The organism is Rhizobium sp. LEGMi-198b (assembly GCF_054114205.1).
In genome coordinates, this window is the sequence record NZ_JBSYVH010000001.1 from 454,109 (window position 1) to 564,653 (window position 110,545).

Annotated in this window: 111 protein-coding genes and 2 tRNA genes (1 of these 113 only partly in view); 53 read left to right on the forward strand and 60 right to left on the reverse strand. The window is 60.1% G+C overall.

From position 1 onward, the window contains the following. Position 1: 1 nt before the first annotated feature. Positions 2-166, forward strand: a complete 165-nt coding sequence (locus tag ACXHXG_RS02200) for a hypothetical protein (RefSeq protein ID WP_457898367.1) — start codon at positions 2-4, stop codon at positions 164-166. Next, complete coding sequence (locus ACXHXG_RS02205) at positions 163-1,404, forward strand: MFS transporter (protein ID WP_457898368.1); 1,242 nt, start codon at positions 163-165, stop codon at positions 1,402-1,404. Before ACXHXG_RS02200 ends, ACXHXG_RS02205 begins: the two co-directional genes overlap by 4 nt. Here the strand turns inward: ACXHXG_RS02205 and ACXHXG_RS02210 are convergent. The 3 genes from ACXHXG_RS02210 to ACXHXG_RS02220 form a co-directional block, all read right to left on the reverse strand. Continuing rightward, positions 1,401-1,652 (reverse strand): DUF1488 family protein, encoded by a 252-nt coding sequence (locus ACXHXG_RS02210; protein WP_104822392.1) that lies wholly within the window; start codon positions 1,650-1,652, stop codon positions 1,401-1,403. The two genes, ACXHXG_RS02205 and ACXHXG_RS02210, sit on opposite strands and share 4 nt — an antisense overlap. Positions 1,653-1,723: 71 nt before the next feature. Then, positions 1,724-1,846, reverse strand: coding sequence for a hypothetical protein (locus tag ACXHXG_RS02215; RefSeq protein ID WP_260303411.1), 123 nt, complete (start codon positions 1,844-1,846; stop codon positions 1,724-1,726). A 168-nt stretch (positions 1,847-2,014) separates the two neighbouring features. Continuing rightward, positions 2,015-2,902 carry a branched-chain amino acid aminotransferase gene (locus ACXHXG_RS02220; RefSeq protein WP_457898369.1) on the reverse strand — a complete coding sequence of 296 codons (888 nt, stop codon included), beginning with the start codon at positions 2,900-2,902 and terminating at the stop codon, positions 2,015-2,017. 208 nt (positions 2,903-3,110) lie between these two features. On the opposite strand from ACXHXG_RS02220, the gene ACXHXG_RS02225 reads away from it, so the two are divergent. The 4 genes from ACXHXG_RS02225 (at position 3,111) to zwf (ending at position 7,960) form a co-directional block, all read left to right on the forward strand. After that, a complete protein-coding gene (locus tag ACXHXG_RS02225; RefSeq protein ID WP_285167991.1) occupies positions 3,111-4,151 on the forward strand; it encodes a zinc-dependent alcohol dehydrogenase family protein in 1,041 nt (346 codons plus the stop codon). 106 nt (positions 4,152-4,257) lie between these two features. After that, a complete protein-coding gene (locus ACXHXG_RS02230; RefSeq protein ID WP_457898370.1) occupies positions 4,258-5,322 on the forward strand; it encodes a patatin-like phospholipase family protein in 1,065 nt (354 codons plus the stop codon). 186 nt (positions 5,323-5,508) lie between these two features. Further along, a complete protein-coding gene (gene tam, locus ACXHXG_RS02235) occupies positions 5,509-6,279 on the forward strand; it encodes a trans-aconitate 2-methyltransferase (protein WP_457898371.1) in 771 nt (256 codons plus the stop codon). Between the two features lie 181 nt (positions 6,280-6,460). After that, positions 6,461-7,960 (forward strand): glucose-6-phosphate dehydrogenase, encoded by a 1,500-nt coding sequence (gene zwf, locus ACXHXG_RS02240; protein WP_457898372.1) that lies wholly within the window; start codon positions 6,461-6,463, stop codon positions 7,958-7,960. A gap of 27 nt (positions 7,961-7,987) precedes the next feature. Here zwf and ACXHXG_RS02245 read toward each other — a convergent pair whose 3' ends face one another. Together ACXHXG_RS02245 and ACXHXG_RS02250 are read right to left on the reverse strand one after the other, a co-directional pair. Continuing rightward, positions 7,988-9,346 (reverse strand): metallophosphoesterase family protein, encoded by a 1,359-nt coding sequence (locus ACXHXG_RS02245; protein WP_283049573.1) that lies wholly within the window; start codon positions 9,344-9,346, stop codon positions 7,988-7,990. An 83-nt stretch (positions 9,347-9,429) separates the two neighbouring features. Further along, positions 9,430-9,822, reverse strand: coding sequence for a hypothetical protein (locus ACXHXG_RS02250; RefSeq protein ID WP_104822387.1), 393 nt, complete (start codon positions 9,820-9,822; stop codon positions 9,430-9,432). A 244-nt stretch (positions 9,823-10,066) separates the two neighbouring features. Between ACXHXG_RS02250 and ACXHXG_RS02255 the strand changes: the two genes are divergently transcribed. Beyond that, the gene (locus ACXHXG_RS02255; protein WP_457898373.1) at positions 10,067-11,596 is read left to right on the forward strand and encodes a helicase HerA-like C-terminal domain-containing protein; all 1,530 of its coding nucleotides are present in this window, start codon (positions 10,067-10,069) and stop codon (positions 11,594-11,596) included. Between the two features lie 164 nt (positions 11,597-11,760). Here the strand turns inward: ACXHXG_RS02255 and ACXHXG_RS02260 are convergent, their stop codons facing one another. Together ACXHXG_RS02260 and ACXHXG_RS02265 are read right to left on the reverse strand one after the other, a co-directional pair. Then, positions 11,761-12,537, reverse strand: coding sequence for a VOC family protein (locus tag ACXHXG_RS02260; protein ID WP_104822385.1), 777 nt, complete (start codon positions 12,535-12,537; stop codon positions 11,761-11,763). A gap of 393 nt (positions 12,538-12,930) precedes the next feature. Continuing rightward, on the reverse strand, positions 12,931-13,656 hold the full coding sequence (locus ACXHXG_RS02265) for a DUF899 domain-containing protein (protein ID WP_457898374.1): 726 nt from the start codon (positions 13,654-13,656) through the stop codon (positions 12,931-12,933). 71 nt (positions 13,657-13,727) lie between these two features. On the opposite strand from ACXHXG_RS02265, the gene ACXHXG_RS02270 reads away from it, so the two are divergent. Next, positions 13,728-14,174, forward strand: coding sequence for a MarR family winged helix-turn-helix transcriptional regulator (locus ACXHXG_RS02270; RefSeq protein ID WP_283049567.1), 447 nt, complete (start codon positions 13,728-13,730; stop codon positions 14,172-14,174). Here ACXHXG_RS02270 and ACXHXG_RS02275 read toward each other — a convergent pair. The 3 genes from ACXHXG_RS02275 to ACXHXG_RS02285 form a co-directional block, all read right to left on the reverse strand. Continuing rightward, positions 14,171-14,929 (reverse strand): RES family NAD+ phosphorylase, encoded by a 759-nt coding sequence (locus tag ACXHXG_RS02275; protein WP_457898375.1) that lies wholly within the window; start codon positions 14,927-14,929, stop codon positions 14,171-14,173. The genes ACXHXG_RS02270 and ACXHXG_RS02275 overlap by 4 nt on opposite strands. After that, positions 14,889-15,272 carry an MbcA/ParS/Xre antitoxin family protein gene (locus tag ACXHXG_RS02280; protein ID WP_104822381.1) on the reverse strand — a complete coding sequence of 128 codons (384 nt, stop codon included), beginning with the start codon at positions 15,270-15,272 and terminating at the stop codon, positions 14,889-14,891. Before ACXHXG_RS02280 ends, ACXHXG_RS02275 begins: the two co-directional genes overlap by 41 nt. A gap of 132 nt (positions 15,273-15,404) precedes the next feature. Further along, positions 15,405-15,827 carry an organic hydroperoxide resistance protein gene (locus ACXHXG_RS02285; protein WP_104822380.1) on the reverse strand — a complete coding sequence of 141 codons (423 nt, stop codon included), beginning with the start codon at positions 15,825-15,827 and terminating at the stop codon, positions 15,405-15,407. Positions 15,828-15,959: 132 nt separating this feature from the next. On the opposite strand from ACXHXG_RS02285, the gene ACXHXG_RS02290 reads away from it, so the two are divergent. Next, positions 15,960-16,421 (forward strand): MarR family winged helix-turn-helix transcriptional regulator, encoded by a 462-nt coding sequence (locus ACXHXG_RS02290; protein ID WP_283049563.1) that lies wholly within the window; start codon positions 15,960-15,962, stop codon positions 16,419-16,421. Between the two features lie 38 nt (positions 16,422-16,459). On the opposite strand, the gene ACXHXG_RS02295 is transcribed toward ACXHXG_RS02290, so the two are convergent. Together ACXHXG_RS02295 and ACXHXG_RS02300 are read right to left on the reverse strand one after the other, a co-directional pair. After that, on the reverse strand, positions 16,460-17,197 hold the full coding sequence (locus tag ACXHXG_RS02295; RefSeq protein WP_457898376.1) for a L,D-transpeptidase family protein: 738 nt from the start codon (positions 17,195-17,197) through the stop codon (positions 16,460-16,462). A gap of 158 nt (positions 17,198-17,355) precedes the next feature. Beyond that, positions 17,356-18,159: a L,D-transpeptidase gene (locus tag ACXHXG_RS02300; RefSeq protein ID WP_457898811.1), complete on the reverse strand. Its 804-nt coding sequence runs from the start codon at positions 18,157-18,159 to the stop codon at positions 17,356-17,358. A 157-nt stretch (positions 18,160-18,316) separates the two neighbouring features. On the opposite strand from ACXHXG_RS02300, the gene ACXHXG_RS02305 reads away from it, so the two are divergent. Continuing rightward, on the forward strand, positions 18,317-19,669 hold the full coding sequence (locus ACXHXG_RS02305) for a methylmalonyl-CoA mutase family protein (RefSeq protein ID WP_457898377.1): 1,353 nt from the start codon (positions 18,317-18,319) through the stop codon (positions 19,667-19,669). A gap of 34 nt (positions 19,670-19,703) precedes the next feature. After that, positions 19,704-21,836, forward strand: coding sequence for a methylmalonyl-CoA mutase (scpA, locus tag ACXHXG_RS02310; RefSeq protein WP_457898378.1), 2,133 nt, complete (start codon positions 19,704-19,706; stop codon positions 21,834-21,836). Between the two features lie 4 nt (positions 21,837-21,840). Here scpA and ACXHXG_RS02315 read toward each other — a convergent pair whose 3' ends face one another. From ACXHXG_RS02315 to ACXHXG_RS02340, 6 genes are all read right to left on the reverse strand, one after another. Beyond that, complete coding sequence (locus ACXHXG_RS02315; protein WP_457898379.1) at positions 21,841-22,836, reverse strand: alpha/beta hydrolase family protein; 996 nt, start codon at positions 22,834-22,836, stop codon at positions 21,841-21,843. Between the two features lie 90 nt (positions 22,837-22,926). After that, positions 22,927-24,564: a cisplatin damage response ATP-dependent DNA ligase gene (locus ACXHXG_RS02320; RefSeq protein WP_104822375.1), complete on the reverse strand. Its 1,638-nt coding sequence runs from the start codon at positions 24,562-24,564 to the stop codon at positions 22,927-22,929. After that, entirely contained in the window at positions 24,564-25,574 is a 1,011-nt protein-coding gene (locus ACXHXG_RS02325) for a ligase-associated DNA damage response exonuclease (protein ID WP_457898380.1), read from the reverse strand. Before ACXHXG_RS02325 ends, ACXHXG_RS02320 begins: the two co-directional genes overlap by 1 nt. 28 nt (positions 25,575-25,602) lie before the next feature. After that, positions 25,603-26,343: a carbon-nitrogen hydrolase family protein gene (locus ACXHXG_RS02330; protein ID WP_457898381.1), complete on the reverse strand. Its 741-nt coding sequence runs from the start codon at positions 26,341-26,343 to the stop codon at positions 25,603-25,605. Positions 26,344-26,424: 81 nt separating this feature from the next. Continuing rightward, entirely contained in the window at positions 26,425-26,997 is a 573-nt protein-coding gene (locus tag ACXHXG_RS02335; protein WP_104822372.1) for a TMEM175 family protein, read from the reverse strand. A gap of 92 nt (positions 26,998-27,089) precedes the next feature. Continuing rightward, on the reverse strand, positions 27,090-29,408 hold the full coding sequence (locus ACXHXG_RS02340) for a sensor domain-containing protein (protein ID WP_457898382.1): 2,319 nt from the start codon (positions 29,406-29,408) through the stop codon (positions 27,090-27,092). A 244-nt stretch (positions 29,409-29,652) separates the two neighbouring features. Here ACXHXG_RS02340 and ACXHXG_RS02345 point away from each other — a divergent pair, with 244 nt between their 5' ends. Further along, a complete protein-coding gene (locus ACXHXG_RS02345; protein ID WP_457898383.1) occupies positions 29,653-31,026 on the forward strand; it encodes a TIGR03808 family TAT-translocated repetitive protein in 1,374 nt (457 codons plus the stop codon). Positions 31,027-31,032: 6 nt separating this feature from the next. On the opposite strand, the gene ACXHXG_RS02350 is transcribed toward ACXHXG_RS02345, so the two are convergent. The 7 genes from ACXHXG_RS02350 to ACXHXG_RS02380 all read right to left on the reverse strand — a co-directional run bounded on the left by ACXHXG_RS02350 (position 31,033) and on the right by ACXHXG_RS02380 (position 41,442). Next, a complete protein-coding gene (locus tag ACXHXG_RS02350; protein WP_457898384.1) occupies positions 31,033-31,815 on the reverse strand; it encodes a crotonase/enoyl-CoA hydratase family protein in 783 nt (260 codons plus the stop codon). Next, a complete protein-coding gene (locus tag ACXHXG_RS02355) occupies positions 31,812-32,681 on the reverse strand; it encodes a hydroxymethylglutaryl-CoA lyase (protein ID WP_457898385.1) in 870 nt (289 codons plus the stop codon). Before ACXHXG_RS02355 ends, ACXHXG_RS02350 begins: the two co-directional genes overlap by 4 nt. After that, positions 32,678-34,666, reverse strand: a complete 1,989-nt coding sequence (locus ACXHXG_RS02360; protein ID WP_457898386.1) for an acetyl/propionyl/methylcrotonyl-CoA carboxylase subunit alpha — start codon at positions 34,664-34,666, stop codon at positions 32,678-32,680. Before ACXHXG_RS02360 ends, ACXHXG_RS02355 begins: the two co-directional genes overlap by 4 nt. A 9-nt stretch (positions 34,667-34,675) precedes the next feature. Next, a complete protein-coding gene (locus ACXHXG_RS02365) occupies positions 34,676-35,059 on the reverse strand; it encodes a RidA family protein (RefSeq protein ID WP_457898387.1) in 384 nt (127 codons plus the stop codon). A 10-nt stretch (positions 35,060-35,069) separates the two neighbouring features. Next, a complete protein-coding gene (locus ACXHXG_RS02370) occupies positions 35,070-36,677 on the reverse strand; it encodes a carboxyl transferase domain-containing protein (protein WP_457898388.1) in 1,608 nt (535 codons plus the stop codon). Positions 36,678-36,712: 35 nt separating this feature from the next. Continuing rightward, positions 36,713-37,876 carry an isovaleryl-CoA dehydrogenase gene (locus ACXHXG_RS02375; RefSeq protein WP_457898389.1) on the reverse strand — a complete coding sequence of 388 codons (1,164 nt, stop codon included), beginning with the start codon at positions 37,874-37,876 and terminating at the stop codon, positions 36,713-36,715. 92 nt (positions 37,877-37,968) lie between these two features. Continuing rightward, a complete protein-coding gene (locus tag ACXHXG_RS02380; protein ID WP_457898390.1) occupies positions 37,969-41,442 on the reverse strand; it encodes an indolepyruvate ferredoxin oxidoreductase family protein in 3,474 nt (1,157 codons plus the stop codon). Positions 41,443-41,734: 292 nt separating this feature from the next. On the opposite strand from ACXHXG_RS02380, the gene ACXHXG_RS02385 reads away from it, so the two are divergent. Further along, complete coding sequence (locus ACXHXG_RS02385) at positions 41,735-42,394, forward strand: glutathione S-transferase family protein (protein ID WP_283049539.1); 660 nt, start codon at positions 41,735-41,737, stop codon at positions 42,392-42,394. Positions 42,395-42,400: 6 nt separating this feature from the next. On the opposite strand, the gene ACXHXG_RS02390 is transcribed toward ACXHXG_RS02385, so the two are convergent. After that, on the reverse strand, positions 42,401-43,297 hold the full coding sequence (locus ACXHXG_RS02390) for a LysR substrate-binding domain-containing protein (RefSeq protein ID WP_457898391.1): 897 nt from the start codon (positions 43,295-43,297) through the stop codon (positions 42,401-42,403). Positions 43,298-43,444: 147 nt separating this feature from the next. Here ACXHXG_RS02390 and ACXHXG_RS02395 point away from each other — a divergent pair, with 147 nt between their 5' ends. Both ACXHXG_RS02395 and ACXHXG_RS02400 read left to right on the forward strand, forming a co-directional pair. Next, positions 43,445-43,630, forward strand: a complete 186-nt coding sequence (locus ACXHXG_RS02395) for a hypothetical protein (RefSeq protein WP_283049536.1) — start codon at positions 43,445-43,447, stop codon at positions 43,628-43,630. Between the two features lie 112 nt (positions 43,631-43,742). Next, complete coding sequence (locus ACXHXG_RS02400) at positions 43,743-44,105, forward strand: MmcQ/YjbR family DNA-binding protein (RefSeq protein ID WP_457898392.1); 363 nt, start codon at positions 43,743-43,745, stop codon at positions 44,103-44,105. Here ACXHXG_RS02400 and ACXHXG_RS02405 read toward each other — a convergent pair whose 3' ends face one another. After that, on the reverse strand, positions 44,106-44,726 hold the full coding sequence (locus ACXHXG_RS02405) for a glutathione S-transferase family protein (protein WP_283049534.1): 621 nt from the start codon (positions 44,724-44,726) through the stop codon (positions 44,106-44,108). A 139-nt stretch (positions 44,727-44,865) separates the two neighbouring features. Beyond that, on the reverse strand, positions 44,866-45,222 hold the full coding sequence (locus ACXHXG_RS02410) for a DUF4406 domain-containing protein (RefSeq protein WP_457898393.1): 357 nt from the start codon (positions 45,220-45,222) through the stop codon (positions 44,866-44,868). A 121-nt stretch (positions 45,223-45,343) separates the two neighbouring features. Here ACXHXG_RS02410 and ACXHXG_RS02415 point away from each other — a divergent pair, with 121 nt between their 5' ends. Next, on the forward strand, positions 45,344-46,105 hold the full coding sequence (locus tag ACXHXG_RS02415) for a DeoR/GlpR family DNA-binding transcription regulator (RefSeq protein ID WP_457898394.1): 762 nt from the start codon (positions 45,344-45,346) through the stop codon (positions 46,103-46,105). Positions 46,106-46,151: 46 nt separating this feature from the next. Here the strand turns inward: ACXHXG_RS02415 and ACXHXG_RS02420 are convergent, their stop codons facing one another. Continuing rightward, a complete protein-coding gene (locus ACXHXG_RS02420; protein ID WP_457898395.1) occupies positions 46,152-47,159 on the reverse strand; it encodes an asparaginase in 1,008 nt (335 codons plus the stop codon). Between the two features lie 179 nt (positions 47,160-47,338). Here ACXHXG_RS02420 and ACXHXG_RS02425 point away from each other — a divergent pair, with 179 nt between their 5' ends. Together ACXHXG_RS02425 and ACXHXG_RS02430 are read left to right on the forward strand one after the other, a co-directional pair. Then, positions 47,339-47,629, forward strand: coding sequence for a type II toxin-antitoxin system RelE/ParE family toxin (locus ACXHXG_RS02425; protein ID WP_104822357.1), 291 nt, complete (start codon positions 47,339-47,341; stop codon positions 47,627-47,629). Between the two features lie 2 nt (positions 47,630-47,631). Continuing rightward, positions 47,632-47,916 (forward strand): addiction module antidote protein, encoded by a 285-nt coding sequence (locus tag ACXHXG_RS02430; protein ID WP_104822356.1) that lies wholly within the window; start codon positions 47,632-47,634, stop codon positions 47,914-47,916. Positions 47,917-47,925: 9 nt separating this feature from the next. On the opposite strand, the gene ACXHXG_RS02435 is transcribed toward ACXHXG_RS02430, so the two are convergent. Beyond that, a complete protein-coding gene (locus tag ACXHXG_RS02435; RefSeq protein ID WP_457898396.1) occupies positions 47,926-48,549 on the reverse strand; it encodes a helix-turn-helix transcriptional regulator in 624 nt (207 codons plus the stop codon). A 101-nt stretch (positions 48,550-48,650) separates the two neighbouring features. On the opposite strand from ACXHXG_RS02435, the gene ACXHXG_RS02440 reads away from it, so the two are divergent. Beyond that, on the forward strand, positions 48,651-50,075 hold the full coding sequence (locus ACXHXG_RS02440) for an MFS transporter (RefSeq protein WP_457898397.1): 1,425 nt from the start codon (positions 48,651-48,653) through the stop codon (positions 50,073-50,075). Here ACXHXG_RS02440 and ACXHXG_RS02445 read toward each other — a convergent pair. From ACXHXG_RS02445 to ACXHXG_RS02460, 4 genes are all read right to left on the reverse strand, one after another. Further along, a complete protein-coding gene (locus ACXHXG_RS02445) occupies positions 50,056-51,054 on the reverse strand; it encodes an NAD(P)H-quinone oxidoreductase (RefSeq protein WP_457898398.1) in 999 nt (332 codons plus the stop codon). The two genes, ACXHXG_RS02440 and ACXHXG_RS02445, sit on opposite strands and share 20 nt — an antisense overlap. Before the next feature lie 79 nt (positions 51,055-51,133). Then, positions 51,134-52,939, reverse strand: a complete 1,806-nt coding sequence (locus ACXHXG_RS02450) for a GGDEF domain-containing protein (RefSeq protein ID WP_457898399.1) — start codon at positions 52,937-52,939, stop codon at positions 51,134-51,136. A gap of 208 nt (positions 52,940-53,147) precedes the next feature. Beyond that, a complete protein-coding gene (locus ACXHXG_RS02455; protein ID WP_104822351.1) occupies positions 53,148-53,399 on the reverse strand; it encodes a ribbon-helix-helix domain-containing protein in 252 nt (83 codons plus the stop codon). A 231-nt stretch (positions 53,400-53,630) separates the two neighbouring features. Next, complete coding sequence (locus ACXHXG_RS02460; RefSeq protein ID WP_457898400.1) at positions 53,631-54,179, reverse strand: HdeD family acid-resistance protein; 549 nt, start codon at positions 54,177-54,179, stop codon at positions 53,631-53,633. Between the two features lie 144 nt (positions 54,180-54,323). On the opposite strand from ACXHXG_RS02460, the gene betI reads away from it, so the two are divergent. The 4 genes from betI (at position 54,324) to ACXHXG_RS02480 (ending at position 59,775) form a co-directional block, all read left to right on the forward strand. Then, positions 54,324-54,935, forward strand: a complete 612-nt coding sequence (gene betI, locus ACXHXG_RS02465) for a transcriptional regulator BetI (protein ID WP_457898401.1) — start codon at positions 54,324-54,326, stop codon at positions 54,933-54,935. A 1-nt stretch (position 54,936) separates the two neighbouring features. Then, on the forward strand, positions 54,937-56,406 hold the full coding sequence (betB, locus tag ACXHXG_RS02470) for a betaine-aldehyde dehydrogenase (RefSeq protein WP_457898402.1): 1,470 nt from the start codon (positions 54,937-54,939) through the stop codon (positions 56,404-56,406). Positions 56,407-56,569: 163 nt separating this feature from the next. Further along, positions 56,570-58,219 carry a choline dehydrogenase gene (gene betA, locus ACXHXG_RS02475; protein ID WP_457898403.1) on the forward strand — a complete coding sequence of 550 codons (1,650 nt, stop codon included), beginning with the start codon at positions 56,570-56,572 and terminating at the stop codon, positions 58,217-58,219. Between the two features lie 194 nt (positions 58,220-58,413). Beyond that, a complete protein-coding gene (locus tag ACXHXG_RS02480) occupies positions 58,414-59,775 on the forward strand; it encodes a chloride channel protein (protein WP_457898404.1) in 1,362 nt (453 codons plus the stop codon). 8 nt (positions 59,776-59,783) lie between these two features. On the opposite strand, the gene ACXHXG_RS02485 is transcribed toward ACXHXG_RS02480, so the two are convergent. Continuing rightward, the gene (locus tag ACXHXG_RS02485) at positions 59,784-60,230 is read right to left on the reverse strand and encodes an RrF2 family transcriptional regulator (protein WP_457898405.1); all 447 of its coding nucleotides are present in this window, start codon (positions 60,228-60,230) and stop codon (positions 59,784-59,786) included. A gap of 489 nt (positions 60,231-60,719) precedes the next feature. Between ACXHXG_RS02485 and ACXHXG_RS02490 the strand changes: the two genes are divergently transcribed. The 6 genes from ACXHXG_RS02490 (at position 60,720) to ACXHXG_RS02515 (ending at position 67,768) form a co-directional block, all read left to right on the forward strand. Beyond that, complete coding sequence (locus ACXHXG_RS02490) at positions 60,720-61,457, forward strand: phosphoadenylyl-sulfate reductase (protein WP_457898406.1); 738 nt, start codon at positions 60,720-60,722, stop codon at positions 61,455-61,457. Positions 61,458-61,587: 130 nt separating this feature from the next. Next, positions 61,588-62,541, forward strand: a complete 954-nt coding sequence (cysD, locus tag ACXHXG_RS02495) for a sulfate adenylyltransferase subunit CysD (RefSeq protein ID WP_104822343.1) — start codon at positions 61,588-61,590, stop codon at positions 62,539-62,541. 1 nt (position 62,542) lies between these two features. Next, positions 62,543-64,027, forward strand: coding sequence for a sulfate adenylyltransferase subunit CysN (gene cysN, locus ACXHXG_RS02500; RefSeq protein ID WP_104822342.1), 1,485 nt, complete (start codon positions 62,543-62,545; stop codon positions 64,025-64,027). Positions 64,028-64,294: 267 nt separating this feature from the next. Then, positions 64,295-64,642, forward strand: a complete 348-nt coding sequence (locus ACXHXG_RS02505; protein ID WP_104825016.1) for a hypothetical protein — start codon at positions 64,295-64,297, stop codon at positions 64,640-64,642. A gap of 439 nt (positions 64,643-65,081) precedes the next feature. Next, positions 65,082-66,143 (forward strand): porin, encoded by a 1,062-nt coding sequence (locus ACXHXG_RS02510; protein ID WP_104822340.1) that lies wholly within the window; start codon positions 65,082-65,084, stop codon positions 66,141-66,143. A gap of 536 nt (positions 66,144-66,679) precedes the next feature. After that, positions 66,680-67,768 (forward strand): 3-deoxy-7-phosphoheptulonate synthase, encoded by a 1,089-nt coding sequence (locus tag ACXHXG_RS02515; RefSeq protein WP_457898407.1) that lies wholly within the window; start codon positions 66,680-66,682, stop codon positions 67,766-67,768. A gap of 107 nt (positions 67,769-67,875) precedes the next feature. Here the strand turns inward: ACXHXG_RS02515 and ACXHXG_RS02520 are convergent, their stop codons facing one another. Next, complete coding sequence (locus ACXHXG_RS02520) at positions 67,876-68,667, reverse strand: class I SAM-dependent methyltransferase (protein ID WP_457898408.1); 792 nt, start codon at positions 68,665-68,667, stop codon at positions 67,876-67,878. A 191-nt stretch (positions 68,668-68,858) separates the two neighbouring features. Between ACXHXG_RS02520 and ACXHXG_RS02525 the strand changes: the two genes are divergently transcribed. After that, positions 68,859-69,749: a LysR family transcriptional regulator gene (locus tag ACXHXG_RS02525; RefSeq protein WP_457898409.1), complete on the forward strand. Its 891-nt coding sequence runs from the start codon at positions 68,859-68,861 to the stop codon at positions 69,747-69,749. On the opposite strand, the gene ACXHXG_RS02530 is transcribed toward ACXHXG_RS02525, so the two are convergent. From ACXHXG_RS02530 to ACXHXG_RS02555, 6 genes are all read right to left on the reverse strand, one after another. After that, positions 69,746-70,144, reverse strand: coding sequence for a DUF6314 family protein (locus tag ACXHXG_RS02530; protein ID WP_457898410.1), 399 nt, complete (start codon positions 70,142-70,144; stop codon positions 69,746-69,748). The genes ACXHXG_RS02525 and ACXHXG_RS02530 overlap by 4 nt on opposite strands. 31 nt (positions 70,145-70,175) lie before the next feature. Then, entirely contained in the window at positions 70,176-70,709 is a 534-nt protein-coding gene (msrA, locus tag ACXHXG_RS02535) for a peptide-methionine (S)-S-oxide reductase MsrA (RefSeq protein ID WP_457898411.1), read from the reverse strand. Continuing rightward, on the reverse strand, positions 70,706-71,155 hold the full coding sequence (gene msrB, locus ACXHXG_RS02540) for a peptide-methionine (R)-S-oxide reductase MsrB (protein ID WP_104822334.1): 450 nt from the start codon (positions 71,153-71,155) through the stop codon (positions 70,706-70,708). The genes msrA and msrB overlap by 4 nt, the downstream gene beginning before the upstream one ends. A 188-nt stretch (positions 71,156-71,343) precedes the next feature. Next, on the reverse strand, positions 71,344-71,841 hold the full coding sequence (locus ACXHXG_RS02545; protein WP_457898412.1) for a GAF domain-containing protein: 498 nt from the start codon (positions 71,839-71,841) through the stop codon (positions 71,344-71,346). 44 nt (positions 71,842-71,885) lie between these two features. Beyond that, positions 71,886-72,605, reverse strand: a complete 720-nt coding sequence (locus ACXHXG_RS02550) for a pentapeptide repeat-containing protein (protein WP_457898812.1) — start codon at positions 72,603-72,605, stop codon at positions 71,886-71,888. A 1,226-nt stretch (positions 72,606-73,831) separates the two neighbouring features. Beyond that, positions 73,832-73,908 (reverse strand) — tRNA-Pro (locus tag ACXHXG_RS02555). Between the two features lie 303 nt (positions 73,909-74,211). Here ACXHXG_RS02555 and ACXHXG_RS02560 point away from each other — a divergent pair. Next, entirely contained in the window at positions 74,212-74,610 is a 399-nt protein-coding gene (locus ACXHXG_RS02560) for a hypothetical protein (RefSeq protein ID WP_104822281.1), read from the forward strand. 110 nt (positions 74,611-74,720) lie between these two features. On the opposite strand, the gene ACXHXG_RS02565 is transcribed toward ACXHXG_RS02560, so the two are convergent. Together ACXHXG_RS02565 and ACXHXG_RS02570 are read right to left on the reverse strand one after the other, a co-directional pair. Then, entirely contained in the window at positions 74,721-76,640 is a 1,920-nt protein-coding gene (locus tag ACXHXG_RS02565) for an ATP-dependent nuclease (RefSeq protein ID WP_457898413.1), read from the reverse strand. Positions 76,641-76,904: 264 nt separating this feature from the next. Continuing rightward, a tRNA-Gln gene (locus tag ACXHXG_RS02570) sits at positions 76,905-76,979 on the reverse strand. Between the two features lie 159 nt (positions 76,980-77,138). Between ACXHXG_RS02570 and ACXHXG_RS02575 the strand changes: the two genes are divergently transcribed. Both ACXHXG_RS02575 and ACXHXG_RS02580 read left to right on the forward strand, forming a co-directional pair. Further along, positions 77,139-77,438 carry a cupin domain-containing protein gene (locus ACXHXG_RS02575; RefSeq protein ID WP_457898414.1) on the forward strand — a complete coding sequence of 100 codons (300 nt, stop codon included), beginning with the start codon at positions 77,139-77,141 and terminating at the stop codon, positions 77,436-77,438. Then, complete coding sequence (locus ACXHXG_RS02580) at positions 77,435-78,343, forward strand: MBL fold metallo-hydrolase (protein ID WP_457898415.1); 909 nt, start codon at positions 77,435-77,437, stop codon at positions 78,341-78,343. Before ACXHXG_RS02575 ends, ACXHXG_RS02580 begins: the two co-directional genes overlap by 4 nt. A 6-nt stretch (positions 78,344-78,349) precedes the next feature. On the opposite strand, the gene ACXHXG_RS02585 is transcribed toward ACXHXG_RS02580, so the two are convergent. Beyond that, on the reverse strand, positions 78,350-79,282 hold the full coding sequence (locus tag ACXHXG_RS02585; RefSeq protein WP_457898416.1) for a DUF1499 domain-containing protein: 933 nt from the start codon (positions 79,280-79,282) through the stop codon (positions 78,350-78,352). A gap of 242 nt (positions 79,283-79,524) precedes the next feature. Between ACXHXG_RS02585 and ACXHXG_RS02590 the strand changes: the two genes are divergently transcribed. Then, complete coding sequence (locus ACXHXG_RS02590; RefSeq protein ID WP_199773523.1) at positions 79,525-79,941, forward strand: hypothetical protein; 417 nt, start codon at positions 79,525-79,527, stop codon at positions 79,939-79,941. Positions 79,942-80,063: 122 nt separating this feature from the next. Then, positions 80,064-80,330 carry a hypothetical protein gene (locus ACXHXG_RS02595; protein WP_104822276.1) on the forward strand — a complete coding sequence of 89 codons (267 nt, stop codon included), beginning with the start codon at positions 80,064-80,066 and terminating at the stop codon, positions 80,328-80,330. 27 nt (positions 80,331-80,357) lie between these two features. On the opposite strand, the gene ppdK is transcribed toward ACXHXG_RS02595, so the two are convergent. After that, positions 80,358-83,024 (reverse strand): pyruvate, phosphate dikinase, encoded by a 2,667-nt coding sequence (gene ppdK / locus ACXHXG_RS02600; protein WP_457898417.1) that lies wholly within the window; start codon positions 83,022-83,024, stop codon positions 80,358-80,360. 246 nt (positions 83,025-83,270) lie between these two features. On the opposite strand from ppdK, the gene ACXHXG_RS02605 reads away from it, so the two are divergent. Continuing rightward, the gene (locus tag ACXHXG_RS02605) at positions 83,271-83,495 is read left to right on the forward strand and encodes a type II toxin-antitoxin system RelE/ParE family toxin (protein WP_285167972.1); all 225 of its coding nucleotides are present in this window, start codon (positions 83,271-83,273) and stop codon (positions 83,493-83,495) included. A gap of 9 nt (positions 83,496-83,504) precedes the next feature. Then, on the forward strand, positions 83,505-83,837 hold the full coding sequence (locus ACXHXG_RS02610) for a HigA family addiction module antitoxin (RefSeq protein ID WP_457898418.1): 333 nt from the start codon (positions 83,505-83,507) through the stop codon (positions 83,835-83,837). Positions 83,838-83,860: 23 nt separating this feature from the next. On the opposite strand, the gene ACXHXG_RS02615 is transcribed toward ACXHXG_RS02610, so the two are convergent. From ACXHXG_RS02615 to ACXHXG_RS02640, 6 genes are all read right to left on the reverse strand, one after another. Continuing rightward, positions 83,861-85,177 carry a hemolysin family protein gene (locus ACXHXG_RS02615; protein ID WP_104822273.1) on the reverse strand — a complete coding sequence of 439 codons (1,317 nt, stop codon included), beginning with the start codon at positions 85,175-85,177 and terminating at the stop codon, positions 83,861-83,863. A gap of 142 nt (positions 85,178-85,319) precedes the next feature. Further along, positions 85,320-88,781, reverse strand: coding sequence for a chromosome segregation SMC family protein (locus ACXHXG_RS02620; RefSeq protein WP_457898813.1), 3,462 nt, complete (start codon positions 88,779-88,781; stop codon positions 85,320-85,322). Between the two features lie 117 nt (positions 88,782-88,898). After that, positions 88,899-89,636 (reverse strand): DsbA family protein, encoded by a 738-nt coding sequence (locus ACXHXG_RS02625; RefSeq protein WP_104822271.1) that lies wholly within the window; start codon positions 89,634-89,636, stop codon positions 88,899-88,901. 264 nt (positions 89,637-89,900) lie between these two features. Next, positions 89,901-90,095 carry a type II toxin-antitoxin system RelE family toxin gene (locus ACXHXG_RS02630; RefSeq protein WP_457898419.1) on the reverse strand — a complete coding sequence of 65 codons (195 nt, stop codon included), beginning with the start codon at positions 90,093-90,095 and terminating at the stop codon, positions 89,901-89,903. Beyond that, positions 90,079-90,303, reverse strand: a complete 225-nt coding sequence (gene relB / locus ACXHXG_RS02635; RefSeq protein ID WP_104825010.1) for a type II toxin-antitoxin system RelB family antitoxin — start codon at positions 90,301-90,303, stop codon at positions 90,079-90,081. The genes ACXHXG_RS02630 and relB overlap by 17 nt, the downstream gene beginning before the upstream one ends. Positions 90,304-90,325: 22 nt before the next feature. Then, on the reverse strand, positions 90,326-90,826 hold the full coding sequence (locus ACXHXG_RS02640) for a DUF721 domain-containing protein (protein ID WP_457898420.1): 501 nt from the start codon (positions 90,824-90,826) through the stop codon (positions 90,326-90,328). 99 nt (positions 90,827-90,925) lie between these two features. Here ACXHXG_RS02640 and mutY point away from each other — a divergent pair, with 99 nt between their 5' ends. Genes mutY through ACXHXG_RS02655 form a run of 3 tightly spaced genes read left to right on the forward strand, consistent with a single transcriptional unit; the run spans position 90,926 to position 93,019 of the window. Next, a complete protein-coding gene (mutY, locus tag ACXHXG_RS02645; protein ID WP_457898421.1) occupies positions 90,926-92,038 on the forward strand; it encodes an A/G-specific adenine glycosylase in 1,113 nt (370 codons plus the stop codon). Continuing rightward, positions 92,035-92,649, forward strand: coding sequence for an HAD family hydrolase (locus ACXHXG_RS02650; protein ID WP_285167966.1), 615 nt, complete (start codon positions 92,035-92,037; stop codon positions 92,647-92,649). The genes mutY and ACXHXG_RS02650 overlap by 4 nt, the downstream gene beginning before the upstream one ends. A 4-nt stretch (positions 92,650-92,653) precedes the next feature. After that, a complete protein-coding gene (locus ACXHXG_RS02655; RefSeq protein ID WP_285167965.1) occupies positions 92,654-93,019 on the forward strand; it encodes a nuclear transport factor 2 family protein in 366 nt (121 codons plus the stop codon). A gap of 172 nt (positions 93,020-93,191) precedes the next feature. Here ACXHXG_RS02655 and ACXHXG_RS02660 read toward each other — a convergent pair whose 3' ends face one another. After that, a complete protein-coding gene (locus ACXHXG_RS02660) occupies positions 93,192-94,322 on the reverse strand; it encodes a site-specific DNA-methyltransferase (RefSeq protein ID WP_285167964.1) in 1,131 nt (376 codons plus the stop codon). A 144-nt stretch (positions 94,323-94,466) separates the two neighbouring features. On the opposite strand from ACXHXG_RS02660, the gene ACXHXG_RS02665 reads away from it, so the two are divergent. Together ACXHXG_RS02665 and ACXHXG_RS02670 are read left to right on the forward strand one after the other, a co-directional pair. After that, the gene (locus ACXHXG_RS02665; RefSeq protein ID WP_104822265.1) at positions 94,467-94,763 is read left to right on the forward strand and encodes a nucleotidyltransferase family protein; all 297 of its coding nucleotides are present in this window, start codon (positions 94,467-94,469) and stop codon (positions 94,761-94,763) included. A gap of 68 nt (positions 94,764-94,831) precedes the next feature. Further along, positions 94,832-95,110, forward strand: a complete 279-nt coding sequence (locus tag ACXHXG_RS02670) for a HepT-like ribonuclease domain-containing protein (RefSeq protein ID WP_260303403.1) — start codon at positions 94,832-94,834, stop codon at positions 95,108-95,110. On the opposite strand, the gene ACXHXG_RS02675 is transcribed toward ACXHXG_RS02670, so the two are convergent. Further along, positions 95,063-95,455, reverse strand: a complete 393-nt coding sequence (locus ACXHXG_RS02675) for an antibiotic biosynthesis monooxygenase family protein (RefSeq protein ID WP_104822263.1) — start codon at positions 95,453-95,455, stop codon at positions 95,063-95,065. The two genes, ACXHXG_RS02670 and ACXHXG_RS02675, sit on opposite strands and share 48 nt — an antisense overlap. Then, positions 95,452-95,781 (reverse strand): NIPSNAP family protein, encoded by a 330-nt coding sequence (locus tag ACXHXG_RS02680; RefSeq protein WP_104822262.1) that lies wholly within the window; start codon positions 95,779-95,781, stop codon positions 95,452-95,454. Before ACXHXG_RS02680 ends, ACXHXG_RS02675 begins: the two co-directional genes overlap by 4 nt. Positions 95,782-95,852: 71 nt before the next feature. Between ACXHXG_RS02680 and ACXHXG_RS02685 the strand changes: the two genes are divergently transcribed. Next, positions 95,853-96,575, forward strand: a complete 723-nt coding sequence (locus ACXHXG_RS02685) for an ArsR/SmtB family transcription factor (protein ID WP_457898422.1) — start codon at positions 95,853-95,855, stop codon at positions 96,573-96,575. A gap of 63 nt (positions 96,576-96,638) precedes the next feature. Here the strand turns inward: ACXHXG_RS02685 and ACXHXG_RS02690 are convergent, their stop codons facing one another. Beyond that, on the reverse strand, positions 96,639-97,307 hold the full coding sequence (locus tag ACXHXG_RS02690; protein ID WP_104822260.1) for a GntR family transcriptional regulator: 669 nt from the start codon (positions 97,305-97,307) through the stop codon (positions 96,639-96,641). Between the two features lie 97 nt (positions 97,308-97,404). On the opposite strand from ACXHXG_RS02690, the gene ACXHXG_RS02695 reads away from it, so the two are divergent. Both ACXHXG_RS02695 and ACXHXG_RS02700 read left to right on the forward strand, forming a co-directional pair. After that, entirely contained in the window at positions 97,405-97,839 is a 435-nt protein-coding gene (locus ACXHXG_RS02695; protein WP_457898423.1) for a MarR family winged helix-turn-helix transcriptional regulator, read from the forward strand. A 184-nt stretch (positions 97,840-98,023) separates the two neighbouring features. Next, complete coding sequence (locus tag ACXHXG_RS02700) at positions 98,024-98,716, forward strand: HAD family hydrolase (protein ID WP_283049491.1); 693 nt, start codon at positions 98,024-98,026, stop codon at positions 98,714-98,716. Between the two features lie 159 nt (positions 98,717-98,875). Here the strand turns inward: ACXHXG_RS02700 and ACXHXG_RS02705 are convergent, their stop codons facing one another. Continuing rightward, positions 98,876-99,514: a hypothetical protein gene (locus ACXHXG_RS02705; protein ID WP_283049489.1), complete on the reverse strand. Its 639-nt coding sequence runs from the start codon at positions 99,512-99,514 to the stop codon at positions 98,876-98,878. Positions 99,515-99,827: 313 nt separating this feature from the next. Between ACXHXG_RS02705 and thrC the strand changes: the two genes are divergently transcribed. From thrC to ACXHXG_RS02725, 4 genes are read left to right on the forward strand one after another with little or no spacing between them, the layout of a single operon-like run. Next, entirely contained in the window at positions 99,828-101,225 is a 1,398-nt protein-coding gene (gene thrC / locus ACXHXG_RS02710; protein ID WP_283049488.1) for a threonine synthase, read from the forward strand. A 20-nt stretch (positions 101,226-101,245) separates the two neighbouring features. Further along, complete coding sequence (locus ACXHXG_RS02715) at positions 101,246-102,544, forward strand: M16 family metallopeptidase (RefSeq protein ID WP_104825008.1); 1,299 nt, start codon at positions 101,246-101,248, stop codon at positions 102,542-102,544. Between the two features lie 50 nt (positions 102,545-102,594). Then, positions 102,595-103,209, forward strand: a complete 615-nt coding sequence (locus tag ACXHXG_RS02720; RefSeq protein WP_104822255.1) for a GNAT family N-acetyltransferase — start codon at positions 102,595-102,597, stop codon at positions 103,207-103,209. Next, positions 103,206-106,118: a sensor domain-containing phosphodiesterase gene (locus ACXHXG_RS02725; protein ID WP_104822254.1), complete on the forward strand. Its 2,913-nt coding sequence runs from the start codon at positions 103,206-103,208 to the stop codon at positions 106,116-106,118. Before ACXHXG_RS02720 ends, ACXHXG_RS02725 begins: the two co-directional genes overlap by 4 nt. A gap of 80 nt (positions 106,119-106,198) precedes the next feature. On the opposite strand, the gene ACXHXG_RS02730 is transcribed toward ACXHXG_RS02725, so the two are convergent. The 3 genes from ACXHXG_RS02730 to ACXHXG_RS02740 all read right to left on the reverse strand — a co-directional run bounded on the left by ACXHXG_RS02730 (position 106,199) and on the right by ACXHXG_RS02740 (position 108,300). After that, entirely contained in the window at positions 106,199-107,254 is a 1,056-nt protein-coding gene (locus ACXHXG_RS02730; protein WP_457898424.1) for a zinc-binding metallopeptidase family protein, read from the reverse strand. A 153-nt stretch (positions 107,255-107,407) separates the two neighbouring features. Beyond that, entirely contained in the window at positions 107,408-107,599 is a 192-nt protein-coding gene (locus tag ACXHXG_RS02735) for a CsbD family protein (protein ID WP_104822252.1), read from the reverse strand. A gap of 95 nt (positions 107,600-107,694) precedes the next feature. After that, on the reverse strand, positions 107,695-108,300 hold the full coding sequence (locus ACXHXG_RS02740; protein ID WP_104822251.1) for a YqgE/AlgH family protein: 606 nt from the start codon (positions 108,298-108,300) through the stop codon (positions 107,695-107,697). 140 nt (positions 108,301-108,440) lie between these two features. Between ACXHXG_RS02740 and ACXHXG_RS02745 the strand changes: the two genes are divergently transcribed. From ACXHXG_RS02745 to ACXHXG_RS02760, 4 genes are all read left to right on the forward strand, one after another. Beyond that, the gene (locus tag ACXHXG_RS02745; RefSeq protein WP_457898425.1) at positions 108,441-109,268 is read left to right on the forward strand and encodes a protein-disulfide reductase DsbD domain-containing protein; all 828 of its coding nucleotides are present in this window, start codon (positions 108,441-108,443) and stop codon (positions 109,266-109,268) included. A gap of 84 nt (positions 109,269-109,352) precedes the next feature. Beyond that, complete coding sequence (locus ACXHXG_RS02750) at positions 109,353-109,838, forward strand: peroxiredoxin (protein WP_457898426.1); 486 nt, start codon at positions 109,353-109,355, stop codon at positions 109,836-109,838. A gap of 201 nt (positions 109,839-110,039) precedes the next feature. Continuing rightward, positions 110,040-110,168, forward strand: a complete 129-nt coding sequence (locus tag ACXHXG_RS02755) for a hypothetical protein (protein ID WP_457898427.1) — start codon at positions 110,040-110,042, stop codon at positions 110,166-110,168. Further along, positions 110,165-110,545 carry the start of a metal ABC transporter ATP-binding protein gene (locus ACXHXG_RS02760; protein WP_104822246.1) on the forward strand. Its footprint extends 402 nt past the window's final position, so the window shows 381 of its 783 coding nt (coding positions 1-381); it begins with the start codon at positions 110,165-110,167; its stop codon lies off the right edge, out of view. Before ACXHXG_RS02755 ends, ACXHXG_RS02760 begins: the two co-directional genes overlap by 4 nt.

The window sequence follows — 110,545 nt, forward strand, 5'->3', positions numbered from 1 at the left end:
CATGTCGGAGGCTCGTCAAATATTGGAAAAATTGCTCCGCCTTGCGGGGAAGTACCGGCTCGGTCGTTCCGATCTCTTCAGCCGCGGCGACCTGCTTGCCGGGCATATCCTCGCGGCCGGCCGCCGGGAATTATTTTATGCGTTGAATGCAAAGGCCAAGAAATGACTGCTGAGACACGATGGGAAGCGGCCGCGCCGGCCGAGCCGGAAACCGCTTATTGGATGCGGAATCTGATCATCTGCCTCATCGGCTCCTTTACCACCATCGTGGCGATGACACTGCTGCTTCCCTTCCTGCCGCTCTATGTCGAGGAGCTTGGCGTCACCGACAAGGCGGCGATCGTGCAATGGTCCGGCATCGCCTATGGCGCCACCTTCTTTGCCGCCGCCTTCGTCGCGCCTCTCTGGGGTCGGCTCGGCGATATCTATGGCCGCAAGCTGATGTTGGTGCGCGCGAGCCTCGGCATGACGGTGGCGATCTCGCTGATGGGGATGGCGGGCAGCGTCTGGCAGTTGGTGGCGCTGCGCCTGTTTACCGGGCTTGCCGGCGGCTACGCCTCCGGCTCGATGGTGCTGGTGGCGACCCAGACACCGAAACATCGCTCGGCCTGGGCGCTCGGCGTATTGTCTTCCGGAATCATGGCCGGCAATCTGGTCGGACCGCTGATCGGCGGCGCCCTGCCACCCATCATCGGCATTCGCGGCACCTTCCTGCTGGCGGGCGGCGTGATCTTTTTCACCTTTCTCGCGACCACCTTCCTGATCCGGGAAGAGAAATCGCCGGCGCGAAAAAAGGCAGCGAAAGCAAGCGGAGGCTGGGCTTCCATATCAGACAAACGGCCAGCCATCGCCATGTTGTCGATCGGCCTGCTGCTGATGCTCGCCAATATGTCGATCGAGCCGATCATTACCGTCTATGTCGCCCAGTTCGTCGAGGACGCTTACGTCACGATGATTTCGGGCGTGGTCATGGCTGCGGCCGCTCTGGGCAGTATCCTGTCTGCCTCATGGCTTGGCAAGCTTGCAGATCGCATCGGCCATTGGACTGTCATCATGGCGGCTCTCGCGGTCGCGGCACTGCTGTTGATCCCACAGGCTTTCGTGACCTCAGCCTGGCAATTGATTGCGCTGCGCTTTCTGATGGGCATCGCGCTTGGCGGGCTGCTGCCTTGCATCACCGCCGTCATCCGCCACAATGTTCCGGACGCGGCGGCCGGCAGCATTCTTGGCCTCTCGATCTCCTCGCAGTATGTCGGTCAGGTGGTCGGCCCCGTTTTGGGCGGCTTTATCGGCGGCCATATCGGCATGCGCGCCGTGTTTCTCGGCACCTGCGTGCTGCTGGCGATCGGCGCGATCTATTGCTGGTGGGTCAGCCCGAAGAAAGAGCCGAAAGAAATTCGTTAGCGGAAATCATTCGCGGTAAGGATGTATAGGCGTCGGCTACCATAGCCATAGGCCCTTTTGGCGACCTTCTGGATCGCGTCGCGTTCGGCGTCGAAGGCGGCAAGGTAACCTGCTTCGGTATTGGCGTCCGGAAAGACATCCGCTTCGACGAGAAACGGGACCTCAAACATGCCGTCGTATCCGCTAAACCGGATACGACGCGCCGAGGCATCATAACTGCGGCTGCGGTTCGGAAAGCTCAGACTCATCGCCGACCTCCTCTGAAACAAAGCGTCCCCGACGGTCCCGCAGGAACCGGCGGCTTCAATCGCTCCCGACGTCACCAAGTGAACCCGAACAACATTGAATAGATGACGAACCCGGTCGCCGCGATAACACAGAGCTGCAAAAACAGCCTGTAATAGTCGAAGAGATAGACAGAAGGGGGAAGAGATATTTTCATGGCGGCCTCCTCAATAGCTTTGCCGGCCCACCTCATTTTACCACAAATGCTATCTTCACACCGCCCAATTTAACTATGTCCGACCGCAGATGAAATCGACACCGGAGCGCGCGAGGGCTTCCAGCGTTTCGCGCGGCACATTACCCTTCCCGATCTAGGAGAAGGGTTTCACTCTTCGCTGGCGCTGCGCCCGTAAGCCCAGTCCATGTAAAGTTCCAGCGCCTTGCGGGCGATCGGACCCTGCTGGAATTCGCGGTCGTCGAGACGGTTGACCGAAACCACCTTGGAATAGTTGCCGGTGGTAAAGATCTCGTCGGCTGCCATGAATTGCTCAACCGAGAGCGTCTCCTCCCGCACGTCGAACCCTGCCTGGCGCAACAGGCCCATGACGCGGGCGCGGGTGATGCCAGCGAGGAAGGTGCGGTTGGCGACCGGCGTGTAGATGATGCCGTCCTTCACCATGAAAACGTTGGAGGAGGCAGTCTCGACGACATTACCGTTCATGTCGCGCGCCAGCGCATTGTCGAAGCCGCGCTTCTTCGCTTCCACGATCATGCGGCCGCTGTTCGGATAAAGCGATCCTGCCTTGGCGTCGGTCATGGCGGTTTCCGGCGACGGGCGGCGGTAGGGCGAGACAGTCAACGTCACGCCGCCATGGCCGCCCAGCGGCGCTTCGAACAGGCAAAGCGCGAAACAGGTCGATTCTGCATCGACGGCGACGACACTTCCCGCCGAGCCGTGTTCACCCCAATACATCGGCTTGATGTAGATCGGCGTCTTGCCGTCGAACTTCTCCACGCCTTCCCAGGCGAGCGCTTCGATTTCCTCAGCGGACTTGAGCGGCTTCAGGCCCATGGCGAGCGCGGAGCGGTTGACGCGCTGGCAGTGGAGGTCGAGATCGGGCGCGATACCGTCGAACCAGCGGGCGCCGTCGAACACGGTCGAGCCCAGCCACATGGCGTGCGATGTCGGGCCGATCAGCGGCGGGTTACCGGTGAGCCATTCCCCATCGACATAGGTCCAGGTTGTGGTGCGGGGGGATGTATCGACGGCCATGATGATTTCCTCCTGAAAGCGGCAAGAAGGAAAAACCCGCACAACCTGGGGGTCAAGCGGAAACTTCCGCTTGAAATCCATTCGCAACAAAGCGCCGGAAGCCGCATTCCCCGCGCAATTTTCATGCGCCGAAACAATAGCTTGACGAATGGATGAATCAGGAAAAATGATGGACGATACCAACTGCGGCAGAATGCGTGAGAGTCCCATGAAAGCGATGTATTACGAGGCCTTCGAGGCCACACCCGATATCCGTACCCTTCCCGACCCCACGCCCAGCGAGGACGGCGTCGTGATCGCCATCGGCGCCACGGGGCTTTGCCGCAGCGATTGGCATGGCTGGATGGGCCATGATCCCGATATCAAGCTGCCGCATGTGCCCGGCCATGAACTTGCCGGCAAGGTGGTAGCGACCGGTCGGGGCGTCGTTCGCTTCAAGGTCGGCGACCGCGTCACCGTGCCCTTCGTTTCCGGCTGCGGCCATTGCGCCGAATGCCATTCCGGCAATCAGCAGGTCTGCCCAAACCAATTCCAGCCCGGCTTCACCCATTGGGGGTCCTTCGCCGAATATGTGGCGATCGATTATGCCGACACCAATCTCGTCCACCTACCGGAGACGATCGACGACGCGACGGCGGCGAGCCTCGGCTGCCGTTTCGCCACGTCTTTCCGCGCCGTCGCCGACCAGGCCAGGACGCGTCCGGGCGAATGGATCGCGGTGCATGGCTGTGGCGGCGTCGGCCTGTCCGCCATCATGATCGCGAGCGCGCTCGGCGCGAATGCCATCGCCATCGATATTTCCGACGAGAAGCTGGCTTTCGCCCGCGAATGCGGCGCGGTAGCGACGATCAATGCGGCTGGTGTGGCCGATGTCACGGAGGCTGTGCGGGAGATCACCAAGGGCGGCGCGCATGTGTCTATCGATGCGCTCGGCCATCCCGTCACCTGCTTCAATTCCATCAAGAATCTCCGCCGCCGCGGCCGGCATGTGCAGGTCGGCCTGATGCTGGGCGAACATGCGGCGCCGCAAATCCCGATGGCGCAGGTGATCGGCCATGAGCTGGAAATCTACGGCAGCCACGGCATGCAGGCTTGGCGTTACGACGCCATGCTGGACATGCTTGCCGCCGGCAAGATCGCCCCACAAAAGCTGATCGGCCGCAAAATCAGCCTGGAAGAGGCCGTGCCGGCGCTGATGGCGCTGGACAAGGCGGAAGGTACGGGCATCAGCGTGATTACACGTTTTTAGGCATTCTCTCCCCTCCACAAGAGGTAGGCGAGAACGCTCCGCTTTCATTGATCGATGCAATGCCGCTGCTATCTTTGCCGATGGGCAGATATAGGAGGGGAATTCCATGACAGTGCGGTTCATCCTATCCATCGACGGTGGCGGTATTCGCGGGCTCATTCCGGCGCTCATCGTGGCCGAACTCGCGAAGCGGCTGAACGGCTTGCCGATGTACAAAGCCTTCGATCTGATCGCCGGCACGTCGACCGGCGGCATTATCGCAGCCGGGCTCACCTGCCCGCACCCTTCCGGCAACGGCGATGCCGCCTGCACTCCGGATGATCTCGTCAAGCTCTATGCCAAAGAGGGACAGGATATTTTCGGCACGACGCTGGTGTCGAAAATCATCAATCTCGGCGGGCTGGCGGAGGAGCGTTACGATGCGACGCCATTGGAAGCGAAGCTGCAGGTCCGGCTGGGAGCCGCCGAGATTGCCGCCGGGCTGACCAAGGTGCTGATCACGGCTTACGACATCAAGGCACGCCAGGCGCTGATCATGTCCAATTCCGACGATGAAAACAGCCATTTCCGCTATTGGGAGGCTTGCCGCGCCACCTCCGCCGCGCCGAGCTATTTCGAGCCGGCGCTGATCGAAAATTTCGCCAAACCCGTCGATGATCCGAACCGCTCCGTCCCCTTGATCGACGGCGGCGTCTTCGCCAACGATCCTATCCTCGCCGCCTATGTCGAAGCCCGTAAGATGGGCTGGGAGAGAGGCGGCAACTCTGTCGTGGTTCTGTCGCTCGGCACCGGCCAGCAGAACCGTCCTATTCCCTATCAACAGGCAAAAAGCTGGGGCGCACTTGGCTGGATCAACCCCGCCAACGGTACGCCGCTGATTTCAATCCTGATGCAAGGCCAGGTATCGACAGCCTCCTACGAGGCCAATTCGCTGCTCAACCCTGCCAAGACGAAGATGGTTGACGGGTCGACGCAGGTCACACCGGCCAATGTGGGCAAGCTTGCCTATTTTCGCATCGACGGCCCGCTCGTCGGCGCCAACGACGAACTGGATGATGCCTCTGACGGCAACATCGACGCGCTGACGAACGTCGCGGAACAACTCATCGCCCGCAATACGGCAGCGCTGGATGAGGTGGCAAAGCGCATCCTGGCGGTGAAGGGAAAATAGAAGGCGTCGCACAATAGCTCTCGGCACCTATCCCCGATCAGCGATCTCCTGGGCCATTTGCCGCACGAGGACCGGATTTTCACCCCTGGCGATCTCGCCCGCGAAATGATCAAACTCGACGGGCCCAATATCGACAAGGTCCCAGTCCACTCGTACGGGCATACAATCTGATGAAGAGGATAAGTCATGGCGTGGTCTGCCGGCCAATATGTAAAGTTCGAGGATGAACGCACGCGTCCGGCGCGCGACCTGCTCGCGCAGGTGCCGTTGGAGCGCGTAGATCGCGCTATCGATCTCGGCTGCGGGCCTGGCAACTCGACGGAGCTGATCGTCGAACGCTACGGTGCCGCCGGCGTTTCCGGGCTCGACAGCGACGAGAACATGCTGGAGGCGGCCCGCAAGCGCATGCCCGGCACGGAGTTTCTCAGGGCCGATCTTGCCACTTGGCAGCCGGAAGAACCTGTCGATCTGCTTTTTGCCAACGCCGTTTTCCAATGGCTGCCTGATCACATCGACATTTTCGAACGGCTGATGGACGGGTTGAGGCCAGGCGGCGTGCTCGCCATCCAGATGCCAGACAATCTGACCGAACTCAGCCATTTGATGATGGAGGAGACAGGAAAAGACGGCCCCTGGAGTGAGGCCTTTGCCAGAAAGAGCGTGCGCCGCAGCCCGCTTCCCTCACCCTCGGCCTATTATAATCGGCTGATCGGCAAGTCGGCCCGCGTCGACCTCTGGCACACCAATTACAATCACCCATTGGAAAATGCCGCCGCCATCGTCGAGTGGGTCAAGGGCACGGGCCTGCGCCCCTATCTCGATCACGCCGGGCCTGAGCATCGCGACGCCTTCGCGGCCGACTATCTCGCACGCATCGAAAAGGCCTATCCGCCACTGGTGGACGGCAAAGTCCTGCTGCGGTTTCCGCGGCTATTTATGGTGGCGGTAAAGAAGTAGGCGCCATGTAGCATTTATACTGTGGCGACGTGCCTCGGAGCGCAACCCTTTCGAAAAGCGATTCCGGTTTTCTCGATCTTGGGTTAGAACATCCTCGCCCAAGCATCAGCACAACCGGCTGAAGGAGAAGATTCATGTCGTCCAGAAACCTGATCTCCCTATTCCCGACGGAGGTGCATTCGTGACCGGCTTTACCGTTCCCCCCGCTCCGCCGCTGACGCTCGTCATCTTCGGTGCAACCGGCGACCTGACGCGCCGGTTGCTGATGCCGACGCTGATCAACATGACTAAGGCCGGCATGTTGGGCGACGATCTGCGTGTGCTCGGCGTCAGCATCGAACCTGGTGGCGACGAGTTCCTGGTCGAGCGTCTTGACACCTTCCTCGCCACAAACGGAATGGAGCAAGCACAGCAGAGCGACGCCTGGCAGAGGTTGAAGACGCGCATCTCATATATTTCCGGAGACTTCACGCAGGGCGCAATCTATCAGGAAATCACCGATCGGCTGCAGCATGCGCCGAGCGCCAATGCCGCTTTCTATTTTGCCGTGCAGCCGCGCTTTTTCGGCGACATCACCAGCCGCCTGGCCGAGCATGGGCTTCTTGATGAAACCGCCGGCGTCTTCCGGCGCATCGCTATCGAGAAGCCGTTCGGTCATGATCTCGCTTCCGCACAGATGTTGAACGCGACGCTTCTGCACAGCGCGGACGAGAGCCAAATCTATCGCATCGACCATTTCCTCGGTAAGGAAACGGTGCAGAACATCATGACGACGCGCTTTGCCAACATGATGATCGAAGCCCTGTGGAACAACAACTACGTCGACCATGTGCAGATCACTGCCGCGGAATTGGTGGACGTCGGTACGCGCGGCAAGTTCTACGACGCGACAGGCGCTTTGCGCGATATGGTGCCGAACCATCTGTTCCAGCTTCTTGCCATGGTGGCCATGGAACCGCCGAACAGCTTCGACGCAGAATCCGTCCGCAACGAAAAGGGTAAGGTGCTAAAGGCGCTGCGCCACTATTCGCGAGACGAGGCGGCGAAAAACGCAGTGCGCGGCGCCTACACCGCCGGGCCACTCGACGGCAAAGACCTGCCGGCCTACACAGAGACGCCGGATATCGCGCCAGACAGCAATACCGAAACCTACGTGGCGCTGAAACTTTTCGTCGACACCTGGCGCTGGGCAGGCGTGCCCTTCTATCTGCGCACGGGCAAGGCCTTGAGGGCCCGTGACACTGAAGTCGTCATCACCTTCCGGCAGGTGCCTTTCGCGCAATTCCCCCGGGCAGCCGCGCGACCGGACCTGCCGCCGAATAAGCTGATCATTCAGGTGCAGCCGAACGAAGGGCTGCAGATGGGAATCTCCATCAAATCGCCGGGGTTGGTTCTGAAGACCTCGCCGATCGAGCTCGACTTCCGTTATGCCGATCATTTCGACATCGGTCATCAGACGGGCTATGAATCGCTGCTCTACGAACTCTTCGTCGGCGACCAGACCCTGTTCCAGCGCGCCGACAGTATCGAAGCCGGCTGGGCGGCCGTGCAGCCTTTTCTCGATCTCTGGGCCGACGGCGGCAAACCCGATCCTTATGCGCCGGGCAGCATGGGACCGGCCTGCGCAGACGAACTCATCGGACGCGACGGCCGCGTCTGGCATCGGATTGGAGACGATTGAGGCGTAAAGGGGAAGGCCGCGCAGCGCCTATCCCACTGCAAACGCTACCTCCAACCCCTCGCCCATGAAGGCGCGGTCTTCAGTGCCGCGCTGACCATGGCCAACGCTCCATTGCGCCGGCCAGACCAAGCGTTCAAGGCCGGTGGCGGAAGCTCCGTCGAATGAAGTCCATCTGTCATCGCCATGCATGCGATAAAGCATGCCGCCTGGCCCCATGCCGGCATGCAGAGCGATATCGACATCGAAGGACTGACCGGCTGCGAGATCAGGCCCGAACCAGTAATGCGGGCTGCGGCCGGGATCGCGACCAAGAATCAAGGTCAGCGTTTGCCTCGGACCACGCAAGCCGAGCCAGAACGGCGCGATGGCATCGGCGTTGAAGGCAGAGAAGAGTGTTTGGGCTGGCGGATGTGCCGCCTTCGGCATGCGGCCCCTTATCCGCAATTCGATGATGCGATCATTGGTCATCGAGCCGGTAAAGCTGGCTCGATGCATCCCGGGTGACAGGGTTTGCCAGCTCTCGGGATCGGCCGGCTTGAAAGGCCATTGCAATCGTTCGCGAACGATGCCGTCCGTATCCAGCACCTGATAGCGAAGACCGTCCGCATCGAGTGCCGCCTGGATGCAATGAAGATATTCCACGCCCTCCGGCATTCTATGCGCAGTGCCTGCGCCGGCGGTGCAAAGCTGCAGGACGCCGCGGTGAACCTGGACGTCGAAGGCGAGGATATGGCTGCAGACATAGGCCAGAACGTCCGCTTCCACCAGAATATCCCAAAATCGCTTGGTGTAATCCGGGCCGACCTCGCGCTGATAGGATCCGGAAAAACCGTTGATGGGGAAAACCGGGTGATGGCCGAGGACGATCTTATGGCGTGCATCTCCATGCTGTTTCAGCGTTGCCTCCAGCCACTCCGTCTCGACATGACCCTCGCCACCGAGACCGGTCCACAGCGTATGGACGAAAACAAGGAGGAGATCGCCGCGGCGCACCCAGTAAGACAGGCCTTCCTGGCCTGGCGGACCGTTTTGTGGAAGCTGCAGGACCTCGCGAAAGACCTGCTCGCTCATTTCATCATAGGTGGTGTGATTGCCGGTCGTGTGCCAAAGCGGCGTTTTCCGTCGGTCGAGCCAGCCCATTTCATGCTCGAACCAATGCCGCCATTGCGCCCTCAAGGCTTCCGGATCGGCGGTCAGGCCAATGATCTCGTCGCCCGGAAACAGGATGAATTCCGGCGGCGGATCAAGCCGGCGCAGGACGGCGTTGACGGCGACGAAGGTCTCTTCGTGCAGCGCGCCTGGAACTCCGGAACAAGAATCGCCATAGAGCACGAACCGATGGCCAGGCCCGTTCGGTAACAGCGATGGAATGGAATTGGCGGCCATGGGACAATTTGCAACCTGCTGAATGATCAAACAAAAAAGCCCCGCGATCAGACCGCGGGGCCTTCGTCACAAATGACAGCATATTACAGGAACTGGCTCAACCCCGGCACGGAATTGACGACCTCATCGACCACCTCATCGCCGGCATGTTCGCGGGCGGTCGCGATGGTTTCCTTGGCGAGCGAGGAAATTTCGCCCATGTTGAGACCGCTGCTCATCAACGACTGGCCGAGCGCCATGAGACCGCCGCCACCGCCAACGGCGCTCAGAAGGCCGCCGAGCAGACCGCCGGACGTTTCCTCCCCGTTATATTGCGCCACCAGATCGGACGCACCGGGGATGGACTCGATCATCTTGGTGACCGGGCCATCCGGGGCTTCGCGCTGTAGGAAGCCCAGCATCATGCCAACGGCCTTCTCTGCAATATCGGGTGAAATGCCGGCTCTCGTTGCGATCTGATCAATAATCTCGTTCATTCTGGCCTCCTGCCTGTTACTTATGACGTGAACGTCAACGTAATTGAATGCGCCGACCGACTCAAGTCTGTCCGGGTTGTGTGCGACACTACCGGAAGCATCACCATGAAGCGAACGGTTGTCCCCATTCAAGTCTCTTCTTATAACAGCGTCAGGACAAAACAATGAATGGGCCTCTGGCACCTCTCGCCCCTAAAACTTCTCGGGGGTTGCAGTGCCGCCGTCCAAAGGGAGACGACGCCTGATGCCGCAACAGGATGAACAGATTTTCGTCGGCGCCAGCCGCAATCCGGACGACAGCATCAACAAGGACGAATATCTGACGCTGAAATTCGGCAATCGCCACGGCCTCGTCACCGGCGCGACAGGCACCGGCAAGACGGTGACCCTGCAGGTGCTGGCGGAGGGTTTTTCCAAAGCCGGCGTGCCGGTCTTCTGCGCCGATATCAAGGGCGATCTCTCCGGTATCGCCGCCAAGGGCGAGCCGAAGGATTTCCTTTTGAAACGGGCCGAGGAAATTGGTCTGAAGCCCTACGAATTCGAACAATTCCCGGTGATCTTCTGGGATCTCTACGGCGAAAAAGGCCATCGCGTGCGTACCACCATCGCCGAGATGGGGCCGCTGCTGCTGGCACGGCTGATGAACGCATCGGAGGCGCAGGAGGGCGTGCTCAACATCGCCTTCAAGATTGCCGATGACAATGGGCTGGCGCTGCTCGATCTCAAGGATTTCCAGGCCTTGCTCAACTATATGGGCGACCATGCGAGCGAGCTTTCCAGCCAGTTCGGCCTGATCTCGAAGTCATCCGTAGGCTCGATCCAGCGTGCATTGCTCGTGCTGGAGCAGCAGGGGGCGGAAAACTTCTTCGGCGAGCCGGCGCTGAAGATTTCCGACATCATGCGCGTCAGCAATGATGGCTATGGGCAGATCTCGTTGCTTGCCGCCGACAAGCTGATGATGAACCCAAGGCTTTACGCCACCTTCCTATTGTGGCTGCTGTCCGAGCTCTTCGAGGAACTGCCGGAGGTCGGCGATCCTGAAAAGCCGAAGCTGGTCTTCTTCTTCGACGAGGCGCACCTGCTCTTCAACGATGCGCCGAAGGTGCTGATCGAGCGCGTCGAACAGGTCGTACGCTTGATCCGCTCCAAGGGTGTCGGCGTCTATTTCGTCACGCAGAACCCGCTCGATGTGCCAGAAACCGTGCTCGCCCAACTTGGCAACCGCGTGCAGCATGCGCTGCGCGCCTATTCGCCGCGCGAACAGAAGGCAGTCCAGACGGCCGCCGAAACCTTCCGGCCTAACCCGGCCTTCAACTGCGCCGAAGTCATCACCACGCTCGGCACCGGCGAAGCGCTGATCTCCATGCTTGAAGGCAAGGGCGCGCCCTCGATCGTCGAACGCACCTTGATCCGCCCGCCGTCGGGTCGCATCGGCCCGGTGACCGATACCGAGCGCCAGGCCGTCATCAACGACAGCCCGGTCGCCGGCCTCTACGACGAGACGGTCGATCGCGAATCCGCCTTCGAAATCCTCGCCGCCCGCGCCGGCAAGGCGGCCGAGCAGGATGCCGCCAAACAGGACGACGGAAGCGCCGGCGGCCGCTGGACGCTCCCCGGCTTCGGGGATGACGATGACAAACCGGCAAGCCGCGGCCGTTCCGGCTACCAGCGCGAAACGATTTTGGAAGCAGCGATGAAGAGCGCCGCACGTACGATCGCGACGCAGGTTGGACGGGCGCTGGTGAGAGGGATTCTGGGTAGCTTGAAGCGGTAGCGGACCCCTTCTCCCCTCGGGGAGCAAGTGCCCGAAGGGCGGATGAGAGAACGAGGAGCACAGCGACGAATATCGTAAGCCGTGCTCCAAAGCCTGCCCCCCAGTAACGCCCCCTCAACCCGCGCTGCGCGCGACCTTCTCCCCCGAGGGGAGAAGGCAGAAGCTTATTTCACTGGCGCAACGAGCGAGAAGAACGCGCCTTGCGGGTCGGTGCACTGGACGATCCAGCTACCGCCGGGGACTTCCATCGGGCCGTTGACGACCTTTCCGCCGGCCTCGTTGACGCGGCCGATAGCGGCATCAATTGCCGGGACATTGAAATAGAAGTTCCAGGCGGCCATCGGCATTTCCGCCGGCTTGGTCATGATGCCGCCGAAGTCGCGGTCGCCGATCTTGAAGATCTTGTAGGTGCCCATCGGACCCATGTCGAAATCGGAACTCGATTCCCAGCCGAACATATCGCGGTAGAAATCAAAGGCTTTCGGGCCATCGTTGGAATAGAGCTCGTGCCAGCCGATATAGCCGGGAGCATTGGGTTCCGGCGGCTGCCAGTCCTGGCCCGGCAACGGCGTGAAAATGCAGAAGGCGGCGCCATAGGGATCGGAGACGACGGCAAAGCGGCCGACACCCGGAATGTCCCCAGGCTCTCGATAGACCCTGCCGCCTTTTGCGGCGATCGTCTTGGCAGCCTCATCGACATTGGGCACACTGATGTAGCCGGTCCAGCAGGGCGGCGTCCCCATGGCCTTGGCCTCTTCCGGCAAGATCATCATGCCGGCGATCGGGCCGGCGCCGGCGCTGAACAGAGTATAGGCCATTTCGATTTCCGGCATTCCGGCATCCTTGGCGTCCCAGCCGACAACCTTGCGGTAGAAGGCTTCTCCTGCGGCCATGTCGGTGGTCATCAGTTCGTACCAGACAAAATATCCCTTCGCAGCCATTGTAGATCTCCCTATTGCTTGCGGCGGTAATTGGCGATCATGAATTCCTTCCAGCTTCAGTCCGGCTGGCACGAGGAAAAGATGCGTTCATTGTCGTCGATGAGTGTGATGGCTTCACGATAGCTGGCCGACTGCAGGAATGCGTGCTCTTCCGTCAGTTCCGCCTTCCTCGCGTCCCTCCTTTGCGATTGGCCGAGCCCCATACCCCGTAGTGCACTCAAGCGGCATCGCGATCTTTCAGATCCGCTCCTTGCGCTTTAGGCCCTTGATTTTGCGCATGTCGCTATCGCAAAACCGCTACACACTTTTGCGCGACATGCTTTAAACACGGCACTTCGGATATTTGTTCCCACGCGACCTTCCAAGGAAAGTCGTGCGGCTTGGGTTCATGCTTCAGTGACAGGAGGACTGCGCCTTCGAGGCATCGTCATATTCATCGTGGCGACGCACGAAATCCATGGTGCTGCCTTCGTTGCGGCCCTTCGGCGCATTGTCGAGGATCATCAGCGTGCCGATCATCTCCTCGCCGCCGCGGGCATAACTGGAATAGGTGTGGAAAATATTGCCGGCCTCATCCTTGTAGAACGCGCTGAGCCCGGGAAGTTCGTCGTGGCCGTTCTTCGCGTCCATGGCAGAGAAATTGTAGAACACCTTTTCGCCGACGAGCTGCTCTGCCGTAAAGGAGACGTGATAGTCGAAATTGAAATCGTTGGCGAAAGACGACACCCAGGGGAACTTCCAGCCCATGCGTTTCTTGTAAGCCTCTATCTTCTCGATCGGCGCGCGAGCAACGGCAACGAGGGTGACGTCGTGATGATTGAGATGCGGCAGGGCGCCATCGAAATGATCGGCGAGGAACGAACAGCCGGGGCATCCGGCTTCCCACGTCGGACCGAGCATGAAGTGGTAGACGATGAGTTGACTGCGGCCGTCGAAGAGATCGGCCAGCGACTTCTTCCCCGTGGGCGTGTCGAAAACGTAGTCCTTGTCGACTTTGACCCAGGGCAGCGCCAAGCGCTCGGCATTGATACGGTCACGCAAATGCGTCGCTTCTTTCTCCTTGGCAAGCAGTTCGCGGCGAGCCTCCAGCCACACCTCGCGTGAAACGATTTGGTTCATTGTCGCGCCCTCCTCCGGCGTCCACTTCTCACCAAACTTGACAAATGCATTGATATCAATATTAGTAAACCATGTCAAACATGATTGAAATTCCTTTCGAGACAACACTACTCGTGCGCGATACCTGCCTCTGCCTGCATGTGCAGCGCGCCGCTCGCGCTTTGGCGCGCCGTTTCGACGAAGCACTGAGGCCACTCGGACTCACCAATGGCCAGTTTTCCCTGATGATGTCACTGAACAGGCCGGAGCCTGCAGCCATGGGGCCGGTGGCAACGCTGCTCGCAATAGATCAGACGACGCTGACGGCGGCCTTAAAGCCGCTGGAGCGGCGGGGCTGGGTGAGCATTCTTCCCAATCCCAGGGATCGCCGTGCCCGGCTGCTCAGCCTGACGCCGTCAGGCAAAGCGGTGCTCGCGGCCGCTGTGCCGATCTGGAAGGTGACGCATGCGGAGGTGGAAGCTAGACTGCCCGATGGCGATGCGGACCGGCTGCGGCGGGATTTGCTCACGTTGGCTTAAGCGCTGTTTCGCATGCGCGGATCGGCGCCGAAATCGCTGCGTGCGAAACCGATGCGACTTTTCGGAAAATCGCAGAGTGCCTGAACGCCGGCCGGCGACAGCCGGATGCGCCAGGTCTGCCGTTCGACGGGTTCGCGGGCGGCGAAGGCATGGGCCGTCAGAAGGGCAATATTCTTTCCGCCTTGGGAATCCCTGACGGAGCGGTAGAGGATCGCCTGAATGCCCCCTGCCCGCGCCGCGTCGGCGAGCGACTGGCAAGCTTCGTAGCTGACGGGATCGGTCCATGCTTCGCGATCTCGATCCAACGGCGAGCGGGTAAGATCAATCGCCTCTTTGGTGCTGATCGCGGCGGCGAGGGCGGTGTATTCCGCCGCATTGGCAGGCAACGGCGTCTCCGGAGAATCGCTAAAGAAAAGCAGCCGGTAAAAACTCATTTCGGCCAGCGCCGTTTCGACCCGTTCGGAAGCGTAGAAGACGCCCAGGGTACGTCCCGCCCGTCTGAAGCGTGAGCCGTGAGGGTAGATCGCTCCGTAGCGGAAGGGAGTGGCCAACAGATAGTCCAGACCGGCGCATTCCGGCGGCAGCGCCGGCTTGCTCTCCTCCAGCAGATGTTCGAGAAGCGCCTGCTCTTCCAGCGTGTCGACCAGCTTCAAGGTCGAGACCTGATGCTGCGCCTCCACCAGTCGCCAATAGCGGCCGGAAATCGGCCGAGCCTCAGACGATAGCGCGGCGGGCGTCCAGATAGGCAAGGACATCGGTCAATCCGGAAATGGAGGTGATCTTTTCGAGCGGCGTTGCACCGAAGGCGAGATTGACATTGCGCAGCCATTGCCGCGCCACGGCCTCATCGCCGCCGACAATGGCATCGAGCGAGCGAAACAGACGTACGAAAAGAACGGCGAGTTCAAATGGCTTGCTGTGCCGCTCCAGAAGATGATCTTGCCGCTTCATGCGCGACACCGTCGCTTCCGAAACGCCGATGACAGCAGCGAGCATGCGGGCGTTCAAGCCCAGCCGCTCCGCGGCATTAACGACCGCCTTGGTGATGACTAGGGCCTCGCCCGGATTTGCGTGACCGATCGCTTGAGCAGATATCATGGCTATATCCTTTCTCAAGAAAACATATAGCAACTTTCTTGCAAAAGAAAAAGAGCGACATGCACCGAAATGCATATCGCTCCTCTTTTATGTCATCCGTTCCGTCAGTTCGGAAGATGAGAAAGCCCGTTCTCAGGCAACCGTGACCGGCACTTCCGTCGAGGTGCGCATGGCGTGGCTATAGGGGCAGACAATGTGAGCGGCAGCGGCGAGCTTTTCAGCTTCAGCCTTTTCCATGCCGGGAATGTGAACCGACAGCGAGACTTCGATGCCGAAGCCGGTGCCATCCGCGCGCGGGCCGATGCCAACCGTTGCCGTCACCTTGGCGTCTTCCGGAATCTTGACCTTCTGCTGGCCTGCAACAAATTTCAGGGCGCCAAGGAAGCAGGCGGAATAGCCTGCAGCGAAGAGCTGTTCCGGATTGGTGCCGGTAGCGCCGTCGCCGCCGAGTTCCTTCGGCACGGTCAGCGTGACGTCAAGAACGCCATTTTCGGAAACGGCGTGGCCTGCACGGCCGCCGGTAGCGGAAGCCTTGGTGGTGTAGAGGATAGGCATGTCAGATCTCCTTTGCGAGTTGGATGAAGTTTGTATATAACGCGATTTAATCGTTCGCAATATATTTTTGTAATTTGATTTTGAAAAATGAACCTGTGACAATGACGTCAACAAGAAACTGGCGGAGCAGCGATGACGGACAAGGTGCAGGAGCGGGCAATCCCGGATGAGGAAAAGCGGCTTGAACGGCAGCTCTGTTTTGCCGTCTACGCGACCGCGCATGCCTTCAATCGCGCCTACAAGCCGATCCTCGATCGTGTCGGGCTGACCTATCCGCAATATCTGGTGATGCTGGTGCTCTGGGAGAAAGGCTGTTTGCCGGTCAAGACCATCGGCGAGCAGCTTGATCTCGATTCGGGCACGCTGTCGCCGCTGTTGAAACGCCTCGAGCAAGCCGGCCTGATCGGGCGCGTACGAGACCCGAAGGACGAACGCCAGGTAATCGTTTCGTTGACGGAAAAGGGCGCCGGCATGAAATGCCAGGTCAGTATGATCATGGCAGCCATCGGCCAAGCCGTCGGCTGCGATATGAATGAAATGGCCAGTCTGCGCGACCGGCTGCAGCGCCTGAGAGCGAATTTAACGGCCGAATGACAGCCGTTAAATTCCACTCGTCAAAAACATGTCCAAGCTTACGCCTGCGTCACCAAGATCGGCGCGCGTTGCGGCACGCGGTCGTAGAGATCGATGACGTCCTGATTCAGCAGGCGAACGCAGCCCGAGGAAACGGCCTTGCCGATGGAGCGCCAGTCGGGATTGCCGTGCAGACGGTAGAGCGAATCCTGCTTATCCTCGAAAATATAAAGCGCTCGCGCGCCGAGCGGATTCTTCAAGCCGGGCTCCATGCCGCCGTTGGCGATGGAATATTTGACGAGTTCCGGCTGACGGGCGACCATTTCGTCCGGCGGGTTCCAGCGCGGCCATTTCTTGCGCCACTGGATGACACCACGGCCCTGCCAGGCGAAGCCTTCGCGACCGACGCCGATACCATAGCGCATCGCCGTGCCGCCCGGTTCGGTGACATAGAGGAAGCGCTCGCGCGTATTGACGACGACGGTGCCCGGCGGCTCACCCGTCGGATCGACAACGCGCTGACGATAATATCGCGGATCGATCTGCTCATAGGGTATTGCCGGAAGATGAAAGCCGCCATCATCCATGGCTGCATAGATCACAGCCGGGTCCGGCTGCTCGCCATTATAGCTGGAGAGCCAACTGCCTAAGGGGCGATAGTTGGAACCGTTATACTGCACGGGGCTGACAATCGGATTGCTCTCCACCGTGGAAGCGCAGCCGGCGAGCGTCGAAACGGCGCCAATGCCCGCAAGGGCGAGGAAATTTCGTCGGGAAAGAGAAGAAGGCAGGCTCATGTCGACAGCATCATTCCTGTTGGAAGGGCAGCGGGAACTCGAAACGATCCGATTCGGTTCCCCGCAAGATTCGCAGAGACAGGAATAAAACTAAAGAGGGCAGCGAAGCCCGGCTATCGCACTTATGCAACATCACGAAAATTTGTTGCAATCTGCCGTTACAGAACCACGACTTCGGCTCTTGCCGACACACGATTGTAGAGATCGATCACATCCTGGTTCAGCATGCGCACACAGCCGGATGACGCCGCCTTGCCGATCGACTGCCAATCCGGCGTGCCGTGAATGCGATAGAGCGTGTCCTTGCCATTCTGGAAGATATAGAGGGCGCGGGCGCCAAGCGGATTGGTCGGCCCCGGATTCATGCCGCCGCGTTCGGCTGAAACCGCCTTGATCTCCGGTTCGCGGGCCACCATCTCGCTCGGCGGCGTCCAGCGCGGCCATTTCTGCTTCCACTGGATGATGCCCCTGCCATGCCAGGCATAACCGGCCGCGCCAAGGCCGACGCCATAACGCATCGCCCTGCCGCCCGGCTCGACGAAATAGAGATAGTGACCCCTCGTATCGACGACGATCGTGCCGGGCCTTTCATTGGTCTGATAGTCCACTTCCTGGCGCAGGAAGCGCTGATCTATGCGCTTATAGGGGATGGCCGGCAGGGTGAAATCGTCTTCGCTCTTCTGCGCATACATGGCCTGATGCACCGGATTGGAGGTCGGCAGGCCGTAGGTCTGATTGAATTGCGTGCGGAAGAGATCGCGCGCTTGCGGCACCGGCTGGACCGGCAGGCGTTTTACCTTCTGTGGATCGATACCTTCGGGCTGGTAAAAGACAGGCGCTGTTTCCTGCACGAACCGGTCGGGATCGGTCGCTCCGGTATCGGGAATGATGCTGCAGGCGGACAGCGCGGCAAAAGCGGCTACGGCAAGCAGGCGACAGGAAACAGGCAGGAGATCGGCCATCATCGGGAACCAGTTGAATATGGATCGGTCAGCCACATGATGACCGGCGCGGCTGGCGCGAGGCTGGCGTCGCATGCGAAGATATTGCTCCAATAGGCCAAACTTCTGTTTTCCCTTGCCCTGGCTTGGGTTAGACCATTGGAAGACGGAGGATAGCATGAATATCGACAGTCTCGACCCGAACGTTTTTGCTCCGGTAAGCCGCGAGGCATGGCTCAAGCTGGTGGACCGGGCACTGAAAGGCGCGGATTACCAGGAGGCGCTGGTATCGCGAACGGATGACGGCATCGCGATCGAGCCGCTCTATGCCCGCCGCTCCGATGCCGCGCCATTCACCCGCCGGCAAACCGACAGACCTTGGGTCGTCAGCCAGCGGATGGATGATCCGGATATCGAACGCGCTTTCCTTCAGCTCGGCGAGGATCTCGCCAACGGGAGCAACGGCGTCAGCCTGATCTCGAAAAGCAGCCCCTCGGCCTTTGGTATCGGCCTCAACAACGAGACGGGGGTGCTTGCGGCAAGATTGGCGGCTGCTGTTTCCGGCAATTCCATTTCGCTGCGCTTGGACGGCCTCTCACCGGCCTTTGCCGCGGCATTGGCGGCGGCGCTCGAGAAGAACCAACATCGCCCGACCGTGCATTTCGGCCTCGACGTTTTCGCCTCCAGCACGACGCGGGAGATGACGGGCAGCTTCAAACGTCTCCATGACGCCGGATTTGCCGGAACCGTTTTCAATGCAGATGGCCGCGCCGTGCACAATGCCGGCGGAACGGAGGCGCAGGAACTGGCCGTCATGGCGGCGGCTCTCGTCGCTCATCTGAAACTATTGGATGACGCAGGCGTCGCGCCGGAAGTGGCCCTCAATATAGCAAGTCTCTGTCTGTCTGCCGATCGGAACCAATTCGTCACCATGGCGAAAGCTCGCGCCGCACGCATGATCTTTGCCCGCATCGCAGAGGTTTGCGGCATTTCCGACCCGCCGGTCGCCCATCTCTACATGGAAACGAGCTACCGCATGCTGACGCGGCTCGACCCGGAAACCAATATCCTGCGCAACACGATAGCCGTCTTTTCTGCCGGCACCGGAGGCGCCGACGAGATTTCCGTGCTGCCGCACAGCTTGACCCATGGCATTCCCGATCCGCTGGCGCGGCGCCTGGCGCGCAATATGCAGACCGTCCTGATTGCTGAAAGCCATCTCGACCATGTCGTCGACCCGGCCGCCGGAGCTGGCGGCATCGAGGCGCTGACCGAAGCTTTGGCGGAAAAGGCCTGGGAGATTTTTGCGGGCATCGAGCGGGATGGCGGGCTTGCGAAGTTTATCGCCAGTGGCCGATTAGCGGCGATGGTGCAGGAAGCGCGGGCAAATCGTGTGGCAAAGCCGATTGTGGGGACGACATTGTTTGCGATGAAGGCGGAGCGACCGGTTCCGGTTTTGGGGGAGTTGAGTCCGGTCGCAGGCGGGATGGGACTGATGCCGGTGCGATTGGATGAGGGAGCTGGGGCATGAAGGCGGCATTGGAATTCGCGGAGGTATCGGCTCGGTGACCACTATCCCCGACTTCAGCAAAATCGACTGGAAGAAACCGAAAGCGGTTATTTCAAAAACCGACGCCCCGGCCTGGCAAACTCCGGAGGGCATCGCCGTCAAGCGCGTCTATGACGCGGCGGACCTTGCCGGGTTGAACTTCCTCGACACCTATCCTGGCGCAGCTCCCTTCGTCCGCGGCCCCTATCCGACCATGTATGTCCAGCAGCCCTGGACCATCCGCCAATATGCGGGTTTTTCCACCGCCGAGGAATCGAACGCCTTCTACCGCCGCAATCTCGCGGCCGGGCAGAAAGGCCTCTCCGTCGCCTTCGATCTTGCCACCCATCGCGGCTATGACAGCGACCATCCGCGCGTTGCAGGCGATGTCGGCATGGCGGGCGTGGCGATCGATTCCATTCTCGACATGCGCCAACTCTTCGACGGCATCCCGCTCGGAGAAATGAGCGTATCGATGACTATGAACGGCGCTGTGTTGCCGGTGATGGCGCTTTATATCGTCGCCGCCGAAGAACAGGGCGTTTCCGAGGATAAGCTCTCCGGCACCATCCAGAACGACATCCTCAAGGAGTTCATGGTCCGCAACACCTATATCTACCCGCCGCAACCCTCGATGCGGATCGTTTCGGACATTTTCAGCTATACCAGCCAGCGCATGCCGAAATTCAATTCGATCTCGATTTCCGGCTACCATATGCAAGAGGCTGGTGCCACGGCGGATCTGGAGCTCGCTTATACGATCGCCGACGGCATCGAATATGCCCGTGCGGGGGTGGCTGCCGGGCTTGATATCGACAGCTTCGCGCCACGCCTCTCCTTCTTCTGGGCGGTCGGCATGAATTTCTTCATGGAAGTCGCCAAGATGCGCGCGGCGCGGCTGATCTGGGCCGCACTGATGCAGAAGAACTTTGCGCCGAAGGACGAGAAATCGCTGGCGCTGCGCACCCACAGCCAGACGTCCGGATGGTCGCTGACGGCGCAGGATCCGATGAACAACATCATCCGCACCATGGTCGAAGCCATGGCGGCAACGCAGGGTCACACGCAGTCCCTGCACACCAACTCCTTCGATGAAGCGCTTGCTCTGCCGACGGATCATTCGGCCCGCATCGCCCGCAACACGCAGATCCTTCTGCAGAAGGAATCCGGCACGACCGGCATCATCGATCCCTGGGGCGGCTCGGCCTATGTCGAGCGGCTGACGCATGATCTAGCAACCCGCGCGCTCACCCATATCGAAGAGGTCGAAGCACTCGGCGGCATGGCAAAAGCCATAGAAAAGGGCATTCCGAAGCTCCGGATCGAAGAGGCGGCCGCACGCACGCAGGCGCGCATCGACAGCGGCCACCAGACCGTCGTCGGCGTCAACTTCTCGCGGCCGGAACGAGATATCGAAGTCGACGTGTTGAAGGTGGACAATTCCGAAGTCCGCGCCCGCCAGCTCTCGAAACTGCAGCAATTGAAGGGCACGCGCGAGACGGCGGCGGTTGAGACCGCTCTGGAGGCTCTGACCGATGCCGCGCGCAACGGCACCGGCAATCTCTTGGATTTCGCCGTCAAAGCGGCGCGCGCACGTGCGACGGTCGGCGAAATCTCGCTGGCGCTGGAAAAGGCCTATGGCCGGCACGCTGCGGAAATCAGAACCATATCCGGCGTCTATCGCAAGGAAGTCGGCACCGCCGATCCTCTGTTCAACAAGGCGGTTGCCAAGGTGGAAACTTTCCGCAAGGCAAAGGGCGAGAAGCCCCGCATCCTCGTCGCCAAGATGGGGCAGGACGGACATGACCGCGGGCAAAAGGTCATTGCCACGGCTTTCGCCGATCTCGGTTTCGATGTCGTCGTCGGCGCCATGTTCCAGACGCCGGAGGAAGTGGCCGATCTCGCGGTTCGGGAAGGCGCCGACATCATCGGCGCTTCGTCGCTTGCCGCCGGCCATTTGACGCTGGTGCCGGAACTCAAGGAAGCGCTCAACCGCCGCCACGCCGGTCGTATCCTCATCGCGGTCGGCGGCGTCATTCCGCCTCAGGATTTCGCTGCATTGGAAACCGCCGGCGCAGACGCGATCTTTCCGCCGGGAACGGTGATTGCAGAAGCCGCGGCGGCGCTGGTGGACCGGTTGATGGGCTGACCGTTTAGGCCGCCACACTCCGGAAAAACTGGATGCTCTGTTCGATCGCACCCGGCAGCGCCGAGTTGTGATTGCCCTGAACCGTCGCCAATTCCATTTTTACACCGCCGGCAAGAGCACGCTTCGAAAGCAGCGCCGCCCGGGCCTGCAAATTGGTCTCTTCACTGGCGTGCATGACCTTCAAGGGGCATTTGAAGCTGTGGGCGTAGCAGACGGGCGAGCGCATCTGGAATTCGCGCGGATTTTTCGCGTTGAAGCGGATATCCTCCGGATAACGATGGAAGAAGGCGAAGGCATCCGGATTGCCTGAAATGGGTGTGGCCGCGCGGAAGCGTTTGGCCGACATTGCCGCCAGCATCGCCAGCGTGCCGCCGACGCTGTGGCCTGCAAGGAACAGACGATGCGGGTCGACGCCTGGCAGGTGGCGCAGACGATCGGATGCAGCGAGAACGTCGGCAACCTCGTCATAGAAACCCGAGAAATTACCCTTTTGGCCGTTTTCGCCGCGCATCGACGGGATCATGACGACATAGCCGGCCTCGACGTAAGGCTTCATCAGCAGCCAATGACCCTGACCTATGGCGTTGCCGCCGTGGAGGAAGAGCACGGCCGGCTTAGGCTTCGGCGTGCGCTCATAGCGCGACACCCAGGCAACGAGTTCCAGCTCGCCGCCGAGACCGCTGCGATAAAAAATCTGATCGGCGTCCGATGGTGCGACCAGCGGTTCATATTTGTCTGGCGCCGGGCCTTTGTTCAGAAGGTCGGTGCGGAACTTGTGACGCTCCTTGGCATAATCACCGGCCAGAAGCGGCGGATCGACCGACGCCTCCGCGGCTTTCGCGGCGATCTTGGGATCGGCAGCCTTGGTCTCGACCGTCTTTGTTTCGAGAACCTTTGTTTCGGCAGCCTTAGCGATGTTGGGAGCAAAAAGTGTTACGGCAAGACCGGCAAGAACGGTGCGGCGACCGGGGCGAAATGCGTTGTCTTCAGACGTTGTCATATGCTCTGTCCAAATATGCCCGGCAGTATCGAAATCTGCACGGGTTGAAAGCCGGGGCCAACTCACATTGTGGTGAGGAATCGACCTGACTTATTCATCAACGGCAGGAGCCTTGGCGTCAATTAGTGCCACCAAATTTTCCAGCCGATCCGCCTCATAGGGCGGCTTGTCGGGTCTCAGACGAGCAATGCGCGGAAAGCGCATGGCGACACCGGATTTATGTCGCGTCGAACGGTTGATCCCTTCGAAGGCGACTTCGAGAACGAAGCCAAAATCGCGATCGGCCCGCACCGCCCTTACCGGGCCGAAACGATCGATCGTATTGTTGCGCACGAACTTGTCGAGCACTTCCAGTTCTGCATCCGTGAAGCCGAAATAGGCCTTGCCTACCGGCACCAGTTGTTCGCCCTCCGGCGTCATCGACCAGACGCCGAAGGTGAAATCGGAATAATAGCTGGAACGTTTGCCATGGCCGCGCTGGGCATACATCAGCACGGCATCGACATTGTAGGGATTGCGTTTCCATTTGAACCACGGCCCCTTGGCACGGCCGGCGAGATAGGCGCTGTCGCGGCGCTTGATCATGACGCCTTCGATAACCGGATCGGGCGGAGACGAACGCAATTGGTCCAACTCCTCCCAGGAGGTAAATTCGACCAGCGGCGAGAGGTCGAAGCGATCGTGGGGTGCTGCCTCGATAATTTCCGTCAGCCGCTCACGCCGATCGAGGAAGCCGCGGGCACGCACGTCCTCTTCGCCATCGAACAGCAGATCATAGGCACGGATGAAGGCCGGATATTCCTCCAGCATCTTCGCCGTCACCGTCTTGCGGTTCAACCGCTGCTGCAGGTCGGAGAAGGTACGCGTCGGGCTGTTGGAGCGCGCCGTGCCGCCGATCAGCAATTCGCCATCGACGACGCCCTCGAAGCTGACGGCATCGACGATGTCCGGAAAGGCGCTGGAGATATCGTCGCCGGAGCGGGAATAGAGCTTGCACGTCATTCCCGCCCGCGAAAGCTGGACGCGGATGCCATCCCATTTCCATTCGGCGGCATAATCCAGGGGATCGAGCCCAGTGAGATCGCCAGGCTCGACGGGATTGGCGAGCATGACGGAATGAAAGATCGCAGGCGTCGCCAGCACCGGCTTGTCGCCCTTGCCCTCCAGCCATTGGAACAGGCTTTCATAGGGCGGCTGCAACCCGTGCCACAGTGTTTCGATCTCGGTCACGTCCTTGCCGCTCAGCTCCGCCAAAGCCTGCTTGGCAAGCCGCGCCGACACACCGATGCGCAGCGCGCCGGTGGCGAGCTTCAGGAAGGCAAAACGGCCTGACGTGTCCAGCCGATCGAGCAGGTCACGAACGAAGCTGCGCACCTCGGTACGCCCCAGCGCATTCATCCGGCGCACCACCTCGCCGAGCTTCGGCTGTTCGCCCGCCGGGCGGACGATATCGCTTTCCTTGTCCCAGACCAGCGAGATGGTCTCGGCGAGGTCGCCGACATAGTCATAAGAGTAACGAAACAGCACTTCGTCCATGCGTTCCAGCACGAGCTCGCGCAGCATGGCCGGCTTGACGTTGCGCACCTCCAGCGTGCCGGCGATCGCGGCGAGACCGTAGCCGCGATCCGGGTCAGGCGTCTCGCGGAAATAGTCGGTGAGCAGCTTCAGCTTGCCATTGCGGCTCGGCGTCAACACCAGGCGATCGAGGAGGTCGGCAAAGGCTTTCATCAGTCGCCCTCGTCTTCATAGCCGATCAGATGCAATGGCTTGGCCGGGATGCCCTGCAATTCGCACCAGCGCACAAGGGCCTCTTCGCGCCCATGGGTGACCCAGACTTCGCCCGGCTTCAGCTCCGAGATGGTCTCGGTCAGCTCCGGCCAGTCACAATGATCCGAAATGACCAGCGGCAGCTCGACGCCGAGCTGCTTGGCGCGCTGGCGCACCATCATCCAGCCCGACGCGAAGGCAGGGAGAGGCTCATGGAACCGCCTCGCCCAGCGGTCTTGGAAAGCCGAGGGTGGGCCGACGACGACAGCGCCCTTGAAGATCGATTGATCCCGGCTTTCGATCGTTGCCGGCAACAGCTCGCCGAGGACTATGCCCTGCCCGGCATAATAGCCGCACAATGTCTCCAGCGCGCCGTGAATATAGATAGGCTTGTCGTAACCTGCATCGCGCAGCAGCCGGATGACGCGCTGCGCCTTACCGAGCGCATAGGCGCCGATGAGATGGGTGCGCTCCGGAAATTGCCGGAGCGAAGCCAGCAGCTTCGCCGTCTCGTCCAGCGGATCGGGATGATGGAACACCGGCAGTCCGAAGGTCGCCTCGGTAATGAAGACGTCGCAGGCAACGGGCACGTAGGCGGCGCAGGTCGGGTCCGGCCGTCGCTTGTAATCGCCGGAAACGACGATGCGCAGCCCATCCTTCTCCACCGCGATCTGTGCAGACCCAAGCACGTGCCCGGCCGGATGAAACCGCACCCGAACGCCGTTGATGATCAGCTCCTCGCCGAAACCGACCGCCTGCTCGGATCCGGAAAAGCCATCGCCATAGCGTATCCGCATGATGTCCAGCGTCTTGCGCGTGGCGAGCACTTGGGCATGTCCGGAGCGGGCGTGGTCGGAATGTCCATGCGTTATCAACGCCCGTTCGACTGGCCGCACCGGATCGACATAGAAGCCACCGATCGGACAGAACAGCCCCTCAGGGGCGGGATACAGCAATTGATCCGGTCTCATAGGGGAGAGGATAGCGTGATTTGTGCAATTATGTAGCGATCATTGGCGCTTTTTGATCGAATCCGCATTCGGGTTGTCGATCAGGCAGGTCGAAGACGAGGACGTCCTCGCTATACGGCTTCGCCTTCGCAACGACGACACCGTTCGGATCGACGATCGCGGTGCTGCCGTAACTTAGCCAGCCATCGTCATTGCCGCCGACAACATCAGCCGACATGACCCAGCATCCCGTATGTTTGGCGCATGTCTGTAGGCCCGATAAGCAGGGCTTATGCCACTTCTCCGCCTTGTGAGGCCGCAGCATCAGGTTGACGGGATTGCAGATGAGGCCGGCTCCCCTTCTGGCGAGCCGAGCCGCCGTGTAGGGATATCGGAGATCGGAACAGATATTGATGCCGAAGCGCCAATCGCGGAGCGTCCAGACCGGAAAATCCGTTCCGGGCACGCAGCCGCTTTCCAGCGGATGCGCCTTGGCATAGACCCCGCATATCTGCCCTGCCTTTACGACAACAGCGCTATTGCAGATCGCCTCCCCGCGCCGCTCGAAAAGGCCGATGATCGCAGTCGTCTTCCCCGATGCACAGCGGTTGATCAGAGACTTCAGAGCGGGATCATCGAGAGACAACGCACGTCGTCTGGCAATTTCCTTGTCGTAGCTGTGTCCCTGAAGATAGCACTCCGGGAAAAGCGCGAGGTCGATGCCTTGCTCCTCCGCCCATGCCAGATCGCGTGCAAGCACATCGCCTGTCTTGTCGACGACATCAAACATTGCCAGGCGTTGAAAGGCTGCGACACGCATAGCGAAGGACTAACACGCTTCCTGAGTCGCCCACAGCGCGAAGCTGCTCGTCTACTTCATCATCCGCTCGAACCGTCGATCCGGCACCAGCCATATGCAGGCGACGATGAAATAGATGCCGAGGGAGATAAACGGGTTGATGGCGGCAAGTATGATAGCGACGATGTAAAGGCTAACGGAAATTCCGGCTTTACGATCCGAACCGAGCGTGTGGGCAAAATCGGAATCCCTGCCATGCACACGGATCAGCATCTGGCCGAGGATGTAATAGGCAAAACCGCACATCAGCAAGACGAAGCCATAGACCATCACGGGCGTCATGGCGAAGTCGTTTTCGTCCATCCAGCCGGTGGCAAAGGGCATCAATGACAGCCAGAACAGCAGATGCAGATTGGCCCAAAGCACGCCGCCCCCGACGTGTTTCACCGCCTGGAACATATGATGGTGATTGTTCCAGTAGATGCCGACGTAGACGAAGCTCAGAACATAGGAAAGCAGCGTCGGGATCAGCGGTACGAGCGCCTGCACCCCCTCGCCATGCGGCACTTTCAATTCCAGCACCATGATGGTGATGATGATGGCGATCACGCCATCGGAAAAGGCTTCGATACGCCCCTTGCCCATAAATCCACTTCCCCTCTTCGCGCAAAGCCCAATACAGAATCAATTCAAGGGCCGGCTAATAGGAGGCAGAATTACAGCGGACAGGGATGGGTTCAAGCGAGGCGATCGTAGGCGTTCGTCAGAATCCTCGGGATTTCCGCCGCTCCGACCGGCCGCGAGAAATAGAAGCCCTGGGCGTCGTGGCACTGACTCTGACGCAGGAACTCGAGTTGCTCGTCCGTTTCCACTCCTTCGGCGACGACCGCCAGACGCAGCAGCCGTGCAAGCGAGATGACGGTGGAGGCGATGGCGACGGTCGTCTCGTCGCGCGGCAACGCCTCAACGAAGGAGCGATCCATTTTGAGACGGTCGAAGGGAAAAGTCTTCAGCGCCGCCAAGCTGGAATAGCCGGTGCCGAAATCGTCGATGGAAAGACGCACGCCAAGCGCCTTCAGCGCCTGCATCACATGCAGGGCGCGCGGCACGTCATGCATCAGCGTGCTCTCCGTCAACTCAAGCTCCAGCCATTGCGCGCCGAGGCCGCTCGCCTCCAGAGCTTCGGTGACGTGCACGGCAAGCGCCGGATCGCTGAATTGCCGAGCCGAAACATTGACGGCGACCGTGACCGGCGGCAGGCCCATTTCCTGCCATTCCTTGGCCTGTCGACAGGCCTCGTTCAGCACGAACAAGCCGAGCGGGATGATCAGCCCGGATTCTTCGGCCAGCGGGATGAACTGACCGGGCGGCAGCATGCCGTGGCGCGGATGACGCCAGCGCACCAACGCCTCCAGGCCGACCACCCGGCCGCTCGCGACATCGACCTGCGGCTGATATTCCAGAAAGAACTGCTTGGCGCCGATCGCCTTGCGCAATTCTTCCTGCTCGCTCAGCGGCATGACGCCAGCCGCGTCCGATCTCTGAATATGATACTGCAGCCGGTTACGGCCATGCTCCTTGGCCTTGTACATGGCCGCGTCGGCGCAGGCGATCAGCTCGTCCGGCGTCTCCCCGTCGGCCGGAAAGGCTGCGACGCCGATACTGCTCGTGACGGCGACTTCGATTTCCCCGATCATCACCGGCTGCGTAATCGCCTTCTGCAGTTCACGCAGCCGCCGCGTGATGCCGGTGTCATGGCGCGATTGATGGACAATGACCAGCAGGAATTCGTCGCCGCCGAGGCGTACCACCATATCGGAAGCGCGCAGGCTATCGACCATGCGCGCCGTCAGCTCCTTCAAGAGCTCATCGCCGGCGCTGTGGCCGCGGCTGTCATTGACCTGCTTGAAATTGTCGAGATCGACATAAGCGACCGTCACCTTGCGGCCGTTTCGGCGCGCCTTGAACAGGATTTTCGCCATGTTCTCCTTGAGAAAGGCGCGGTTCGGCAGACCCGTCAGGTCGTCATGATGGGCCATGAAATAGATGCGATCTTCGGCGCGCTTGCGTTCGATGGCGATGCCGGCGATGTGGGTCGCCATGGCAACCAGCTCCAGCTCGCGTTCGGTCGGCTCGCGCACGGTGCCGGAATAAAGCGCGAACGTGCCGAGCACATTGCCCTGCGAGGTCATGATCGGCGTCGACCAACATGAGCGTAGGCCGAATTGCGCGGCCAGAACACAAAAATCCTCCCAGAGCGGATCCGTCTGGGTGTCGTTGACGAAGACTGGCTTGCCGCGCCAGGCGGCCGTGCCGCAGGAGCCGACTTTCGGGCCGATGGCGACGCCATCGATCAGACGGCTATAGGCAGCGGGCAGATTGGGTGCCGCTCCATGGGAGAGATGGATGCCTTCCGGATCCAGCAGCAGCACCGATCCTTTGATATCGGTAAGTTGATCCTCGACCATCAACACCACCGCCTCGAGGATCATCTCCAGCGGCTCGCTCTTGGCGATCATCTCCAATAGCTCGGCCTGGCTGCGGCGCAGATGCTCCTGGCGCTTGCGCTCGGTGATATCGCGTGAAATGCAGATCAGGCCGATCACCTCGCCGCGGTCATTGCGCAGCGGTAACTTCGAGGTCAACCGATAGACCGGCTTACCGCCGGTCGCAGAGGGAATGACGTCCTCCATATCGAGCCGCGGCTTGCCGGTAGCGATGATTTCCTGCTCGATACGGAAATATTTCGTCGCCCGCTCCAGCGGCACCAGATCGAAATCAGTCTTTCCGGTGATCGCGCTCGCTCTTTCCAAGCCGAGACTTTTTGCCGTGGCGGCATTGGCGAAGACAAAGCGGCTTTCCCGATCCTTGACGAAGAGAAAGTCCGGCAGCTCATGCACGATCGCCTTGAGGCGCAATTGCTCGATGCCATCGGCGACGTGGTGCGCGTTCGCCGCCATCAGCGCCTGCGTAGCTGCCAACAGGCGCTCCGTCTCGACATCAAGCGAACGACCACGCTCGCCTGTCCGCGCATGCTGAAAAGCCGGCTTATTCATGAGGCGCATTCTCCCAACCCGGCCGCAACCACGGCCTCCTCAAATGTCACAACCGAAACGCGATCATTATAGTTCGCGCTTCCTTCAAGCCTCTTAAGCAGATGGGTGAACGAAAGAATAAAAGGCGAAATAGCCGAAAAATAAGAGGCCCATCTTGGCAAAATCAGGCCTCTTTCCGTGCCAAATCGAGACAGATGCGCGTGGCACGTTTTCTGCTTCCGGAAGGCTCAATCCAGGAGTTCACATGGTCCAGCGTCGCGCGTTCCTCGCCTATATCGCCGCCTCGGCTGCAACCGGCCTATTTGCCCCGCGCGCCCTTGCTGCGCCGCTCGCCAAGATCGCGGGTGCCGAGATGCGCGGACCGATCGATGCCATCGCCTATAGGGCGACGCCGGGCACCAGCGATATCAGAAGCGGCAAGCTCCAGGCGATGATCGATAACGCCGCGCGCAACAACGCGCCGGTCTTCCTGCCGCCGGGCAACTACGATGTTTCGAACCTTTCGCTGCCCGACAATACCCGTATCACCGGCATTCCCGGCGCTTCGCGGCTCGTCTATGGCGGCGAAGGCCATCTGATGAGCGCCGACAAGGCCAGGCGCATCGAACTTTCCGGCCTCGTTCTTGATGGCGGCAACCGCTGGCTTGCCGACTATGCCGGCGGGTTGCTGCAATTTACCGGCGTTGATCAGGTGCTGATCGACAATTGCGAAATCGCCGGCAGCCGCAAACATGCGCTGCAACTGGAGCGCTGCGGCGGGCGGATCGAACGCAGCCGCATATCGGGCGCCGCCGAAGCCGGCCTCTATTCCGTCCAGTCGACCGGACTGACGGTCACCGGCAATACTGTCGAGGATTGCGGTAATGGCGGCATTCTCATCCATCGTTGGGACAAGGGCGCAGACGGTAGCATCGTCACCGGCAATCGCATCGCCCGCATCGGCGCCAATGATGGCGGCACCGGCCAGAACGGCAACGGCATCAATATTTTTCGCGCCGACGATGTCCTGGTCTCCGGAAACCACATCGCCGATTGCGCCTTCACTGCTGTCCGCGCCAATTCGGCATCAAACGTGCAAATCACAGGCAATCAATGCCTGCGCTCCGGCGAGACGGCGATCTTCTGCGAATTCGAGTTCGAAGGCGCCGTGGTCAGCAACAATCTGGTCGACGGCGCGGCAAACGGTATCGCGATTGCCAATTTCGACAAGGGCGGTCGGCTCGCCAGTGTCACCGGCAACATCATCCGCAACCTGTCTATGACCGGCCCCTACCCTCAGGAGAGCGGCTTCGGCATCGGAATCTCGGCCGAAGCCGATACGCTGATTGCTTCGAACCTCATCGAAAGCGCCCCGCTCTGGGGCCTGAAACTCGGCTGGGGTCCCTATCTCCGCAACATCGTCGCTACGGGCAATATCATCCGCCAAGCACCCATCGGCTGCGCCGTCTCCGTCGCCGACGGCGCGGGTGCGGCTGTTATTTCCGACAATCTGTTCCAACAAGTGGAAAAAGGCGCTGTCATCGGCTTTCGTTGGGAGAAACCGGCCTCCGGTGATCTGACGGTAACAGGGCGCGAAGATTTTCCACAACTGACAATAGAGAAAAACAGACTAGGATAGGCCTCCCTATCTCCAGTTTGGCTCTCGCCGCTCGAAGAATGCTGTGACCCCTTCCCTTGCTTCCTCTGTCTCCCACGTGTCCGCCAGTTGCGTGATGACATGGTCGATGAGCTCGTCGGTGATCGGCATGCCGAGGGAACGGGCCAATGCCTTGGCGCGCGCAGCCGCCTGTGGCGAGGCGGCGAGGAGATGGCGGATTTCAGATTCGATGGCTTCGTCCAGTGCATCCTCAGGGACGACGCGGGACAAGAGGCCGGCGGCGTGGGCTTGCCAGGCGTCGATGACTTTGCCGGAAAGAAAGAGCGGACGGGCCCTGGCCTCGCCGATGCGGGCAACGACATAGGGGCTGATGATAGCGGGGATGATGCCGAGGCGAACTTCCGTCAGGCCGAAGCGGGCAGTCGCCGCGGCAACCGCCATATCGCAGATGCTGAGGATGCCGACGCCGCCGCCGAAGGCATTGCCGTGCACGCGGGCGATCAGCGGCTTCGGCAATTCATTCAGGGCCTTGAACATCATCGCGAGCCGCCGGGCTTCAACGATGCGGCCGGCACGAGTGGCTTCGAACTGCGCCCGCATCCAACCGAGATCGCCACCGGCGCAGAAGCTCGCGCCCTCGCCCGTAAGCACCACGACGCGCACGCTCGCATCCCTGCCAAGATCGTAAGCAGCCTCGGTCAGGGCATCGATCATTTCAACCGACAGGGCGTTGTGTTTTTCCGGGCGCGCCAAAGTCAGGCGGGCGACGCCACGTTCCTCGATGGCGATGTGGATGGTTTGCGATGTCATGCGGCGCTCCTGAGGCTACGGGCAAAGGCGGCGGCGTGGGCAAGTTTTTCATCATCGAGGCCAGTCTCGAAGCCATGCAATGCCAGATAGTGGTGAACTGACACGGTATCGACATTACCTTTAGCGCCGGGCGCGAAAGGACAGCCGCCGAGACCGCCGGCGGCGGCATCGAACACCCGCAGACCGCGATCGAGGGCCACGCCGATATTGTCCAGCGCCCGGCCCGATGTATCGTGAAAATGGCCGGCCAGCATGGTAGCGGGAAGATCGGCAAGCACGGCTTCCAGCATTCTGTCCACCGCCTCCGGTTCGCCCCTGCCGATCGTATCGCCGAGGCTGATCTCGTAGCAGCCGAGCTCCCGCAATTGCCGAGCGACGCTTGCTGCATTCGCCGGCGGCACCGCGCCCTCATAAGGGCATTCAACGACGCAACTGACGTAGCCGCGCAGCGGAATACCGCGGTCGCGGCTTGCGGCCGCCACCGGCCGGAAACGCTCTATGCTTTCGGCGATGGAGCAATTGATATTGCGCATCGAAAAGCTTTCGGAGGCCGACGCGAAAATCGCCACCTCATCGGCGCCGGCGGCAAGCGCTGCTTCGAACCCCTGCATATTCGGCGTCAGCACGGCATAGCGGACGCCATGCTTCCGTTTGATGCCTGCCATGACCCCGGCAGCATCGGCGAGCTGCGGCACCCATTTCGGGCTGACGAAGCTGGTGACCTCGATACGCTCGAAACCGCAGTCGGAAAGCAGATCCACCAATTCGATCTTGGTGTCGGTGTCGATCAGCCGCTTCTCATTCTGCAGGCCGTCTCGTGGCGCCATTTCGACGATAGTGACATGGTTGGAAGGACGCTCGGTCATTGCGCATCCTCCGGCCGGAGCGACAGCAGGACGGCGCTTTCGCTGGTCTGATCGCCTTCGCCGACATGCAGGCTTTCCACCACACCGTCGCGCGTGGCCGTCAGCGTCAGTTCCATCTTCATGGCCTCCATGACGATCAGCGCCTCACCCTTCGCCACCATATCGCCTTCCTGCACCCGAACGATCTTGATGAGGCCGGGCATGGGCGCAACCAGCCGGTCGCCACCGGCGGCCTCTTCCTCGGCGCCATCCAAGGGGTCGGGCCGATGGAAATGATGGGTGCGGCCATCGAGGAACAGCGTCATGTCATGTGGCGTTTGGAAAAAGTCGGCACGCAATTGCTGCCCGTCGATCTCCACACGGCAGCCGTCATCATTGCGGTTGATGATGCGAACGGCGACAGTGCGATCATCGAAATGCACCGAGAAGAGATCTTGTCCTTTCGCAATCACGCGGCAGTTCGTATGGCTGCCGCTGTGATGCAGCGTAACAGGCCGGCTCACCTCGCCCCAAAGCTGCCAGGCGCCAAGCACCTGCCACGGGTCGCTGCCTGGCAATCGCGCCAAGGCTCCCGCCTCGAAGATGGCGGCGATGGCAAGCGCAATGTCGTCCGGGATTGATGCTGCGGTCAGCGTCTCCGCTTCGCGGTCGATCAGGCCCGTATCCGGATGGCCCGCAACAAAATCCGGCTGTTGGCTCAAGCCGACCAAGAAATCGAGATTGCTTGTTGTTCCGGCGATCTGCGTATCCTGCAGCGCTCGCGCCAGTTTGGCGAGGGCGGCTTGGCGGGTTGGGGCGTGGACAGTGAGCTTGGCGATCAAAGGATCGTAATGCGGGGTGATGCCGTCGCCCTCGCGTACGCCGGTGTCGATGCGGATATCGCCATCGGGAAATCTGAGGTGCGAGAGTGTGCCAGTCGCTGGCAGGAAGCCCCGCGACGGGTCTTCGGCATAAAGCCGCGCCTCGAAGGCCCAGCCCTCGATGGCAAGCTCGGCTTGGGTCTTCGGCAAGGGCTCGCCGCCGGCAATCCGCAATTGCCATTCGACCAGATCGACCCCGGCGATCGCCTCGGTGACCGGGTGCTCGACCTGCAGGCGGGTGTTCATTTCCATGAAGAAGAAACGATCCGGCGACAGGCCTTCGGAGACATCAGCAATGAATTCGACCGTGCCGGCGCCGCGATAGTCGATGGCCCGCGCCGCGCGGACGGCAGCTTCGCCCATGGCGCTGCGCATCTCCTCCGTCATGCCGGGCGCAGGCGCCTCCTCGATCACCTTCTGGTGCCGCCGCTGCAGAGAACAATCGCGTTCGAAGAGATGCACGACGTTGCCATGGCTGTCGCCGAAAACTTGGATTTCGATGTGACGAGGCTGGGTCAGATATTTTTCGATCAGCACCGCATCATCACCGAACGCCGATTTCGCCTCGCGTCTCGCCGCTTCCAACGCAGACGCGAAATCCTCCGGCCGGTCGACACGCCGCATACCCTTGCCGCCGCCGCCGGCCCGTGCCTTGATCAGCACGGGAAAGCCGATCTCCGCTGCCCGCTCCGCGAGGAACGCCGCGTCCTGCTTATCACCGTGATAGCCGGGAACGACAGGCACGCCGGCGCGCTCCATCAACGCCTTGGCCGCATCCTTCAGGCCCATGGCGCGGATCGAGGCCGGGGATGGGCCAATGAAAACCAGTCCGGCCGCTTCGACGGCCTCTGCGAAATCGGCATTTTCCGAGAGAAAGCCGTAGCCGGGGTGAATGGCCTCGGCGCCGAATTGCCGTGCGGCAGCGATGATCTTCTCCTTCGAAAGATAGCTCTCGCTCGCCGTTGCCGGACCGATATGGACCGTCTCATCGGCCAGAGCCACATGCAGTGCGGCGATATCGGCGTCGGAATAAACGGCGACCGTGCGGATACTCATCCGCCTCGCCGTACGGATGATCCGGCAGGCGATTTCTCCGCGATTGGCGATCAATATCTTCGAAAACATCGGCAAACCCTATTGCGCGGCGACGACCTCGACTTCGAGCAGCCATGCGGTGTCGAAAATGCCCGATATCACCACCGTCATCGCCGGGGTGAGTGGGCCCAAATACTCACTGCGGATCTCGCGGTTCTCAATCGTATGGTGACGGTCGGCGAGATAGGTGGTGACCTTGACGATATCAGCCTTGCTCATGCCCGCGGCCTTGAGCTGGGCGTCGACATTGAGCCAGACCTGGCGCGCCTGCGCCTGAAATCCGTCCGGAAGCGCATCGTCGGCAGTTGTCGGAATCTGGCCGCTGACAAACAGCAATCTCTCGAAATTTTCGAGCTTCACGGCCTGAGCATAGCCGCCGCGTGGCTGAGGTGCGTTCTTGGCATTGATGATGTCGCGTTTCATCTCAATCTCCTCACATCCTGAACAGGCCGAAGCGTGTGTCTTCGATGGGCGCATTGAGCGCGGCCGAAAGCGACAGCGCCAGCACATCGCGGCTCTTGCGTGGGTCGATGATGCCGTCGTCCCAGAGACGCGCCGAGGCATAGAGCGGGTGGCTCTGGGTCTCGAACATCCTGAGCGTCGGCTGTTTGAAGGCTGCCTCTTCCTCCTTCGTCCAAGGCTTGCCGGCGCGCGCCAGGGCCTCGCCGCGAACCGTCGCCAGCACGCCGGCCGCCTGCTCTCCGCCCATGACGGAGATACGGCTGTTGGGCCAGGTCCAGAGAAAGCGCGGCGAATAGGCACGGCCGGCCATGCCGTAGTTACCGGCGCCGAAAGAACCGCCGATCAGCATGGTGATCTTCGGCACCTTCGTCGTCGCCACAGCCGTCACCAGCTTGGCTCCGTGCTTGGCGATGCCTTCCGTCTCGTATTTCCGGCCGACCATGAAGCCGGTGATATTCTGCAGGAAGACCAGCGGGATCTTGCGCTGCGAGCAAAGCTCGACGAAATGCGCACCTTTCAGCGCTGATTCCGAAAACAGCACGCCGTTGTTGGCGATGATGCCGACGGGAATGCCGTGGATATGGGCAAAGCCGCAGACCAGTGTCGCGCCATAGCGCGCCTTGAATTCGTCAAAGCGCGAGCCGTCGACGATGCGCGCGATGACTTCGCGAACATCGTAGGGCGTGCGCAGATCGGAGGGCACGATGCCGAGCATGTCTTCCGGATCGTAGAGCGGCGGCTCCGGCTCCCGCAGCTCCACAGTTGTCGGTTTGTGGCGATTGAGATTGGCAACGGCCTGCCGCGCCAAGGCCAGCGCATGGGCATCGTCGCGCGCCAGATGATCGGCGACGCCGGAAAGACGCGTATGCACATCGCCGCCGCCAAGATCTTCGGCCGAAACCACCTCACCGGTCGCGGCTTTGACCAGCGGCGGCCCGGCAAGAAAGATCGTCCCCTGCCCCTCGACGATGATGGTCTCGTCGGACATGGCCGGCACATAGGCGCCGCCGGCGGTGCATGAACCCATGACCACAGCGATCTGCGGAATGCCGGCCGCCGACATATTAGCTTGATTGTAGAAGATGCGGCCGAAGTGATCGCGATCGGGAAAGACTTCGTCCTGATTCGGCAGGTTGGCTCCGCCGGAATCGACCAGATAGAGGCAGGGCAGATTATTTTCCGCCGCAATCTCCTGCGCCCGCAAATGCTTCTTCACCGTGATCGGATAGTAGGTGCCGCCCTTTACGGTGGCGTCGTTGCAGACGATCATGCAATCGCGGCCCACCACGCGGCCGATGCCGGCGATCAAACCCGCGCCCGGCGCCTCATCGCCATACATGCCATGCGCAGCCGTCGTACCGATTTCGAGAAAGGGCGTCGCCGGATTGATCAGCCCTGCCACCCGGTCACGCGGCAGCATCTTGCCGCGGCTGACATGGCGCTCGCGCGCCTGCGCACCGCCGCCCTCCGCGGCCCGCAAGACCGCCGCCTTTGCCACGCCGATCGCCTCTAGCATCGCGGCGCGATTGTCCCTGAAACGGTCCGAATGGGTGGTTATTTCTGACTTCAGGACGGTCATGCTGTATCACCAAAATTGGGGGCGAAATTTCAAAATCAGAGGGTCTCGGCAAAGAGTTCCCGCCCAATCAGCATGCGGCGGATTTCGGAGGTGCCGGCGCCGATTTCGTAGAGCTTGGCATCGCGCAGAAGCCGGCCGGCGGGATAGTCGTTGGTATAGCCGTTGCCGCCGAGGGCCTGGATGCATTCCAGCGCCATCTGGGTCGCCTTTTCAGCAGCATAGAGAATGCAGCCCGCAGCGTCCTTGCGGTTCGTTTCACCGCGATCGCAGGCGGCGGCGACCGCATAAACATAGGCACGGGCGGCGTTCATGGTTACATACATGTCGGCAAGCTTGCCCTGCATGAGCTGGAATTCGCCGATCGGCTGGCCGAACTGCCTGCGTTCATGCAGATAGGGCAGCACCACGTCCATGCAGGCGGCCATGATGCCGAGCGGGCCGCCGGACAGGATGACGCGCTCGTAGTCGAGGCCGGACATCAGCACGCGGACGCCGCCATCGATCTGACCTAGCACATTTTCCGCCGGCACCTGGCAATCGATAAAAACCAGCTCCGAGGTGCTGGAGCCGCGCATGCCGAGCTTGTCGAGTTTCTGGCCCACCGAGAACCCCTCGAAACCCTTCTCGACCAGGAAAGCGGTGATGCCGCGCGGGCCGGCGTCCGGCGCGGTCTTGGCATAGACGACCAGCACGTCGGCATCCGGACCGTTGGTGATCCACATCTTGCTGCCGTTCAGCACATAGCGGTCGCCGCGCTTTTCGGCGTGAAGCTTCATCGAAACGACATCGGAACCCGAGCCGGGCTCCGACATGGCAAGCGCGCCGATATGCTCGCCGGAGATCAATTTAGGCAGGTAACGCGCCTTCTGCTCGTCGGTGCCGTTGCGGTTGATCTGGTTGACGCAAAGATTGGAATGGGCGCCGTAGCTCAGGCCGACGGAGGCCGAGGCGCGGCTGATTTCTTCCATAGCGACCGCATGCGCTACATAGCCGAGGCCGGCGCCGCCATAGGCTTCGTCGGCAGTGATGCCGAGCAGCCCGAGATCGCCCATTTCCCGCCACAGCTCCATCGGAAAACCATTGTTGCGGTCGAACTCGTCAGCGAGCGGTGCGATGCGCTGACCGGCAAAGCGGCGCACGCTATCGCGCAGCGCCTCGATCTCCTCCCCGAGCGCAAAGTTCAATCCTCCAGCATACATTGCCTTCTCCTCCCGCTTTTCCCGATGCATGATCCCGGAATGGCTATGCGCCATTGAGGATCATACTCTCCTCGCGCCCCTCTTTGAGACCATCATGCCGCATCGGCAGGAACCTGATGCTTCTCCTCCGCTATTTCATAGGTCTTCAGCTTCTCGGCGATCCGCGCCATGACCTTGCGGGCCGCCGCCTCCTTGACCGGTCCGAAGCCTCTGATTTCATCAAACAACGACAGGATGGCAAGGGCCTCCGTTTCATTACCCGCGCGCAGGCCGTTGAGAACGCGGCCGGCAATCGCCTCGTATTCGCCGATCAACCGACGTTCCAGCCGGCGCTCCCGCATATAGCCGAAGGGATCGAAGACCGTACCGCGCAACCGCTTCATCGGCGCAAGCCTGCGTAGCAGCGGCAATATCCAGGGGCCGAATTCCCGCTTCTTCGGTCGGCCGTTCGGATCCTTGCCGGCCAGCATCGGCGGCGCCAGATTGAAGGCCAGCTTGAAATCGCCTTCCATCTCGTCGCGTAAATGCGCCTCGAAGGCCGGATCGGTCAGCAGCCGCGCCACCTCATATTCGTCCTTATAGGCCAGCACCCGCGCATAGGTCGTGGCGACGGCGAAGGGCACCTTGTCCGAAAGCCGTTCCCTGGCAGCCGCGGCGATTGCACGCTGGACGAACGCGCCATAGCGATCGGCAAGTGCGGCGTTCTGATAGGCAGTCAGATGCCCCTTGCGGTGGGCAATCAACTCGTCGAGGCTCATCTCTGCAAGTGTCTTGTCGGCATCCGGCTCCGTCATCATCTCCTTTACGGCCTGCGGATCATGCGCCAGCAGACGGCCCCAGTGGAAGGCCGAGAGGCTGGCTTTCACGGCGACGCCGTTGAGCTCGATCGCCTTCTCGATGGCTTCCAGCGACAGCGGCAGCAAGCCGCGCTGCCAGGCAAAGCCAGTGAGAAGAATATTGGTCGACATGGCATCACCGGTGACCTCGCTTGCCACATGACCAAAATCGAGGAAGACGGATTTGTCACTGACGGTCTTGGCGATGGTGTGCTGAATCGAGCCGATCTTGAAATCGAAATCGCGGTTGCGAACGAAATCAGCGACCGGTATGAGGCCGGTATTGACGATGGCCGTCGTGCGGTTCGAGGCACACAGCGTAATCGCATCCTTGGACGCGCCGACCACTTCGTCGGCAGCGAGCAGCAGGTCGGCGCCGCCGTTGACGATGCGCGACGAGGTGACGTCGGCTTCGCTATAACCAATGCGCAGATGGCTCATCACCGCGCCGCCCTTCTGCGCGAGACCGGCCATGTCGAGGATCATCGGCACCTTGCCGTCGAGATGAGCCGCCATGCCGAGGATGGCACCGATCGTCAGGATACCGGTACCGCCGACGCCGGCGATCGCGATGTTCCAGGGATGCTCGCCGATCACCGGGACCTCCGGCATCGGCACCTTGGCATCCGCGTGTTCCAGCGCCTTGCGTTTGCGGCGCTTGCCGCCATGGACGGTCACGAAAGACGGGCAGAAGCCTTTGACGCAGGAGAAGTCCTTGTTGCAGCTCGATTGGTTGATCTGCCGTTTGCGGCCGAACTCCGTCTCTAGCGGCTCGACCGAGATGCAGTTGGATTGCACCGAGCAATCGCCGCAGCCTTCGCAGACAGCCGGATTGATGAAGACGCGCTTGGCCGGGTCCTCCATCAGGCCACGGCTCCGGCGGCGGCGTTTTTCCGCCGCGCAGGTCTGGACATAGACGATCGCCGAGCAGCCTTCGGTTTCGCGCAGCGTCAGCATCACCTGATCGATATTGTCGCGATGCAGCACCTTGACGCCGGGAGCCAGGTCCGATGCCGCATAGGCCGAAGGATTTTCGGCGAGCAGATAGATCGGCGAAACGCCCTCGCCATGCAACTGACGGGTCAAGAGTTGAGGCGTCAGATAACCGTCGATCGGCTGACCGCCGGTCATGGCAACGGCGTCGTTGTAGAGCAGCTTATAGGTAACGTTGACTTTCGCGGCGACCGACTGGCGGATGGCGAGAATGCCGGAATGGAAATAGGTGCCGTCACCGAGATTGACGAACATGTGCTTCTCGTCAGTGTAACGGGCAATTGCCGTCCAGGGCACGCCCTCCCCGCCCATCTGCGTGAAGGTCTGGGTGTTTCGGTCCATCCAGGTGACCATGTAGTGGCAGCCGATACCGGCCATGGCGCGGCTGCCTTCGGGAACACGGGTGGATGTGTTGTGCGGGCAGCCGGAACAGAAGAACGGCGTACGCTGCAAGGGCGCGACATGCGTGCGGCTGATCTGGCCGCGTTCGGCAAGATAGGCGAGCTTGGCGGCGATCTGGTCGTGCAGCGAAGGATCGAGATCCAGCTTGACGATGCGCCCGGCAATAGCCCGCGCCACCGCACCAACCGTCAGCGCCGCCGACAGGCTGAGATAGGGCTTGTCGTGCTCATCGAACTTGCCGACGATGCGCGGACGGACATCGGCGCGCCAATTGAAGAGCTGCTGCTTGATCTGATTTTCGATGATCTCGCGCCGCTCCTCAACGACGAGCACCTCGTCCAGCCCTTCGGAAAAATGCCGGACGGCTTCAGGCTCCAGCGGCCAGGGCATACGGACTTTCAAGATACGCAGGCCGATTGCGGCCATTTCCTTCGGGCCGATTTCGAGTTCGCGCAGTGCCTGCAGTACGTCCTCATAGGCCTTGCCGGAGGAGATGATGCCGAAGCGGGCATTGGGCACATCATGGGTGATTTCATCGACGCGATTGGCGCGGGCAAAGGCGATAGCGGCATAGGCCTTGTAGGTCTGCAGACGATCGTCCTGCATCAGCGGCGAATCGGGCCAACGCAGATTCAAGCCGCCGGGCGGCAGCTCGAAATCGGTCGGCAGCACGAATTGCCGCTTCTCGCCCGAGAGATCGACGGCGGCCGTCGTCTCGATCGTGTCGGCAATGAATTTCATGCCGACCCAGCAGCCGGAATAGCGCGACATGGCGATGCCGAGCAGGCCATATTCGAGGAATTCGTGGATCGAGGATGGATAGATGACCGGGATGACCGCCGACATGAAATCATGGTCGGTCTGGTGCGGGATCGTGGAGGATTTGGCGGAATGATCGTCGCCCGCGAAACAGAGGACGCCGCCATGTTTCGACGTGCCGGCGGCATTGCCATGTTTCAGCACATCACCGGAGCGGTCGACGCCAGGACCCTTGCCGTACCATATGCCGAGCACGCCATCCTTGCGCACGCCGGGCGACAGGCCGACTTGCTGCGTGCCCCAGATGGCGGTGGCTGCAAGGTCTTCGTTGATGCCTGGCTGGAAGGTGACATCATTCGCGTCGAGATAGGTCTTGGCTTTCAGAAGCTGCTGATCGTAGCCGCCGAGCGGCGAGCCGCGATAGCCGGATATGAAGGCTGCGGTGTTGAGGCCGGCGGCGCGGTCGCGGCGCATCTGGGTCATCGGCAGACGCACGAGGGTCTGCAGCCCGGTCATGAAGACGCGGCCTTCATCTGCTGTATATTTGTCGTCAAGCGATACGCTCGTCGCTAGCATCTGCTCTCCTCCCGAGATCGCAGTCACCGATTGCGTAAAATATCCTCGCCGAATGCCTCCTACCGCACCGGCGAAAATCCAGGCTAACAGTAGCATGCGCCATTGCTAATTTCCGAACGAAGGCAGTGCGCGGCCGGCATGATTCGCAAAGATTGAAGGGCTTTACGGATATTTTCGTGCTTGATCCCTGCGCACTCATCAAAAGCTTTCATTGCAGATATAAACCCGCGCCTCTTCCGTTTACCGAACGCCGCCAATAACCTCGCTTCGACTCGATTTTCGGAGACCGACCATGCTGACAATTTACGGCGTCTATCGCTCACGCGCATCGCGCAACTACTGGATGGCGGAGGAGCTTGGCATTCCCTTTCAATCCGTGCCCGTGATCCAGGCCAGCCGGCTCGGTAATCCCTTAAACCCAGAAGCGCCGGTCAATACGATGTCGGCGGAATTCTTGGCCGTCAATCCGATGGGCATGATCCCCGCCATCAAGGACGGTGATCTCGTCATGCATGAATCGCTCGCCATCAATCTCTATCTCGCCCGCAAGCATGGCGGACCGCTGTCGGGGCAGACGGTGGAGGAAGAGGGTCTGCTCGGCATGTGGACCATGTGGGCGGCAACGGAGGTAGAGCCTCATTCCGTGGCCCTCGTGCGCATATATGACCGCGCACAGGAGAACACCGATGCAGGCAAGGCTGGAATCGCGGTTGCCTGCCGGTCGCTGAAGCGGCCACTCGACGTGCTGGAAAAGCACCTGACGAACCGGGAATACCTCCTGGGCGATCGCTTCACCGTCGCCGATCTCAATCTCGCAGAGGTGCTGCGCTATGCGCAGACCGAACAGGCTTTGTTCGATAGCCATCCGAACGTAAAGATCTGGATCGAGCGCTGCCAGTCGCGAGCCGCCTATAAGGCAATGCAGGCAACACGCGGCAAGGAGCCGATCTGAGGCCGCTCAACGGAAGAGCTGCATGCTCTCATCCATCTCTTCTCTGATCCAGCTCTTGAAGGCGGTGACTTTTTTCGCCTCGCGCACGCCTTCCGCCGTGATGAAATAGTGGCCGATACCGGTTTTCGCGCGGATACCGAAGGGATCCACGAGGCACTTCTGTTGCAACGCATAGGCGGCCAGCGTTTGCCAGGCAAGCATTACGCCCTGGCCCGACATGGCGGCATCGAGGCAGAGCGACGCATCGTTGAAGATATGTCGCTCTTCCATGCATTTGCCGGAGAGGCCTGCCTCCTTGAGCCAGACATCCCAGGTGAACATGGCATGCCCGTCAATGACGGCGGGCACATTTAACAGATCCGCAGGCTGCTTGAGTTTGGCGGCGATCTGCGGTGTGACGACCGGAAAGATTTCCTGCGCCAATAGCAGTTCGGATTTCACGCCCGCCCAGTGCCCATTGCCGACCCGGATGCCGATATCGACATCCGATGTTGCCGGATTGACGAGTTGCGTGGTGGCGTCGATGCGGAGCCTGATATCCGGATGGCGCTTGGCGAAGCGATCAAGCCGATGCACCAACCAGCGGGCGGCGAGGACCGGCGCAACCGAGATGGTGAGGATATTGTCGTCGCGATGCTGTGCGGCGGTGACCGCCGCCGAGAGCGCCTGAAAGCCTTCGCCGAGCCGCGCCAGAACCGAGATACCCGCCTCCGTCACCGTCATCCCTTTCGGCGTGCGCTCGAAAACCGGTCGCCCCAATTGCGCCTCGGCCTTGATCACCTGCTGGCTGACGGCGCCGATGGTCACGCCAAGCTCATCGGCGGCCGCCTGCAACGACCCGAGCCGTCCCACGGCCTCTAGCGCCCGGAGACCATTCAGATGAACGCTGTTGAGATTCTTCATATAGAATATCTATATCAGCATGCCGGCATTCTCAATTGAAAAGCTGCCCGATGCGCGCGATCATCGCGGCATAAAACCCGAACCGCCACCGTCCCGCCGACTAACCGCCTCAGGGCGCATCATCGCGGAAGAACGAGGAGGCATGGCATGTCGATACTGAAGCTTTTCTTGAATCATCTGCTGCACGACGACAGCGAGCGGCAGGACGACCCGTTGCAGCATCCGGCTCTGGCGGCCATGTCGCTGGAGGAACTGGCCGATCTGCCGCTGACGCCGGAGAATTTGGGACGGAAGGCGGAGGGGCAAGATCTGAGATTGAAACAATGCGTATAACGCAGGAACAAGTCATCTCACGGCGCTGAACGATCCCAACCGGCTCTTCGGCGCCCGCTTCCGATCATGTATGTTTCCTCAACGATATCCGATCGGAACGAGATGGCGCAGTATGGCTATAGGCATCGATATTGACGCGATCTTCCAGCGCCTCCAACGCGCTGTAGCGGAAGCCCGCCTACCCGAGGTCGAGATCAGCACCCACTATGGTATGCCGGCGCTGAAGGTGGGCGGCAAGGCTTTCGTTTCCATCAAGAATGACGAGACGATCGTGCTGGCGGTGCCGATCGACCGCAAGGAGCAGCTAATCGAGATGGCGCCGGAGATCTATTTCCAGACGGATCACTATGTCGGCTGGCCGTCGCTGCCATTGCGCATCGCCGCCATCGGCGACGACGAACTGCAACTGCGGCTGATCGAGGCCTGGCGGTTTCGGGCACCGAAGAAATTGCTGGCCGCCTTCGACGCCGAGTGATCAAACCCGCTCGGCGTCGATGGCCCTTTGCACGGCCGGCCGCTCAAGCATACGCGCGTGATGGGCGCTGACCTTCTCAAAGCTAGCCCGATCGACGCCATCGCCCGGCAACCAACTTGCCAGCGTGAAGAGATAGCCGTCGGCGACGGTGTACTGCTCGCCCATCACCCACGGCCCTTCCAGCATCTTCTCCTCGATCAGCGCGAAACACTCGCCCATGTTTTGCGGCACCTTGGCCTTCATCGCTTCGATTGCCGCGGCATCGTCGGTCCAGCGATAGCCGCGCCCTTTGTGAGCGTGGTTTACATGGACGGTCGAGGCGAGATAGCTGTTGAAGGCCTGCATGCGGGCAAAATCGAAGGGATCGTCGAGTGGCGCCAACCGGGCAGCCGGCGCGATCTGGGCAACATAGGCAAGGATCGCCACGTTTTCCGTGACAACGCCCTTGTCGGTCACCAGAGCCGGAACACGTCCCTTGGGATTGATTGCCAGATAATCCGGCGAACGCTGCTCTCCAACGGCAAAATTGAGGCGCCGCGCCTCGTAGGCGAGGCCCGACTCCTCGAGTGCTATAAGGCTGGCGAGCGCACAACTACCCGGTGAGAAATACAAATTCAGCATATCCGTTTCCTCCTCGATTTCACTCGACGTTAGCTGCGACCGTGGCAATACGGAAGTGGCCAGCACTGATATCGATCATGAAAGCTTTTGATGGATGCCGTCTGCGCATCGCCCTTGTGGGAGGCACGCCGCCAGTCCGTTAGCCGCAGCCCGGCACATCCTCCAGCCGATACCAGACCGGGATACCGCGTTCGTCGGCGATGCGCACGTCGTTGTCGGCTCCCTTGGACTCGCCTGGGAGCCTGAGAACGCCCTCGCACAATTGCAGCAGTCGGCCGGCGGTCGGGTGGAATATTTCTTCATAGAGATCGTCGCCGATGCTTTTGCCGCCAGCAGCGTGCCAGACCGGCAAGGCGACCCATTCGCCGATCATAGGCACATGCCCCGCCTTGAACAGCGCATAGGACGGCTCCTCCAGCCGCATGAGATTCTCGGCCATCTTCCGGGGATCGTCTCCGGTTCCCGAACGATATGGCCCGGCAATCAAGATCAACATGTCACATCTCCTCTTCCCCGCATCATGCAGGATTTTGCACGAATATGCGCTAAATTTCTTGATTGTCGACTCATTTCTGATAATTTCACGATATTTCATGAATTATCGTGCGGAAACAGGCATGCTTACAATCCAGCGAAAGGCTCTCATCCTCGATATCCTGCGCCGCGACGGTCAGGTGATCGCCAAGACAATTGCCGATGATTTGGGTCTGTCCGAAGACACGATCCGCAGGGACCTGAGGGAAATGGCGGCGGAAAAGCTGCTGAAGCGCGTGCATGGCGGCGCGTTGCCGCTCGCACCGGAACTGCCGGATTTCTCAACGCGACGGGGCGTGTCGCCGGATGCGAAGCGGCAGCTCGGCGCCTATGCGGCGAGGATGGTCCGACCAGGACGGACGGTGTTTCTCGATGGTGGAACGACGACGGCGGAAATCGCCCGCCATCTTCCCCGGAATTTTGCCTTCACCGTGATCACGCATAGCCCGACGATCGCGGGCGAGCTGGAACATCATCCGACAGCCGACGTGATCCTGATCGGCGGCAAACTCTACAAACACTCAATGGTGGCGACGGGCGCGGCGGCGATTGCGGCAATCTCACTGGTGCGCCCGGACATTTTCTTCCTCGGTGTCACCGCTATTCACCCCGTTCACGGCCTTTCTACCGGCGATTTCGAGGAGGCCGCCATCAAACGGCATATCGCGCAATGCTCGGCGGAAACCTATGTGATGGTGACCCAGGAGAAATTGGATGCCGCCTCTCCCTGCCATATCCTGCCCATCACGGCGGTTTCGGGCATGGTCGTGCCGTCAGATATCAGTGAGGCGAGCCTGGCGCCCTATCGCAGCGCACAGGTTCCGATTTTCACCATCAGCGACTGACGCAGATGCGCTATGCACATCCAAGTTGGAGTCTTCTACCGGCGTTTTATGCCGCCAGTGCGGCCGCGGCTCTGATGTCGCCGACATGGATGCCGTTCCAGTTGCTGAGCGCCCTATTGGCCATTCCCATCAGACCGGCATGGACGTCACTGTCTTTTTCAAAGAAGCGGGCGAGCGCGGCTGCAACCATGGTTTCTGCTGCGCGGGCACTGCCATCATCGCATTTGACCGCAATCGCGACGCCCTGTTCAGGAATTGCTGCACAGAATACGCCTTCGGCGCCGGTCTTGGCGAAGATGCGGCTGGGGGCGACCTGCATCAGCTTGGTGCAGGCGCGGCCGGTGCCGGCAACATAGAAGGGTTCAGCCATGCAGGCTTCGAACAGGCGGCGCGAGGCCTTGGCGCGCAGCGGCTCCAGGCCGTTACCGGTCGCCATCTTGGCGAAGCCATGCGCCAAGCTTCTAAGCGGCACGGCATAATTCGGGATCGAGCAGCCATCGGTGCCGCAATTGTCGTAACCAAGCGGCGTTCCCGTCAGGCTTTGCATCGTCTCGCGAATCTGCCGCTGCAGCGGATGGTCGTAGCCGACATAGCCTTTGGGATCGATATGTTGATGGCAGCAGGCGCAAACGAAGCCGGAGTGCTTGCCCGAGCAGTTGTTGTGCAGCGCCGACGGTTTTCCGACCGTGCGCGCCTGGTGGATGATCGCCTTCTGCTCGAAAGACCAATGTGCGCCGCATTCCAGCGCGCTGACGTCCCGCCCGGCGCGGGCGAGCATGGAGGCAGCCAGCGCCACATGCGCGTCTTCGCCGCTATGCGAGGAGCAGGCCAGCGCCAATTCCGTGTTGCCAAAGCCATAGGCATCCGCCGCACCGCTTTCGACCAGTGGCAAGGCCTGCATCGCCTTGCAGGCAGAACGCGGAAACACACCACTCTCAATGTCGCCGAGCGACAGCACCAACGTCCCATCGCCATCGACGACGGCAACCGAACCGCGATGACGGCTCTCGACGAGATTTCCACGGGTGATTTCGACGCAGACGGGATTGGACATGATGGGAAGCGCTCTTTGATTTGCGGAATACGCTACTGATAGCCGCTGCGCAGAGGATTGCCAACCGGCTCAGGAATCGATGACCGTTGACCGCCACCTCCTTCATATCATCTGGATTCAATACCAATAGCTTTGTGTATTATAATTGACAGTGAAATTCTGTGTATTATAGTACACAAATGATCGAAATCCGTCAGACCGCTGAGTTCGCTGAGTGGCTTGGCAAAATCAAAGATATCAACGCGGTTGCTCGTATCCAGGTGAGGATTCGTCGCCTCTCGCTTGGAAATCCCGGCGATGTAAAGCCTGTCGGCGAAGGCATCAGCGAACTTCGCATCGATTACGGCCCGGGATATCGGCTTTACTATCATAAACGCGGCCAGGAACTCGTTCTGCTCCTATGCGGTGGCGACAAGAGCACTCAGAACGCCGATATTGCAAAGGCCAAAGCACTCGCGAAGGAGGCTTGATCATGGCACTCGAAACCAAACCTTGGGATCCGACGGAACATCTGGACAGTCCTGAAGCCATCGCAGCCTATGTCGAAGCAGCATTCGAGGACGGCGACCCTGCACTTATTGCCGCAGTCATCGGTGACGTCGCCCGTGCCCGCGGCATGACGCAGCTCGCAAAGGAAGCCGGGGTCAGCCGCGAAACGATCTACAAGGCCTTCAGCGAAGGCGGTAATCCGACACTGGAAACGCTATCAGGCGTCATTCGGGCGCTCGGTTTGAAATTGACTGTGCGGGCAGCATAGCGTTTGACTTCAGAGCGCTCGAATCCGATAAGCGCAACGCCGCGCGCCGAGCAGGATGTGCTCTTCCCGCTCCACGCTTGCCCCAAGCGTCGCACGGAAGGTCTCGAGTTCCGAGCGGCAGAAGCCGACGCATGCGGTCGCGGCAGCGCAGATGGGACAGTGGTTCTCCACCAGCACAAGCGAACCGTCCTCTTCCTGCCAATGATCGGCCATATAGCCCTCGCGCGTGCGGATGGCCGCAAGCGTCGCGACGCGCGATGGTAGATCGGCGGAGACGTCGATCTCGCTGCGGTAGCGCTTTAAGGTCTCCGCCTCGCGGGCGGAAATGACCGCATCGACCGCGCCTTGCCCCAACTGCTTGGCCATGGTCGTCAGAAGTGTCGCGGTCAGATCGGCATGGCCGTCTGGAAACTGGCGGTTGCCGGCGGCCGTCAGGTGCCAGAACTGCCGCGGCCGACCCCTGCCGGATGCTGATTCCGTCACTGGCTCGACCAAGCCCTCCTCGCCCATCTTCGTCAGTTGCTGGCGCGCCGCTTCCGACGATATGCGGAGCGCATTGCCGATCGTCGATGCGAGCTGCGGGCCGTCGGTTTTCAACAGGATCAGAATTCGATTGACGGGCGATTGGCGCATTTTTCCAAGTTTTTTCTTGTTTTAACTTCGAGCCTGTGTGATTTTCCAATTTATAACTTGGAAAATAATTATTCGCTAGGGAAAATGCCGAGGATCATCCGATGTCGAGCATCCAAAATGCAGATACGTCTCGCTCCACCTCTCTCTTCACCCTCTTCTCACCTGAGTTTCTGCCGGCAACCCTGATGCTTGGCGGCGGTGTCGCCCTCTATGCCGTCGAATCCTACATCACCGCGACGATCGCGCCTTCCGTCGTTCGCGATATCGGCGGCCTGGAGCTGTTTTCCTGGATGACGACACTTTTCGTCGCGGCCGGCGTGCTCGGCTCGATCACCGTTGCGACACGGCCGAGAGGCATAGGCCTGCGCGCGGTCTATGTCGCTGCGGCGCTGATATTCGGAGTGGGAAACCTGATCTGCGCCATCGCGCCGGCGATGCCTGTCGTGCTGGCCGGACGCGCCGTACAAGGCTTCGGCGTCGGCATGCTCGCAGCCCTCGCCTATGCCTTCATCCGCTTCGTCTACCCCGAGCCGCTGTGGCGCAAGGCCTCCACACTCTATGCCGCACTATGGGGCGTGGCGACGGTGCTTGGGCCAACGCTCGGCGGATTGTTTTCCGCCGGCAGCGCATGGCGCGAAGCCTTCATCATCCTCGTGCCGGCGGCCGGCATCATGGCTTTTTCAGCGCGATGGCTGCTGCCGCGCGTCGAGGACGACCGCGCGGAGGGAAAACCGCCATTGATCCAGATCGCGCTTCTGCTCACCGCGGTCCTGCTGACGAGCCTTGCCGGCACAAGCGATCACGGATCGACGAAGATCCTGCTGATCGGCCTCGCTGTCACCTTCATCGCGGCAATGCTGATCCTTGAACGCAAGGGCAACGCGAGGCTGCTGCCGAAGGACGCCGTCACGCTCGCTCGGCCGATTTCCCGGCTTTATCTGATGATGTTTGCGATGATGATGGTGCTGACAAGCGACATCTATATCCCTTACTTCCTGCAGAGCCTGCACGGGGTCCCGCCGCTGGCGTCTGGCTATCTCGTCGCCCTGGTGGCGCTCGGCTGGACCGCGGCCGCCTTCATCAGCGCCTCGTTTTCGGGGAAGCAAGCCGCCCGTGCCATCATCGTCGGCAGCGTGCTTGAAACCGCCGCCACCGCTTCACTGATCGCCTTTGTAGCCCGAGACAATCCGACTGGAGAACTTGTTTGGCTTGCTCCCACCGTTGTCGCCATGTTTCTGATGGGCTTCGGTGTCGGCCTCGGCTGGGCGCACCTGATCGCAGGGATCATCCGCCTTGTCGGCGATGCCGAACAGGACAAGGCTTCGGCGGCCATTTCGATGGTGCAGTCGTTGGGCGGTGCGTTCGGAGCTTCGCTTGCGGGCGTGATCGTCAACAGCGCCGGACTTGCCGACCCCGGCGGCGTCGCCGGCAGCGTGTCTGCTGCCACGTGGCTCTATGCGTTTATGGCACTGCCGGGCCTCATCGCTGTCACCGTCTCGTTCACCCTCAGACCAGCTTCAGCATGATCTTGCCGATGTGATTGCTGGTCTCCATCAGCTTGTGCGCCTCGACGACGTCTTCGAAGGCAAAGGTTCGGTAAATGACGGGCGCGACGGTCCCTTCATCGAGCAGCGGCCAGACCTGGGAGTGGAGGTCGTCGCGGATGGCGCGTTTTTCTTCCGCCGTGCGCGGGCGCATGGTCGAACCGGTCACCGTCAGACGCTTGACCATGATCGGCTGCAGATTGGCCTTTTCGGCCACCGCGCCGCCAAGGAAGGCGATGATCGACAGGCAGCCATCCTTGGCGAGGCAGGCCAGATTCTTCTCGAAATAGGCAGCGCCGATCATGTCGAGGATGGCATCGACCCCATGGCCGGTTTCCGCCTTGATGACCTCGGCAAAGTCTTCCTCTTTATAGTTGATGGCCCGCTTTGCGCCGAGCTTTTCGCAGGCGTCGCATTTTTCCTTCGAGCCGGCGGTCGCGTAGACGATAGCGCCGAAAGTATGCGCGAGCTGGATCGCGGTCGTGCCGATTCCGCTGGAGCCGCCGTGGATCAGGACGCTTTCGCCTTCGGTAAGGCCGACCATCTGGAAGAGATTGGCCCAGACGGTGAAGAATGTCTCGGGCAGCGCCGCCGCGCGAACGGCGTCGTAGCCATTTGGAAAGCGCAACGCCTGCCCGGCCGGGAGAACGCAATATTCGGCATAGGCGCCGCCGTTGGCGAGGCCGCATACCTTGTTGCCGATGGCGAATTCCGTGACGCCACGTGCGACATCGACGACTTCGCCGGCGATTTCCAGGCCAAGGATAGGGCTTGCGTCTTTCGGCGGCGGATAAATGCCCTGGCGCTGGGCAACATCCGGCCTGTTGACGCCGGCCGCCTCGACGCGAACGAGGATCTCGCCGTCCTTGAGCACCGGCAGAGGCCTACGGGCAATCGTCATGACCTCGGGGGCACCGAAGGATGGCAAATCCACAAAACGCATTTCAGACGGCAAGGGCATGGCTCGTTCTCCTTTCCCAGCAAAGCAGTGGAGATAGTTTAGCGCATGCTGCTTGAAAAGAAGCCGATACGGGAGGGCGTCAATTCGTCTCGCCCAGACTCAAATATGCCACGCCGATTTTGTCTTCCTTCGCCTTTGCCTTGATGCCGGCAATCGAGGTGCTGACGCGGCTGATATCGTCGATGACCAGCCCTTCGGGCAATGCCAGGATGCCGATGGAGCAACGCATCAGCGGGAACAACGCCTCCGCGCCGCTGCGGTCGTGCCCGCGGATGCGGCCGGCGGCGCGGTCTTCAGCCGAATAGAATTCCAGGACGTCGGCGTGGAAATCGGTAAGCAGCCGATCCAGAACCTCGCGCAGTTCGTCAACATTCCAACCCGTCACGCCGATGAAGAAATCGTCGCCGCCGACATGGCCCAGGAAATGGCGCTCGGCGAAAAAGTAGCGCCGCATCAGCGCCGCAAACAGCGAAATGGCATGGTCGCCGAGATGGAAGCCGTAGGCATCGTTGAACGGTTTGAAATTGTCGAAATCGCAATAGCAGAAGTGCCTGATCTCGTCGCCGTCGCGACCGGCATTCTGCATGAAATTATGAATGGCGCGATTGCCCGGCAGGCCGGTCAGCGGATTCTGATCCTGGGCAATCTTGAGCTGCTTCTCATTGATGACCTTGATCAGCGACGCGGCCGAGACAATGCCGGCATAATGCGTGCCCTCGGTGACGATCAGGCAGTTGCTGCTTTCCATATTGGCAAAGATCGTCATCAGGGTATCGGCGTCGGAATCCAAACCGACGATCGGTGCCATCTCGACGAAATGCGAGATCGAACGTTCATAGACTTTGTTCTTTAACAGGTCGCGGCCGAAGGGCTGATAGATATATTCCTTGAGCCGGTATTCGTGAATGATGCCGCGCGGCTCGCCATTAGCATTGACGACCGGAAAATAGGCTCGCCGTGGATTTCGGCGGAAGAGTTCGAAAACGCTGTCGATGCTGTCATTCTCGCGGATGGTCGGCAACACTTCGATTTGTTTGCGGATGAGAATTTCGTCCAGCGATTGGCTGTTGCGGACCATTTTGCCGAGATCCTGTAGATGCGGGAAGCTGGGCTTCAGCTCGTTGATCAGCGTCGTCGGTCGGGCAATGAACCAGCCCTGGACGAGATCGACACCGAATTCGCGGCAAACCAGGAACTCCGCTTCGGTCTCGATGCCTTCGGCGATGACGCGCGTGCCAAGGACATGTGCGATATGGACGAGGTTTCTGAGAATGTGACGCTTGCGGGCGTTGCGATCGATATTGGCGACGAAATGCCGATCGATCTTGAGATAGTCGACGGGATAGTCCGATAACAGCTTCATCTCGCCGTGACCGACACCGAAATCGTCGATCGCAAGCTTGAAGCCGGCGTCACGCATTTTGGCGACCAGATCGCAAAATTCCGGCACGCTGGTATTGTCGAAGCGCTCGGAGAATTCGAAGCAGACAGAGGACGGCGCGATGCCGGCCTTCTTCATGTGCTGCAGCAAACCGTCGACCAGCATTTCACCCTGCGGGATCAGCCGGACATCGAGATTGAGGAAGAGGGTTGCGGTTCTGGCATTGGCAAGGGTCGCAAATTTCGCCAGTGCCCGGCTCGTCACCATCTGCTCCAGACCCAGGAGCTGGCCGGTGCGCTCGGCCTCGTCAAGGATTTCGATCGGGCTGTCGAAGCCGATGCGCTCCTGCCCGCGCATCAAGGATTCATAACCGAAAACCGCGCCGGTGCCCGTCTCGACGATCGGCTGGAAAGCATTTTCGATAACGAGCTTGGCAAGCGTGACAATCTGGTCGCTGGCATACCGGCGCAATGCACCCGGCTCGATGGCGGCAGTCAGGGCCATGCCCCTCTCCACTTAAGAATTTTAGATCTAAGTTTTTACGTAAAACTTTGGATTTGTCGGATTTTCGGCTCAAGATGCGTCACAACGGTCAACGAAACCTTTCCCCCATATGAAAGTTTCGTGAATGGTAAAAGGGCGTTAACCCATGGCCAAGCCGCCTCGATCCAGGGAGGCCGGTCATCTCCTGGCGGATGTTGTGGTTCTCCGCTCAGTTATGCCGGCGTCGTTCCGCCTCATAATCAGCGAACATGTCGGCAACGCACCGGCTGCTCTTCGCGACGCTATCGGGATCATTGGCTGCGTGGGGCACATCGCAAATCTCGCCACGCTTGCGCGCCGCATCCCACATGCGCAGAGCCTCGCGCACGACCTCGCTACTCGAAGCATACGTTCCGGTGTCAACGGCCGCGCGGATGCCGGCAGCCTGAAGCGGAGAGATGGAAACCGTTACCATCGGCATGATATTTCTCCCTTTTTAGTTCTTTAGAAAAACTCTTTGCTGGAGATATATTCCAATGCATATTGTCGGAGCTTCGAAGGCACATCTCAATAGATATGCATGCTCAGATAACTGCGCCTGCCGTAACGTCAGCTAAGCGCCACTCCGTTCCTCCACGGAAGCGCTCAAAGAGTAACGCCGCTCACACCTCTTGTCAAAAGTAGTAGTTCGTTACCCTCCCGTTACCCGCCGCTACTGCCTAAGAGCGAAGCCGAAGGCCATCAGCGTCCAACCTTGAAATATAAGGTCGACCGCGAGGAACAGGCCGAGAACCCAGAGGCTGTTGACCGGCCAGCCAACAGCGATGGCAATGCCGGCGAATGCCGTCACCACCCCGCCGATGACAATCCATATCCAACCCGGTTCCGGCTTCACCTTGCGGCCGACCCAAACGCGAAAGGTGCCGGCTATGAGCAACGCGACGGCAAGAAACAGCGTCAGCGCTTCGGAGGCGAGCAAGGGATTGGCGAAGGCAAGAAGACCAGCGAGCGTATAGAGCAGGCCGCTGAGCACCCAGAACAGAATATGCTCCCATCCTCGGACCTGAAAGGCGTGCGCCAGGTGAATGACGCCGCCGATCAGCATCAGCATGCCGATGTAATAGACCGATACGACAGTCGCGATGAAAAGATTGCCAAATGCGATCCCGCCGCAAATGAGCAGAAACACACCCAGCGCAACGAACCATCCCCATTTGCCGCGCACAGCGGATGGCGGAACTTCATCCAGAACATTGACCATGACTGCACCTCCTCGTTCCCGGGGGTATGATACAGGATGTATCTTGGAAAGCAGCAGATTCTGTTGTCGGTCAAATCGGCTCTAATTTTTTGTTGATTGATCAATCAATCAAAAATATAATCACCGCCAGTTCAGGGGTGATATATGCCGAAAGTCGGGATGGAACCGGTGCGCCGCAAGGCGCTTGTGGATGCGGCGATGCGCGTGATCGGCGATCACGGCTCGCTGACTGTCACCATGTCCGAAATCGCCAAGCAGGCAGGAGTGTCTCCCGCCCTCGCCCATCACTATTTCGGCAGCAAAGAACAGCTTTTGATCGAGACCGTCAGGAGTCACTTACAGCGTCTGCGCGACAGCGTGGTGACAGCGCTGAGGTCGGCAAAGACGCCACGAGAGAAACTGTCCGCCATCATCCGCGTCAGCTTCCAGGCCGATCAATTCGCGCCGGAGACGATTGCCGCCTGGCTTGCCTTCTATGCCGAGGCTCAGCGTTCCGAGGAGACGCGCCGCTTCCTCGTCATCTACGCAAGGCGGCTGCGCTCCAACCTGCTTGCCAACCTCAAGGCGCTGTGTTCGGGCGAAGACGCAGAACGCATCGCCGAGGGCGCTGCTGCGATGATCGATGGTCTCTATATCCGTCAAAGTCTGAGATCGGCGCCGATCAGCATCGAAGCGTCGATTGCGCTTACCGAAGATTACATCAACGCTCTGCTTGCGCCGCTTTCCCAAAAGGCCGCCCTTCAAAAGGACCGATAAAATGACCCTCAAAGCCCAGCCGAAAGCCTCGCATTTCATCGATGGGGAATATGTCGAGGATACCGACGGCACCGCCATCGAAAGCATCTATCCCGCGACGGGTGAAGTCATTGCCCGGCTACATGCGGCAACTCCCGCCATCGTCGAAAAAGCGATCGCCAGCGCCAAACGCGCGCAGCCGGAATGGGCGGCCATGAGCCCCACGGCGCGCGGCCGCATTCTGAAGCGCGCCGCCGAGATCATGCGCGAGCGCAACCGCGAGCTTTCCGAGCTGGAAACGCTCGACACCGGCAAGCCGATCCAGGAGACGATCGTCGCGGACCCGACCTCCGGCGCCGACAGCTTCGAATTCTTCGGCGGCGTGGCCGCGGCCGGCCTTAACGGCTCGTACATCCCGCTCGGCGGCGATTTCGCCTATACCAAGCGTGTGCCGCTCGGCGTCTGCGTCGGCATCGGCGCATGGAACTATCCGCAGCAGATCGCCTGCTGGAAGGGCGCGCCCGCGCTGGTGGCAGGCAACGCCATGGTGTTCAAGCCCTCCGAAAACACGCCGCTCGGCGCGCTGAAGATTGCCGAGATCCTGATTGAGGCCGGCCTGCCGAAGGGACTCTACAACGTCATCCAGGGCGACCGCGAAACCGGGCCGCTGCTGATCAACCATCCCGACGTTGCCAAGGTGTCGCTGACAGGCTCCGTGCCGACCGGCCGCAAGGTCGCCGCATCGGCTGCGGGAAGCCTGAAGCACGTCACCATGGAGCTCGGCGGCAAATCGCCCCTCATCGTGTTTGATGACGCGGATCTCGACAGCGCCATCGGCGGCGCAATGCTCGGCAATTTCTATTCGACTGGCCAGGTCTGCTCGAACGGCACGCGCGTCTTCGTCAGCCGGAAGATCAAGTCCGAATTCCTGAAGCGCCTGAAGGCACGCACCGATGCCATGCTGATCGGCGACCCGATGGACGAGGCGACACAAATCGGCCCGATGGTGTCCTGGGCACAGCGCGAGAAGGTGCTGTCCTATATCGAGAAGGGCAAGGCGGAAGGCGCCACGCTGGTCGCCGGCGGCGGCATTCCCAACAATGTCGCCGGCGAAGGCTATTACGTACAGCCGACCGTTTTTGCAGATGTCACCGACGATATGACGATCGCCCGCGAAGAGATTTTCGGCCCGGTGATGTGCGTACTGGATTTCGATGACGAGGCAGAGGTGATCGCTCGCGCTAACGCCACCGAATTCGGCCTTTCCGGCGGCGTCTTTACCGCCGATCTCACTCGCGCGCACCGCGTCGTCGACCAGCTCGAAGCCGGCACGCTATGGATCAACACCTACAATCTCGCGCCGGTCGAAATCCCCTTCGGCGGCTCCAAGCAATCCGGCTTCGGCCGCGAGAATTCGCTGGCGGCGCTGGAGCATTATTCCGAGCTGAAGACGGTCTATGTCGGCATGGGGCCGGTGCAGGCGCCTTATTAACGCAACATCGCGGCTCAACCCCGCCCTTCGAGGCCGCCTGCGGCGGCACCTTAGGGTGAGGTCGAGAACAACCAATCGCAAACGCAGACGATGATCCGCCTCGTCCTGAGGTGCTCGCCAAAGGCGAGCCTCGAAGGATCGGGACGGCCACACGGAGACAAAAATGCAGGCAGATTTCGTCATCATCGGCTCAGGTTCCGCCGGCTCCGCCATGGCCTATCGGCTGTCGGAAGACGGTAAGCATTCGGTCATCGTATTGGAATTTGGCGGCAGCGATGTTGGACCCTTCATCCAGATGCCGGCAGCGCTTGCGTGGCCGATGAGCATGAGCCGCTATAATTGGGGTTATCTCTCCGAGCCGGAGCCGCAGCTCAACAACCGGCGCATCACGGCGCCGCGCGGCAAGGTCATTGGTGGCTCGTCCTCGATCAACGGCATGGTCTATGTCCGCGGTCACGCGGAGGATTTCAACCGCTGGGAGGAGCTTGGCGCTAATGGCTGGGCCTATGCCGATGTGCTCCCCTATTTCAAGCGGATGGAACATTCGCATGGCGGCGAAGAGGGCTGGCGCGGGACCGACGGCCCCTTGCATGTGCGGCGCGGCGATGCCCGCAATCCGCTGTTCCATGCCTTCATCGAAGCCGGCAAGCAGGCGGGCTTCGAGGCGACCGAAGATTATAACGGCGGCAAGCAGGAAGGCTTCGGCCTGATGGAACAGACCACCTGGGCCGGCCGGCGCTGGTCGGCGGCGACCGCCTATCTGAAGCCGGCGCTGAAGCGGCCGAATGTCCAACTGATCCGTTGCCTCGCCCGCAAGGTGGTGATCGAAAACGGCCGTGCGACAGGCGTCGAAATCGAACGCAGCGGCAAGATCGAGATCGTCAAGGCGAACCGCGAGGTCATCGTCTCGGCCTCCTCCTTCAACTCACCGAAGCTGCTGATGCTCTCCGGCATCGGCCCCGGTGCGCATTTGCAGGAGATGGGAATAGAGGTGAAAGTGAACCGGCCGGGCGTCGGCGCCAATCTGCAGGACCACATGGAATTCTATTTCCAGCAGACCAGCCTGAAGCCGGTTTCACTCTATTCCTGGCTGCCCTGGTATATGCAGGGCATCGTCGGCGCGCAGTGGATGTTCTTCAAATCCGGCCTCGGCACTTCCAACCAGTTCGAAGCCTGTGCCTTCGTGCGATCTGCGCCGGGGGTCAAGCAGCCCGATATCCAATATCACTTCCTGCCGGTCGCCATCAGCTATGACGGCAAGGCGGCGGCGAAGAGCCACGGATTCCAGGCGCATGTCGGCTATAACCTGTCGAAATCGCGGGGTGCCGTGACGTTGCGCTCCTCTGACCCCAAGGCCGATCCCGTCATCCGCTTCAACTATATGAGCCATCCGGAGGATTGGGAAAAATTCCGCCATTGCGTGCGCCTCACACGCGAAATCTTCGGGCAAGAGGCCTTCAACGAATATCGCGGCCCGGAAATCCAGCCAGGCCCAGACGTCCAGACCGATGACCAGATCGACGCCTTTTTGCGCCACCATCTGGAGAGCGCCTATCACCCTTGCGGCACCTGCAAGATGGGCTCGAAGGACGACCCCATGGCCGTGGTCGACCCGGACACCCGCGTCATCGGCGTCGATGGCCTGCGCGTCGCCGACAGCTCGATCTTTCCGCACATCACCTACGGCAATCTCAACGGTCCTTCGATCATGACCGGCGAAAAAGCTGCCGACCATATTCTCGGCAAGCCAAGGCTGGCGCGATCAAACCAGGAGCCGTGGATCAACCCGCGATGGGCGGTGAGCGATCGGTAAACGTCGATGGTTTCAATGGTAATCCTCTTCCCGCTGATGCCGGACGGCGAGGACGGTTACCGTCGTGTCAGCCAATGCGGGTCTGAGGTGAACGACCGTAACACAGTTTGACTATCGCGATCTTTATCCTGCGGTTAAACGTTCGGACCTAAAGTGCAGCGTCACGATTTGATAGTCCGTCCGGCTCGAAATCCATGCCCCCTATCTACCGCAAATCCAAACTCCTCCGCCGTTCTCGTGTTTTCTGGGGTTCGATCCATCTCTGGCGGCCGCGGCTGGTGTTTTGGACTGGGGCTCTGGCGATCGGAGTAATCAGCGTCGGTTTCGCCAAGCTGGCCGACCTGGCGCAGCGCGCCTTTGCCGGAGTGATAAGTTCCGGAGAATGGACCTGGCTGTTGCCGCTCGTCATGACGCCGCTCGGCTTCGTGCTCTCGGCATGGCTTGCGGCGACACTGTTTCCGAATTCTCAAGGCAGCGGCATTCCGCAGGCGATCGCGGCGCGGCATCTGCATCATGACGAAGACCGCACGAAGCTGCTGTCGCTTCGGCTTGCCTTTGGAAAGATCGTGCTGACCATTCTCGGGCTGTTCTGCGGTGCCTCGATCGGCCGCGAGGGACCGACGGTGCAGGTAGGCGCCTCCTTCATGCTGGCGGTTGCCCGCTTCGGCGGCATGGCGCAGGCCAAAGGCTTGATCCTGGCGGGTTCGGCGGCAGGCATTGCCGCCGCCTTCAACACTCCGCTCGCCGGCATCGTTTTTGCCATCGAAGAAATGAGCCGCACCTATGAATCGCGTGCCAATGGTCTGGTACTCACTGCCGTTATCCTCTCCGGCCTTGCCGCCCTCGGTCTCTCCGGCAGCTATAATTATTTCGGCACAGCCAATGCCGCTCCGGCCGCGCTCGCGGATTGGGGCCTCGTCCTGATCTGCGGTGTCGGCGGCGGCGCGCTCGGGGCCGCTTTCAGCGGTTTTGCGCTATATGCCGGCATACGCGTTCGCCGGTGGGCACAGCCGCAGCCTCTCAAGCGCATGCTGATGCTTGCCGGTTGCTGCGGCCTGGTGGTTGCCGCGATCGGCGTCACGTCCGGCGGCAGCACGTTCGGCACCGGCTATGACCAAGCGCGCGGCGCTGTGGAAGGACATGCCCTGCCCCTGCTGTTCTTCGTCGAAAAACTGCTGGCAAGTTTTCTGTCGATGATATCAGGCATTCCAGGCGGCATTTTCGCGCCGTCGCTCGCCGTCGGCGCCGGTTTCGGCAGTACGATCGGCACGCTCATTGGCAGCAGCATCGCATTGGCGGCGATCCTTGGCATGGCGGGCTATTTCGCAGGCGTTGTGCAGGCGCCAATGACGGCCTTCGTCATCATCCTGGAAATGACAGGCGACCATCAGGCCGTCATTCCGATCATGGCGGTGTCGATGATCGGTTATGTCACCTCGCGCCTCCTATCGCGCGAACCGCTCTATCATGGCCTCTCGCGCATTTTCATCGCCGCGGCGATCCGGGCGCGTCGGACAATCGAGAAAGAAGCTGGCGAAGAGCACGCCGCCGGCTGAAGCCCCACTCAGGCCAGCAGCCGCGTGACCTCGGCGTTTTCCGGCAGCGCCACCGCATCGGCGATGGTTGTCGAGAACAGGACCTTGCGGGTGGCGTCGGCGACCCTGGCGAAAACATGGCGGATTTCGCAGGTCTGTTCGCCATCGCAATCGTCGCAGCGACGATAGGCGGTGATGGAAAGACAGGGTAGCGGCGCGATCGGCCCGTCGATGATGCGCAGGATCTCGCCGAAGGTGATTTCATTCGCCGGCTTGCGCAGGAGATAACCACCCTGCTTGCCGCGGCGGCTGATGACGATGCCCTGATGTTTCAGGTCGAGAAGGATCTGTTCCAGAAATTTCTTCGGGATTTTCTGCTGCGCGGCAATATCGGAAATCATCATCGGCTCGCCCGCCTCGGTCTGAGCCAGAACAGACAGCGCCCGCAACGCATATTTTGCTTTTTGAGTGATCATTTCGAACCGTCTACACACACATACGATGCGCTCACCCGATACATCCGGCCACATCGTTTCGGAACTTTCAACACTTTCACCAAGCTTCCATACGCATCAATATGTAGACCGCGAATAGCTTGGCATCGCTGGCAACCCAGCCTTGTTTTCATTCTGTCATTTTATGTCAGCAGTTTAGGACAAAATTCGGCCTTCCGCATCTTTTTGACCATCACTTCCGATTTCCGTTTGACAAGCCGCGTGTAACCCTACTATTTCTATAGACATTAAAGCAAGCACTTAGATATGACTAGTCTTATCGGTGCTGCCACGCCGGCCTGCCGCAGGGGGCAAAACGTCTTGGTTAACAGCCGAGGCGGTCGGTTTTCCGCATGGACGTGGCTTCATGGAGATATTTGCTCTCTATTCCCTTGCTTTCGAAATCCATTTTTCTGTCCGCTCCGCTGACAAGCTGCGATACTCCGGGGCAATATCAGGACAGGACTCCCTATGACTGCCATCACTCTTATCGAAGAAGCCGGAACGCTGAACAGCCGGTTGGCGTCGCTTGATCTCGCCGGCCGTCTGTCTCTGGTCGCCGGCCTCGGCGGCCGTGCCGTCTTTACGACCTCCCTCGGGATCGAAGATCAGGTCATCACGGCGGAGATCGGCAATCACCGCCTGCCGATCGAAGTTGCAACGCTGCAGACCGGCCGCCTTTTTCCCGAAACGCTGGCGCTGATCGACGAAACGGAAAGCCAATACGACATCCGCATCAGCCGCTACGAGCCGGAGCAGGCCGATATCGATGCCTATGCGGAAAAGTATGGCCTCAACGGTTTCTATGAGAGCGTCGAAGCCCGGCATGCCTGTTGTGGCGTGCGCAAGCTCAAGCCGCTTGCGCGAGCACTTTCCGGCGCCACGATCTGGGTTACCGGCCTGCGCCGTGGCCAGTCGGCCAATCGCGCCGATACGGCTTTTGCCGAATACGATCCCGAGCGCAATCTCATCAAGGTCAACCCTCTTGCCGATTGGGACATCGACGCGATCCGCGCCTATGTCGCCGACAATAGCGTGCCGGTGAACCCGTTGCACCAACGCGGCTATCCCTCTATTGGCTGTGAACCCTGCACTCGCGCCATCAAGCCGGGCGAGCCCGAGCGGGCCGGTCGCTGGTGGTGGGAAAACGATGAGAAACGCGAATGCGGCCTGCATGTTCAGGAGGAAGTCGCAGTCGCTGCACAGTGACGTATCCCGCCGGTTCCCGGCATCGGTATGAGGCGCAGCTCAACCTGCCGCCAGCCTACCGGGAACCAAACATATCCTATTCTTCCGGCCAGCCTCCCGGTCGGGACTATCTGAAGTTCTGGAGTTAGAAATGCCCGATAGCCGTCCGGATACGGAACTGTCCAATCCGCAGAGCACCAAGCCGCCGCTCGATCCGCATTTGAAGGCGCTGGAAAACGAGTCGATTCACATCTTCCGCGAAGTGGCGGCCGAATTCGAGCGTCCGGTGATGCTGTATTCGATCGGCAAGGATTCCTCCGTGCTGCTTCACCTGGCCCGCAAGGCCTTCTATCCCGGCCGCGTGCCCTTCCCGCTGCTGCATGTGAACACCGGCTGGAAATTCGCCGAGATGATCACCTTCCGCGACGAGATCGTGAAGAAATACGATCTCGATCTGATCGAGCACATCAATCCGCGCGGCAAGGCCGAAAACATCACGCCCTTTACCCACGGCTCGGCACGCTATACCGACATCATGAAGACCGAAGCGCTGCGCCAGGCGCTCGATGCCGGTCAGTATGACGCCGCTTTCGGCGGTGCGCGCCGCGACGAAGAAGCTTCGCGCGCCAAGGAACGCATCTATTCCTTCCGCACGCCGGACCATCGCTGGGATCCGCGCAACCAGCGCCCGGAACTCTGGAACATCTATAACGGCCAGATCCGCAAGGGTGAGAGCGTCCGCGTCTTCCCGCTGTCGAACTGGACCGAGGTCGACATCTGGCGCTACATCCAGGCCGAAGACATTCCGATCGTGCCGCTCTATTTCGCCGAGAAGCGCCCTATCGTCGAGCGCGACGGCATGATGATCATGGCCGCCGATCCGCGGCTTGAACTGCTGCCCGGCGAGGTCAAGCGCGAGGAAGTCATCCGTTTCCGTACGCTCGGCTGCTTCCCGCTGACGGGCGCGATCCGCTCCACCGCCACCACACTCGAAGATGTTATTGCCGAGCTGGAAATCGCCACGGTTTCCGAACGACAGGGCCGCGCCATCGACCGCGACCAATCCGGCTCCATGGAAAAGAAGAAGCGTGAAGGATATTTCTGAGATGACTGCAGCCGCAACCGCAAACGTCGTCACCCTGCCTGCTGCCGAGCCCGCCAAGGCAGTGCGCGATACGCGTCCGCTTCGCCTGATCACATGCGGCAGCGTCGATGACGGCAAATCCACGCTGATCGGTCGTCTGCTTTGGGACACCAAGGCCGTGAAGGAAGACCAGGCCGCCACGCTGCAGCGCGATTCCACCGGCAAGCAGAACGATCTCGGCCTGCCCGATTTCGCACTTCTGCTCGACGGCCTTCAGGCCGAGCGCGAACAGGGCATCACCATCGATGTCGCCTATCGCTATTTCTCGACCGACAAGCGCTCCTTCATCGTCGCCGACACGCCCGGCCACGAGCAATACACCCGCAACATGGCGACCGGCGCCTCCACCGCCGATCTCGCCGTGCTACTGGTCGATGCGCGCATGGGCATCCTCGAACAGACGCGCCGCCATGCGACGATCGCTTCGCTGCTCGGCATCAAGCAGTTCGTGCTCGCCATCAACAAGATCGACCTGACGAACTACGACCGTGCCGGTTTCGAGAAGATTTCGCATGATTTCCGCGAATTCGCTCTGTCGCTCGGCGTCAAGCAGATCACCGCCATTCCGATGTCGGCGCTGAAGGGTGAAAATGTCGTTTATTCCGGCCAGGCCGCGATGCCCTGGTACACCGGTCCGACGCTGGTCGAGACACTGGAACTCGCCACCGTGCGTTCGGCTCAGGCGGTCGGTTTCCGCCTTTCCGTCCAGCGCGTATCGCGCCCGGGCGAAAGCTTCCGCGGCTATCAGGGCACCGTTGCCGGCGGCTCGGTGAAGCCGGGCGACAGCGTCATGATCCTACCGTCGGGCATGGTCGCCAATGTCTCCAAGATCGTTACCTTCGATCTCGTCCGCAACGCCGCCGTCGCAGGAGACGCGATTACGCTGGTGCTCGACCGCCAGGTGGACGTGTCGCGCGGTGACATGATCGTCGCCATCGACAGCCAGCCGCAATCCGGCCTTGCCTTCGACGCTCAGATCGTCGCGCTGCAGCCGGAGGGCATCGAGCCGGGCAAGCGCTATTGGCTGAAGAGCGGCAGCCGCCGCCAGCGCGTGCAGGTGCAACCCATCGCTCAGCTCGAGCTGAAGACCGGCGCCTGGGCACCGGCACAGTCGCTGTGGATGAATGCCATCGGAAAGGTCCGCCTTTCCTTCGACGAGGCTGCGGTCTTCGACCCCTACGAACAGAACCGCTCGACCGGATCTTTCATCCTGATCGATCCGGACAGCAACAACACGGTCGCCGGCGGTATGATCACCGGTAAGCGCACCGATATCGGCGGCATCCACAAGGATGGCCAACGCGTCCTCCTGTCGCTGCCGGCCGATCTTGCCGACCAGATCATGGCGAGCGAACTCTTCGCCAGTCGCCGCGACGAAACCGAAGTTCGCCGCGTCACCGCCGCGCAAGCTGCGGAGATCTGGGCAAACGCCGCCAGCGATATTTGATCGAAATTAAATTCGTGATGGAAAAGGGGCCGAGTGGCCCCTTTTTTGTGAGAAATGTCGAAAGTTTCTCCATGCGTTGGCGCATTCTCCGCTTAAGAAAGTATGAACGGCAAACGCTTCCGTCTTTCGTCGCGCACAACAATATATTTCTCGAACACACAAAATGTGTGCACCCCAAGATGGCGATCAGAACCCCTGGGAAACGCCAGAGACTGGAGTTTCGCTCCACCATTGTTGTACAATAGGCCCATGATATCTGGTCGGTTTTTGAAAATTATCGCTTGGGGCTACATCGCGGCACTGGTTGCCGTGACCTTTGCGCATCTCAATTGGCAGGCCGAATTTGGCAACCCCTTCAACATGTATCGTGCCGGCGCACTCTGCGTCGCGGGCATGCTGGCGCGACTTGCCTATCCGCAGTCCCCCTCCTTCACCTGCCTGCTGATGATCGGCAGCGTCTCGGTGCTCTGCTTCTCGCATTTCCTGGCAAACGGAAGTTATGGCTCTTCGATGGATATCATCGTCGCCATGACCGGAGCTCTCTGGGGCATCGCGATCGGCGCCATGCTGAGCAGGCTGATATCGCCGACTTCGAAGCGCACCGCGCTCTATTAATTACGTCCTTAATTACCCCGGCGCATTTCGACTTTCATCGCGCGTACAATCCAACTCCCGATGTCGCGGAAGGCGTGGCTTGAGCGCGGCTTTGATCTTCTGCGCGGAATTGCTGGGCGCGCACCCTTCCCCTGCACCTTGTCCGGCGTCGTTTCCCATTCTTTCTACTTCGAAATGATTATTACGCAGGCAATATTATGCCAGCCTTACTATTTGTATTTGCAGATGTTGCTTTCATGCAACTTAAAATGAAAAATCACGAAAACGTCATTCTGAGAAAAATATATCATATTACTTTACAGGAATTCGGTCTTAATAGCGGACAGAAGCGGGTGGGGCCCGTTTCTCCCGAGTCGGGGTTTTTAACAGGGATAGGGTGAGGCACGTCGATTTCTCGGCGCGATGGCCTGTGCCCAATCTATATTGGATTGGAGTTTTTATGAATATCAAGAGCCTTCTTCTCGGCTCCGCTGCTGCGCTTGCAGCAGTTTCCGGCGCTCACGCGGCTGACGCTGTTGTTGCTGCTGAACCGGAGCCGCTCGAATACGTCCGCATCTGCGACGCATACGGCGCTGGCTACTTCTTCATTCCGGGCACCGAAACCTGCCTCAAGATCGGCGGCATGGTCCGCACCGAAGGCAAGTGGTACAACGCCTACAACCCGGCTGACCGTTTTGGTACGCTGTGGCACACCCGCGCTCAGCTGAGCGTCGATACCGCGACCGACACCGAGTTTGGTCCGTTGAAGACCAACACCATCTACCGTTGGGATTGGCAGGAAGGCGGCTCCACGAGCACGAAGCTTCTGTTCGCTAACATCAGCCTCGCTGGCTTCACCATCGGTAAGCTCGACTCGCAGTACAACCTGTACATGGGTTACGCTGGCAACGTCATCAACGACGACGTCGTCTATGACGGCCCGTACGAACTCAACCAGTTGACCTACAACTACGACGCCGGCAACGGCTTCACGGCGGTCATCTCGCTCGAAGATTCCAACTCCGGCGCTGGCGCAACCGGCGTCAACGGCGAAGACAGCTCGGATCACTACGCTCCGGACGTCGTTGCCGGTGCTGGCTACAAGGCTGGCAACTTCGGCTTCAAGGTCGTCGGTGGTTATGACTCCATCGTCGAAGAAGGCGCCATCAAGGCTCGCGCCGATGCCGACTTCGGCGTCTTCAAGGCGTTCATCATGGGCGGCTGGAACACCGACGGCGACAAGCTGAACAAGTACGCCAGCGCGAACGGCGCAGGCCCGGCCAAGGGCATCGGCTGGGGCGACTGGGCTGTTTGGGGCGGCGTCACCGTTCCGTTCAACGACAAGCTGCAGGCTAACGCTCAGGTTGCCTACACCGACTCGAAGATCTTCGCAGCAACCGCCAACCTTCGTTGGAACCCGGTTAAGAACCTCCTGGTTCAGCCGGAAGTTTCCTACACCAACTGGGACTCCATCAACCAGGACCAGTGGGCTGGCGTTCTGCGCTTCCAGCGTAGCTTCTAAGACCTCATTTCTGAGATCTGATCTGACTTGACCCCTGATCGGATGGGGACCGGGCCGACTTCCAGCGAAGCCGGGCCGGTCCTTCCGAGACGGGTTCCGCTCACATTCCTTAATCGCTACCAACCGGATGCATGACATCCGGAGGTAGAATTTTGTGTTCTATATATTATATATAATGTTATTCTTACACTAGCTAAGCTAACGCCTTCAATGCCAAGACCGATGGCATTGTTTTGGGAAACTGCCAGCAGAAGGCCGAAGAGCGGCAGCCGGTTCGAAAGCCATGTCGCCAGAGCGAAGAAGCCGCCGCACACGCCAAAGGTTGTGATGATGCGCTTCGAACCTATCAACATCATCGACAAGCCGCTTTTTTTGTCGTAGAGAGGCCGCATGTCATTCACCTGCGCAAATGCCTCGCGATTTTATTCGTACCGCTGCTCTCAGCGGAGGCGGGCCCGTGCGTAGGTAAAATCGACGCAACGACATAGACCCGAACAGCCGCTAGTCCTACCTGGCGGCTTTTTTGTCGGCACGGTATGACCCAAAAAGGAACCGATACCGTGTTGAATTCCACTGATGATTTGCGAATTGTCGAGATCACTGCCCTCACCCCACCCTCCCGTATTTTAGAGGAGATTCCCAGGGATGAGGCCGTCACCACGACGGTGACGGAAGCGCGCAGCGCCGTTCACCGCATCCTGCACAATGACGATGATCGGTTGATCGTCGTGATCGGCCCCTGCTCCATCCACGATCCTGTCGCTGCACGGGACTATGCCACACGCCTGAAGGAACAGCGCGATCGGTTCGCCGACGATCTCGAAATCATCATGCGGGTCTATTTCGAGAAGCCTCGCACGACGGTCGGCTGGAAGGGCCTCATCAACGACCCTCATCTCGACGGAAGCTACCGCATCGAAGAGGGATTGCGCATTGCGAGAAGCCTTTTGATCGATGTCAACGAAATCGGGCTGCCCGCCGGCTGCGAGTTCCTTGATACGATCACGCCGCAATACATCGCCGACTTGGTGAGCTGGGGCGCGATCGGCGCGAGGACGACTGAGAGCCAGGTGCATCGCCAGCTCGCGTCAGGTCTTTCGTGCCCAGTCGGCTTCAAGAACGGCACGAATGGCGACGTAAGGATAGCGCTCGATGCGATCGTGGCGGCCTCGCAGCCGCATCATTTCCCGGCTGTGACCAAGGAAGGCCTTGCGGCGATTGCCTCGACGCGCGGCAACGAGGATTGCCACATCATTCTGCGCGGCGGCAAGCAGCCCAATTTTGACGCGGCCAGTGTGCAGGCGGTATCGGCTCAGGCTCTCCAGGCTGGACTTGATGCGCAGATCATCATCGATGCCAGCCATGCCAATAGCAGCAAGAACCCCGAGAACCAGCCGCTGGTCGTCAGCTCGGTTGCGGAGCAGATCTCTGCCGGCGACCGGCACATCAAGGGCATGATGATGGAGAGCAACATCGTCGGCGGCCGCCAGGATCTCGTTCCCGGCAAAGCGCTGGTCTATGGCCAAAGCATCACCGACGGCTGTATCGATTGGCCGACCTCCGTCCGCACATTGGAAGAACTGGCCCGAGCCGCACAAACAAGGCGGCGGATGCCTCGCCAATAGCATTTTCTGATCGGGGATCGTTCGCCAGCCTTGGGAACGGTCCCATCCACCGTTAAGCGTGTCCTCGCCGAATGGCGAGGACAAAAGATTTCCCCTTTTGATCCAGTTCAGGATCGCCCGCCACCGACGATCAGCTTCAGCGACCCCTCGAATTCCGGCTGGGTGCGCAGATGCCTATATTTGGCATCCCATGTACCGTCCTTAAGATCGCGTCCGAGTTCGGCGACGAAGCGCTCGCCGATCGAAGCGTCGACGAAGCTCCAGGCCGAGTTGGCGAGCCGGGCGCCCGGCTCCAGCAGGCGTTCCGGACGTCCGTAATAGGCCTCACCGAAACCATCAGTGCAATGGAGCGGGATCGGCACGGGAATGACCTCAGCGTTGCCGCCCAATCCTTCGCTGATGGTTGCCATTTGCGGATAGCGGCGCGCCTCTACCGCGATCACTTCGGGTGCGTAATCGACGAGCCAGAAGCGATCGAGCTCGTCGGGATCGGCGGTCAGGATCAGAACGGGACCGCGTGTCACCCGCCGCATCTCGCCAAGTCCGGCCACCAGATCGGACCACTGATGCACGGTGAATGTCGCCATGCATGCATCGAAACTGGCATCTGAGAAGGGAAGCTTCTCGGCGGTAGCATCGATGGCGGCGGGCAGATGCGCGGGCCGCTGCGCCCGCATGGACGCAGACGGCTCAACGGCTGTCACCGCGCGATCAACGGGCTCGTAGGAGCCGGCGCCGGCACCGAGATTGAGGACGCTGCGGGCATCGCCCAATGCGGCGCGGATAAACGCCGCAATATGTGGATCCGGCTGGCGGTATTTTGCGTAATTCGTACCGATGACGCCGTAATTTGCGTCGCCGGCGCTGCCGTCCTGATGTCGGTTGGCCATGGTCTTCATCCTCGCTTTCTGGCTGTATTCAGCAGCTTTGTTGTTGGTTCGGCACGGCCTTGCGGTTGCCGAAAATGCTCTTGCTTTTCCGAACTTCATTATTCCCTCAACGGGAAATTTAGATTGTAAGCAGGACAAAACATTATGGTGCGCGAGAAGAAAAACGATATGATCGAACAAAAGTTGTTCGGAAATCTCACATGCCCCGCCGCATACCCTCCCTCAACGCATTACGCGCCTTCGAAGCCGCCGGCCGGCATGGGCGGATGACGCTCGCGGCCGATGAGCTGAACGTGACGCATAGCGCCGTCAGCCGTCAGATCCAGCATCTCGAGGATGTGTTGGGCGTGCCACTGTTCGAAGGGCCGAAGAACAAGCTGCGATTGACCGAGGCGGGTTCGACTTTGTTGTCTGGCTTGGTCTCCGCCTTCGATCAGATCGACATGTCGGTGCGGTCGGTTGCGGATATGGAAGACGGATCGCTCGACGTCTCCTGCCCCGGCACCTTCACCATGCGTTGGCTGATCCCGCGGCTTTACCGGTTTCAGGCGGAGTATCCCAATATCGAGGTTCGCCTGACGGCATCGTCCCGCCCCGTCGATTTTATGCGAGACGGATTCGACGTTGCGATCCGGGTCGGTGCCGCACCCTGGCCGCAGGGCGCGGAGGTGATCGCGCTTTTTCCCGAGCAGACAGGCCCGGTTATCTCCCCTTCCCTCGAAAGAACCGTCGCGGAGAATTTTGCCGGCGTTCCGCAGCTTCACACCAGAACCCGCCTTCGCGCCTGGGGCGACTGGCTGTCGCGCTCGGGCGCGCCGGTCGAGGTCGGAACGCGGGTGGAATATGAACATTTCTATTTCATGCTGGAGGCTGCAAGCGCCGGCCTTGGCGTCGGCGTCGCGCCTTGGCCCTATGTGACCGATGACATCCGCTTCGGCCGCCTCGCCGCCCCATTGGGTTTTATCGACAGCGGCCATCATTACGTGGCGCTGCGGCGCGCCCGGCGGAATCGAAAATCGGTCCTGTTCTGCGAATGGCTGCAGAAGGAAGCGCAGGCATTTTCAGCCTCGCATCCCGCACTGCCGAGCTAGGCGCGCCGATAATGAGCGAGGCTCAGATAGTGTTTTCGGGGGCCTTGCACGTGCCACATCTCTGCCCATGCATCCGGCCCGCGAAAGAAAAGGCGACCGCGATATAGATCCGCGCCGCAATGATGAACGACGCGCTGCGAGGCGCCATGTCCGATGCGGATGAATTCAGTGAGGTCGGGGAAGCAGACGGCGACATGTCCAGCCTCGCCACGCAGGCGATAGGTACGGCTGCTCCTCAGCGTCGCATAGTCCGTCGTCGTGTCGCCATGCTCTTCGAACTGGTGCGGCGTGACGAACGCCTGACCTTCGAAGAAGATAAGGGAGGCGTTGAGGCGGTCGATGACCTTCCGCCTCACGTCCCAGGTACCGAGATAGTGTCCTAGCCGTTCATCCATGACCGCCTCCGGCGGCCAACGTGTCCGTCATTCAGGACGCCGCGCGCTGTGTAGTGTCAGTGCCGGGTTGCCTGACCGGCAGTTTCCAGCCGGGGCGGACGAAATGGCAGGTGTAGCCGTTCGGAATACGCTCCAGATAGTCCTGGTGCTCCGGCTCGGCCTCCCAGAAATCGCTTGCCGGCGTGACCTCGGTGACGACCTTGCCCGGCCAGAGACCGGAAGCGTCGACATCGGCGATCGTATCCAGGGCGACCCGCTTCTGCTCGTCGCTGGTATAGAAAATAGCCGAGCGATAGCTCATGCCGACATCGTTGCCCTGGCGGTTGCGCGTGGACGGATCATGGATCTGGAAGAAGAATTCCAGCAGGTCGCGGTAACTGATCTTCTCGGGGTCGAAGACGATCTCGATCGCTTCCGCATGGGTGCCGTGGTTGCGATAGGTCGCATTGCGGACGTCGCCGCCAGTATAGCCGACGCGCGTCGAGATGACGCCGTTATAGCGGCGGATGAGGTCCTGCATGCCCCAGAAACAACCGCCGGCGAGAACTGCACGTTCCGTAGTCATCGGATATCCTCCACTTGGTCGAGATAGGCACCATAACCCTCGGCCTCCATCCTGTCGCGATGCACGAAACGAAGGGAGGCGGAATTGATGCAATAGCGCAGGCCGCCGCGATCCTCCGGTCCATCCGGGAAGACATGGCCCAAATGGCTATCGCCATGGATGGAGCGCACTTCGGTGCGCAGCATACCGTGCGAAAGGTCGGTCAGCTCATTGATGTTGGCAGTTTCGATCGGCTTGGTAAAGCTCGGCCAGCCGCAGCCGGAATCGAACTTGTCGGAAGAGGCAAACAGCGGCTCGCCCGATACGATGTCGACATAGATGCCGGGCTGCTTGTTGTTGAGATATTCGCCCGTGCCCGGACGCTCGGTACCGCTTTGCTGCGTCACGCGGTACTGCTCGGGAGACAGCTTCGCTATAGCCTCGGAAGTCTTGCGGTAGTTCTGCATTCCTGTTCTCCTTGCCCTCAGACGCATATTTCGAACTCTACCAGGCACTACGAGAGAACCCTGGATATCGTTACAGACATCGAACTCGATGAGCGTCGCGGGAGTGGTTGCGACGCAGATATAGGTATGGGGCAAGCGATTTGCCATATCGCACACGGCGGCGTGATGTGCCGCCCATCTGGCGGCGATCAGTGATCCCAGTCGCAGGCAGCGGCGTAGATCGTCGTCAGCGCCTCGATGCCGGCTTGATCGTCGGTATCGAAGCGGCCAGCGAGCGGACTATCCAGATCGATGACACCGAAAACATAGCCATCGCGCAACAGCGGCACCACCAGCTCCGAACGGGAGGCGGCATCGCAGGCGATATGGCCTGGGAAAGCATGCACGTCCTCGACAAGAATTGACCGCTCCTCCTCGACCGCCGTTCCGCACACGCCGCGGCCGACCGCGATGCGGACGCAGGCGGGCTTGCCCTGGAACGGCCCGAGCACGAGCTCGTCATCCGACTGCAGGAAATAGAAGCCGGCCCAGTTGAGGTCCGGCAGCATCTGATAAATCAGCGCTGACGTATTGGCGGCGTTGGCGATCGGATCGGTCTCGCCTTCGAGCAGCGCCTGCAACTGAATGGCAAGTTCACGATAGAATTCGGGTTTGCTGTCGTGTTGGATCGTCTTTTCCGCAAACATCGGATTGCTGCCTTTCGGTTATGTCGTTGCCGGCCGGATCGTACTCAGTCCTTGTCGTCAGGCGGACAGGGCCAGCTTTCCGGCGTTTTTAGCCCTGCGGGCAACTTGGTCGCCTTATCGCCGCAGGCAAGATTGATTTGCTGCTGTTCCAGGCCGGTGGCGGTCGAGAGATCGAGCCCTTCGATACGGGTCAGAAACATGAAGGCGCCGCTAAAGGCGACCGGGCCTTTGATCGTCGCGCCGCTCAGAGCAGCGCGGGAAAGATTGGCCAGAGAAAAATTCGTCCCCGTCAGCACCGCCTTGTCGAAATCGGCACGGCCAAGCTCGGCCTTCTGAAAATCCGCGTTGGTAAGCTGCGCGCCGCCGAATTCGGCCCGCTGCAGCTCGGCACTGGCAAATCTGGCGCCGTTGGCCATGATGTTGCTGAAATCGGATCGGTATGCTTCGATCCTCGAGAAATTCGCCGCATCGGCCCGCGCATTCTTCAACCAAGTGCGCACCAGCGTCGCCTTCTCCAGATTTGCCAATGTGAGATTGGCATTGCTGAGATCGGTGCCGTCGAAATGAGCGCCGACGAGGTTGGCTTTTTGAAGATCACTACCCTGCAGCATGATATTGTTTTTGCTGCATTCGCTCCAATCGAGACCAGGCGAAGCCACATCGCCGCAATCACCGGCCCGTGCCAAATTGTGGGTGCCGGATGCGAGCAGCATCGTCACGGCCAGCGCCAGCCCGGACAGAGCGGCAGCAACCGGCCTGTTCATCGCGGCAACCCAATTCAAAGCCGCGCCGCCGGCATTTCGTCCCCGCCAAGACTGCATCCTTAACCCTCGCTTCGCTTCACCACGCGGGCGCCCCTCCTCAGCATCGAGTCAGCCGTCCCGCTCCAATTCTGTATATAGTGTTTCCTGCAACGAAAAAGCGACCACGCCGCAAAAGCATATCACACGGCGAGCCCTACCGGCAGTTTGTTACAGTGATAGAAGGCCGCGAGCAGAGGAAAAACAGAACCGGAAAATTCGAGACCAATGCCGCGCCCGACCGCAAGGCACTGGCGAGGCCGACGGGAGCAAAGCACGCAGCAAAAGAAAAGTGGCCTGGCCGAGGGAAACGGCCAGACCACCATGGGTGCAGATTGGAGGTCAATCTAATCTAGCAGGCTAATAGTAAGATAGACTTAGTTTTTGTCAACAGGCATGTGATGGCACTTGGCGGAGTGGATCGGCGCGGCGGATTCGAAAATTACTCCTGCGAATAGAAGCCCTTATCCGCTCGAGATCCATTTGCTTCGCCCACAGTGATCTAGAGACACAACAGCGCCTCGCAATGCTTGTGATCCAGCGATGCAGCCCGATGATCGTCGGTTTAATACCAGCGTCCGCGACCGTACCAGCCGCCACCCAGCACAAGAAGTATCACGACTATTATGAGAAGTGTGGTGAGATCCATGTACATCTCCTCGGGAGTACCCTTACCATCTCGTTCGCGCCTACGGGCGTCGCTCATCTTGGGACTCTGGACTTTCAACGGAGAAAGAGCGGAGTTAGTTCCAGTCAATGGCCGCCATGGGGAAAATGCGTTGATCGGCACGACCTCAAGTGGTCATCGCCCGTCGCAAGATTCCTTCGCCCTCCCCGTCCACCTCCGCAAATCCCAATTTGTGGATACAGACAAAAATTGGGCCGCCTGTCGGGGACGATGTGGCGGCCCAGCTGTGGCTACGGGTGCAGCCACGTAGGCGGAAAGTCGCCTAACAATTAGATATTATCAATTAAATTTTTTAATTTCAACCAAACTTTTGAATTAATTAAATTAGCTTTTCGTTGAGTCCGATCCCAAATACTCCGCCCATCCGCCGTCAGCACCGGTTGCAACACCATGCGCAGCAGCAACGGGCGAACATTGGGCAGCCTTGATAAACCGGAGGCGCGGAAGAAATCGGCACCGAAGCCCAAAACGAAAAAAGCCCGCGAATGCGGGCTTTTCAAGCTGGTCGGAGTGGAGTGATTCGAACACTCGACCCCCACGTCCCGAACGTGGTGCGCTACCAGACTGCGCTACACTCCGTGACCAGCGGCGCTTCTATAGACCAGCCATTTTTGATGCACAAGCACCAAAATCAAAAAAACCATTCGATTTTTGACGAAAAGATTACAGAGGCAATTGCTTAGAAAATCGGCAGGAAAATGAGTGTCGAACCGGCCGAAGTGCGTAAGACGCAACACATTTGGCAAAATCCCACTTCTGCACGCGGATTGGAATTTTCTTTTGCCGGCTTTGGCGCTAAAGCCTTAGCGGGACAGGCGGAAATGTCGTGGGACAGCGGCGTTTGCGCAACCGAATGCGAGACAGAAGCTCAAGGACGATACGATGAATATCCGCATGATCACCGCGGCGGGGCTGTTGCTGGCCCTGGCAAGCTGCACCACCACAACCACAGCGCTCCCGTCGATTGCGAGCAACCCGGTTCAGGACCGCTGGGAAGGCCAGTCGGCCGGCCGCTTCTTCGCCTCCTACGGCCCGCCGCTCTCCGATCGCGACGAAGGCGGCAACCGCGTCTATACGTGGCGTGGCGGCTACAAGACGGTCACCGTCGCCGGCAAGAAGGGCGAAAAGAAGGGCGGCAAGCGGTTTTATAGCTGCAAAGCCGATATCGTCACCAACCAGAGCTATGTCATCCGCTCGGTCCACATCCTCGGCGACCAGCCCGGCACCAACGGCTCCTCCTACTGCGCCGAACTGCTGGCGCCGCCGGAAAAGGCGAGCTGAGTTTCTCGGATTATCGGGGACGGAAATATCGCAGGCGGCTCGAAAGGGCCGCCTGTTTTTGTTTTTGGGATGTGCTGGTCGGCCATGCGCTGGCAGTCGATAGGGTACGTTTAGATCAACGTTTCATTGATCCTAGCGAACAATCTTTCAAAATTCGCAAGCGTTCCTTCGGACAATGTTGCTAGCAGCTTATCCTTATTTCTCAGGAGGTAATCGGCTGGTTTATTATGATCAAACCGTTTTTCGCCGGCCTGACGAGCAAGCTGCACAACGATCGGATCAGAGCCCATCAGTTCTGACTTTTTGACCTTCCGACCGAAAGCACTGTTATAGAGTTCGATATAATCGTCGACCTCGAAAAGGTCTTCGATATCGGCCATTACCGTCCCGGTCACTTCACCGATGGTGATAGTACGTTTCTCTGTCAGGAAGCCAGCCTTGGCCAACGCACTGAGCTTTTGATGTCCTTCTTTGCGGGCGTCGACCACCACCGTGACGTCGAGGTGATTGCCGAGAAGCGCAACAAATGCAGGAATGACATCCGCTCCCCCAATAGGCATCATCGACCAGCGCTCATTGAGCCCGTTACGACCCAGTGACTTCAAATATGCGGATATCGTGTCGAGATAAATGAAATCCGACGGACCTTCGAGAACGAGGTTGTCTTTCGCTATGAACAGATGCTGGGCGATATCGTAACCCAGAGCGCTTTGAAGTGGGAAAAGGGTTTCTCGATCCGTCGTCAGCACGTCCGATGTAACCACAGAGCCTTTTTCCAAGCCCTTATCTTCGATCAGTCGGGTTCGCTCTAGATGATCCGGTTGGATCATGAACGGCGAGTGTGTGGTATAAATAACTTGGCATCGCTGCGACAGACGCTCCTCAATGAAGCGAAGGAAATCCTTCTGTGCTTTCGCATGGAGTCCAAGCGCGGGTTCATCGAGCAATATCACAACAGGCGTGTCATCGTACTCGTATCGAGAAAAGGCAGTTAGAAAAGAGAAGAACCATCGAAAGCCAGAAGATCGCTCATCGAACGGCAAAGAAAGCATATGCTTGTCATCATACATTCGAACATGAAGCTCATCGATGACGGTTGTTTCTCCCCGGCCGTTGGCTTCCTTTTTCAGGCTTAAGTCGATTAGAACCCGAAGATGCGTATTCGTCGACCAGTATGTCAGCACCTCTCTCGTCAACTCATTTGCAGTGTTCTCCAGTTCGCGCTTTCGTGTCTCGTAATCCGTGTCAAGTAGATGCTCTTTTTCGAACTCGGCCAATTGTAACAAAGATAGAGCGGTTTGGTCATTTTCATCCAAGGAATTCGGATCAGCACTGAGAAGTCGTCTGATCGGCACTCGGCTTGGCAGGCTGCTGTAATCGCTATAATAAAAGAACTTAGGAACGCGCTCAGCCAAAATGGTTTGGATAGTAGGCCGCATCCCTGCGTTCTTTGGCAACAGAACGTCCAAGGCCCGCTGAATGCTCTTGAGCCTTTCAACGACATCCTCTTCTTCCTCTTTGCCGATCTCGCCCAGCTTCTCGCGTAGCTGCTCAAAGGTGTCAGAGCGCACTCGCTCTGTTACCAGTTTGTCTGCATCATTCTCAGTAAGGAAATTGCTTACCGCCTTGGCCTCATCTGTGTTGAACGTGCCCCTCGTACTATTATTATAGCGGCGTTCATACGTATATTGTTTTGAAAGCAAGACATCCGGCCCGAATAAAGCTTCGATGGCCTCGTGATCCTTCGGCTCGAGATCGAACATAGCTGAAATCGGGAAGATATCTTCGATATCTTCCCCTCTGGCTTTCGCCTCACGCCGATGCTTCTTTTCAAGCCATGCAGGATAATGCTTCGGGGGATCGAACTCGACCGCGCCTTGAGCTGGCTTAAGTCGCCGCAATGCCTCCAAGAACGCAGATTTGCCGGACTCGTTTTTGCCGACCAGACAAGTGATGCGATCATCAATTTCGACTGAGGAGGAATCGAGAATGTGTTTGAAGTTTTTGATCTGAACGGTTCGCAGGCGCATTGCACGTCCCAAATTCTACATGAGCAGCATGATGTACTCGCCCTAGCGTTGTTGCAATAGATGTATAAATATTGTTGGGGATTGTTTCATGCGACCTACGCGCGACTATCAAACGGGGTCAGACGAATTTTGTTCTTGAAGGACAATTGATTTGGCCAATGACGGGAACTGCGACAGCAATTGAAGATATGGCAGCAAATTACGTCCGACAGAGCGCAACCGCTGCGAGAGAGCAATGAAATCCGGATCATCAAAAACAATATATGGCTGGGGCGCCTGGATTCGAACCAGGGGATGGCGGTACCAAAAACCGCTGCCTTACCGCTTGGCTACGCCCCAACAGTGCGACATGGCGACTGTTCGCGCCAAATCGGCGTCTGATTAGCAAAGGTCGCTTCCGGTCACAATCACTAAGTTATGCCTGAACGCATATTTCTGTGTGCTTTCGGCAGGGCTATGATAGGGCTTGCAGTTCCAAAATCCACTCTAGGAGATCTGATGAGCCAGTTTCGCGCCCGCCCTCCGGCTGTTCCGTCGGTGCTTGTCGACGACGCCATGGTGCGCATTATCCGCTGGGATTTCGAGCCGGGCGCCGATACCGGCCATCATGTCCATGGCCTCGGCTATGTCGTGGTGCCGATGACGGATTGCCAGTTTCTGATCGAGGAAGGGGCCGAAAGCCGCCGTGTCGATCTTGCCAAGGGCGCGGCCTACCGGCGTGACGCCGGCGTCGAGCATAATGTGGTCAATGCTGGGTCCGAACCGATGTCCTTCATTGAAATTGAATACAAGAGATGAGCGTTCCCGAATTCGATCTTGTCTTTGAGCCAGCCTATGGCCGCGCGGTCCCCATTGCGCCCGGCGTGGAGCGGATGACGGTCAACAATCCCAGCGCTTTCACCTTTCACGGCACCAACAGCTATATCGTCGGCGGCCCGTCCGTGGCGGTGATCGACCCCGGCCCGGAGAATGACGCGCATTTCGCGGCCCTGATGGCGGCGCTGAAGGGGCGCGAGGTGACGCATATCTTCGTCAGCCATACCCACCGCGACCACTCGCCGCTTGCCAAGCGGCTGAAAGAGGCGACGGGCGCGTTGACGGTCGGCGAAGGGCCGCATCGCGCGGCGCGGCCGCTGCATGAGGGCGAGGTCAATCCCTTCGCCGAAAGCTCGGATACGGATTTTCGGCCGGATATTGCGCTTGGCGACGGCGAAAGCGTCTCCGGAGACGGTTGGGAATTGACCGCATTGCTGACGCCCGGCCATACGGCCAATCACGCCTGCTTTGCGCTCGAAGGCAGCGGCATTGTCTTTTCCGCCGATCATGTCATGGCCTGGGCGACGACGATCGTCGCGCCGCCGGATGGTTCCATGGCCGATTACATGGCGTCGCTCGACCGGCTGCTTGCCCGCGACGACCGTCTGTTTTTTCCTGGCCATGGCGGGCCGGTGAAGGAACCCGCTTCCTTCATGCGCGGTCTCAGGACCCATCGGCGCATGCGCGAGCGCGCCGTGCTGGAGCGGATCAGGGCCGGCGACCGCCTGATCCCCGACATGGTGAAGGCCATTTATCGCGACACCGACCCACGCCTGCATGGCGCGGCCGCGCTCTCGGTGCTCGCGCATCTTGAGGATCTCGTCGGCAAAGGTCAGGTCGAAACGGACGGGCCGCCGGCGCTGTTCGGGACCTATAGGCTGGCCTGAGCGGCTTCAGCTTCCGGCAATGCCCAGGAGTTCAGCGTCCAGCGCCTTCAGATAGCTTTCGGCTATGTTGGCGCTGATGCCGAGATCGTCCTGGCCATAGCGCGAGGCAACGCGCACATCGACCAGCGTCGTCTCCGCCTCTTCACGCAGGCGGATCAGCACATCGAAATTCAGGCCAAGAATGCGAGTGCGGGTCTCGCCCTGCAGGACGACGTCGGAATTCTGGCGGATCAAGTCGGCCACGCTGTCGCGATAAGGCCGCGGCGTCGGCACGGGGACGACATCGGGCATGTCGGTAACGGCGCTGTCGTCCGGTGTCTGGTTCTGGGTCTGCCGGCGTGCAGGGCGCTTCGGCTTTTCATGGCTGTTCGGATCGACAACATCGGCGCCTTCGGCCTTGACGATGGTGATATGGCTATCCTTGGCAACCTTGCGCACGGCCTCAAGCACGCGGTCGGCAGCGCCTTCGTAACGGCGGCCGGTCAGCGCCGGATAGGCGGCATATTGCGCCTCGCGGTCCTGCGGCGTCACAAAATGCCTCGGCGGCAGCCAGATCTGCTTGGCCTGCGGCGGCGCCAGCCATTCCGGCGCATCGACGAGATCGGTAGAGACATCGTAGATTGCTGGCCGTGTCCAATAACGCTCCACGCCGATGCCGACGATCGCCAGCGGCAGAGCGGCGTAGATCAGCGCCTTAAAAGCCGAAACGCCCCCGATGGCAGCAAACCGCCAGAGCTGCGTCAGGCCGATGATGGCAAGCAGCACCGCCAGCCCGGCAAAGCCGGCGGAAATCAGCAGCAGCAGGACGAAATAGGGCGTTTCCAGCGGCCCGAATCGATGGCCAACCAAAATCACCCCGCACAGCACCAGCGCAAAGGACGCAATCAGGCGCGAGGCGCGCGCGGCATGCGAAACGGGACGGTCGAAGCGAATGGTCATGAAGAACTCGTCGGCACGTCGGATCGGAAGGCGGATGCTACCCAATTCCGAAGGTCGACCTCATGTTTAGAACAAGAAATGGCGAAAATAAATCGGATGTCGGAACGCATGATTAACGCGCGACCGTAAGCCGGCTGCCCGGACCGTCGGCCCAAAATGTGAGTACTTGCTTAAATTCTGAAAAAGAGCCATGCTTTTCGGGGTTTACTTAGGCCATGAAAGGACTTGAGGAGATGGAAACGATGCAATCGCCGGACATCGCCGCCAAGCCGTTGCCTGCGGCGGCCGGCACGGTCGCCAATGCTGCCGATCCTACCCTGCCGCTCGAACTTGTGGAGCTGGAATTATCGCTCGAAGGTTTTTCCGGTGGCGAAGCGGCCTTTTGCGAAGCCGTGCGCGATGCGGCCCGGGCTGCACATGGCGAATTCCTCTTCGATCTCCCCGCCACGGGATTGATATCGGATTGCCGCCGGATTGCGGTCCTGCGGATTCCCGAGGATAGCGAGGCCATGCGCGTCATCTTCGCAGTGCTCGACGAAGACGATGCGGAAATCCGCCTGCTGCAGCCGGATGAGGAAACCGAACCCCTGCTCCGCTTCGCCGATGCCTTCGTCGATCTGCTGCAACGCCTGCCGCAAAGGCCGCGTGACGACGCTTGAACGACTCACACCCTGGCATGCCATTCAACCGTTCGTGATGAGCGGGCAGCAATACGACTTTCGCACCCCACTGAGGGAGACTATAGTTCCCGCGTGCATATTTGTGCCGAGGATATCGAGTCATGCGTATTTTTCCCGCACTTTCCCTCATCGTCATCGCTACGGTGCTGTCGGCCTGTCAGACGGCAGAGGAGATTCGCGCGGCCGATGAAGCGAGATGCAGCAGCTACGGCTTCCGCCGCGGCACCGAGAATTTCGCCAATTGCCTGATGAATCAGGATCTGAGCCGGCGCGCGGATCAGCGTGCTTTCATGGAAAGCAATGATGATTTCTTCTGGGGGCCGTCCATCGTGGTCGGACCGGGATACTATCATCGCCGTTGGCATTGATCGTTTCGCCTCTCCCGTGACGAAAGCTCAAGCCTTGCCTCTGATGGCCGCCTGCGCCGCCGCAAGCCTTGCGATCGGCACGCGGAAGGGCGAGCAGGACACGTAATCCAGCCCGATTTCCTCACAAAAGTGGATCGAAGCCGGATCGCCGCCATGTTCGCCGCAGATGCCGAGCTTCATATCGTTGCGCGTACGACGGCCGCGCTCGGCAGCGATGCGGATCAGTTCTCCCACGCCGTCGAAATCGAGCGAGATGAAGGGATCATGCTCTATGATCCCCTTGCGCTGATAGGTGGGGATGAAGGCGGCGGCATCGTCGCGCGACATGCCGAAGGTGGTCTGCGTCAGGTCGTTGGTGCCGAAGGAGAAGAACTCGGCCGCTTCCGCGATGATGTGCGCGCGAAGGGCAGCGCGCGGCAGCTCGATCATCGTGCCGACGAGATAATCGATCTTCATCTTGGCTTCCGTCATGACTGCGCGGGCCACCTCTTCGATACGTGCCTTGACGTAATCGAGCTCCGAGCGCAGGCCGACCAGCGGCACCATGATCTCCGGTACGACCGCGGCACCTGTCTCCTTTGCCGCGGAGACCGCTGCCTCGAAGATGGCGCGGGCCTGCATCTCGACGATTTCAGGATAGGAAATCGCCAGACGGCAACCGCGATGGCCAAGCATCGGATTGAACTCATGCAGCGCATCGACCCGCTGGCGCAATATGGCCGGCTCCATGCCCATGATGCCGGCGACCTCCGCGATCTCCTCGTCCGTCTTCGGCAGGAACTCGTGCAATGGCGGGTCCAGCAGGCGGATGGTCACCGGCAGGCCGTGCATGATGGTGAACATGCCGGTGAAATCGAGCCGCTGCATCGGCAAGAGCTTGGCGAGCGCGGCGCGGCGGCCCTCCTCGCCTTCCGCGAGGATCATCTCGCGCATGACATGAATGCGGTCGCCTTCGAAGAACATATGCTCGGTGCGGCAAAGGCCGATGCCTTCGGCACCGAAGGAACGGGCGGCGCGGGCATCTGCCGGTGTGTCCGCATTCGTGCGCACCGTCATGCGGCGCGAGCGGTCCGCCCAGTCCATGATGCGCCCGAAATCGCCTGATAGTTCCGGCTGGATCATCGCCACCTCGCCCCTCAGCACCTGACCGGTGGAACCATCGATGGTGACAATGTCACCCTTTTTCAGGGTTACACCGATGCCGATCAGCTTTTCGTTGCGCATGTCGATGCGCATGGTGCCGGCGCCGACCACGCAGGGAATGCCCATGCCGCGTGCAACCACCGCCGCGTGGCTGGTCATGCCGCCGCGCGTGGTGAGAATCCCCTCGGCGGCATGCATGCCATGAATATCCTCCGGGCTCGTCTCGATGCGCACGAGAATGACCTTGCGGCCCTCTTCTTCGGCGACGATCGCCTCCTCGGCGGTGAAGACGACCTCGCCGGTCGCGGCCCCCGGCGAAGCCGGCAAGCCGGAGCCGATGATCTCCCGATGCACGCGCGGATCGATCGTTGGGTGAAGGAGCTGATCAAGGGTCGAGGGCTCGATGCGCGAAACGGCCTCATCTTCGGTGATCAGACCTTCGTCGACCATATCGACAGCGACCTTCATTGCCGCCTTGGTGGTGCGCTTGCCGGCGCGGGTCTGCAGCATCCAGAGCTTGCCGCGCTCAATGGTGAATTCCAGATCCTGCATGTCACGGTAATGCGCTTCGAGCTCGGCGCAGATGCGACGGAATTCGGCAAAGGCTTCCGGCATCAGCTTTTCCATCGACGGCCGGTCGTAGCCGGAGGCGATACGGGCCGCCTCGGTGATGCTCTGCGGGGTGCGAATACCGGCAACGACATCCTCGCCCTGCGCATTGACCAGGAATTCGCCGTAGAGCTCCTTTTCACCCGTCGAGGGATTGCGGGTGAAGGCAACACCAGTGGCGGAGGAATTGCCGAGATTGCCGAAGACCATGGCCTGGATATTGACCGCCGTGCCCCAAGCTTCGGGGATATTATGCAAATGACGATAGGTGATCGCACGCGGGTTCATCCAACTGGAAAACACCGCGCCGACGGCACCCCAGAGCTGCACCTCGGGCTCCTGCGGGAAAGCCTCGTCCAGTTCCTCTTCTATGACGGCCTTATAAAGCGAGACAACATGCTGCCACTCTACGGCAGAAAGATCGGTATCGAACTCATGGCCGAGGCGAGCCTTCTCATCCTCCAGGATTTCCTCGAAAATCTCGTTGTCGAGACCCATGACGACATCGGCATACATCTGGATGAAGCGCCGATAGCTGTCCCAGGCGAAGCGGGCGTCGCCGGCATCATGGCCGAGCGCCTGCACCGTGTCGTCGTTGAGGCCGAGATTGAGGACGGTATCCATCATGCCAGGCATGGAGGCGCGACCGCCGGAGCGCACGGAAACGAGCAGCGGGCGAACGGTATCGCCGAACTTGCGCCCGGTGATCGCCTCCATCTGCTTCAGCCCCTGCATCACCTGCAGCTTCAGGTCTTCCGGAACGTTGCGGCCGTTTTTGTAATAGAAAGCGCAGACTTCGCTGATGATCGTCAAGCCGGGGGGAACCGGCAGGCCAAGGCTGCACATTTCGGCAAGATTGGCGCCCTTCCCCCCGAGCCGCTCATAGTCCTTGGCGCGCCCCTCGGCCTTCCCGTCGCCGAATGTATAAACCCACTTCGTCATTTTCCCCCGTCCAACTCCTAAGGTTGAACTTAATTCATTGAGGTGGAAATGAAAATCGACAAATGCGGCGAAATGTTGCGCTGCACAATAAATATAAAATCGCAGTGTTAAAAATCGTGTCCACTATAGCAGGCGTGTAAAGCGTCACTTGACGCATGACGCATGCCCAACTAGTTAAAATCATGAAGATCAGAAACGTGATTCATAAGGGGACGCAGGTTCATCGAAGAGGATGATGCCTCCGGCTTGCAGCCGGCCTTCGTGCCAAAACTACGGCGAATTATTTCCTTCCTCCAGGATATGGAACAAGAGGAGGAATTGCGGACGGTGCCGAGTTGGAAAGCCCATCTACTCACCGGCGACCGCAAAGGCACTTGGAGCCTCTTTGTCACGAAAAACTGGCGACTGACGTTTCGGATAGACCGGACAGAAATTGAGATCATCGACCTCGATTATGAAGATTATCACTAGGAGATGGCCATGAACGCTTTACGGGGCATCCGTATGAAAAACCCAGCCCATCCGGGCGGGTTCGTCAAAAGCGAAATCATTGAAGCTCTTGAGCTTTCCGTCACCGATGCAGCCAAGGCGCTAGGCGTTACGCGCCCGGCCTTGTCCGCGCTTCTCAATGAACGAGCCCACCTATCGCCAGAAATGGCTCTCAGAATCGAGAAGGCATTTGGCGTGTCTATGGATACGCTGATGCGGATGCAGAATAGCTACGACATTGCTCAAGCCCGCAAGCGCGAGGGAGACATCAAGGTGGCACCATTCAAAGGCAAGCCAAATGATCCGCCATCGACCGCAACCTAAAGACCGCCAACCGGCGACTAGGCTCACACCTCCCGCCGCGCCAGAATCTTGTCGATCCGCATACCGTCCAAATCGACGATTTCGAAGAGCCAGCCATCGAATGTAAAGCTCTCGCCGACCTCCGGAATATGACCGAGCTGGTAGAGCGCGAAGCCCGCGAAGGTGTGGAAATTGTCTTCGGAACGCTCGCGCAGGCCGAGCCGCTGGAAAGCGTCATAGGCCGGCATCATGCCTTCGATCAGCAAGGAGCCGTCGGCCCGCTCGACGATATCCGGTCCTTCGTTCTCCATATCCGGCAAGTCGCCGGCGATGGCCTCCAGCAGGTCGGTCTGTGTGACGATGCCCTCCAGGCTACCATATTCATCGATGACCATGGCAAGACGGACAGGGGCGCGTTTGAAGCTCTCGAGCACCTTGAAAACGGCCGTCGCTTCATGAACGATAAGAGGCTGCCGCATAACCGCTATCGGATCGAGCGATTGGCCATTGAGGAGCTGGTCGAGAAGATCCTTCTTCAGGATCATACCGATCGGTTCGTCGATCGTCCCGCGACCGACGAGAAGTTGGTCGAAACGGCTTTCGCGAATAGCCTTCAGCATCTCCTCTGGCGAGTCCTCGGCATCGATCCAATCGACCTCCAGCCTCGGCGTCATGATATCGGAGACATCGCGGTCGCCGATGTTGAAGACGCGTTCGACCAATTCCTGCTGCGCCTGTTCCAACAGGCCTGCTTCCTGGCTTTCGGCGACCAGCATTTTGATTTCCGCAGGCGAATGCAGCGAGCCTTCACCGGCGCCCGGTCGCAGGCCAAAGAGGCGCAAAACCATGTTGCCGAGACCGTTCAACACCAAAATCGCCGGGCGTAGCAGAAACAGGAACAGGCCCAGCGGTCGCACGACACCGAGGGCGGTGCCTTCGCTGCGCTGCAATGCCAGGCTCTTCGGCGCAAGTTCGCCAAGGACGATGTGCAGGGCCGTAATGATGATGAAGGAAATCACGACAGCCACGGCATGCGATCCGGCAGCAGCCCAGGAGCCGGGCAGAAAATCGAGAAGCGGCTCCAGGAGATGGGCAAGCGCCGGTTCACCCACCCAGCCGAGAGCAAGCGAAGATATGGTGATGCCGAGCTGAGTGGCCGCGAGATTGGCGTCGAGATTGTCGACTGCCCTTTGCAAGGCGGTCGCGTTCATCCGCCCCTCGGAAACTAGTTCGGCCACGCGACTGCGCCGAACGGAGACAAGCGAAAATTCGGCCGCAACGAAGAAACCATTCGCAGCGACGAGCAGCAATACGGCGAGTATTCCGAGGAAATCGAAAATACCGCCATCAAATCCAGACATACTTCCCTTCCGGGCGGATTAGCGCCACGTATTATTGATCGAGAACAAATCTAACACGCTTTTTGGCTGTGCGGCAGCCGAGGCGGCAATTTCTTGTCGATATGGGAATAGCTTTTCCTTTTTCCAATCGGAAAGAGGCGCCTCAAGCTATTTCCCGCAGTTGCTCCGCGGTCTGCAGGTCGACGGACACAAGCTGTGAGACACCCTGTTCGGCCATGGTCACGCCGAAGAGGCGGTCCATGCGAGCCATGGTGATGGGATTGTGGGTGATGACCACAAAACGCGTCTCGGTCGAGGCCGCCATCTCGTCCATGAGATTGCAATAGCGCTCGACATTGTGGTCGTCGAGCGGCGCGTCCACCTCGTCCAGCACGCAGATAGGGGCCGGATTGGTGAGAAAGACGGCAAAGATCAGCGCCATCGCCGTCAGCGCCTGCTCGCCGCCGGAAAGCAGCGTCATGGTCTGCGGCTTCTTACCCGGCGGACGAGCGAGAATTTCGAGGCCCGCCTCCAGCGGATCGTCGGATTCGATCAGTTGCAACTCGGCCGTGCCGCCGCCGAAGAGATGGGTAAACAGCCGCTGGAACTGCACATTGACAACGTCGAAAGCAGCGATCAGCCGCTCGCGGCCTTCGCGGTTGAGGCTCTGGATCGCACCGCGCAGCTTGCGGATGGCGTCGATGACATCATCACGCTCCTTGATCAAGGCCCGCAGCCGTTCTGTCAGTTCCCTGCTTTCCTCCTCGGCGCGCAGGTTGACGGCACCAAGGCGCTCGCGCTCGATCTTAAGCCGCTCCAGCTCGCGCTCGACCTCGCGCAAATCGGGAATATTCTGCCCCGCCGACAGGCCGGCAAGCCGCAGCACCTCATGCAGTTCGACATTCAGCGTCTGGCGGATGCGCAACTCGCTTTCCTGGCGGCGCTCGCGGGCGGAAACCAGGCGCTCCTCGATACGGCCACGCTTTTCACGGCTTTCCGCCAATTCCGACAGTGCCGTGGCGGCCTGACGATCGGCCTCGCGCTGAACGATTTCCGCCTCGACCAGGCGGTCGGCCGCGGTGCGGCGCGCCTCCTCCGCTTTCTGCAATTCATTCATCAGCGCGCGGCGCTTGTCATCAAATTCATCCGGGGCAAGGTCCAGCTCGGCGGCCTCATCGCGCGCCTCTTCCTCACGGTCGCGCAGGGTCTGGATATGCTCTTCGGCGCTGGCGGCGCGCTGGCGCCAACCGTCACGCTCCTGGCGAATCGCCAGGATGCGGCGCTGCCGGGCCTCATTTTCCCGATTCAGCCCTTCGTAACGGGCACGCGCTTCGGCAAGCGCGCCGCGATCCGTGGCGACCTCCGCCTGCTGGTCGCGCAGCTTCAAGTCGATGTCCGCCAGATCGGGCGCATCCTCTAGTTCGATACGGGCATTTTCATCTTGCACCGCCACCTCTTCCATCTGCGCCTGCAGATGGCTGGCAGCTTCCGTGATGACATCGCGACGGCGGATCAGATCGCCGGAGGCGCGCTCGGCCATCGCCAATGCTTCGCGAGCTTCCGCAAGGTGGCGGGCAGCGAGCCGGCTGGTATCACGCGCAACGACAAGACGGGATTCCTCGGCCCGGATCGCGTCGCCGGCAATCGCCAAACGCTCTTCAGCCTCAGCCAGGATATCGCGCGCCACCTCGGCTTCGGCCTCAAGCTCCGCAAGACGATTCTTCTGTGCCAGCCGCAGAGCCGCCGCGCTGGGAGCGTCTGCCCCGGTCACATGCCCGTCCCAACGAAATACGGCGCCGTCCTTCGTCACCAGCCGCTGGCCTGGCTTCAATGCCGGCATGAGGCGCATAGCGTCTGCGGCAGTGACAAGGCCGATCTGGCGCAAGCGTCGCGTCAATGCCGCCGGTGCGCCCACATACGAAATCAGTGGCACGACATCGTCCGGCAGGGCAGGATCGGCCGCGCCGCTGCCATTGTCGGACCAGTGGGCGGGCGCTTGCGGATCCAGCGGCGATTCCAGATCGTCGCCAAGAGCTGCGCCGAGCGCGGTCTCGAAGCCACGGTCGACGCGCAGCTCTTCCGCAACGGGTGCAAATGCGCCCGAGGTGGCTCCCGCCGCGAGCATATTGGAGATCGTGCGCGCTTCCGTTTCCAAGGCATTCAGCCGCGAACGGGCTTCATCGACCGGCGCGCGCGATAAAGCCTCCGTCTCGCGAGCTTTGGAGAGGGCCGCCTCAACGAACTGGATCGCCACCTCAGTATCGGCGACGACATTTTCAGCGGCCTCGACCACGTCGCGCTTTTCGCCAGGATCCGGCAGGGCGGCTATCTTTTCATCGATCGCAGCGAGCTCCCCGTTGGCCTCATCCATCTGCCGTTCCAGCCGCATCTTCCGGTCGGCAAGATCGCGGATGGCGCGCTCGAGCTGATTGCGGGCGGCGGCGGCCTCGGCGCGCTCGGCAGTCAGCGCGGTAAAGATACGCTCGCTATCGGCTAGCTTCGCGGCAGCCTCCTCGAAAGCCTCGCGCGTTTCCTCGGCAAGCCGGCCGGAATCGGCGAGAATATCGGCAATATCGGCCTCCTCCGCATCGAGCTTTGCCAGGATTTGGGCATTATCGGCAACGAGGCGCTCTTCACGGCTGATGTCTTCGGCCAGTTGCGCCAACCGCCGGGTCAGCTCGTCTCGACGCCGCAGAATGCGATTGGCATCCTCTTCAAGCTGGGTGCGAGCAATTTGCAGACGCTGCAATGCGGCGGCGGCCTTCGCCTCTTCTTCGCGCAGGTCCGGCAGCTTGAAGCTGGCAATGCCCTGCGTCTTCGCCGCCTCCATCTGTATCTGCGCCTTTTCAGCGACCACAACGGTTGCCTGCTTGAGCGCGTTGTCGGCCTCCGCTTCCGCCTCCTTCGCCTGCACCCAATGAATATGCAGGAGCATCGCCTCGCGGGCGCGGATGTCGGCGGACAACATCTTGAACCGGTTGGCCTGACGCGCCTGGCGCTTCAGGCTTTCGATCTGGCTTTCAAGCTGCGAGGTCACGTCGTCGAGACGCTCGAGGTTGCCTTCGGCGGCGCGCAGACGCAGCTCCGCCTCATGCCGGCGCGAATGCAGGCCGGAAATGCCGGCGGCCTCTTCAAGAAGCTGGCGCCGGGCCTGTGGCTTGGCCTGGATCAACTCGCCAATGCGCCCCTGCCCAACCATCGACGGCGAACGCGCGCCGGTCGAGGCATCGGCGAATAGCAGTTGTACATCCTTGGCACGGGCTTCCTTGCCGTTGATGCGATAAAGCGAGCCCTGCTCGCGCTCGATGCGGCGGGTGACCTGGATTTCGTCGCTGTCGTTAAAGGCGGCCGGCGCCGTGCGGTCGCTATTGTCGAGATAGAGGCCGACTTCCGCGGTATTGCGCGCGGGACGATTGCCGGAACCGGAGAAAATGACGTCGTCCATGCCGGAAGCGCGCATGTTCTTGTAGGAGTTCTCGCCCATCACCCAGCGCAGCGCTTCGACCAGGTTGGACTTGCCGCAACCGTTCGGGCCGACGACGCCGGTCAAGCCGCGCTCGATGACAAATTCCGCCGGCTCCACGAAGGATTTGAAACCGACGAGACGAAGCCTGTTGAACTTCATAAGCGCCACTCCCCCTCTCCGCGACAGCGGGGGAAGGAAGAAACCCCATCAGAAGTGAGGCACAAAAAAACGGGCGCGCGGGTTTCCCCACCGCCCGCCGTTTCGAAAAGGCACGGATCAGAGAAGGCTATCGATGAGCTTCGACATGGCACCAACCGACATGTCCCCTGCATAACGCTTGCCGTTGATCAAGAAGGTCGGCGTAGCATTGACGCCGAAGTCTTTGGCTGCGCGTTCCCTAACTGAGTTGACATCATCCAGAAGCTTCTGGTTCGTCAAGCATTTCGTAAAGCTATCCTCAGTAAAACCGGCAAGTTTCGACATTTGCAGCAGCGCGGCACGGCCATCGACATCCGGTGAAGCCCAGGCGATTTGCTGTTTGAACAGCATATCGACCATCGGCAAGTACTGTTCCTGCGGCGCGCAACGGGCCAGCATGAAGGCGGCGGCAGCGCGCGGATCGAAGGGGAATTCGCGGATGATGAAGCGAACCTTGCCGGTATCGACGTATTTCTGTTTGATCGCGTCGAAGGTGGTAACGGCGAAATGCGCGCAGTGTGGGCAGGTCAGCGACATGTATTCGACGATCTTGACCGGAGCGTCTTCTTTGCCGAGCGCGATTTCCGGCAGGGGGCCGGGCTTCAGCACCTCGTTCATGTCGACATTGCCTTCCGACGACGGGACTTCATCCTCCGGCGAGGCAGCGGTATTGGTGGTCTCCTGCGCACCACCGACCGTGGTGGCGTTTGCGGCGGATGCGGTGTCGGCAAAGGCAGCGAACGCCATAGAGAGGGCCGCAACGGCGGTGCCGCCCAGCAGGTGGCGTTTGGTCAAGAGCATGTCGGACATCGGCATATAGTCACCCGTCGTTTAAGAGGTCTTTGAATGGTTCACTGCGATATAACGGCTAGTTGCTGCGAACAAGGCACGGTTGACCAACTTTCTTCAAAGAATTGTGACCTACCGAAGACAAACAGGTTAAATTATCGTCAGAATTCGCAGGGATGGGCAGACGGCCGTGAAGATGAGGCACTATGCGGCACTATCTTCGATAAATCTCACGGCGATTTCCGATTCGAACAATCAGAATTCGTATAGCGCTATCTTCGATGTGCGCGATTACCCGGCAGTCTCCGACCCAATATTTCCAAAGTCACCAAGATCAGAACCTTTCAAGGCCTCGCCGATGGAGCGCGGATTGTCCAGCTTGGAAACACGCTCATGGAGAAATTTAAGAATGCGTCGCGAAGTCTCATGTCCGAGCTTTTCGAGTTCGCGCTCCGCAGATCGCTGAAACTCAATCGTCCACGCCATAGCGCGCCATTAACTCAGCCAAAGAAACAGTATCGCTCTCGCCCCGGCGAAACTCTTCCAGGCGTTTCTCCGCAAGATAGATATCCTCAAGATCGTCCAGGTGCTCGAGGATTGCCTCACGAGCATAAAAGCTTTTGCTGCGCCCGGTGCGCTTGGCAAGCGCATCGAGCCTTGCTTCAATTTCCGGCGGAAGCCGCAGGGCCAACATCATCTTATCTCCCAAAATAGAGCTATCTTTTACCCCGCTTCCAAACCATCGCGGTGCCCAATCTCTGAATTGCCGCACGTAGTTTGTCGTCCTCGATACCGTCCATCATGTCTTCCAGCTTTCGCGCCGCCTCGCCCTTTAGCGGCGGGGGAGTGCGGGAGCGTTTTGAAGTGATGGAAACAGGCTTTTGGACGATGCGGATCTGGCTGACGGCATGGAAGCCGAAGAAGCCGTTGATGCGCTGGATCAGTTCGCCCTGCGCATGGGTCAGGAACAGGGCGCGGGCGCCCTCGCAGGCGACGGTCAGCACGCCGGGCTGGTAACCGCCGTCCTCGCCCGAACCGCCGCGTTTGGCCCAGGCAATCTTTTCCGGCCGCGTGCATTCGGCAAAATCCTCGCCTGCGATCTCGTCCCAGGAGCCAAGCAGCGCAGTATTGATTCCCGCACGCTTCGCCAAGACGGGATCGATGATGCCGTTGGTCAGCTCGGAAATCTGCTTTTCGCCTTTTCGGGGATAACTCATGAGATAACGGGACCTGGAACCTTGTTTGCGCGTACAAGACCTTGATCGTCGGGCGCGGCTTGGCCAAGTATAAAGCACTTCCCCTCGATGCGGCAAATCATGACGACAATAATAGAATCCCCGATGGCTGCATCTCTGCTTGCCTGGTACGACCGCCATCACCGCGACCTGCCCTGGCGCGTCTCGCCGCCGATGGCAGCGCGCGGCATCCGGCCCGATCCCTATCATATCTGGCTCTCCGAGGTAATGTTGCAGCAGACCACCGTGCCGGCGGTCAAAGCCTATTTCGCCAAATTCCTGGAGCGCTGGCCGACGGTTCATGATCTTGCGGCGGCGCCCACCGACGATGTCATGGCCGCCTGGGCCGGGCTCGGCTATTACGCCCGCGCCCGCAACCTGAAGAAATGCGCGGAGGCTGTGGCGGCGGAACATGACGGTCGGTTTCCCGACACCGAGGACGGGCTGCGGGCCTTGCCCGGAATCGGCGACTATACCGCAGCGGCGGTCGCGGCCATTGCATTCAACCGGCAGGCGGCTGTCATGGACGGCAATGTCGAGCGGGTTATCTCCAGGCTATATGCCATCGCCACGCCATTGCCGGCCGCGAAACCATTGATGAAGCAGAAGGTGGCATTGCTGACGCCAGCCGATCGTCCCGGCGATTTCGCGCAGGCGATGATGGATCTAGGGGCGACGATCTGCACGCCGAAACGGCCGGCCTGTTCGCTCTGTCCCTTCAACAATGCCTGCGAGGCATTGCGGCTGCACGATCCCGAACATTTTCCGGTCAAAGCGGCAAAGAAGGAAAAGCCGATGCGCCAGGGTGCCGCTTTTGTGGCGGTGAATGATGATGGTGAAATTTACCTGCGCCGGCGCATCGCCAGCGGCCTGCTCGGCGGCATGACCGAAGTGCCGACCACCGGCTGGACAGCACGGCTTGACGGCGAGACCAGTGCTGCGGCCGCCCCCTTCCCGGCCGACTGGCAGGCGGCGGGGAGCGTGACGCATGTCTTTACTCACTTCGAACTGCGGCTATCGATCTATCGCGCTCAAGTGGCATCGAACACTACCCACAATGACGGATGGTGGGAGCCGGTTACAAATCTTGAAGCCCAGGCGCTGCCCACCGTCATGAAAAAAGCGATCATTCAGGCTATTCCACGCGCATTCACAAAGACCAAGACATTCGAAAAGGCAGGACATAATTCATGACGACGGAAATCCGGCACATTGTCTTCGACATCGGCAAAGTGCTTCTTCACTATGATCCGAGCATTCCTTATGGCCGCCTCATCCCCGATGAAGCAGAGCGAACCTGGTTCTTCGCCAATGTCTGCACAAATGAATGGAACATCGAGCAGGATCGCGGCCGGACGTGGGAAGAAGCCGAAGCGCTGCTGATCGCCGACCATCCCGAGCGCGAGGAACAGATCCGTGCCTTCCGCAAATATTGGCACGATATGGTGCCGCATGCCTATGACGATAGCGTCGCCATCATGGAGAAGCTGATTGCCGAGGGCCGTGACGTCACCATGCTGACCAACTTTGCCTCCGATACGTTTCGTGAAGCGCAGACGCGCTTCGATTTCCTCTCCAAGCCGCGCGGCGTCACCGTGTCCGGCGACATCGGCCTGATCAAGCCGGACGTTGCTATCTATGAGGCGCATGTGAAGAGTTTCGAGCTCGATCCGGCCTCGACCATCTTCATCGACGATTCGCTTGCCAACGTCGAAGGTGCAAAGGCTGCGGGTTGGAATGCAGTCCATTTCACCGGCGCCGAGAAGCTGCGCAGCGATCTCGCCGCCTACGGCATCCAGGTTTGAGCCCATGATTTTCGATCCGGCAGAACGCATCACCCTCTTTCATGACGCGATCAACAGGCTCGATTTCGAAGCAATCGAGGATTTCTTCGCGGAGAACGCCACCTATGTCTCGAACGGCGTCGGCAGCCTCGCAGGTCGCGAGGCAATCATGGAGGCCTTCCGCGGCTATTTCGATACCTATCCGGATCAAACCGCAGTCAATTCATTGGTGGAAACGCTGACGCCGCTTTCCGGCCGGAGTGTCTGGTCCGTCCGGGCAACGAACAGCAAGACCGGTAAGCCGCTGATCCGCGAGGGCGAAGAGACGATCACCTTCGACGAAGACGGACGCGTCGTCCGGGTCGAAGTGACGGACTATCAGGAATTCTAAGCCGTCAGGCAAAAAAATGGCGCCCAGGATTCGAGAATCCTGGGCGTCTCGCCTTCCTCCCTAACTGGAGGTACTCGACGGAAGAAGGCGGATATGCGGATCCGGCCGCGGCACCATCCCGATAGTCGGGAAAGGCTTTCGGGTAAAATTATGCCGCTGAAAATAGTTGGAATTATTCCACCTTGGCCAGATCATTGCGGACGATCGAACGCAGCTCGTCGATCGGGCGCAGGGAATGCCCATCGTCGAAGTGCCAGAACGTCCATCCGTTGCATGCATCAAGGCCCTGGACTTTCGCACCGAGGCGATGAATGGAGCCCGCTTCGCCGCCGGAGGCGACCGTGCCATCGGCGCGCACGATGGCACTGTAGCGACGCCTCGCATCCGTCAGCACCTGGCCGGGCTTGATGAGGCCACTTTCGATCAAAACGTTGAAGGCAACGCGAACTTCAGCCTTCTTGCCTGTCATGACGGTCAGTTCCGCCTTACCGAGCGGCTCGACGGCGGCGATGCGGGCGCTGGCCGCATCGATGTAATCCTGCTCGCGTTCGATGCCGACGAAGTGACGGCCGAGACGCTTGGCGACGGCACCGGTGGTCCCAGAGCCGAAGAAGGGGTCGAGGATGATGTCGCCGGGCTTGGACGATGCCATGATGACACGGGCAAGCAGGGCTTCTGGCTTCTGCGTCGGATGCGCCTTCTTGCCATCCTGATCCTTCAACCGTTCGCCGCCGCTGCAGATCGGGAACAGCCAATCGGAGCGCATCTGCACATCGTCATTGGCGGCCTTCATGGCGTCGTAGTTGAAGGTGTAGCCCTTGGCCTTGGCGTTCGGGCTCGCCCAGATCATCGTTTCATGGGCGTTCTGGAAACGACGTCCCTTGAAATTCGGCATCGGATTGGTCTTGCGCCAGACGATGTCGTTGAGGATCCAGAAGTTCAGATCCTGCATCGTAGCGCCGACGCGGAAAATATTGTGATAGGAGCCGATGACCCAGATGGTGCCCGTCGGCTTCAGCACGCGACGGCAGGCGAGAAGCCAGGCGCGGGTAAAGGCATCATAAGCCTCGAAGGAGGCAAACTGGTCCCATTCGTCGTCAACGGCGTCGACAAGCGATTGATCGGGGCGATGCAGCGTACCGCCGAGCTGCAAATTGTAAGGCGGGTCCGCGAAGATGACGTCGACGGAATGGGTGGGCAGTGCTTCAAGAGCGGCTACGCAATCGCCCTTGATGATCGTGTCGACCCAAGAGCCCGGCGTTGCGGAAGTCCTGAGGTCGGCAAGCGGGAAAACTGACGCCATGTGATACTCGCTGTTACACTTACTCGATACGATTAACTGAGTGTTATGGTTACCTAAGTTGGTTACCAAAGGCTAAAGCGGCGGGCGATTTGAGAAATTATTCGCGGCATAGAAAAATAACAGCGAATGCGATAGAACATTCTCATGGACCGAAACGAAACGATAACGCGGCTTAAAAACAACGCGGACGCCATCCGGGCGCTCGGTGCAACGTCGCTTTACCTTTTCGGCTCTGTTTCCCGGAATGAGGCGCAACCATCGAGTGATGTGGATATTTTTGTCGACTATGACCCGGCTAGTCGTTTCAATGCTTTCGATCTGATCAGTATCAAGTTCTTGCTCGAAGAAGATCTTCATGCGCCCGTCGACATTACGACCAGAGATGGGCTACATCCCCGCCTGAGACCGGCGATCGAACGCTCGGCGACGCGGGTATTTTGATGCCGCGGGAATTTAGACACGCGCTCGAGGACATACGCGCAGAACTCCGCGGTATCAGCAAAGCCGCCATGGGAAAAACACTGGACGACTACCGTAGCGATTGGCTGTTTCAACACGCCGTCCAGCGCGCCATAGAAATCATTTCGGAGGCAAGTCGGGCCATGCCCGACGATATCAAAGCTCTGAGGCCGGAGATTCCGTGGCAACAAGTCAAGACCATAGGAAACATATTGCGTCATCAATATCATGGCCTATCCGACCAGATCATCTGGGGCGTGGTCGTCGACGAGCTACCGGCCCTAGAAATTGCTATTGATGCCCTTTGCCTGCGGTTCGGTGTTGATTAGCTCGTCATGCACCGCGCGGCTATCCGCCGGTGCCTCTTCCCTCTCATTCATTCCGTAATCACGCACCACATGGGCTATGCGCAGCCGATAGTCGGCAAATATCACCCCTCGCCCGGCCTTTTGCGCCGCCCGGTGCGTTTCACGATTGCGCCATTCCTTGACCGCCGCCTCATCGCGCCAGAAGGAGAGCGAGAGAAGCTTACCGCGTTGTGTCAGGCTCTCGAAGCGTTCGATGGAGATGAAACCGTCGATCGTTTCGAGTTCTGCGCGCAGCTTGCCGGCAAGATCAAGATAGTGATGACGCTCGCCGAGATAGGGAATGACTTCGAAAATGACGGCGATCATGGCGTCACCTTTGGGCCGTGCGGTAGAGACACGTTTTTCAGGAAGATGCGATCTTCCCTGATGATGAAGCGTTCGTGGCGGGAGAAATCGTAATTCGCCTTGCCGAGCGGATCGGCTGCGAGGCGGGCGCGATAGGCTTCATAGGCAGCCAGGCTCTCGACATTGTAGACACCATAAGCGGTCGTCGCCGAGCCCTCGTGCGGGGCGAAATAGCCAATGAGGTCCGCGCCGTTGCGTGGGATGACCTGGCCCCAGGCCCTGGCATATTCGGCAAAGGCGTCCTTTTTGAAGGGATCGATCTCATAGCGGATGAAACAGGTGATCATGGTTGTCTCCTTTGGTGATGGAGATGTTGTCGCATATTGCGCGACGTCTATGCTTCGGTTACGATCGAAGTATGAAGGAAGGTCCTGACATCGCGCAGATAGGTGCGCTCATTGGCGATCCGGCGCGGGCGAATATGCTGACCGCGCTGATGGGCGGCCGTGCCCTGACTGCAACGGAGTTGGCGGCGGCCGGCGGTATCACGCTGCAGACGGCGAGCACGCATCTGTCGAAGCTCGAAGCAGGCGGATTGCTTGCGCAACGCAAACAAGGCCGGCACCGCTATTTCGCGCTGGCCGACGACGGCGTCGGCAAGCTGCTCGAAAGTATCATGGGCTTCGCCGCTACGCGAGGGCACCTGCGCCACCGCCCCGGTCCGAAAGAGCCGGCTCTTCGCAAGGCACGCATCTGCTACGACCATCTCGCCGGTGATTACGGTGTACGCATGCTCGACAGCCTGATTGCGGCCGGCGCGATCTCGGCTCTCGATGACGGCTTAAGCCTGACGGAGCGCGGCGAAACGCATCTCACCTCGATCGGCATTGATGTGAATGGGCTGCGCTCGACGCGGCGCCCGCTCTGCCGCTCCTGCCTCGATTGGAGCGAACGCCGGGCGCACCTCGCCGGCAGCCTCGGCAAGGCGCTGCTTTCCAACTTCTTCGACAAGGGTTGGGCGCGGCGATCGGAAAACAGCCGCTCGATCCTGTTTACATCAGAAGGCGAACGCCGGTTTCTAGCGCTGTTTCCTATCGACGCGGATGCGACGAACAAAGAGCGCGACGGTGTCGACGCCTAGTGTTGAGACGTCGCCTCAATGAAGGGCGCAACATCATCGGCGCCAGAACATCCAAACTATAATTTACCCAACGATCGCAAAAGCTTCGCGCGTCGAACCCGAGGGCGTCCGCACCGGGGATCGGCCGATCCACTGCACGTGTTTCTGCAGGATAGACGCAGCCTCCTCCGTCCGCCCCTGGCGCAGGGCCGCAAGGATGGCGCGATGGTCGTGATCGGTGCGTTTTTCCCAGCCCGATTGCCAGGCGGAGAAGAGGAAGCGAGCGCTGGCGGCATGCAGATCGTCGATCGATGCGAGCAGCCGCGGCATGCCGCAGGGCGCGAGGATCAGGCGGTGAAAGCGGCGGTTCGCCTCTTCCCAGGCGCGGACATCGGCAGCCGCATCCCCTTCCCGCGTCGCCTCTTCGGCGGCATCGAGAATTGCCGGCGTCAGGTGCTGCGCGGCATGCTTCAGCGCCAGCCCCTCGAGGGCAGCCCGCATTTCCGCGACTTCGCGAACTTCCTTGAGATCGAAGGAGGCGACGCGGACACCACGGCGGGGCACGTTGATCGCCAGGCCTTGAGCCTCCAGCCGCCGGAATGCCTCGCGCACCGGCACATGGCTGGCACCGAACTCCTCGGCAATATGATCCTGCCGCAACCGCGCATCGGGTGCGATCTCGCCGCGGATGATGCGGTCGGCAAGCACCCGGCTGATACGGCTGGCAATCGTGTCGTCGCGCTCTTTGGCCATGGCCGATCCTTAAAGATGACGATCGGCCTTGTCGAGCCATCCTGATCAAGCGCGGCGACAACTTGACTTGGTGCATATGCACAAGCATAGTAAGTTCATGCAAACCGAAGACGATCTTGGTCCCCTTGCGTGCCATTGCCTGGCGACTCGGCAACTGGCGAGGCACGTCTCGAAACTCTACGAGCGCCATATGGCGCCAACCGGCATAACCAGCACTCAGTTTTCACTCCTGAATTTCCTCCACCAGAATGAGCGGATGACCATGAACGAACTGGCGGCAGCAATGCTAATGGACCGCACGACCCTGCTGCGGGCCGTAAAGCCGCTGCAACAACAGGGGCTGATCATCAGCGCGCCCGAAACGGAAGGGAGCCGTCGGCTGCTGTTGGAGCTATCGCCGGCCGGGGAAAGCAAGATTGCAGAGGCGGAGCCCTGCTGGCGGGCGGCTCAAGAGGAATATGAGTCGCAGGTTGGCCAACTGCACGCAAAAAGCCTGCGCAGCGACTTTTTCAACATGACCCACCACGGTTGACACATTAAGTCAGGCCCGAACCTTTCCGCCAGTGCATTACTGCCATGTCTGCTCATTGGTTGAGCTTTGCCGGAGCATCGTGTAAAGCCGCACGATCCATTTCAGAGCAGGCCCCAAAAAGTGCGAAGCGGTTTTTGGAAAAGGCCATGCCAATCAAGAGCCCCTTCAAAGGCAGTGTATTCTCATGAGCAATGGCTTCGATCTCATCATCTTCGACTGCGACGGCGTTCTGGTCGATTCGGAAATCATCGCAGCGGATGTTGAATCCAAGCTCCTGACGGAAGCGGGTTACCCGATCAGCGCCGAAGAAATGGGCGAGCGTTTTTCCGGCATGACCTGGCAGAACATTCTGTTCGAAGTCGAGCGCGAGGCGAGTATTCCGCTGTCGGCATCGCTGCTCGACAAGTCCGAGAAGCTACTCGACTTGCGGCTCGCCAATGACGTCAAGGCTATCCCGGGCGTTCCTCTGGCCCTGTCGCGCTTGCCGATGCCGCGTTGCATCTGCTCGAATTCCAGCTCCGCGCGGATCGACATGATGCTTTCCAAGGTCGGCTACAAGGAGCTGTTTGCGCCACATATCTATTCCGCCAAGGATCTCGGCGCAGATCGCGTCAAGCCGAAGCCGGATATTTTCCTGCACGGTGCCAAGCAGATGAACGTTCCGCCGGCCAACGTCATCGTCGTCGAAGACTCGGTCCATGGCGTCCAAGCAGCGCGTGCCGCCGGCATGCGCGTCATCGGCTTCACCGGCGCTTCGCACACCTACCCTTCGCATGCCGACCGGCTGACGGATGCGGGTGCAGAAACAGTCATCGCCCGGATGATGGATCTGCCCGGCGTGGTCATGGCGCTGGCGGAGTGGGAAGGGGTTTTGTGAGGCAATAGGCAATAGGCAATAGGCAATAGGCAATAGGCAATAGGCAATAGGCAATAGATGTTGCAGCTATATTGCCGGCAGTAGCAAGGACAAGGTGACCTTTTACTACTGCCTACTGCCTACTGCCTACTGCCTACTGCCTACTGCCTGATTCCAACCCTACTGATGCTTCTTGCGAACGGGCTTCTGGCCCTTTTCGGCCTTCTGCGGCCCCTGATCGAAGCTGATCTGAACAACCGTGAAGCCACCGGAGCCGCCGGCGACGTTGATGTCGTTATCGGTGAAGAGGAACTGCGTCGTGGTTTCGCCCGGCGGGATTTCGGCGGTGAAATTGACGGTCTTGCTATAGAGCGCGGTGTTGTTGTCCATGACGGCGACATGGATCGGCATGGTCACCTTGCCGGGGCCGCCCACCGGGCCGGCGACAAGACGGCCCTGCGCAACGATATTGATGCTGAGGCTGGTGCCGTCGGTCGTGCACTGGCGCGTCGCCTGGGCGAGCGATGCCTGATAGGTCAACTGGTTCGGATCGTCCTTGGCGCCCTTGGCGTAGGTGCGGTAGCTGGACGCCTCATCGCGGATGACGACTTGTGGGCATTTGCCGGCGACATAGGATTGGCCGCCGGTCACCTGCGGCGCGGGGCTGGCGGCGGATGGATTGCCCGCCGCTGCCTGCGGCGCCACCGTCACATCCGTTCCGGACTGCTTGTCGCTACCGCCGAAACCAAGAGAACTACAACCAGCCAACAATGCCAGAAGCGAAGCGGAAAAAAGACGACGCGAAACCCTGCCAAACACTATATATTCCACCCTCTGCAATAATTTACATTATCGGCCTGCAGCCTGTTCGACGGGCCTTTTATGACACTTGGCGATGGTCTATACCAGCGGCGCAGCGAAAAATCGATTGGGTAGGCACCGTTTTGGCTCACTTTTCGACCTCGACAGATTGGCGCAAGCCGCCGCCCACCGGACGGGGCCGGGCGGGCATTGCGCAAACGCGAAAACCACGCGGCTGATCCGACGCAAAAAGACGGGCTGCCATCGCTTCGTTCTTTTACTCTCTCACCTCACCACTCCGGCAATTTTGCGACCAAAGGAATTCTAGACCGTGGACTATATCTCAACGCGGGGAGAAGCCCCTGCCCTTGGCTTCTGCGACGCCCTTCTGGCCGGCCTTGCTCGTGATGGCGGGCTCTATGTACCCCGTGAATGGCCGACGCTTAAGAAAAAAGAGATTCGCGCTTTCCGTGGCAAGAGCTATCAGGACGTCGCCTTCGCCGTGCTGTCGCCTTTCACCAACGGCGAAATTCCGGACGACGTCTTCCGCGGCATGATCGATGAAGCCTATGCCACCTTCCGCCATCCCGCCGTGACGCCGCTGGTGCAGACAGGTCCGAACAGCTTCGTGATGGAGCTTTTCCACGGCACGACGCTTGCCTTCAAGGATGTCGCCATGCAGTTGCTCGCACGGCTGATGGATTACGCCCTGGAAAAGCGCGGGCAAAGGGCAACCATCGTCGGCGCCACCTCGGGCGACACCGGCGGGGCGGCGATCGATGCCTTTGCCGGACGCGAACGCACCGACATCTTCATCCTCTTCCCGCATGGCAAGGTCTCGCCGGTGCAGCAACGGCAGATGACCACCTCGACGGCAGCCAATGTGCATGCGCTGGCGATCAACGGCAATTTCGATGATTGCCAGAATCTAGTCAAAGCCATGTTCAACGACACAGCCTTCCGCGACCGCGTCAAGCTTTCGGGCGTCAACTCGATCAATTGGGCGCGCATCATGGCGCAGGTGGTCTACTACTTCACTACTGCCGTCGCGCTCGGCGGCCCCGACCGGAAGATTTCCTTCACCGTTCCGACCGGCAATTTCGGCGATATTTTCGCCGGCTACGTCGCAAAGCGCATGGGCCTGCCGATCGACCGGCTGGTGATCGCCACCAACGAGAACGACATCCTGGCTCGCACGCTGAAAACCGGGCGCTACGAGATGCGCGAGGTCAAGGCCACCACCGCGCCGTCGATGGACATCCAGATCTCCTCCAACTTCGAACGGCTGCTGTTCGAAGCCCATGACCGCGACGCGTCGAAGGTGCGCGCCGCGATGGAAAGCCTGAAACAATCGAAGGGCTTTTCGATCAGCGAAAGCGCTCTGAAGACCATCAAGAAGGACTTCCGCGCCGGCCGCGCCAGCGAAAAACAGGTCGCCGCGACGATCCGCAAAACACTCGACAACACCGGCTATCTGATCGACCCGCACACCGCCATCGGCGTCTTTGTGGCGGAGAAAAACGAGAAGCCGGCGAGCCCGATGGTGACGCTCGCGACCGCACATCCGGCAAAATTCCCCGCCGCAGTAAAATCGGCGTGTGGTATTGACCCGGCGCTTCCGACGTGGCTTGCTGGACTGATGAACAGGGAGGAGCGTTTCGACGTCCTCGATCCCGAGCTGAAAGCCGTTGAAACTTTCATCGGCAAACATGCCCGGGCGGGGGAATGATAAACGCAGAAAGACAGACGATGACAGTGGAGTGCACCCGGCTTGCGTCCGGGCTGACAGTAGCGACCCAGACGATGCCACACCTCGAAAGCGTGGCACTCGGCGTCTGGATCAAATCGGGTTCGCGCAATGAAACCGAAGCGGAACACGGCATCGCGCATCTGCTGGAACACATGGCGTTCAAGGGCACGGCCCGTCGCACGGCGCGTGAGATCGCCGAGGAAATCGAGAATGTCGGCGGCGAGGTCAATGCCGCCACGTCGACCGAGACAACCTCCTATTATGCCCGCGTGCTGAAGGATCATGTGCCGCTCGCCGTCGATATCCTCGCCGATATCCTGACTGAATCCGCTTTCGACGAGGATGAATTGCAGCGCGAAAAGCAGGTCATCCTGCAGGAAATCAACGCTGCGAACGACACGCCTGACGATGTGGTCTTCGACAAATTTTCCGAAGTCGCCTATCGCGGCCAGACGCTCGGCCGGGCGATTCTCGGCACGCCGGAAACCGTCGTCTCCTTCACGCCGGGACAAATCCGCGGTTATCTCAGCCGCAACTACACGACCGACCGCATGTTCGTGGTGGCCGCGGGCGCTGTCGATCACGAAAGCTTCGTGCGCCAGGTCGAAGAGCGCTTCTCCACCCTGCCGACACAGCCGTCGGCGCCGCCCGTCATCGAGCCTGCGCGTTATATCGGCGGCAATATCCGCGAGACGCGCGACCTGATGGATGCGCAGATCCTGCTCGGCTTCGAGGGACGCGCCTATCACACGCGCGATTTCTATTGTTCGCAGATCCTTGCCAACATCCTCGGCGGCGGCATGTCCTCGCGGCTGTTCCAGGAAGTGCGCGAATTCCGCGGGCTCTGTTACTCCGTCTATGCCTTCCATTGGGGCTTTTCCGACACCGGCATTTTCGGCATCCATGCCGCGACCGGCGGCGAAAACCTGCCGGAGCTGCTGCCGGTCATCGTCGACGAGCTGCACAAATCCTCCCACAAGATCGAACAGCAGGAAATCGAGCGTGCCCGCGCCCAGATCCGCGCGCAGTTGCTGATGGGTCAGGAAAGCCCGGCGGCGCGCGCCGGCCAGATCGCGCGACAGATGATGCTCTACGGCCGACCGATCCCGAACCAGGAAATGCTGGAACGGTTGCAGGGCATTACCATCGATCGGCTGACGGATCTTGCCGGCCGCCTGTTCTTCGACACGGTGCCGACGCTGTCGGCGATCGGGCCTTTGGAGCAGTTGGCGCCGATGGAAGATATCGTGACATCCTTATCATCGTCGACCCCAGCCTCCATAAGCGCGAGCGGCTAAAACCGCATCGCGCGCCGATGGGTTCAATCTTCCGGGGAGTACTGGGCGGAATGCAAAAATCGGTCTTTCGGTTTCTGTCACGTCATCCGGACGCGGTTGAACTCGAAAACGCGACCTATCTGCTGCGTCTGCCACGCTATTCCGATTTCAATCAATGGCACCGGTTGCGAGCCGAAAGCCGGCGCTTCCTGGAACCCTGGGAGCCGACCTGGCGACATGACGAACTGACCGAGGGCGCCTACCGCGCCCGTGTTATCAGGGGAAAACAGGAATACAGTTCCGGTCAGGCGATTCCACTTTTTATTTTCCTTAAAGAGAATATGACCTTGCTCGGCGGCATTACGATTGGTTACATCCGTCGTGGCGCTGCACAAAGCTGCATGATTGGCTATTGGATGGGTGAGCGGCATTCAGGCCAGGGCCATATGTTCGCCGCACTTCAGTTGGTTATACCCTATATCTTTTCCGGACTTGAGTTGCACCGTATTGAAGCAGCCTGTATTCCGGATAATGAGCGTAGCATGCGGCTTTTGGAAAAGGCCGGTTTCCAGCGAGAAGGTCATTTGCGCGGTTATCTAAAAATTAACGGTCAGTGGCGTGATCACGTGATGTTTTCCCGGTTGGCGTCCGACGCCGACCCGATTAGAAAATCCGACAAGCGATGACGGCCGATCTCCCGCCTGCCCCGCCGTTGACGAAATGGTTGTCCGCGATCGTCGCGACGCTCGCGGCTGCCATGCTGTTCCTTCTTGCAGGCATGGCGCATGCAGCCGAACCCGTGAAGATTTCACGCGACGATACCGCGCTTGACCTGACGGCGACGACCGAGATCTACACCAATCAGGGCGAGGCCTTCCAAGTCTCCACCGCTGCCGGCGCCGACGGTATTCGCCGCCGTATTGAGGTACGATCCTCGTCGCCGAACCATCAGGGCGACTGGGCCGTCTTTGCGCTCGCCAATGTCTCGGAAGAACAGCTCGAACGCGTCATCGTCGCGCCCCACTTCCGTCTGGTGAATTCGAAATTGTTCTGGCCGGATCTCGGCTCGCAACGCATCATCGCGATTACGCCGAGCGAAGGCTTTGCTCTCGACCGGCAGCCGAGCGACGAGGCGGATGTCTTCCGCATCACACTGAACCCCGGCGCGGTCGTCACCTTTGTCGCCGAACTCTCCTCGCCGAACCTGCCGCAGCTCTATCTCTGGGAGCCGAACGCCTACAAAGACACGGTCAACGCCTTCACGCTCTATCGCGGCATCGTGCTTGGCATTGCCGGTCTGCTGGCGGTGTTCCTGACCATTCTCTTTGTTGTCAAAGGCACTTCGATGCTGCCAGCAACGGCCGCGCTTGCCTGGGCGGTGCTCGGCTATATTTGCGTCGATTTTGGTTTTCTCGGCAAACTCATCAGCATCACCTCCAGCGATCAGCGAATATGGCGCGCCTGTGCGGAGGTGGCGCTCGCATCGAGCCTGGTGATCTTCCTGTTCACCTATCTGAACCTCAATCGCTGGCATGCGCATCTGGGCTATGTGACCCTTGCCTGGGTGCTCGGTCTCGCGCTTCTCTTCGGCGTCGCGATCTATGATCCGTCGATCGCGGCCGGCGTCGCTCGGCTATCGCTGGCGCTGACGGCAACGGCGGGCCTGCTGCTGATCATCTATCTCGGCTTCAGCCGCTATGACCGCGCCATTCTGCTGGTGCCCGCCTGGGCGCTGATCCTGGTCTGGCTGTTCGGCGCCTGGATGACGATTACGGGCAAGCTCGACAACGACATCATCCAGCCGGCGCTCGGCGGCGGCCTCGTGCTGATCGTGCTCCTGATCGGTTTCACCGTGATGCAGCACGCATTTGCCGGCGGCGCATTTCAGCAAGGCCTGTTTTCCGATCTCGAGCGGCAATCCCTGGCGCTCACCGGCTCCGGCGATACCGTTTGGGATTGGGACGTGGCACGCGACCGCGTGGTGACGACGCCGGATATCTCGATGAAACTTGGCCTGTCGCCCGGCACCATGCATGGCGCGGCGCGCAACTGGCTGCCGCGCTTGCACCCCGACGACCGTGATCGTTTTCGCGCGACGCTCGACGTGCTCCTCGAACACCGCCGCGGCCGGCTGAATCATGAATTCCGCATTCGCGCCGAAGACGGGCATTTCCACTGGCTGTCGATCCGCGCCCGGCCGGTGCTTGGCTCGAACGGCGAAATCATCCGCTGCGTCGGTACCGTCGTCGACGTCACAGAGCAGAAAAACTCGATCGAGCGGCTGTTGCATGACGCGCTGCACGACAATCTGACTGGCCTACCGAACCGCCAGGTCTTCATCGACCGCCTGCAGGCCGTTCTCACCTTGGCGCCGGAAGGCAATCAGGTGCGTCCGACGGTGATGGTGATCGACATCGACCGCTACAAACTGGTCAACGATACGCTTGGCGTTGCTGCCGGCGACAATATCCTGATCGCGCTGACGCGGCGCCTGCGCCGCCTGATGAAGCCGCAGGACACGCTGGCGCGGCTCTCCGGCGATCAGTTCGGCCTGATCCTCGTTTCCGAGCGCGACCCGGCCAAGGTCGCCGATTTCGCCGACGCCATCAGCAAGGCAATCATGGTGCCGATCAATTTCGCCAACCGCGAAATCATCTTGACGGCGTCGATCGGACTGACGTCCTGGGTCGACCAGCAGGAGAGCGCCATGGGTCTCTTGAGCGACGCCGAGCTTGCCATGTACCGCGCCAAGCGCGCCGGCGGCAATCGTGTCGAGCCTTTCCAGCCTGCATTCCGCAGCTTCGGCACCGATCGTCTTCAGCTCGAGACGGATCTTCGCCGCGCCGTCGAACGCAAGGAACTGTCGCTGGTTTATCAGCCGATCGTTCGGCTGGAAGATGCCGAGGTCGCCGGTTTCGAGGCGCTGATGCGCTGGGAGCATCCGAAACGCGGCAATATTCCACCGTCGGAATTCATCCCGATCGCCGAGGCTTCCGACATTATCGGCCCGCTCGGCATGTTTGCGATGGAGCAGGCGACCAACGACCTGATGGCCTGGCAGCGCCAGACCGGCGACCTGCCTCTCTTCGTTTCCATCAATCTGTCCAGCGTGCAGCTCCTCAACAACGAGCTCTACGATGATGTCCGCGCCTTGCTCGCCAAAACCCATTGCGAGCCGAACCGCATCAAGCTCGAATTGACGGAATCGCAGGTGATGGAGAATCCGGAACAGGCCCGCCTCGTGCTCGGCAAGCTGCGCGAAGCCGGCATCGGCCTGGCGCTTGACGATTTCGGCACCGGTTATTCCTCGCTCTCCTATCTCACCCGCTTCCCGTTCGACACGATCAAGCTCGATAAAGCGATGGTGCGTGATGAAAGCGACAAGAAAGCCGTACTTTTGCGTTCGGTGATCTCCATGGCCCGCGAGCTCAACATGCGCGTCGTCGCCGAAGGCATCGAGTCGGAAGAGGATGCGCTGGAACTCGCCAAGATGGGCTGCGCCTACGGCCAGAGCTTCATCTTCGGCCCGCCCATGGGCTCGGACTCGGTGCTGCGGCTGCTGAAGGAACGCTTTCCGCTGACGAAGCGCGCGTAGCCGATAACCTCCCACGCCTGGGAAAGGTTTGTACAGCGCTCGCGCTTCAGACGCCCTCCTCCTTTGGAGAGAGGGCAAAATCATGCTTCGCCAATCACTTGCCGTATATGTTCCAGCTTCGTCACGACCGGGGGCGACAGGATGAAGGGATAGGAATCCGGCTGCCCCATGCTGCGCTGGATGGAATTGATCGCGACGCTCAGCGGTATCCAGGCGCTGACGAGCTGTTCGGCACTCTCAGCCTTGTAAGGATTGAAATCCACCTCCGCCGCCATTTCGTGATAGCCACGGGGATCGACCGCCAAGCCGAAGGAGCGAGCGGTCTCCAGCGTGTCGACGATGTGAAGATAGTGCGCGAAACATTCGGCAAAATCTTCCCAGGGGTGGGCGCTGGCATAAGCGCTGATAAAACTTTCCTGCCAATTCGGCGGCGGGCCTTGGTCGTAGTGTTGCTGCAGGGCCGCGCCGTAATCTACGCGCTCATCGCCGAAGACGGCGCGGAAGGCGTCGAACCGATTGCGGTCGCGGATCAATTTGTTCCAGATGAAATGGCCGGTCTCGTGGCGAAAATGGCCGAGCAGCGTGCGGTAAGGCTCGTTCATCGACGTGCGTGCCTGTTCGCGTGTCACATCGTCGGCCTCAGCGGCGCGGATGGTGATGAGCCCCTCCTCGTGGCCGGTCGTCGCCGGCACAACGGTGCCACCCTGCACCTCGTCCTCGAGGAAGTCGAAGACCAGCCCACCCTCGGGATCCTGTTGGCGATTGGGATGCGGCAGATTCCAGCGCAACAGTGAATAGAACAGATGCCGCTCGGCCTGGCCGATGCGCCGCCAACGGTCTATACCCTGCTGGCTATCCGTATTCGGCACCAGCCGGTTATGACGACAGGCAATGCAAAAGGGGTCGGGGTCTTGGGCTTCGACCATCCAGTTGCAGATATCGAGCGTGGCATTGGCGCAGAAGCGGACAATACGCGTCGGCTCGGCCACAAGACGCCAATTCGGCGCCTCATCAGCCTCCAGTGCATACATCGCAAGACGCTCGGGAACAAAGCCGAGCTGATAGCCGCAGCGCACGCATTGCCGGTTATCGAAATGCACTGGCTGGCCACAATGGTCGCAGGCGAAAAGCCTCATGGAAAGCTCTCCAAAACTTGGCCACGACGGGTATAAAAGACGAGCATAAAAAGAGCCTGTCGCGAATTCGTGACAGGCTCTTTTACTGCGCCGCGCGTTTGACGGCACGCGAAAGGGCGCAGCACTTGACTTGTCGCATACCGAACCGCTGGATTACATGCGGTCTACTGCGCCCTTGGCTTTATCCTTGGCCTTGCCAACAGCTACCTGGGCCTTACCTTTGGCCTTCTGGGCCGTGCCTTCGGCGCGCATGCTCTTGCTCTTCGTAGCCTTGCCGGCAACCTGTTTGGCCTTACCAGCCGCCTCGTTGGCTTTGCCGGATACCTTGTCACTCATGCTGCCCATAGCGAACGCCTCCTCATTCAGCACCGGCGGAGTTGTCGGTGCGGTGACAAGGAAACGTCACTAACAATATTTCGTTCCACAAGGGCGTGGAAGGCTCAGGCATGCCCCGCATGCGGCGACAACATGGCGGCATTGATGCCCATCAAGGCCAGGGCACGTTCATACTTATCGTCAAGGCTGCGATCGAAGATCAGCTCCTCATTGGCCGGGCAGTTGAGCCAGCCATTATTGCTGATTTCCGCTTCCAACTGACCCGCGCCCCAGCCGGCATAGCCGAGCAGCATGGTGGCGCGCCGCGGCCCGCCACCCTTGGAGATGGCGCGCACGATGTCCAGGGTTGCCGTCAGGCTGATATCGTCGCTCACCGGAATGCTGCTGTCGCTGATATAGTCATCGGAATGCAGGACGAAGCCACGGCCGCTTTCGACCGGGCCCCCGGTCTGGATCGGGAAATCACGGGCGACCGGCGGCAGAAGAATGGCATCGTCATCCTTGATCATTTCGAGATGCAGCAGCACGTCGGTAAAGGTCAGGTTCTGCGCTCGGTTGATGACGAAGCCCATGGCGCCGGCGGCGGAATGAGCACAGATATAGATCACTGTGCGATTGAAATTCCGGTCTTCCATACCAGGCATGGCAATCAGGAACTGGCCGTCGAGAAAACCTCTTTCGCTTCTATTCTTCAGCGTCGATAGGGACATCGTACCTCCTGACTGCAGTCTGTAACTGCGCCCCTCGAAAAGAAGATGGGGCAATGTCATAAATCAATCAACTGAAAATGATCATTTCTTTTTCGCGCCGTTCTGGCACAGGCCTGCGCCATCCGGTAAATCCTTGTTCCATGACCGGAAAACTCTCTTTTATCCCATTGTTGACAATGCTGACCGCCGCAACGCTGACCGACGGCACCGCCCATGCCGCCATGAGCGACTGGGCAAACAACGAGGGCGGGCGCATGCGGTTGGTGGCGCTGGCGCCGGATGCTCAGGGCCATATCCGTGCTGCTCTGCAGATCGAGCCTGCACCCGGCTGGATCACCTATTGGCGCGAACCCGGCGAAAGCGGAATTGCGCCGCAGGTAAACCCGGCGCCCGATGGCGGCATTACGCTGGAAAAAACCAGCTACCCAACGCCCAAACCGATCGTCGTCGGCAAGATCCAGGAAATCGGCTATGATGAGCCGGTGACATTGCCGCTCGATTTCCGTGTCAACGGCAAACAGCCGGTGACACTCAACCTCACCGCCTTCATCGGACTCTGCAAGGACATCTGTATTCCCTTCCAGACCCAATTCTCTCTGCCGTTATCGGCTGCCGGCCAATCGACGCCGCACGAACAAGCCCTGTTGGATGCCGCCAACGCATTGCTACCGCAGGCTCCTTCCTCGGATTTTGCCGTCGAAAATCACCAACTTTCGCCCGATGCAAAAACTCTTTCACTGCGCCTGACGCTGCCGGAGGCAACAGGAAGCACTCCATTGATCTATGTCACCGGCCCGTCCGGGTATGTCTTTTTCAAACAGGCCAACGGCACACGCGACGGCAGGACTTTTGCGACCGACATCGCGATCGGCAAGCTTCCGAAGAATTACGATATTAAAGGCAAAAGCTGGGGCATCCTCGTCATCGACGGTGAACGCGCCATGGAAACCACGCTTGCGTTCGAATAGCGCGGATCTATAGTTTCGCCCGACCATTTTCACTCAAAGGGCGGCGGTTCAGCCGCCCTAAATTGCGACCCCAAGGAGAGTGCCATGACCATCGCTATCGGCGATAAACTGCCTGCCGCCACCTTTAAGGAAAAGACCGCCGACGGTCCGGTGGAGCTCACCACCGACCAGCTTTTTGCCGGCAAGCGCGTCGTGCTTTTCGCCGTCCCCGGCGCCTTTACGCCGACCTGCTCGCTGAACCATCTGCCGGGCTATCTGGAAAACCGTGATGCTATCCTCGCAAAGGGCGTCGACGACATCGCCGTCGTTGCCGTCAACGATTGGCATGTCATGGGCGCGTGGGCGCAATCCTCCGGCGGCATGGGGAAAATCCACTTCCTCGCCGACTGGAACGCCTCTTTCGCCAAGGCGCTCGGCCTCGATATCGACCTTTCCGCCGGCGGCCTCGGCATCCGCTCGAAACGCTATTCGATGCTGGTGGAAGACGGCGTGGTGAAGACGCTCAACATCGAGGAAAGCCCCGGCCAGGCAACCGTGTCGGGCGCGGCAGCGATGATCGAGCAGCTTTAAGTATCTTTAATTTCTGCGGGACAAAGAGGGCGCCCCATGGGCGTCCTTTTTTATGGCATTTCCTGTGGCGTCGACCGGTCGGACGTCTTTCCGGGATATTTCCCCACATTTGGTTCCTAGAACTAGATCCACATCCCGCCTCTTTTTTGCCGCATTTTACTCACTACAACACGTAATGTTATTACATTATGGAAATCACTCATGGCTTTTGACAGTAATCCCTTCGCCGCATCCCTGATCGGGCGGTCGGCCTTGATGCGCCTCGCCTTCGTTGCAATCGGCATCGCAATTCTCTGGGCCACGATCGGCTGGGCGGTGGCGTTGGCATGAGTGCTCAGATCCGTCTCGACAACCTCACCGTCACCTATGAACGCCATCCAGCCGTGCATCACGTTTCTGGTGCCTTTCAGGCCGGCAGCCTGACGGCGATTGCCGGACCGAACGGGGCGGGCAAGTCGACGCTCCTGAAGGCGATCATCGGCGAATTGAGACCGGCGGAAGGCTCGATCGATCGCGGCGCGCTGACGCGCAATGATTTCGGCTATCTGCCGCAGGCGGCCGATATCGTCAGACGTTTTCCGATCTCGGTGGCCGATACCATCATGCTCGGCGCCTGGAAAAATTCCGGCGCCTTCAGGCGTTTCTCACACGCGGATGCCGAGCGTGCCCGTGATGCGCTGGCGGTCGTGGGCCTGGCGGGCTTCGAG

What these genes read in the sequence shown, in the direction of transcription:
- ACXHXG_RS02215 (WP_260303411.1), bottom strand. Translation starts at nt 1,846, where the DNA reads ATGAAAATATCTCTTCCCCCTTCTGTCTATCTCTTCGACTATTACAGG.
- cysN (WP_104822342.1), top strand. Translation starts at nt 62,543, where the DNA reads ATGACTGCAGCCGCAACCGCAAACGTCGTCACCCTGCCTGCTGCCGAG.
- ACXHXG_RS02455 (WP_104822351.1), bottom strand. Translation starts at nt 53,399, where the DNA reads ATGCCGATGGTAACGGTTTCCATCTCTCCGCTTCAGGCTGCCGGCATC.
- ACXHXG_RS02210 (WP_104822392.1), bottom strand. Translation starts at nt 1,652, where the DNA reads ATGAGTCTGAGCTTTCCGAACCGCAGCCGCAGTTATGATGCCTCGGCG.
- ACXHXG_RS02610 (WP_457898418.1), top strand. Translation starts at nt 83,505, where the DNA reads ATGAACGCTTTACGGGGCATCCGTATGAAAAACCCAGCCCATCCGGGC.
- betB (WP_457898402.1), top strand. Translation starts at nt 54,937, where the DNA reads ATGACCCTCAAAGCCCAGCCGAAAGCCTCGCATTTCATCGATGGGGAA.
- ACXHXG_RS02285 (WP_104822380.1), bottom strand. Translation starts at nt 15,827, where the DNA reads ATGCCTATCCTCTACACCACCAAGGCTTCCGCTACCGGCGGCCGTGCA.
- ACXHXG_RS02255 (WP_457898373.1), top strand. Translation starts at nt 10,067, where the DNA reads ATGCCGCAACAGGATGAACAGATTTTCGTCGGCGCCAGCCGCAATCCG.
- ACXHXG_RS02265 (WP_457898374.1), bottom strand. Translation starts at nt 13,656, where the DNA reads ATGAACCAAATCGTTTCACGCGAGGTGTGGCTGGAGGCTCGCCGCGAA.
- ACXHXG_RS02445 (WP_457898398.1), bottom strand. Translation starts at nt 51,054, where the DNA reads ATGCCCTTGCCGTCTGAAATGCGTTTTGTGGATTTGCCATCCTTCGGT.
- ACXHXG_RS02200 (WP_457898367.1), top strand. Translation starts at nt 2, where the DNA reads ATGTCGGAGGCTCGTCAAATATTGGAAAAATTGCTCCGCCTTGCGGGG.
- ACXHXG_RS02510 (WP_104822340.1), top strand. Translation starts at nt 65,082, where the DNA reads ATGAATATCAAGAGCCTTCTTCTCGGCTCCGCTGCTGCGCTTGCAGCA.
- ACXHXG_RS02515 (WP_457898407.1), top strand. Translation starts at nt 66,680, where the DNA reads ATGACCCAAAAAGGAACCGATACCGTGTTGAATTCCACTGATGATTTG.
- ACXHXG_RS02660 (WP_285167964.1), bottom strand. Translation starts at nt 94,322, where the DNA reads ATGGCGTCAGTTTTCCCGCTTGCCGACCTCAGGACTTCCGCAACGCCG.
- ACXHXG_RS02595 (WP_104822276.1), top strand. Translation starts at nt 80,064, where the DNA reads ATGCGTATTTTTCCCGCACTTTCCCTCATCGTCATCGCTACGGTGCTG.
- ACXHXG_RS02625 (WP_104822271.1), bottom strand. Translation starts at nt 89,636, where the DNA reads ATGCCGATGTCCGACATGCTCTTGACCAAACGCCACCTGCTGGGCGGC.
- ACXHXG_RS02670 (WP_260303403.1), top strand. Translation starts at nt 94,832, where the DNA reads ATGGGAAAAACACTGGACGACTACCGTAGCGATTGGCTGTTTCAACAC.
- ACXHXG_RS02730 (WP_457898424.1), bottom strand. Translation starts at nt 107,254, where the DNA reads ATGAGGCTTTTCGCCTGCGACCATTGTGGCCAGCCAGTGCATTTCGAT.
- ACXHXG_RS02740 (WP_104822251.1), bottom strand. Translation starts at nt 108,300, where the DNA reads ATGTCCCTATCGACGCTGAAGAATAGAAGCGAAAGAGGTTTTCTCGAC.
- ACXHXG_RS02435 (WP_457898396.1), bottom strand. Translation starts at nt 48,549, where the DNA reads ATGCGCCAATCGCCCGTCAATCGAATTCTGATCCTGTTGAAAACCGAC.
- ACXHXG_RS02735 (WP_104822252.1), bottom strand. Translation starts at nt 107,599, where the DNA reads ATGGGCAGCATGAGTGACAAGGTATCCGGCAAAGCCAACGAGGCGGCT.
- ACXHXG_RS02750 (WP_457898426.1), top strand. Translation starts at nt 109,353, where the DNA reads ATGACCATCGCTATCGGCGATAAACTGCCTGCCGCCACCTTTAAGGAA.
- ACXHXG_RS02315 (WP_457898379.1), bottom strand. Translation starts at nt 22,836, where the DNA reads ATGACAACGTCTGAAGACAACGCATTTCGCCCCGGTCGCCGCACCGTT.
- ACXHXG_RS02615 (WP_104822273.1), bottom strand. Translation starts at nt 85,177, where the DNA reads ATGTCTGGATTTGATGGCGGTATTTTCGATTTCCTCGGAATACTCGCC.
- ACXHXG_RS02720 (WP_104822255.1), top strand. Translation starts at nt 102,595, where the DNA reads ATGCAAAAATCGGTCTTTCGGTTTCTGTCACGTCATCCGGACGCGGTT.
- ACXHXG_RS02220 (WP_457898369.1), bottom strand. Translation starts at nt 2,902, where the DNA reads ATGGCCGTCGATACATCCCCCCGCACCACAACCTGGACCTATGTCGAT.
- ACXHXG_RS02320 (WP_104822375.1), bottom strand. Translation starts at nt 24,564, where the DNA reads ATGAAAGCCTTTGCCGACCTCCTCGATCGCCTGGTGTTGACGCCGAGC.
- ACXHXG_RS02590 (WP_199773523.1), top strand. Translation starts at nt 79,525, where the DNA reads ATGCAATCGCCGGACATCGCCGCCAAGCCGTTGCCTGCGGCGGCCGGC.
- ACXHXG_RS02410 (WP_457898393.1), bottom strand. Translation starts at nt 45,222, where the DNA reads ATGTTGATCTTGATTGCCGGGCCATATCGTTCGGGAACCGGAGACGAT.
- betA (WP_457898403.1), top strand. Translation starts at nt 56,570, where the DNA reads ATGCAGGCAGATTTCGTCATCATCGGCTCAGGTTCCGCCGGCTCCGCC.
- ACXHXG_RS02330 (WP_457898381.1), bottom strand. Translation starts at nt 26,343, where the DNA reads ATGTTTGATGTCGTCGACAAGACAGGCGATGTGCTTGCACGCGATCTG.
- ACXHXG_RS02280 (WP_104822381.1), bottom strand. Translation starts at nt 15,272, where the DNA reads ATGATATCTGCTCAAGCGATCGGTCACGCAAATCCGGGCGAGGCCCTA.
- ACXHXG_RS02700 (WP_283049491.1), top strand. Translation starts at nt 98,024, where the DNA reads ATGAGCAATGGCTTCGATCTCATCATCTTCGACTGCGACGGCGTTCTG.
- ACXHXG_RS02725 (WP_104822254.1), top strand. Translation starts at nt 103,206, where the DNA reads ATGACGGCCGATCTCCCGCCTGCCCCGCCGTTGACGAAATGGTTGTCC.
- ACXHXG_RS02205 (WP_457898368.1), top strand. Translation starts at nt 163, where the DNA reads ATGACTGCTGAGACACGATGGGAAGCGGCCGCGCCGGCCGAGCCGGAA.
- ACXHXG_RS02675 (WP_104822263.1), bottom strand. Translation starts at nt 95,455, where the DNA reads ATGATCGCCGTCATTTTCGAAGTCATTCCCTATCTCGGCGAGCGTCAT.
- ACXHXG_RS02490 (WP_457898406.1), top strand. Translation starts at nt 60,720, where the DNA reads ATGACTGCCATCACTCTTATCGAAGAAGCCGGAACGCTGAACAGCCGG.
- ACXHXG_RS02415 (WP_457898394.1), top strand. Translation starts at nt 45,344, where the DNA reads ATGCTTACAATCCAGCGAAAGGCTCTCATCCTCGATATCCTGCGCCGC.
- ACXHXG_RS02250 (WP_104822387.1), bottom strand. Translation starts at nt 9,822, where the DNA reads ATGAACGAGATTATTGATCAGATCGCAACGAGAGCCGGCATTTCACCC.
- ACXHXG_RS02295 (WP_457898376.1), bottom strand. Translation starts at nt 17,197, where the DNA reads ATGAGCCTGCCTTCTTCTCTTTCCCGACGAAATTTCCTCGCCCTTGCG.
- ACXHXG_RS02755 (WP_457898427.1), top strand. Translation starts at nt 110,040, where the DNA reads ATGGCTTTTGACAGTAATCCCTTCGCCGCATCCCTGATCGGGCGGTCG.
- ACXHXG_RS02665 (WP_104822265.1), top strand. Translation starts at nt 94,467, where the DNA reads ATGGACCGAAACGAAACGATAACGCGGCTTAAAAACAACGCGGACGCC.
- ACXHXG_RS02545 (WP_457898412.1), bottom strand. Translation starts at nt 71,841, where the DNA reads ATGTTTGCGGAAAAGACGATCCAACACGACAGCAAACCCGAATTCTAT.
- ACXHXG_RS02390 (WP_457898391.1), bottom strand. Translation starts at nt 43,297, where the DNA reads ATGAAGAATCTCAACAGCGTTCATCTGAATGGTCTCCGGGCGCTAGAG.
- ACXHXG_RS02370 (WP_457898388.1), bottom strand. Translation starts at nt 36,677, where the DNA reads ATGACCGTCCTGAAGTCAGAAATAACCACCCATTCGGACCGTTTCAGG.
- ACXHXG_RS02245 (WP_283049573.1), bottom strand. Translation starts at nt 9,346, where the DNA reads ATGGCCGCCAATTCCATTCCATCGCTGTTACCGAACGGGCCTGGCCAT.
- ACXHXG_RS02395 (WP_283049536.1), top strand. Translation starts at nt 43,445, where the DNA reads ATGTCGATACTGAAGCTTTTCTTGAATCATCTGCTGCACGACGACAGC.
- betI (WP_457898401.1), top strand. Translation starts at nt 54,324, where the DNA reads ATGCCGAAAGTCGGGATGGAACCGGTGCGCCGCAAGGCGCTTGTGGAT.
- ACXHXG_RS02685 (WP_457898422.1), top strand. Translation starts at nt 95,853, where the DNA reads ATGAAGGAAGGTCCTGACATCGCGCAGATAGGTGCGCTCATTGGCGAT.
- ACXHXG_RS02650 (WP_285167966.1), top strand. Translation starts at nt 92,035, where the DNA reads ATGACGACGGAAATCCGGCACATTGTCTTCGACATCGGCAAAGTGCTT.
- ACXHXG_RS02525 (WP_457898409.1), top strand. Translation starts at nt 68,859, where the DNA reads ATGCCCCGCCGCATACCCTCCCTCAACGCATTACGCGCCTTCGAAGCC.
- ACXHXG_RS02715 (WP_104825008.1), top strand. Translation starts at nt 101,246, where the DNA reads ATGACAGTGGAGTGCACCCGGCTTGCGTCCGGGCTGACAGTAGCGACC.
- ACXHXG_RS02485 (WP_457898405.1), bottom strand. Translation starts at nt 60,230, where the DNA reads ATGATCACTCAAAAAGCAAAATATGCGTTGCGGGCGCTGTCTGTTCTG.
- ppdK (WP_457898417.1), bottom strand. Translation starts at nt 83,024, where the DNA reads ATGACGAAGTGGGTTTATACATTCGGCGACGGGAAGGCCGAGGGGCGC.
- msrB (WP_104822334.1), bottom strand. Translation starts at nt 71,155, where the DNA reads ATGCAGAACTACCGCAAGACTTCCGAGGCTATAGCGAAGCTGTCTCCC.
- ACXHXG_RS02585 (WP_457898416.1), bottom strand. Translation starts at nt 79,282, where the DNA reads ATGACCATTCGCTTCGACCGTCCCGTTTCGCATGCCGCGCGCGCCTCG.
- ACXHXG_RS02260 (WP_104822385.1), bottom strand. Translation starts at nt 12,537, where the DNA reads ATGGCTGCGAAGGGATATTTTGTCTGGTACGAACTGATGACCACCGAC.
- ACXHXG_RS02355 (WP_457898385.1), bottom strand. Translation starts at nt 32,681, where the DNA reads ATGACCGAGCGTCCTTCCAACCATGTCACTATCGTCGAAATGGCGCCA.
- ACXHXG_RS02430 (WP_104822356.1), top strand. Translation starts at nt 47,632, where the DNA reads ATGGCACTCGAAACCAAACCTTGGGATCCGACGGAACATCTGGACAGT.
- ACXHXG_RS02580 (WP_457898415.1), top strand. Translation starts at nt 77,435, where the DNA reads ATGAGCGTTCCCGAATTCGATCTTGTCTTTGAGCCAGCCTATGGCCGC.
- ACXHXG_RS02385 (WP_283049539.1), top strand. Translation starts at nt 41,735, where the DNA reads ATGCTGACAATTTACGGCGTCTATCGCTCACGCGCATCGCGCAACTAC.
- ACXHXG_RS02695 (WP_457898423.1), top strand. Translation starts at nt 97,405, where the DNA reads ATGCAAACCGAAGACGATCTTGGTCCCCTTGCGTGCCATTGCCTGGCG.
- ACXHXG_RS02300 (WP_457898811.1), bottom strand. Translation starts at nt 18,159, where the DNA reads ATGGCCGATCTCCTGCCTGTTTCCTGTCGCCTGCTTGCCGTAGCCGCT.
- ACXHXG_RS02690 (WP_104822260.1), bottom strand. Translation starts at nt 97,307, where the DNA reads ATGGCCAAAGAGCGCGACGACACGATTGCCAGCCGTATCAGCCGGGTG.
- ACXHXG_RS02655 (WP_285167965.1), top strand. Translation starts at nt 92,654, where the DNA reads ATGATTTTCGATCCGGCAGAACGCATCACCCTCTTTCATGACGCGATC.
- mutY (WP_457898421.1), top strand. Translation starts at nt 90,926, where the DNA reads ATGACGACAATAATAGAATCCCCGATGGCTGCATCTCTGCTTGCCTGG.
- ACXHXG_RS02290 (WP_283049563.1), top strand. Translation starts at nt 15,960, where the DNA reads ATGACGGACAAGGTGCAGGAGCGGGCAATCCCGGATGAGGAAAAGCGG.
- relB (WP_104825010.1), bottom strand. Translation starts at nt 90,303, where the DNA reads ATGTTGGCCCTGCGGCTTCCGCCGGAAATTGAAGCAAGGCTCGATGCG.
- ACXHXG_RS02225 (WP_285167991.1), top strand. Translation starts at nt 3,111, where the DNA reads ATGAAAGCGATGTATTACGAGGCCTTCGAGGCCACACCCGATATCCGT.
- ACXHXG_RS02405 (WP_283049534.1), bottom strand. Translation starts at nt 44,726, where the DNA reads ATGCTGAATTTGTATTTCTCACCGGGTAGTTGTGCGCTCGCCAGCCTT.
- ACXHXG_RS02335 (WP_104822372.1), bottom strand. Translation starts at nt 26,997, where the DNA reads ATGGGCAAGGGGCGTATCGAAGCCTTTTCCGATGGCGTGATCGCCATC.
- ACXHXG_RS02380 (WP_457898390.1), bottom strand. Translation starts at nt 41,442, where the DNA reads ATGCTAGCGACGAGCGTATCGCTTGACGACAAATATACAGCAGATGAA.
- ACXHXG_RS02575 (WP_457898414.1), top strand. Translation starts at nt 77,139, where the DNA reads ATGAGCCAGTTTCGCGCCCGCCCTCCGGCTGTTCCGTCGGTGCTTGTC.
- ACXHXG_RS02440 (WP_457898397.1), top strand. Translation starts at nt 48,651, where the DNA reads ATGTCGAGCATCCAAAATGCAGATACGTCTCGCTCCACCTCTCTCTTC.
- ACXHXG_RS02450 (WP_457898399.1), bottom strand. Translation starts at nt 52,939, where the DNA reads ATGGCCCTGACTGCCGCCATCGAGCCGGGTGCATTGCGCCGGTATGCC.
- ACXHXG_RS02350 (WP_457898384.1), bottom strand. Translation starts at nt 31,815, where the DNA reads ATGACATCGCAAACCATCCACATCGCCATCGAGGAACGTGGCGTCGCC.
- msrA (WP_457898411.1), bottom strand. Translation starts at nt 70,709, where the DNA reads ATGACTACGGAACGTGCAGTTCTCGCCGGCGGTTGTTTCTGGGGCATG.
- ACXHXG_RS02680 (WP_104822262.1), bottom strand. Translation starts at nt 95,781, where the DNA reads ATGATCACCTGTTTCATCCGCTATGAGATCGATCCCTTCAAAAAGGAC.
- ACXHXG_RS02620 (WP_457898813.1), bottom strand. Translation starts at nt 88,781, where the DNA reads ATGAAGTTCAACAGGCTTCGTCTCGTCGGTTTCAAATCCTTCGTGGAG.
- ACXHXG_RS02375 (WP_457898389.1), bottom strand. Translation starts at nt 37,876, where the DNA reads ATGTATGCTGGAGGATTGAACTTTGCGCTCGGGGAGGAGATCGAGGCG.
- ACXHXG_RS02565 (WP_457898413.1), bottom strand. Translation starts at nt 76,640, where the DNA reads ATGCGCCTGCGAACCGTTCAGATCAAAAACTTCAAACACATTCTCGAT.
- ACXHXG_RS02275 (WP_457898375.1), bottom strand. Translation starts at nt 14,929, where the DNA reads ATGTCCTTGCCTATCTGGACGCCCGCCGCGCTATCGTCTGAGGCTCGG.
- tam (WP_457898371.1), top strand. Translation starts at nt 5,509, where the DNA reads ATGGCGTGGTCTGCCGGCCAATATGTAAAGTTCGAGGATGAACGCACG.
- ACXHXG_RS02560 (WP_104822281.1), top strand. Translation starts at nt 74,212, where the DNA reads ATGAATATCCGCATGATCACCGCGGCGGGGCTGTTGCTGGCCCTGGCA.
- ACXHXG_RS02425 (WP_104822357.1), top strand. Translation starts at nt 47,339, where the DNA reads ATGATCGAAATCCGTCAGACCGCTGAGTTCGCTGAGTGGCTTGGCAAA.
- ACXHXG_RS02640 (WP_457898420.1), bottom strand. Translation starts at nt 90,826, where the DNA reads ATGAGTTATCCCCGAAAAGGCGAAAAGCAGATTTCCGAGCTGACCAAC.
- ACXHXG_RS02340 (WP_457898382.1), bottom strand. Translation starts at nt 29,408, where the DNA reads ATGAATAAGCCGGCTTTTCAGCATGCGCGGACAGGCGAGCGTGGTCGT.
- ACXHXG_RS02345 (WP_457898383.1), top strand. Translation starts at nt 29,653, where the DNA reads ATGGTCCAGCGTCGCGCGTTCCTCGCCTATATCGCCGCCTCGGCTGCA.
- ACXHXG_RS02270 (WP_283049567.1), top strand. Translation starts at nt 13,728, where the DNA reads ATGTCAAACATGATTGAAATTCCTTTCGAGACAACACTACTCGTGCGC.
- ACXHXG_RS02460 (WP_457898400.1), bottom strand. Translation starts at nt 54,179, where the DNA reads ATGGTCAATGTTCTGGATGAAGTTCCGCCATCCGCTGTGCGCGGCAAA.
- ACXHXG_RS02305 (WP_457898377.1), top strand. Translation starts at nt 18,317, where the DNA reads ATGAATATCGACAGTCTCGACCCGAACGTTTTTGCTCCGGTAAGCCGC.
- ACXHXG_RS02400 (WP_457898392.1), top strand. Translation starts at nt 43,743, where the DNA reads ATGGCTATAGGCATCGATATTGACGCGATCTTCCAGCGCCTCCAACGC.
- ACXHXG_RS02325 (WP_457898380.1), bottom strand. Translation starts at nt 25,574, where the DNA reads ATGAGACCGGATCAATTGCTGTATCCCGCCCCTGAGGGGCTGTTCTGT.
- cysD (WP_104822343.1), top strand. Translation starts at nt 61,588, where the DNA reads ATGCCCGATAGCCGTCCGGATACGGAACTGTCCAATCCGCAGAGCACC.
- ACXHXG_RS02365 (WP_457898387.1), bottom strand. Translation starts at nt 35,059, where the DNA reads ATGAAACGCGACATCATCAATGCCAAGAACGCACCTCAGCCACGCGGC.
- ACXHXG_RS02360 (WP_457898386.1), bottom strand. Translation starts at nt 34,666, where the DNA reads ATGTTTTCGAAGATATTGATCGCCAATCGCGGAGAAATCGCCTGCCGG.
- ACXHXG_RS02530 (WP_457898410.1), bottom strand. Translation starts at nt 70,144, where the DNA reads ATGGATGAACGGCTAGGACACTATCTCGGTACCTGGGACGTGAGGCGG.
- ACXHXG_RS02520 (WP_457898408.1), bottom strand. Translation starts at nt 68,667, where the DNA reads ATGAAGACCATGGCCAACCGACATCAGGACGGCAGCGCCGGCGACGCA.
- ACXHXG_RS02420 (WP_457898395.1), bottom strand. Translation starts at nt 47,159, where the DNA reads ATGTCCAATCCCGTCTGCGTCGAAATCACCCGTGGAAATCTCGTCGAG.
- ACXHXG_RS02550 (WP_457898812.1), bottom strand. Translation starts at nt 72,605, where the DNA reads ATGAACAGGCCGGTTGCTGCCGCTCTGTCCGGGCTGGCGCTGGCCGTG.
- ACXHXG_RS02480 (WP_457898404.1), top strand. Translation starts at nt 58,414, where the DNA reads ATGCCCCCTATCTACCGCAAATCCAAACTCCTCCGCCGTTCTCGTGTT.
- ACXHXG_RS02745 (WP_457898425.1), top strand. Translation starts at nt 108,441, where the DNA reads ATGACCGGAAAACTCTCTTTTATCCCATTGTTGACAATGCTGACCGCC.
- ACXHXG_RS02230 (WP_457898370.1), top strand. Translation starts at nt 4,258, where the DNA reads ATGACAGTGCGGTTCATCCTATCCATCGACGGTGGCGGTATTCGCGGG.
- ACXHXG_RS02630 (WP_457898419.1), bottom strand. Translation starts at nt 90,095, where the DNA reads ATGGCGTGGACGATTGAGTTTCAGCGATCTGCGGAGCGCGAACTCGAA.